Annotated in this window: 86 protein-coding genes and 6 pseudogenes (2 of these 92 running past the window's edge); 35 read left to right on the top strand and 57 right to left on the bottom strand. The window is 64.0% G+C overall.

The annotated features are described in order from the left end of the window. The 3 genes in view from CSV86_RS06035 to CSV86_RS06025 are tightly spaced (each overlapping or abutting the next) and all read left to right on the top strand, a layout consistent with a single transcriptional unit that may run on beyond the window. A protein-coding gene (locus CSV86_RS06035) for a metal ABC transporter ATP-binding protein (protein ID WP_009394579.1) crosses the window boundary here: on the top strand, positions 1-714 show its 3' portion. 36 nt of this gene lie to the left of the window's left edge; 714 of the gene's 750 nt are visible here — the last part of the coding sequence; its start codon lies off the left edge, out of view; it ends in the stop codon at positions 712-714. Then, positions 714-1,613 (top strand): metal ABC transporter permease, encoded by a 900-nt coding sequence (locus CSV86_RS06030; protein ID WP_009394575.1) that lies wholly within the window; start codon positions 714-716, stop codon positions 1,611-1,613. Before CSV86_RS06035 ends, CSV86_RS06030 begins: the two co-directional genes overlap by 1 nt. Beyond that, entirely contained in the window at positions 1,610-2,530 is a 921-nt protein-coding gene (locus CSV86_RS06025; RefSeq protein WP_009394574.1) for a metal ABC transporter solute-binding protein, Zn/Mn family, read from the top strand. The genes CSV86_RS06030 and CSV86_RS06025 overlap by 4 nt, the downstream gene beginning before the upstream one ends. 120 nt (positions 2,531-2,650) lie before the next feature. On the opposite strand, the gene CSV86_RS06020 is transcribed toward CSV86_RS06025, so the two are convergent. The 4 genes from CSV86_RS06020 to CSV86_RS06005 all read right to left on the bottom strand — a co-directional run bounded on the left by CSV86_RS06020 (position 2,651) and on the right by CSV86_RS06005 (position 6,637). After that, positions 2,651-3,736, bottom strand: coding sequence for a DUF1615 domain-containing protein (locus CSV86_RS06020; RefSeq protein WP_051032665.1), 1,086 nt, complete (start codon positions 3,734-3,736; stop codon positions 2,651-2,653). Next, entirely contained in the window at positions 3,733-4,284 is a 552-nt protein-coding gene (locus CSV86_RS06015) for a hydrolase (protein ID WP_009394571.1), read from the bottom strand. The genes CSV86_RS06020 and CSV86_RS06015 overlap by 4 nt, the downstream gene beginning before the upstream one ends. A 143-nt stretch (positions 4,285-4,427) precedes the next feature. Further along, the gene (locus tag CSV86_RS06010) at positions 4,428-5,756 is read right to left on the bottom strand and encodes an endonuclease/exonuclease/phosphatase family protein (protein ID WP_009394570.1); all 1,329 of its coding nucleotides are present in this window, start codon (positions 5,754-5,756) and stop codon (positions 4,428-4,430) included. Between the two features lie 17 nt (positions 5,757-5,773). Beyond that, positions 5,774-6,637 (bottom strand): hypothetical protein, encoded by an 864-nt coding sequence (locus CSV86_RS06005; protein WP_009394568.1) that lies wholly within the window; start codon positions 6,635-6,637, stop codon positions 5,774-5,776. Between the two features lie 203 nt (positions 6,638-6,840). On the opposite strand from CSV86_RS06005, the gene CSV86_RS06000 reads away from it, so the two are divergent. Further along, complete coding sequence (locus CSV86_RS06000; protein ID WP_009394566.1) at positions 6,841-7,845, top strand: ABC transporter substrate-binding protein; 1,005 nt, start codon at positions 6,841-6,843, stop codon at positions 7,843-7,845. Between the two features lie 16 nt (positions 7,846-7,861). On the opposite strand, the gene CSV86_RS05995 is transcribed toward CSV86_RS06000, so the two are convergent. The 7 genes and pseudogenes from CSV86_RS05995 to CSV86_RS32975 all read right to left on the bottom strand — a co-directional run bounded on the left by CSV86_RS05995 (position 7,862) and on the right by CSV86_RS32975 (position 30,020). Then, positions 7,862-13,375 carry an NEL-type E3 ubiquitin ligase domain-containing protein gene (locus CSV86_RS05995; RefSeq protein ID WP_009394564.1) on the bottom strand — a complete coding sequence of 1,838 codons (5,514 nt, stop codon included), beginning with the start codon at positions 13,373-13,375 and terminating at the stop codon, positions 7,862-7,864. 5 nt (positions 13,376-13,380) lie between these two features. Then, entirely contained in the window at positions 13,381-14,928 is a 1,548-nt protein-coding gene (locus CSV86_RS31755; protein WP_311985789.1) for an NEL-type E3 ubiquitin ligase domain-containing protein, read from the bottom strand. Further along, entirely contained in the window at positions 14,910-16,019 is a 1,110-nt protein-coding gene (locus CSV86_RS31750; RefSeq protein ID WP_240160391.1) for a hypothetical protein, read from the bottom strand. The genes CSV86_RS31755 and CSV86_RS31750 overlap by 19 nt, the downstream gene beginning before the upstream one ends. Next, positions 15,926-18,859 (bottom strand): dermonecrotic toxin domain-containing protein, encoded by a 2,934-nt coding sequence (locus CSV86_RS31745; protein WP_240160390.1) that lies wholly within the window; start codon positions 18,857-18,859, stop codon positions 15,926-15,928. Before CSV86_RS31745 ends, CSV86_RS31750 begins: the two co-directional genes overlap by 94 nt. Before the next feature lie 156 nt (positions 18,860-19,015). Beyond that, positions 19,016-24,293: pseudogene (locus tag CSV86_RS32980) on the bottom strand (NEL-type E3 ubiquitin ligase domain-containing protein). Between the two features lie 283 nt (positions 24,294-24,576). Then, complete coding sequence (locus CSV86_RS33275) at positions 24,577-25,044, bottom strand: NEL-type E3 ubiquitin ligase domain-containing protein (protein ID WP_376699734.1); 468 nt, start codon at positions 25,042-25,044, stop codon at positions 24,577-24,579. Further along, a complete protein-coding gene (locus CSV86_RS32975) occupies positions 25,044-30,020 on the bottom strand; it encodes a dermonecrotic toxin domain-containing protein (protein ID WP_376699733.1) in 4,977 nt (1,658 codons plus the stop codon). The genes CSV86_RS33275 and CSV86_RS32975 overlap by 1 nt, the downstream gene beginning before the upstream one ends. Before the next feature lie 299 nt (positions 30,021-30,319). On the opposite strand from CSV86_RS32975, the gene CSV86_RS05975 reads away from it, so the two are divergent. The 3 genes from CSV86_RS05975 to CSV86_RS05965 all read left to right on the top strand — a co-directional run bounded on the left by CSV86_RS05975 (position 30,320) and on the right by CSV86_RS05965 (position 33,546). Beyond that, positions 30,320-31,342 carry a branched-chain amino acid aminotransferase gene (locus CSV86_RS05975; protein ID WP_009394554.1) on the top strand — a complete coding sequence of 341 codons (1,023 nt, stop codon included), beginning with the start codon at positions 30,320-30,322 and terminating at the stop codon, positions 31,340-31,342. A 166-nt stretch (positions 31,343-31,508) separates the two neighbouring features. Beyond that, complete coding sequence (locus CSV86_RS05970) at positions 31,509-32,189, top strand: response regulator transcription factor (RefSeq protein WP_009394551.1); 681 nt, start codon at positions 31,509-31,511, stop codon at positions 32,187-32,189. Continuing rightward, complete coding sequence (locus CSV86_RS05965; RefSeq protein WP_037058441.1) at positions 32,167-33,546, top strand: sensor histidine kinase; 1,380 nt, start codon at positions 32,167-32,169, stop codon at positions 33,544-33,546. Before CSV86_RS05970 ends, CSV86_RS05965 begins: the two co-directional genes overlap by 23 nt. A 110-nt stretch (positions 33,547-33,656) precedes the next feature. Here the strand turns inward: CSV86_RS05965 and cysS are convergent. Together cysS and CSV86_RS05955 are read right to left on the bottom strand one after the other, a co-directional pair. Continuing rightward, a pseudogene (gene cysS, locus CSV86_RS05960) lies at positions 33,657-35,038 on the bottom strand (cysteine--tRNA ligase). Positions 35,039-35,047: 9 nt separating this feature from the next. Continuing rightward, positions 35,048-36,745 (bottom strand): glutamine--tRNA ligase/YqeY domain fusion protein, encoded by a 1,698-nt coding sequence (locus CSV86_RS05955; protein ID WP_009394547.1) that lies wholly within the window; start codon positions 36,743-36,745, stop codon positions 35,048-35,050. A 237-nt stretch (positions 36,746-36,982) separates the two neighbouring features. Between CSV86_RS05955 and CSV86_RS05950 the strand changes: the two genes are divergently transcribed. Further along, positions 36,983-37,483 (top strand): peptidylprolyl isomerase, encoded by a 501-nt coding sequence (locus CSV86_RS05950; protein WP_009394546.1) that lies wholly within the window; start codon positions 36,983-36,985, stop codon positions 37,481-37,483. Continuing rightward, complete coding sequence (lpxH, locus tag CSV86_RS05945; protein WP_009394545.1) at positions 37,480-38,205, top strand: UDP-2,3-diacylglucosamine diphosphatase; 726 nt, start codon at positions 37,480-37,482, stop codon at positions 38,203-38,205. Before CSV86_RS05950 ends, lpxH begins: the two co-directional genes overlap by 4 nt. 89 nt (positions 38,206-38,294) lie before the next feature. Here lpxH and CSV86_RS05940 read toward each other — a convergent pair whose 3' ends face one another. From CSV86_RS05940 to CSV86_RS05920, 5 genes are all read right to left on the bottom strand, one after another. Beyond that, positions 38,295-39,824, bottom strand: coding sequence for a DHA2 family efflux MFS transporter permease subunit (locus CSV86_RS05940; RefSeq protein ID WP_009394543.1), 1,530 nt, complete (start codon positions 39,822-39,824; stop codon positions 38,295-38,297). Continuing rightward, positions 39,821-41,014 (bottom strand): HlyD family secretion protein, encoded by a 1,194-nt coding sequence (locus tag CSV86_RS05935; RefSeq protein ID WP_009394541.1) that lies wholly within the window; start codon positions 41,012-41,014, stop codon positions 39,821-39,823. Before CSV86_RS05935 ends, CSV86_RS05940 begins: the two co-directional genes overlap by 4 nt. Positions 41,015-41,024: 10 nt before the next feature. After that, positions 41,025-42,497: an efflux transporter outer membrane subunit gene (locus tag CSV86_RS05930; protein ID WP_009394540.1), complete on the bottom strand. Its 1,473-nt coding sequence runs from the start codon at positions 42,495-42,497 to the stop codon at positions 41,025-41,027. After that, on the bottom strand, positions 42,494-42,967 hold the full coding sequence (locus CSV86_RS05925; RefSeq protein WP_009394539.1) for a MarR family winged helix-turn-helix transcriptional regulator: 474 nt from the start codon (positions 42,965-42,967) through the stop codon (positions 42,494-42,496). Before CSV86_RS05925 ends, CSV86_RS05930 begins: the two co-directional genes overlap by 4 nt. Positions 42,968-43,234: 267 nt before the next feature. Continuing rightward, complete coding sequence (locus tag CSV86_RS05920) at positions 43,235-43,840, bottom strand: MiaE family protein (RefSeq protein WP_009394537.1); 606 nt, start codon at positions 43,838-43,840, stop codon at positions 43,235-43,237. 154 nt (positions 43,841-43,994) lie between these two features. Between CSV86_RS05920 and CSV86_RS05915 the strand changes: the two genes are divergently transcribed. Further along, the gene (locus CSV86_RS05915; protein WP_009394529.1) at positions 43,995-44,858 is read left to right on the top strand and encodes a universal stress protein; all 864 of its coding nucleotides are present in this window, start codon (positions 43,995-43,997) and stop codon (positions 44,856-44,858) included. Positions 44,859-44,900: 42 nt separating this feature from the next. Here the strand turns inward: CSV86_RS05915 and CSV86_RS05910 are convergent, their stop codons facing one another. From CSV86_RS05910 to CSV86_RS05895, 4 genes are all read right to left on the bottom strand, one after another. After that, on the bottom strand, positions 44,901-47,708 hold the full coding sequence (locus CSV86_RS05910) for an RHS repeat-associated core domain-containing protein (protein ID WP_009394527.1): 2,808 nt from the start codon (positions 47,706-47,708) through the stop codon (positions 44,901-44,903). A gap of 39 nt (positions 47,709-47,747) precedes the next feature. Continuing rightward, positions 47,748-49,139 (bottom strand): RHS repeat domain-containing protein, encoded by a 1,392-nt coding sequence (locus tag CSV86_RS05905; RefSeq protein ID WP_170394455.1) that lies wholly within the window; start codon positions 49,137-49,139, stop codon positions 47,748-47,750. After that, positions 49,058-50,581, bottom strand: coding sequence for an RHS repeat domain-containing protein (locus CSV86_RS05900; protein ID WP_170394452.1), 1,524 nt, complete (start codon positions 50,579-50,581; stop codon positions 49,058-49,060). The genes CSV86_RS05905 and CSV86_RS05900 overlap by 82 nt, the downstream gene beginning before the upstream one ends. 139 nt (positions 50,582-50,720) lie before the next feature. After that, on the bottom strand, positions 50,721-51,188 hold the full coding sequence (locus CSV86_RS05895) for a DUF1289 domain-containing protein (RefSeq protein WP_009394521.1): 468 nt from the start codon (positions 51,186-51,188) through the stop codon (positions 50,721-50,723). 404 nt (positions 51,189-51,592) lie between these two features. On the opposite strand from CSV86_RS05895, the gene acnB reads away from it, so the two are divergent. Next, on the top strand, positions 51,593-54,193 hold the full coding sequence (acnB, locus tag CSV86_RS05890; protein ID WP_009394520.1) for a bifunctional aconitate hydratase 2/2-methylisocitrate dehydratase: 2,601 nt from the start codon (positions 51,593-51,595) through the stop codon (positions 54,191-54,193). A 170-nt stretch (positions 54,194-54,363) separates the two neighbouring features. On the opposite strand, the gene prpF is transcribed toward acnB, so the two are convergent. From prpF to CSV86_RS05865, 5 genes are all read right to left on the bottom strand, one after another. Further along, positions 54,364-55,554, bottom strand: coding sequence for a 2-methylaconitate cis-trans isomerase PrpF (prpF, locus tag CSV86_RS05885; RefSeq protein ID WP_009394519.1), 1,191 nt, complete (start codon positions 55,552-55,554; stop codon positions 54,364-54,366). 110 nt (positions 55,555-55,664) lie between these two features. Beyond that, complete coding sequence (gene acnD / locus CSV86_RS05880) at positions 55,665-58,250, bottom strand: Fe/S-dependent 2-methylisocitrate dehydratase AcnD (protein ID WP_009394518.1); 2,586 nt, start codon at positions 58,248-58,250, stop codon at positions 55,665-55,667. A 164-nt stretch (positions 58,251-58,414) separates the two neighbouring features. Next, on the bottom strand, positions 58,415-59,542 hold the full coding sequence (gene prpC / locus CSV86_RS05875; RefSeq protein WP_009394516.1) for a bifunctional 2-methylcitrate synthase/citrate synthase: 1,128 nt from the start codon (positions 59,540-59,542) through the stop codon (positions 58,415-58,417). A gap of 60 nt (positions 59,543-59,602) precedes the next feature. Next, the gene (prpB, locus tag CSV86_RS05870) at positions 59,603-60,493 is read right to left on the bottom strand and encodes a methylisocitrate lyase (protein ID WP_009394514.1); all 891 of its coding nucleotides are present in this window, start codon (positions 60,491-60,493) and stop codon (positions 59,603-59,605) included. After that, positions 60,490-61,200, bottom strand: coding sequence for a GntR family transcriptional regulator (locus CSV86_RS05865; RefSeq protein ID WP_009394509.1), 711 nt, complete (start codon positions 61,198-61,200; stop codon positions 60,490-60,492). Before CSV86_RS05865 ends, prpB begins: the two co-directional genes overlap by 4 nt. A gap of 291 nt (positions 61,201-61,491) precedes the next feature. On the opposite strand from CSV86_RS05865, the gene rloA reads away from it, so the two are divergent. The 4 genes from rloA to pabB all read left to right on the top strand — a co-directional run bounded on the left by rloA (position 61,492) and on the right by pabB (position 65,995). Beyond that, the gene (gene rloA / locus CSV86_RS05860) at positions 61,492-62,028 is read left to right on the top strand and encodes a retropepsin-like aspartic peptidase RloA (RefSeq protein ID WP_009394507.1); all 537 of its coding nucleotides are present in this window, start codon (positions 61,492-61,494) and stop codon (positions 62,026-62,028) included. A gap of 5 nt (positions 62,029-62,033) precedes the next feature. Beyond that, the gene (gene rloB, locus CSV86_RS05855; RefSeq protein ID WP_009394504.1) at positions 62,034-63,566 is read left to right on the top strand and encodes an osmotic stress tolerance membrane protein RloB; all 1,533 of its coding nucleotides are present in this window, start codon (positions 62,034-62,036) and stop codon (positions 63,564-63,566) included. After that, on the top strand, positions 63,566-64,549 hold the full coding sequence (locus CSV86_RS05850) for an alpha-L-glutamate ligase-like protein (protein WP_009394503.1): 984 nt from the start codon (positions 63,566-63,568) through the stop codon (positions 64,547-64,549). Before rloB ends, CSV86_RS05850 begins: the two co-directional genes overlap by 1 nt. A gap of 99 nt (positions 64,550-64,648) precedes the next feature. Beyond that, the gene (gene pabB, locus CSV86_RS05845; protein WP_009394502.1) at positions 64,649-65,995 is read left to right on the top strand and encodes an aminodeoxychorismate synthase component I; all 1,347 of its coding nucleotides are present in this window, start codon (positions 64,649-64,651) and stop codon (positions 65,993-65,995) included. Positions 65,996-66,119: 124 nt separating this feature from the next. On the opposite strand, the gene thrH is transcribed toward pabB, so the two are convergent. Further along, positions 66,120-66,737 carry a bifunctional phosphoserine phosphatase/homoserine phosphotransferase ThrH gene (gene thrH / locus CSV86_RS05840; protein WP_009394500.1) on the bottom strand — a complete coding sequence of 206 codons (618 nt, stop codon included), beginning with the start codon at positions 66,735-66,737 and terminating at the stop codon, positions 66,120-66,122. 136 nt (positions 66,738-66,873) lie between these two features. On the opposite strand from thrH, the gene CSV86_RS05835 reads away from it, so the two are divergent. Then, positions 66,874-67,608 (top strand): phosphoadenylyl-sulfate reductase, encoded by a 735-nt coding sequence (locus tag CSV86_RS05835; protein WP_009394498.1) that lies wholly within the window; start codon positions 66,874-66,876, stop codon positions 67,606-67,608. 67 nt (positions 67,609-67,675) lie between these two features. Here CSV86_RS05835 and cysB read toward each other — a convergent pair whose 3' ends face one another. The 4 genes from cysB to CSV86_RS05815 all read right to left on the bottom strand — a co-directional run bounded on the left by cysB (position 67,676) and on the right by CSV86_RS05815 (position 71,664). Beyond that, the gene (gene cysB, locus CSV86_RS05830) at positions 67,676-68,650 is read right to left on the bottom strand and encodes an HTH-type transcriptional regulator CysB (protein ID WP_009394496.1); all 975 of its coding nucleotides are present in this window, start codon (positions 68,648-68,650) and stop codon (positions 67,676-67,678) included. A 122-nt stretch (positions 68,651-68,772) separates the two neighbouring features. Then, positions 68,773-69,270, bottom strand: a complete 498-nt coding sequence (locus CSV86_RS05825; RefSeq protein WP_009394494.1) for a universal stress protein — start codon at positions 69,268-69,270, stop codon at positions 68,773-68,775. Between the two features lie 99 nt (positions 69,271-69,369). Beyond that, positions 69,370-70,647 carry an ISL3 family transposase gene (locus tag CSV86_RS05820; RefSeq protein ID WP_000610830.1) on the bottom strand — a complete coding sequence of 426 codons (1,278 nt, stop codon included), beginning with the start codon at positions 70,645-70,647 and terminating at the stop codon, positions 69,370-69,372. A gap of 12 nt (positions 70,648-70,659) precedes the next feature. Continuing rightward, a complete protein-coding gene (locus CSV86_RS05815; protein ID WP_040363373.1) occupies positions 70,660-71,664 on the bottom strand; it encodes a permease in 1,005 nt (334 codons plus the stop codon). Positions 71,665-71,805: 141 nt separating this feature from the next. Between CSV86_RS05815 and CSV86_RS05810 the strand changes: the two genes are divergently transcribed. Beyond that, complete coding sequence (locus CSV86_RS05810) at positions 71,806-72,120, top strand: ArsR/SmtB family transcription factor (RefSeq protein WP_000349485.1); 315 nt, start codon at positions 71,806-71,808, stop codon at positions 72,118-72,120. A gap of 226 nt (positions 72,121-72,346) precedes the next feature. On the opposite strand, the gene CSV86_RS05805 is transcribed toward CSV86_RS05810, so the two are convergent. Beyond that, positions 72,347-73,255 (bottom strand): 5'-nucleotidase, encoded by a 909-nt coding sequence (locus CSV86_RS05805; protein WP_009394491.1) that lies wholly within the window; start codon positions 73,253-73,255, stop codon positions 72,347-72,349. Between the two features lie 302 nt (positions 73,256-73,557). Between CSV86_RS05805 and CSV86_RS05800 the strand changes: the two genes are divergently transcribed. After that, the gene (locus CSV86_RS05800; protein WP_009394489.1) at positions 73,558-74,631 is read left to right on the top strand and encodes a 3-deoxy-7-phosphoheptulonate synthase; all 1,074 of its coding nucleotides are present in this window, start codon (positions 73,558-73,560) and stop codon (positions 74,629-74,631) included. Between the two features lie 61 nt (positions 74,632-74,692). Here the strand turns inward: CSV86_RS05800 and CSV86_RS05795 are convergent, their stop codons facing one another. Continuing rightward, positions 74,693-74,974: a GNAT family N-acetyltransferase gene (locus CSV86_RS05795; protein ID WP_009394487.1), complete on the bottom strand. Its 282-nt coding sequence runs from the start codon at positions 74,972-74,974 to the stop codon at positions 74,693-74,695. 504 nt (positions 74,975-75,478) lie between these two features. Here CSV86_RS05795 and CSV86_RS05790 point away from each other — a divergent pair. Further along, entirely contained in the window at positions 75,479-75,730 is a 252-nt protein-coding gene (locus tag CSV86_RS05790) for an outer membrane lipoprotein OprI (protein WP_037058464.1), read from the top strand. Between the two features lie 194 nt (positions 75,731-75,924). On the opposite strand, the gene CSV86_RS05785 is transcribed toward CSV86_RS05790, so the two are convergent. The 3 genes from CSV86_RS05785 to CSV86_RS05775 form a co-directional block, all read right to left on the bottom strand. Beyond that, positions 75,925-76,902 carry a L,D-transpeptidase family protein gene (locus CSV86_RS05785; protein ID WP_009394483.1) on the bottom strand — a complete coding sequence of 326 codons (978 nt, stop codon included), beginning with the start codon at positions 76,900-76,902 and terminating at the stop codon, positions 75,925-75,927. A gap of 96 nt (positions 76,903-76,998) precedes the next feature. Beyond that, on the bottom strand, positions 76,999-77,280 hold the full coding sequence (locus CSV86_RS05780) for a hypothetical protein (RefSeq protein ID WP_009394482.1): 282 nt from the start codon (positions 77,278-77,280) through the stop codon (positions 76,999-77,001). A gap of 56 nt (positions 77,281-77,336) precedes the next feature. Further along, positions 77,337-77,942 carry an arylesterase gene (locus tag CSV86_RS05775; protein ID WP_009394480.1) on the bottom strand — a complete coding sequence of 202 codons (606 nt, stop codon included), beginning with the start codon at positions 77,940-77,942 and terminating at the stop codon, positions 77,337-77,339. Positions 77,943-77,952: 10 nt separating this feature from the next. Between CSV86_RS05775 and CSV86_RS05770 the strand changes: the two genes are divergently transcribed. From CSV86_RS05770 to greB, 3 genes and pseudogenes are all read left to right on the top strand, one after another. Next, entirely contained in the window at positions 77,953-78,636 is a 684-nt protein-coding gene (locus CSV86_RS05770) for an ABC transporter ATP-binding protein (RefSeq protein ID WP_009394479.1), read from the top strand. After that, positions 78,637-81,143 (top strand): annotated as a pseudogene (locus CSV86_RS05765) (ABC transporter permease). Between the two features lie 83 nt (positions 81,144-81,226). Then, entirely contained in the window at positions 81,227-81,700 is a 474-nt protein-coding gene (greB, locus tag CSV86_RS05760; protein ID WP_009394475.1) for a transcription elongation factor GreB, read from the top strand. Between the two features lie 109 nt (positions 81,701-81,809). Here greB and CSV86_RS05755 read toward each other — a convergent pair whose 3' ends face one another. The 3 genes from CSV86_RS05755 to CSV86_RS05745 all read right to left on the bottom strand — a co-directional run bounded on the left by CSV86_RS05755 (position 81,810) and on the right by CSV86_RS05745 (position 84,303). Then, positions 81,810-82,118: a hypothetical protein gene (locus CSV86_RS05755; protein WP_009394472.1), complete on the bottom strand. Its 309-nt coding sequence runs from the start codon at positions 82,116-82,118 to the stop codon at positions 81,810-81,812. 216 nt (positions 82,119-82,334) lie between these two features. Next, positions 82,335-82,769: a DoxX family protein gene (locus tag CSV86_RS05750; protein WP_009394470.1), complete on the bottom strand. Its 435-nt coding sequence runs from the start codon at positions 82,767-82,769 to the stop codon at positions 82,335-82,337. Between the two features lie 106 nt (positions 82,770-82,875). Beyond that, entirely contained in the window at positions 82,876-84,303 is a 1,428-nt protein-coding gene (locus CSV86_RS05745) for an MltF family protein (protein ID WP_009394468.1), read from the bottom strand. Between the two features lie 164 nt (positions 84,304-84,467). On the opposite strand from CSV86_RS05745, the gene CSV86_RS05740 reads away from it, so the two are divergent. From CSV86_RS05740 to CSV86_RS05730, 3 genes are all read left to right on the top strand, one after another. Further along, entirely contained in the window at positions 84,468-85,274 is an 807-nt protein-coding gene (locus CSV86_RS05740) for a TatD family hydrolase (protein ID WP_009394467.1), read from the top strand. Positions 85,275-85,369: 95 nt separating this feature from the next. Then, on the top strand, positions 85,370-86,848 hold the full coding sequence (locus tag CSV86_RS05735) for a methyl-accepting chemotaxis protein (protein WP_009394466.1): 1,479 nt from the start codon (positions 85,370-85,372) through the stop codon (positions 86,846-86,848). Positions 86,849-87,046: 198 nt separating this feature from the next. Then, positions 87,047-87,250 carry a hypothetical protein gene (locus CSV86_RS05730; protein ID WP_009394465.1) on the top strand — a complete coding sequence of 68 codons (204 nt, stop codon included), beginning with the start codon at positions 87,047-87,049 and terminating at the stop codon, positions 87,248-87,250. Between the two features lie 3 nt (positions 87,251-87,253). Here the strand turns inward: CSV86_RS05730 and CSV86_RS05725 are convergent, their stop codons facing one another. The 3 genes from CSV86_RS05725 to CSV86_RS05715 all read right to left on the bottom strand — a co-directional run bounded on the left by CSV86_RS05725 (position 87,254) and on the right by CSV86_RS05715 (position 89,198). Continuing rightward, positions 87,254-88,051, bottom strand: a complete 798-nt coding sequence (locus CSV86_RS05725; RefSeq protein WP_009394463.1) for an acyl-CoA thioesterase — start codon at positions 88,049-88,051, stop codon at positions 87,254-87,256. Between the two features lie 85 nt (positions 88,052-88,136). Further along, entirely contained in the window at positions 88,137-88,904 is a 768-nt protein-coding gene (locus CSV86_RS05720) for a CHAD domain-containing protein (RefSeq protein ID WP_009394461.1), read from the bottom strand. Between the two features lie 15 nt (positions 88,905-88,919). Beyond that, the gene (locus CSV86_RS05715) at positions 88,920-89,198 is read right to left on the bottom strand and encodes a hypothetical protein (RefSeq protein ID WP_009394459.1); all 279 of its coding nucleotides are present in this window, start codon (positions 89,196-89,198) and stop codon (positions 88,920-88,922) included. Between the two features lie 154 nt (positions 89,199-89,352). Between CSV86_RS05715 and CSV86_RS05710 the strand changes: the two are divergent. Beyond that, a pseudogene (locus tag CSV86_RS05710) lies at positions 89,353-90,404 on the top strand (patatin-like phospholipase family protein). Positions 90,405-90,470: 66 nt separating this feature from the next. Here the strand turns inward: CSV86_RS05710 and CSV86_RS05705 are convergent. The 6 genes and pseudogenes from CSV86_RS05705 to kdpF all read right to left on the bottom strand — a co-directional run bounded on the left by CSV86_RS05705 (position 90,471) and on the right by kdpF (position 98,271). Further along, positions 90,471-91,168: pseudogene (locus CSV86_RS05705) on the bottom strand (response regulator). Continuing rightward, positions 91,165-93,819: a DUF4118 domain-containing protein gene (locus CSV86_RS05700; RefSeq protein ID WP_009394452.1), complete on the bottom strand. Its 2,655-nt coding sequence runs from the start codon at positions 93,817-93,819 to the stop codon at positions 91,165-91,167. Before CSV86_RS05700 ends, CSV86_RS05705 begins: the two are co-directional and overlap by 4 nt. 15 nt (positions 93,820-93,834) lie before the next feature. Further along, the gene (gene kdpC, locus CSV86_RS05695) at positions 93,835-94,395 is read right to left on the bottom strand and encodes a potassium-transporting ATPase subunit KdpC (protein WP_009394450.1); all 561 of its coding nucleotides are present in this window, start codon (positions 94,393-94,395) and stop codon (positions 93,835-93,837) included. Positions 94,396-94,411: 16 nt separating this feature from the next. Further along, a complete protein-coding gene (kdpB, locus tag CSV86_RS05690; RefSeq protein WP_009394448.1) occupies positions 94,412-96,466 on the bottom strand; it encodes a potassium-transporting ATPase subunit KdpB in 2,055 nt (684 codons plus the stop codon). Beyond that, positions 96,463-98,172, bottom strand: a complete 1,710-nt coding sequence (gene kdpA / locus CSV86_RS05685; RefSeq protein ID WP_009394446.1) for a potassium-transporting ATPase subunit KdpA — start codon at positions 98,170-98,172, stop codon at positions 96,463-96,465. The genes kdpB and kdpA overlap by 4 nt, the downstream gene beginning before the upstream one ends. 9 nt (positions 98,173-98,181) lie before the next feature. Next, positions 98,182-98,271 (bottom strand): K(+)-transporting ATPase subunit F, encoded by a 90-nt coding sequence (kdpF, locus tag CSV86_RS05680; RefSeq protein ID WP_037058438.1) that lies wholly within the window; start codon positions 98,269-98,271, stop codon positions 98,182-98,184. A 220-nt stretch (positions 98,272-98,491) separates the two neighbouring features. On the opposite strand from kdpF, the gene CSV86_RS05675 reads away from it, so the two are divergent. After that, positions 98,492-99,858, top strand: a protein-coding gene (locus CSV86_RS05675; RefSeq protein ID WP_376699732.1) for an IS3 family transposase whose coding sequence is annotated in 2 segments (ribosomal slippage) — positions 98,492-98,980 and positions 98,983-99,858 — 1,365 coding nt in all. Because the reading frame shifts where the segments join, the coding sequence is not laid out codon by codon here. Positions 99,859-100,096: 238 nt separating this feature from the next. After that, a complete protein-coding gene (locus CSV86_RS05670) occupies positions 100,097-100,882 on the top strand; it encodes a sulfite exporter TauE/SafE family protein (RefSeq protein ID WP_009405664.1) in 786 nt (261 codons plus the stop codon). 150 nt (positions 100,883-101,032) lie between these two features. Here the strand turns inward: CSV86_RS05670 and CSV86_RS05665 are convergent, their stop codons facing one another. The 3 genes and pseudogenes from CSV86_RS05665 to CSV86_RS05655 all read right to left on the bottom strand — a co-directional run bounded on the left by CSV86_RS05665 (position 101,033) and on the right by CSV86_RS05655 (position 103,628). Continuing rightward, the gene (locus tag CSV86_RS05665; RefSeq protein ID WP_009405666.1) at positions 101,033-101,323 is read right to left on the bottom strand and encodes a hypothetical protein; all 291 of its coding nucleotides are present in this window, start codon (positions 101,321-101,323) and stop codon (positions 101,033-101,035) included. A gap of 466 nt (positions 101,324-101,789) precedes the next feature. Next, positions 101,790-102,936, bottom strand: a pseudogene (locus CSV86_RS05660) (acetyltransferase domain-containing protein). Between the two features lie 77 nt (positions 102,937-103,013). After that, positions 103,014-103,628, bottom strand: a complete 615-nt coding sequence (locus tag CSV86_RS05655; RefSeq protein ID WP_009405670.1) for a DUF998 domain-containing protein — start codon at positions 103,626-103,628, stop codon at positions 103,014-103,016. Positions 103,629-103,760: 132 nt separating this feature from the next. On the opposite strand from CSV86_RS05655, the gene CSV86_RS05650 reads away from it, so the two are divergent. Continuing rightward, entirely contained in the window at positions 103,761-104,639 is an 879-nt protein-coding gene (locus tag CSV86_RS05650) for a LysR substrate-binding domain-containing protein (RefSeq protein ID WP_009405672.1), read from the top strand. Between the two features lie 77 nt (positions 104,640-104,716). Here CSV86_RS05650 and CSV86_RS05645 read toward each other — a convergent pair whose 3' ends face one another. Together CSV86_RS05645 and CSV86_RS05640 are read right to left on the bottom strand one after the other, a co-directional pair. Then, on the bottom strand, positions 104,717-105,379 hold the full coding sequence (locus tag CSV86_RS05645; protein WP_009405674.1) for a hypothetical protein: 663 nt from the start codon (positions 105,377-105,379) through the stop codon (positions 104,717-104,719). Positions 105,380-105,580: 201 nt separating this feature from the next. Further along, on the bottom strand, positions 105,581-106,228 hold the full coding sequence (locus CSV86_RS05640; protein WP_009405682.1) for a hypothetical protein: 648 nt from the start codon (positions 106,226-106,228) through the stop codon (positions 105,581-105,583). 229 nt (positions 106,229-106,457) lie between these two features. On the opposite strand from CSV86_RS05640, the gene CSV86_RS05635 reads away from it, so the two are divergent. Further along, the gene (locus tag CSV86_RS05635) at positions 106,458-106,889 is read left to right on the top strand and encodes an MAPEG family protein (protein ID WP_009405684.1); all 432 of its coding nucleotides are present in this window, start codon (positions 106,458-106,460) and stop codon (positions 106,887-106,889) included. Positions 106,890-106,977: 88 nt separating this feature from the next. Here the strand turns inward: CSV86_RS05635 and CSV86_RS05630 are convergent, their stop codons facing one another. Beyond that, the gene (locus tag CSV86_RS05630; protein WP_009405686.1) at positions 106,978-107,652 is read right to left on the bottom strand and encodes a hypothetical protein; all 675 of its coding nucleotides are present in this window, start codon (positions 107,650-107,652) and stop codon (positions 106,978-106,980) included. A gap of 393 nt (positions 107,653-108,045) precedes the next feature. Between CSV86_RS05630 and CSV86_RS05625 the strand changes: the two genes are divergently transcribed. Further along, the gene (locus CSV86_RS05625; RefSeq protein ID WP_009405687.1) at positions 108,046-108,564 is read left to right on the top strand and encodes a cysteine hydrolase family protein; all 519 of its coding nucleotides are present in this window, start codon (positions 108,046-108,048) and stop codon (positions 108,562-108,564) included. A 112-nt stretch (positions 108,565-108,676) separates the two neighbouring features. Here CSV86_RS05625 and lysA read toward each other — a convergent pair whose 3' ends face one another. After that, complete coding sequence (gene lysA / locus CSV86_RS05620) at positions 108,677-109,894, bottom strand: diaminopimelate decarboxylase (RefSeq protein ID WP_009405689.1); 1,218 nt, start codon at positions 109,892-109,894, stop codon at positions 108,677-108,679. A 127-nt stretch (positions 109,895-110,021) separates the two neighbouring features. On the opposite strand from lysA, the gene CSV86_RS05615 reads away from it, so the two are divergent. The 4 genes from CSV86_RS05615 to CSV86_RS05600 all read left to right on the top strand — a co-directional run bounded on the left by CSV86_RS05615 (position 110,022) and on the right by CSV86_RS05600 (position 114,689). After that, a complete protein-coding gene (locus CSV86_RS05615; RefSeq protein ID WP_009405691.1) occupies positions 110,022-110,936 on the top strand; it encodes a LysR family transcriptional regulator in 915 nt (304 codons plus the stop codon). A 497-nt stretch (positions 110,937-111,433) separates the two neighbouring features. Then, on the top strand, positions 111,434-111,760 hold the full coding sequence (locus CSV86_RS05610; protein WP_009405693.1) for a DUF485 domain-containing protein: 327 nt from the start codon (positions 111,434-111,436) through the stop codon (positions 111,758-111,760). Further along, positions 111,757-113,415, top strand: coding sequence for a cation acetate symporter (locus CSV86_RS05605; protein ID WP_009405695.1), 1,659 nt, complete (start codon positions 111,757-111,759; stop codon positions 113,413-113,415). Before CSV86_RS05610 ends, CSV86_RS05605 begins: the two co-directional genes overlap by 4 nt. A 29-nt stretch (positions 113,416-113,444) precedes the next feature. Next, positions 113,445-114,689 carry an OprD family porin gene (locus CSV86_RS05600; RefSeq protein ID WP_009405697.1) on the top strand — a complete coding sequence of 415 codons (1,245 nt, stop codon included), beginning with the start codon at positions 113,445-113,447 and terminating at the stop codon, positions 114,687-114,689. A 92-nt stretch (positions 114,690-114,781) separates the two neighbouring features. Here the strand turns inward: CSV86_RS05600 and CSV86_RS05595 are convergent, their stop codons facing one another. Continuing rightward, positions 114,782-115,343: the end of a sensor domain-containing protein gene (locus CSV86_RS05595; RefSeq protein ID WP_009405698.1), read on the bottom strand. It continues 2,018 nt past the right edge of the window; 562 of the gene's 2,580 nt are visible here — the last part of the coding sequence; its start codon lies beyond the right edge, outside the window — the gene reads right to left on this strand; it ends in the stop codon at positions 114,782-114,784.

The following is a 115,343-nucleotide window of genomic DNA, read 5'->3' as shown; positions in this document are numbered from 1 at the left end:
GGGCCGTCCATCGAGTTCGACGGCATCGACCTGACCCTTGGCCGCACGCGGATCCTCGACCAGGTGCGATTCCAGGTCGCGGCCGGCAGCGTGCATGCCATCGTCGGCCCCAACGGCGGCGGCAAGAGCTCGCTGATCAAGACCCTGCTCGGGCAGATGCCGCACCATGGCCGCCTGGCCCTGGCCTGGCCGGACGCAGCCCGGGTGATCGGCTATGTGCCCCAGGCCCTGGAATTCGACCGCGGCCTGCCGATGACCGTGGATGACTTCATGGCCGCGATGTGCCAGCGCACCCCGGCGTTCCTCGGCCTGTCCAGACGCGTGTCGCCGGCCATCGACGCGGCCCTGGCCCGGGTCGGCATGCAGGACAAGCGCAAGCGGCGCATGGGCGCCCTGTCCGGCGGCGAGCGCCAGCGCGTGCTGCTGGCCCAGGGCCTGATCCCGGCGCCGCAATTGCTGGTGCTGGACGAACCCATGTCGGCGCTGGACGAAGCCGGTATCCAGGTGTTCGAGCGCCTGCTCGGCGAATGGCGCCAGGCCGGGACCACGGTGCTGTGGATCGAGCACGACCTGCAAGCCGTGTCCCGCCTGGCCGACCGCGTCACCGGCCTGAGCCGCCGGGTGCTGTTCGACGCAGCGCCCAGAGAAGCCCTGACCCCCGAGCGCCTGCTCGGCCTGTTCTCCATCCACCCGCGCAGCGAGAGCATCAGCTGATGAACTACGAAGAATTCCGCCTGCTGATCCAGGGCTGGGCCAGCGCCGGCTACCTGCCCGAAGCCCTGGCCTATGGCTTCGTGGTCAATGCCCTGCTCGCCGGGCTGATGATCGGCCCGGTGCTGGGCGGCCTCGGCACCCTGGTGGTGGTCAAGCGCTTCGCCTTCTTCTCCGAAGCGGTAGGTCATGCCGCGCTGACCGGCGTGGCCATCGGCATCCTGCTCGGCGAGCCCTACACCGGCCCCTATGGCAGCCTGTTCGGCTACTGCCTGCTGTTCGGCATCCTGCTCAACTACCTGCGCAACCGCACCGGGCTGTCGCCGGACACCCTGATCGGCGTATTCCTCTCGGTATCCCTGGCCCTGGGGGCGAGCCTGCTGCTGATGCTGGCGGGCAAGATCAACGTGCACATCCTGGAGAACGTGCTGTTCGGCTCGGTGCTGACGGTCAGCGGGCAGGACCTGGTGGTGCTCGGCATCGTCGCCGGCCTGGTGCTGGCCCTGGCCCTGCCGCTGTACAACCGCATCATGCTGGCCAGCTTCAACCCGCAACTGGCGGCAGTTCGTGGAGTGGCGGTGAAGCGCCTGGACTACCTGTTCGTGGTGCTGGTGACCCTGGTCACGGTGGCGGCGGTGAAAGTCATCGGCGCCATCCTGGTCGGTGCCCTGCTGGTGATTCCGGCGGCAGCGGCGCGGCTGGTCAGCCAGTCGCTAAAGGGCTTCTTCTTCGCCTCGGTACTGATCGCCACCTTCAGCACCCTGATCGGCATTCTCCTGCCTATCGTCTTCGACCTGCCGGTGCCTTCGGGCGCAGCGATCATCCTGGTCGCCGGCAGCTTCTTCGCCCTCGCCGCGCTGGCGCGCGGCCTGGTTCCACGCCTGCAAGGAAACCCGGCATGACTCCTACCCTCAAGCACCTGAGCCTGGCCCTGCTGCTGGCTGGCCTGCCCCTCGCCGTCCAGGCGCAGAGCCCGGCGAAACCTGCCGCGCAACAACAGGCGGGCGTCACCGTGCTCGCCTCGCTGCCGGTGACCTACGGCCTTGGCGCCCTGCTGCTGGACGGCACCTCGATGAAGCTGGTGCGCGCCGCGCCGGAAAACCTCCCGGCCACGCGCCAGCCGTCGTACTTCAGTGGTCGTGGCGCGACCAGCCTGCAAAAGGCAGCGACCAAGGCCGATGCGGTGATCGGCCTGCGCTCGATATGGAGCGACGATCCGCTGTACCCGGTGGCACGCCGCAGCAATATCCGCATCGTCGAGATCGACGCCGCGCACCCGGTGGACGGTGCCCTGCCAGGCATCGCGGTGCAGGGCGACAACGTGTTTGCCGGCTACCCCTGGCTGAACCCGACCAACCTGGGGCGGATGGCCGATGTGCTGGCCAACGATCTCGGGCGCCTGTCGCCGGCCGACCACGAGAAGATCCAGGCCAACCTGGCAGGGCTCAAGCGCCAGCTGCTCGACCTCTCTGCCGCCAGCGAGGCGAAGCTGGCCGAGGCGGACAACCTGAGCGTGGTCAACCTGTCGGATCGACTGGGGTATCTGGTGGGTGGCTTGAACCTTGACCTGATCGATCACCCGCAAGTGGCCGATGACCAATGGACGGCGGAGCAGCTCAAGCAACTGGGTGACGAGTTGAAAGGGCAGGATGTGGCACTGGTGCTGCATCACAAGCAGCCGGTGCAGGCGGTGGTGGAGGTAATTGCCGCATCGGGGGCGAGGCTGGTGGTGGTGGATACCGATGCGCCCGACAGCGTGTCCGGGTTGAAGGCCGGGGTGGAGCAGGTGGTGGGGGCCTTGGCTGCAGGCAAATCCTGAGTAGGACCTTGAGTGCCTCATCGCTGGCAAGCCAGCTCCCACAGTGATCGCGTGGGCAACTCTGACCCTGTGGGAGCTGGCTTGTCGGACCGCCGCACCGCAGCGATGAGGCCCGAAAGATCACCGCTTCATGCAGCGCTGATATCGCTCATCCACCCGATTGGCGAACCATGCCGTGGTCAGTTGCCGGGTGATCTTCGGACTTTCCAGCCTGATCCCCGGCAACACTTCCCGGGCTACCCGCTTGCCCGCCGCCTTGTCCGCCAGGGCGAACACCTGCTGGTACAGGCGGGTCGCCTCGAAGTCCTGGCTATCAGCCTTTTCCAGTTGCGCGCGAATGGTCGGGTTGCGCATGCCGAAGCGCTCGCCCAGCATGCGCGCCGCCTTCTCGGTGCTCCCCGGCAGCAGCGAGCCGTGGGCGATGAGGTCGCCATCCAGCGCCAGCTTCACCCCGGTCACCCGGCTCAGCGCCGCCTGGAACGCCGCGTTGCGGCTCGCATACCAGCCCGCGTTGAAATCGGCGAAGCGGTACAACGGTCGCGGGTAATTGGCCGGATAGCCAAGCAAATGGGCGGTACCGAAGTACATGCCGCCGCGCCGGGTAAAGACTTCCTGGCGCACGCTGCCGTCATGGTCGTAGGGGTGGTCGCGGGCATGGCGCTCGGCGAAGTCGATGCTGACCTGCATCGGCCCGCCGGTACGCACCGGGTTGAAACCGCCAAGCAGGGTGCGGCCCAGGGGTAGCGACCCGGTCAGTTCGTCGTACAGGCCGCTCAGTTCACGCTCGCTGCGCACGGCGGCAAGCCGCTGGTTCCAGGTCTTGCCGTTGGGCGAGCGGGTATCCAGGGCGGCATTGACCAATGCTTTTGGAACGAATGCCTTGGCCGCACGACGATCGATTTCCTCGCGGGCGATACGGCCGAGGTTGGGCACCTGCGGGTCGGCGCTGAAGGTGGATTCCTGCTCGGTCACGGCCAGAACGGCACAGATATTCGACTGGCTGGGATCGAGCTTCTGGCTGGTCAGGGCGACCTGGATATCCCGCGCCCAGCCCTGGCGGTCACTGACATTGGCCGGCAGGAGCGCGGCGACCTTGTCGCGAACCTGTGCGTCCGACAGCCTGGGCTCCTGGCTGGTGCGCGTACCGACGCAACCGGCCAGCAGTGCCAGGAGTGCGAACGGCAGCCAGCGCGCCGGGCCTTTCAGGGTTGCTCCCCGACCAGGAAGGTCTTGCTGAGGATGCGGAATTTCTCGTGGCTGGAGCTGCGCATCAGTTCGAACAGCACCATCTCGCGGGTGACGATCTGCGCCCCGGCCCCGCGCATGCGTTCCAGGCCTGCGACCTTGCTTTCAACGGTACGGCTGTCGCAGGCATCGGCGACGACGAACACCTGCTTGCCGCTTTCCAGCAGCTCGAATACGGTCTGCAGCACGCAGACATGGGTCTCCATGCCACAGACGATCACCTGCTCGCGGGCCAGCAGCGAGGCCGGCAGGCACTCGCCGGCGACGCAGGAGAAGTGCAGCTTTTCCACCACCTGCGCCTGCGGTGCCGCTTCCAGCAGGCTGGCCACGGTCGGGCCAAGGCCCTTCGGATACTGCTCGGAGATCACCGTGGGCAGACCCAGTTCGGCGGTGGCAGCGAGCAGCCAGCGGGTCCGCGCCAGGGTTCCGGCGGGATCGCTCACCGCGCCGATGAGTTTTTCCTGGACATCGATGACCAGCAGCGTGGCGCGGGAAGCGTCGATCAGCATATGTGGGGTTCCTTGCAGGGGGAAATGGGTTCGACTATGCGACGGCGGGTGGGTTATGGCAACCGCAGGCGGATTGCTCGGGGATTGATGTGGTTGCTACTGGCCTCATCGCTGCGGTGCGGCCGGTAGCAACACAGAGACTCTTAACTGAAGCGGATCACATAACTCACCGGCAAATGATCCGAAGGCCCCGGCACATCCACCACCCCGGGCTCGATCGGCTCGGTACTGCCATTGACCACCGCATAATCGAGCATGGTCACCGCCCCGGTGCTCGGGTGGGTGTTGTCGCTGGCCGGCTCGATCCGCGCCAGGTCCTGCGGCGAGACCCAGTTGCCCTGCGTCGGGTCGCGATTGAAGTCTCCCAGCAGTACATAGGGCGTGTCGGTGTGCCAGCTGACTTCGCGCAGCATCCGCGGGGCATTCGAGCCGCCGCCGGACAGGGCGTGGAAGTTGTACACCGTGACCTCCTCGCTGAACGCCGTCGCCCCCGCTGCGCGCCGGCGCAAGCGCACGCCCAGGGCCGGGCGGGCCACCGGCAGGCTGCCGGACTCGACCACGCCATCGGCGATCAGCAGCACTTCACGCACGTCCACGCGCACATCGGCACGCAGCACCAGCGCCAGGTTGACCCGCAGGCGCTGCACATCGAGGAAATACACCTGGTATGCCTCCGGCCGCGCCAGGGTGCCGGCCTGCCACAGGTATTGCTCTACCACCTGCACAGTGCCGAACTGGTCCAGCACATCCAGGCGCGTCACCAGTTGCGCCGAGGCTGGCGGCGTGCCCGCCTCCTGTACCGCCACCAGGTCATTGACCCGGGCCAGTTGCAGCAGGCGCGTGCGCCACTTGCTTTCGGCTGTGGCCGAGGTACCTTGCATGTTCCAGGTGGCCAGGCGCAATTCCAGGCCTGCCGCCGCCCCGCGCAAGCGGCCGATCTCAATCTGCGGCGAGCCGGCATGATCGCGAATCCGGCAGTGGTAATAGTCACGCAGGCCGCCCTGCAGGCGGATATGCGCATGCCAAGGGCCATAGACCGAACCGACGATGATCTGCAGAACGCGCAACGGCTCGCCAGCATCCAGCAGCAACGGCGCGCCCTCCGCCAGCAGGCCGTTCATGGTCAGCACGTAGTGCACCCGGTACACCACCAGCAACAGGGCAAAACCGTCCTGCGCCGAAGCCCGGCCCAGTGGCGCGATAAACGCCGGCTCGTGGTACAGGCGACGCAACAGCTCGCCCATGCGCTGGGCGAAACGGCTCTGCTGGTCATGATTGCCGCTGCGCATGTACTGCCGGGAAATCACGTAGGCCAGGTAGGACGCGCTGTCCCGGGCATTGGCCGGCGCCGTGGGCAGCAGTTCGACGATATCGCCGAGGATGACCTCCAGCTCGTTGAAGAACAGGTCGTCGGCTAGACCGACGATCAGGTGGCTGTCGATATAACGGCGGATCGGATTATCAACTGACATGAAACGAACCTCCGCAGTCAGGGCTGGCCGCGATACAGCACGTGGAGGACACCGTCGAGCACAGCCGCGCCGGGGCTTTTCGCCGCCCCCAGCTCGGTGCTGACGGTCGCCGGGCCAAGAACGTTGCCGTCGTAGGCGTACTGGTGGATGTCGTAGGCGGGGTAGCCCACCTTGTCGCTGAACAGCAGCTTGAGCAGTCCGTTGTGCACGACCCCCGCCGGTGAATGGTGGAAGTTATCGGCAAGCAGGAGACGACTGCGGGTCCAGTGCGTATCGCCATCGAACCTGATCAGGCGGAAGTCACCATCGACTTCCTTGTAGATCAGATGGATCAGTCCCTGATACGTGATCGCCAGGGGGCTGAGCCAGCTGCGCGCGGTGTTCTGGCCGTCGGTTTTCACATAGGCAGGCTTGGTCCACTCCTTGAGGTCGGTGGTCGAGCGGTGCAGGAGGTTGCTGCCGTCCGGGGTCTGGTAGAACAGATGCAGGCGTCCGGCAAGCACCGCCGCCGAAGCGGTCTCGGAGATGTTCATATCGGTCCAGTGGTCCAGCTCGAATTGCCCGCTGCCCGGGTTCAGGGTCATCAGCAAGGATTTGCCGAGCACTCCAGTAATCAGCAGGTGGACACGCTCGTTGAATACGAAGAGGGACGGCGTGAACTTGCTATGTACCTCGCCGATGGTCTTCGGTTCGCCCCAGTCCGCGATAGACGTGCGGGTGATGCACTTAATGGGCCCCGAACTGCCCGGCCCATCGACATAAACGCAATACAGGGTGCCCTGGTGGCTGACCATCCGGCACGAGCCGTCGGTGAGCGCCGAGGTGGCGTAGGTGTTGTCGAGAATCCCGTGGGGGCTGACGCTGGCCCATAATTTGTGCATGTCGTGAATCCTGGAGGATTGTAGGTTCCGCCATTGCACCAGCCGCACAGCCTTCGGTCAGTCGGCAGCCTGCCCGCCGACACTCGGGAAGAGGCTCCGCAGCGAGCCGATTGGGGCCCGCTGCCGGTCCCGTGGTTCCAAGTGAGTCGCCGCGCCCGCGCCGCTGTCTACACTCAGCCCACCGTCATTCGAGCCCCATGCCTATGAAACGCCTGGCCCTGCTGTTCTGCTCCGCCCTGCTCTCCCTTGGCGCGCTGGCCGCGCCGAAGACGCCGATCCACTTCGGCGAGATCACCTGGGAAAGCGGCAGCTTCACCACCGAGGTGCTGCGCCTGATCGTCGAGCACGGCTACGGCTACCCCACCGACACATTGCCCGGTAGCACAGTGAGCATGGAGGTGGCGTTGGCGCGCAACGATATCCAGGTGATCGCCGAGGAGTGGGCTGGCCGTAGCCCGGCCTGGGTCAAGGCCGAGCAGGCCGGCCAGGTGTTCGCCCTGGGCGATACGGTCAAGCACGCCGATGAAGGCTGGTATGTACCGGAATTCGTGATCAAGGGCGACCCGGCCAAGGGTATCGAAGCCCTGGCGCCGGAGTTACGCGCGGTCACCGACCTGCAACGCTACGCCAAGGTCTTCGCCGATCCGGAGGCCCCGGGAAAAGGCCGCTTCCTCAACAGTCCCAGCGGCTGGACCTCGGAAATCGTCAACAGCCAGAAGCTCAAGGCCTATGGCCTGGACAGCCTGTACAACAATTTCCGCAGCGGCTCAGGTGCCGCGCTGGATGCGGAGGTCACCTCATCGATCCGCCGCGGCAAGCCGGTGCTGTTCTACTACTGGTCGCCCACCCCGCTGATGGGGCGCTTCAAGCTCGTACGTCTTGAAGAACCACCGTTCGACGAGCAAGCCTGGGCCACCCTGACCAACCCGGCCAACCCTGCGCCCAAGGGCAGCCGGTCGCTACCGGCCAGACTGTCCATCGGCGTATCGAAGGCCTTCCATGAGCAATATCCGGACCTGGTGGAGTTTTTCAACAAGGTCGACCTGCCCATCGAGACCCTCAACACGCTGCTGGCGCAGATGAGCGAACAACGCCAGGACCCGGCCGTAGCGGCACGGGCCTTCCTCAAGGAATATCCGCAGGTGTGGCAGCCGTGGCTGCCACAGGCGCAGCAGGACAAGGTCCGGGCGTACCTGGCGAAAAACTGAATGCCGGATCCGTTACCTACCGCTCCGACTGCAACCCTTCGCGGTGGGTCAGTTCGCCGACCAGGGCGGCTTCATCCGCCTTGCGCTGGTCGATCAGCGACTGGATACGGGCACTGCTCTGCACCGGGGTGTCATCCGGATACAGATCGTCCAGGCCCAGCACCTGGGCCTCGAAAGCTTCACGGATGGCGGTGAAGCGCGAGGTGTACGTCTCCTGCAGGTAGCTCAGCCAGAAATCCCGCTGCGCCGCATAGTCGAGCATGCCCTGGCCGTTCTCACCCTGGCGCACCCGCGTCGCCACGCGTTCGAGCTCATCGGGCCGCAGGCTTGCGGAGGCGGCATAGAGCATCTGCTCCGGCGCCAGCGGCAAATCCAGCTGGCCGGCCAGGTTCAAACGATAGGCCAGGCGCACCTCGGCCTCGTCCCGGGCCCCGGCCTCCTGGCGAGCGATATTGTCCAGCTCGTGCAGGCGATACAGGCGACGCATCAGCCGATAAAGCACCGGCCCGCGCTGCCCGGCGCTGGCCGAGCGCAACGCCTGCCCGGTGTAGACCAGCACTTCCATCTGGTTGAACTCCAGGCGAATACCGTCCGGGCAAGTGTCGTAGTCTCGCAACTGACGCACGGGCTCTTCGGCCATACCATTGAGGATCAGGCGCACCTCGGCATCGTGGGCGCTGATGGTCAGCACCTGCCACACCCGCTCCAGCAGGTCGGGCCGGGTCGCGGCGTTGCGGTACTCGGCGGTATAGCGCAGGCGGTTGATCAGGCGCAGCAGGTCGTCGGCGTCATCGCCGGTTTCCAGCTGCTGCCACAACTGGCGGCGGGCATCGCTGACCGCATCGGCCCGGTCCAGCCAGGCATCCACGCTGATCACGTCCATCTGCGAGGTCCCGCTGGAACTGCCACCGCCCGAGCTGGATCCACGCCAGCTGCTGCCCAGGCGGCGGATGGAATCGGGCAGGTCCAGATGGAAGGTGTAGGGCCTGGAAAGGCCCTCGGAGAGGTGCGCGGAGTACATGATCTCCTCGCTCAGCGGGTTGCCTTCCAAGGAGATTTCCGTGCTGCCTCTGGCACGCTCCTGATTTTCCAGCAGGTAGGACGGCAGCGCCTCCAGGCGGTTGTGGTTGAGATTCAGCCACTGGACGCGTTCGGGCAGCAAGCTGTCCAGCCAGGCCGGCCATTGGCTGATGTCCATACGATCCAGCGCCAGTAGATTGAAGGACCGCTGGCTGATTCGCGAGGTATCGCTGATCTCGCCGAGACGGTTGCCGCCCAACTCCAGCGAGGTCAGCCCGGGCAGGCGGACCAGCTCATCGAGCAGGGCCTGGTCGACCTGCAGCCCGGCGTCGATCAAGGCCAGGTGGTGCAGTTGCCCGAGTTCGCCAAGAACGGCAGGCAGGCGTTCCAGCACGGTAGCGCTGATGATCAGATGCTGGAGATTGCGCAAGCGGCGCAATAGCCCATCGAGTTGCTGCGCGCTGCCGACCGGGCGGATCAGTTCCAGGCGACTGATGCGGTCGAGGAAGAAAGCCGGCAGCGGGACTGGAAAATCGTCCAGCCGTATATCTTCCAGCACCAGCGAGCGCAGGGTCGAGCCCTGGGCCTGTAGCGACCACTCGGCCAGCAGCGCTGCGCCGAGGGAGCGCCGCGCAATGATGCGCGAGCCGTCCAATGCAAGGTCGCGCTGCGAGGCCTGTACCCATTGGTCGATGGCTGTGGCCAGTTGCTCACGCTCGCGCATCAGGTTGGCGACGATGTTCTCCACGCTCTGCGGGATGACGAGATCGAAGCGAAAGCGCCGCCCGTTCCAGGCACTGGTGCGGATTCCGATCAGGCTCTGGTGGGAAAACAAATTGCCGCGCAGCGAGATCCAGGTAGATCGTTCGGCCTGGGCAGGATTGTCGCGCAGGTAGGGCGGCAGGCTGGTAAGCCGGTTATCGCGCAGGGACAAGCGCTCTATGCAATCAAGCGCCTCGCTGTCCAGCCAGTCCGGCCACTCCTCCAGCCCCAGGCGATCAAGGCCGAGGAACTCCAGTTGCAGGCTGCTGCCCAGGCGTACCGGCAAGTGGCTGGGCCGGTTTCCGCTAAGGTCGAGGTGGCGCAGTTCGCCGAGACGGCAGAGTTCATCCAGCATCTCCTGACCGAGTGGCAGTTGCAGATTGACCAGGCGCAGCTCGGCCAGTTGGGGGTAGGCGCCAACCACCGTGCGCGGCAGGTCGTGTATGCCGCGGCCATGGATCCCGTCGATCTCCAGCCGGGTGACCCGTGGCAAATCGCGCAACAGTCGTTGCAAACGGTCCTCGAAGCGCAGGATGCCCGCTGCATCAGGGGTCATCACCGGCGGCGGCACGGCGACCCCGGAAAGCTCCAGGGCCTGGACTCGGGTACGGAAGAAGGCCGGCAACTCTTCCGGAAACGCCTCCAGCGATACCGCGAACAGGCGCAGCGGTACGTTGCTGCGGCCGATCTCCGGTAGCAGGTTGTCACGCCAGTGTTGCCATAGGGCCAGTTCGATCTGTTGCCGGTCGCTGATGATCGCTTCGCTGTCGCCCGCCTGCTGCGGCGCCTCACCCATCGGCAGCAGGCGTTGCATGTGCCCACGCTCTTCGAGCAGGGCGACCAGTCGCGCGTCGATGACCGCGTCGTCCAGACCACCGGCACGCAGTTGCTGGAGCAGATCGGCGGCGAATAGGTCTGGCAACTCCAGCAGGCGGATACGGTCGAGCAAGGTGTTCTCGGACACTTCCGGCGGCAATTGCCCGTGCCCGCTCAAGGGATAGCCAGGCCGGCCACTGGCCAGGCGCATGGGAGAACGCATGGCCGGACGGATCGGCTGCATGTGCAGAACCTTGCGCAACGCCGGCCGTTGCAGCGGACGCTGCAGGACCTGGAGGCGCAGGGCCTGGCCGAGGTCGCTCACGCTCAGGCCAAGCGCCTGGCGCTGTTCCGCGGTGAACGCTTCCAGAAGCACCTTGAACAGGTCGCCAGCCTGCCCTTTCGGCGTCCCGGCGAGGCGATAGCCGTCGGCACTCTTTACCAGCACCCGTGGGTCCGCGGCCGACGACGGACCGACGCGGTCGAGCAGAGGGCCGTCCCCGCGCAGGGCTCGGACCTCCAAGGCGAGCTGTTCTGGCCAGCCGGGCAATCCCGTCAGGCTGTGGAGCGCCAGCCGGGCGCTGTCGTCATTGCCAAGGGCCTGCAGGCAGAGCCCTTCGTAGGCACGCATCAGGCGCACCTTCTGCAGGTACACCCGGGCTTCTTCGGCAAGGCGCGAAGGTACCTTGCGCTGGCGCTCCAACTGCTCCAGTTCCTCGGCGCTGGCGTGCTCGAGCAACTCGTCCACCACTCGACGCGGCAGCCCGCCGAAGTCACGCAGTACAAGCTGCTGGGCCGCCGTCGGTGCAGCGAAGGCGGCCTGGTAGCGCGAATCGAACTGCAGTGCGTGCCGCGCCGGGTCGAGGTTGCCCTCGCCCTGCGCCACCTCGACGTAAAGCCGTTGGCGCAGGAGGGTTTCCTCCAGCAGTGCAGGTAGTCGTTGCCCTTCTACCAGCGCCTGGCGCAGTTCGGACTCGTGACAACCACTGATCAACAGCGACTGCCCGGTCTGCTCGGCATCGAGCCCCGCAGCCAGGGCACCCAGCCCCTGGAACAGGCTTGCTCCGGACCATTCCTGTGGCCGGTCCAGCTCATGCAGCCACGCGCCTCCCGGGTGCGACCACAGGCGCGGCTGATAAGCGTCGGCCCTTCGGGGATGCTCAAGAAACGCACTGCCGTCCTCGCGATGCACCACCGAATAATGACGTCCGTCGCGAGCCAGCCATTGTTTGCCCTGGTATTCATAGAGCCCCCTGGCGTTAGGGGCCAGCCCGGGCGGAAGCACGATGTCGTGGGCGAACGGCTGCAGGTCGCGGTTCCACAGACGCGTGCTGCCGTCAGCCAGCTCCACCGGATGCAGGGTATCGGGCAGGTTCGGCAATTCGCGCGCGGCAGTTCCGGGCCGGGAACCGGCGGCGGCACCAAGGGCGGCGAACAGGGCCAGGTTCTCGAGTACGTCGAACAGATAGCTCCAGGCCTGCTGGCGATCGTCCCGGCTCCATTCACCGATGCCTTCATACACTTCATGTGCCAGTTGCGCGGCGCCGAACACCATCATCGCGGCACCCACCACCGGCACGGCAAAAGCCAGGGTATTGAGGCCCACCAGCGCCGCCTGGGCAAAATACTCGAGTTTGCCGGCCAGGCTCTTGTGATCCTCGCTGGCCGTGGGCACTACCAGGAACAGTCCGTCATCCCTGAGCGCGGCAATGCGCCGGCGCAGCAGGGTCGGCATCAGCAGGCCCTCCAGGGTGCGCTCGCGAAACGGCAGGCTGGCCTTGGGGTCCAGGCCATCTTCGTACCAGCCCCCCGGATTCCATACCTTGGGATGGAAGGCCTGGTGCAGTTGCCCGAGCAAATGGCCGCGCTGGCGAAGGGGAATGAAGCGCTGGAAAAACTTCAGGTATTGCGGCTGTACCAGGCGGTCGCGCAAGTGGCGAGTGAAGTCGAGAAACGAGGGGTACTGGCGCAAAGGCTCGTCGGGATCATCGGGGATATGCACGACGATCCGGTCCGGCCCGTGACGCAGGGCGCGGTCCGCGCCGAACAGCAGGATGCCGTTGAGCTCGACGTTCCATAGGGTCAGGCAGGAGCAGGTCAGTGCCACCCCCTCGATGTGCGCGTCGCGGTTGTGCAGTACCCGCGATATGGCCTGGTACAGCGGCAGGTCGATGCGGCCGGCCATCTGCGCCAAGTGCAGTTGCAACAGCAGGCCGGACTGCTCGTGGCGCTTGAAGGCTTCCTGGCGCCGGACCCGGACGGTCGGATCGTCGGCGGCATGGGGTTCGAAGGTCCGGGTGATGCGTTGCTGGAACAGCTTGCCGAAATCAAGGTTGCGACAGAGTGCAGCGAAGCGTTCCGGGACGATGTCAAGGGTCTTGCCGTCCCACAGCGCCTGTCCGGGGGTGACGGTGAAGATGCGCGCCTTGGCTACCGGCAAGTCCATGCCACCGGGTTCGCACTCCCAGGCTTCAAAGTTTTGCAGCGCCACACTGAGCAGGGGTTGGCAGGCCAGGCGGAAGGATTTGAAATTTTCCACCGCCCAATCCCTGGATGCGGTCAGGAAGGAATCGGCGTGTTGTATCCGGCGAGGTTGGAACAGCCAGGTATTGCGTACATCCAGGTCGAGTCCGAAGGCGCCTTGCAGGGCGGCCTTGAGCAGCGGTTCGACATAAGCTTCAGGGTTGGCAAGGGTATCGAGCCAGGCGTCCACCTGCCGGCTCAAGGCCAGGTGCTCGCGGTAGTCGTCCTGCAGGCTGGCGACCCGCCCGGGCATTTCGGCAGCGGCGCTGGCAAACCAGTCGAGGGCCGCTGCCCCTTGCTGACGGGCGGTGTGGCGGGCCTTGGTGCCAGCATCGAGCAGCCATTGCTGACTGTGTTTTTCTATCGCGGCATAGCCTTGCCGATTCCGGGATCGTTCGGTTGTAGACATGGTGATCACCTTGCGCCTTGATCGGATGGGAGGGCTTGCCCCTGTGATGCGGCGGCCACGGCCTGCTCGACAGTCAGGCGCTCCAGCAGCGACCGCTCATCGCGCTTGAACTTGTCCTCCAGGGCACGAATCCGTGCCGCCGATTGCTCGGGGCTGTCATCGGGATAGAGGTCGGTGGCGTCCAGCACCGCCTGCTCGTAGGCCGTCTTGAGCGCCTTGAAACGATCGGCATAGGTCTCGCGCAAGTAGGTTGTCCAGAACTCGCAGTCCACCGCGAAACCCGGCAATTGCGCGCCGCGCTCCTCCTGGAGTACCTGGTTCAAGGCCTGTTCCAGCTCACCGGGGACCAGCTCGGCTTCACTGCGGTAGAGCATCGCCCGCGGCGGCAGCGGCAGCTCGAGCACCTCGCCCCAACGCAGTCGATAGGCCAGCCGTACCTCTGCTTCGTCCCGCGTTCCAGCTCGCTCCCGAGCGATGCGATCCAGGGACTGGGCGCGGAAGATCCCGCGCATCAGGCGAAACAGCGCCATGCCACGATTGGCCTCGGGCACCTCGCGCACGGCCTGGCGGACATGGACCATCAACTCCATCTGGTTGAACTCCAGGCGGATGCCGTCCGGGCAGGTGTCATGGTTATGCAACTGGCGCAGGGGCTCCTCGGCCATGCCATTGAGGGCCTGGCGCAACTCGGTATCCTCGCCGGCCGCCGCCAGTACCGTCCAAACCCGCGCGATCATCTCGCCACGGGTGATGGCTGCCCGGTAATCGGCACTGTGACGCAGGCGCGCAACAAACTGCAGCAAGGCATCGGCATCGCCCTGGCTGGCGAGCCGAGCCCAGGTCGACTGGTTGCGCGAGTCCGCTTCGGCATCGCCGGTCTGCCAGGTGATGCCGGGGTCGTCTTCCGACGACAGTGGCTCGTCCGATTCCACGCCGCCCCCCTCCGAATCCGAGGAGTGCAGGCGTGCATCCAGTGCCGCGATATCCTCCGGCAGGTCCAGGGTCAGGGCGTAGGGACGGTTGGCATGCTGCGAGGTGTAGGCCTGGATCAGGGTTTCCCGGGTCAGGGGGTTGTTGCGCAGCGAGATATCCACGGAACCATCGGCAACGTAGCGGTTTTCCAGGATCTGACGGGGCAGTTCGGTGAGCTGGTTGTCATCCAGGCCGAGCAATTCGATATTGCGCGGCAGCAGTTCGCTTAGCCAGGCTGGCCAGGTCTCGATGCCCATATTTGCCAGGCCGAGGTAGTCGAAGAAGCGCTCGGTGAACGGCGAGACATCGTGGATCGCACCGAGGCGGTTGCCGTCGAGCTGCAGCGAGGACAGATGAGGCATGCGGGCAAAGGTGTCGATGGCCGTCTGGTCGATGGTCAGGCCCATGCGCACCAACGCCAGCTCGCGCAGCCGGGGCAAGGTGGCAAGGAACTCCGGCACGCTGGCCAAAGCCGGCCGCCCATCCACCAGCGAAAGCTCGGTCAGTTGCGGGAACTGCCCGAGAAACTGTTCGAGGCTGCGCCCGCTGGCATCGAAGCGGGTCAGTTCGAGGCGGCGCACCCGTTCGGTGATGAAGGGGGCAGGTTGTCGGGAAAATCACCCAGCGCCACGTCCTCCAGGTAAAGCAACGCAGCATTGGGTGAATAAAGGTTTTCGCGCCAGTAGCCGAGCAGTAGGCGGGTGATGCGTGGCCGGTAATCCGCCGCCGAAGTCCGGGCCGGATCGTTGCTCCAGGCCTGCAGTACCGTCTGCAACTGCACGCGCTCGACGATGCGTCGGTTCAGTTCTTCGGTCAGGGCCGGGGAGATCCCCAGGTCGAAGGTGAAGCGGCCGCGGAAGTATTCGGCAACCCGCAGGTCAAGCAGGGCCTGGCAACCAAGTGAGTTATCGCGCAACTGGATTCGCGTCGGCCTGCCTGCCGCACCGACCTCCTCCAGGATCTCCGCTGGCACCTCGATCAAGTGGTTGCCCGCCAGCGACACCTCGCCGATACGGGCCAGCATCTCGCGGTTCAGCCAGCGCGGCCACTCATGCAACTCCAACCAGCCCAGCCCCAGGTAGTCGAGTGTCAACCCTTCGAACAGCGGCACAGAGGTATGGATCAGGCGGCTGCCACGTAGTTCGAGCCAGCGCAGTTGTGGCAGGCTGGCCAGGGTGCGTAGGTCGTTGTAGCCAAGCATCGTCAATTGGTCACGCAAGCCCAGGGCGCGCAGGCGTGGCCAGGCGCGAACCACGCTTCGCACCATGCCATCGCGCCATGCGCCGCCGCGAATATCCAGGGTGGTCAGGTTGGGCAAGCGCCGGGCCAGGCTCCGCAGCATCGGCTCGCCGATCAGCGGCGCCTGGGGGCTGCCTTCGCCCTGCACCACCTCGCTCAGGAGCAAGGCCGTGACCCGTTCACGCATGAAGGCCGGCAGTTGCGCCGGAAGGTCCGCCAGTTGCACCTGGTACAGCGTCAGCGCAGTGGCGGGCCGGCCGAGCTCGGGCAGGATGTTGCGCCGCCAATGGTCCCACAGCGCATTGCCGATACGCTCGCGGCTGCGCTGGCGCGCCTCGCTCATGACTTGCGCGGCAGACTCCATGACCCAATGGTCCAGGTGTTCGCGCAATGCCTGCATCTCGTCCAGCAAGGTGTCCAGGCGCCGGGCCACGGCGCTGCGGTCGAGACCGGCCCGGTACAGGGCCTGGAGCGCGTCCTCCGGATAAAGGTCGTCCAGCTCCAGCAGGCGCAGCTTGTCCAGCAGCTCGTCCTCGGTGAAGAACGGCGTGCCGCGGCCGCTGAGGGGTAGCCGAGGCGCCCGTCCGCCAGGCGCAGCGGCGAGCGGAAGCCCGGCTTGATCGGCTGCATGCCAAGCCATTCACGCAGGCGCTGGCGTGGCGCCAGGGGCTGGGCCTGGAGCTTGCTGCGCAGAGCGGCGGCATCGGCCAGGTCGAGCCCGCTACGGGCCGTTTCCGGCAGGGCCTCGTACAACACTGCGCAGAACTCGCGGGGCAGTTGCCGCTGCCAGACCACCTTGATCGGCGGCGTTTCTCCCGTGCCGATTGAGGCCAGCAGCGGGCCGTCCAGGCTACCTTCGTACAGTTCTATGCGCAGCGCTGCCGGCCATCCCGGCAGCCCGGCGAGTCCGTGGAGCAGCAAACTGGCACCGTCGGGATTGGCCTCCACGTCAAGGTAGAACGCCTCGCAGGCCCGGGCGATGCGCACCTGCTGCTGGTAGAGACGTGCCTCTTCGGCAAGGCGCAGGGGCACCTTGGCCTGCTCGGTCATCTGCGCGGTTTCCTGCGCCGTCGCGGCACCGACGATTTCCTCGACGATGCGCTTGGGCAGGCTGTCGAACTGCTGCCCGAGCACCTTGCCCGCCGGCGACAGGTCGGCTTGCCGGCGGGCATAGCCCTGGACGAAGACCTCGGACTCGATCGTCCCGGGCAGGCCGGGGACATCCCCCAGGGAAAAGCGCCCCACCACGTCAGCCATGGCCAGGCGATACAGGGTGTCGCTGAGCAGCGCCGGGGGGCGTCGGCACTCCACCAGCGCCTGGCGCAGTTGCGCCTCGCTGACGCCGCTGATGCGCAGGGCGCGCTGGGCCATTTCAGTCGATACCTGGGCCTCGAGCGCCCCGGCTCGACGGAACAGTTCCTCGCCCCGCCACTGTTCCGGGGTGTCCAGCTCGTGCAGCCAGCCGCCATTGCCGTTATGCCGCACGGGCGGCTGGTAGGCATCGGCGTGCTCGGGGTGTTCGAGGACGAACCCGGTCTCGCTATCCAGCAGGGTCCGTACCGAATAATAGCGCCCGTCCAGCTTCAGCCATTGCCGCCCTTCCCAGTTGTACAGGCCGTTCTCCCCGGGCTTCAGGCCGGCGGGCAACTCGACGTCGTAGGCGAAGGGCGCCAGGTCCGGTTTCCATAAGCGCAGGCTGCCGTCGGCAAGGGTCACCGGACGCATGCTGCGTACCGCCAGCGGCAGATTGCCGGTGAAGCGTTGCGCCGCAGCGCCGGCGGCCCCGAGCGCGGCCATGATCGCCAGGTTCTCCCCGACATCCATGAAGTACCCCCAGGCCGCCTGGCGATCGCCCTTGGCAAGGCTGTCGAAGCCTTCGTACACCTCGTAGGCCAGCAGAGCCGCATTCACGCCCAGCATCACCAGGCCCAGGCCAGGGACCACGAACGCGGCGACATTGAGCACATCGAGGCCAAGCCCGAGGTAGTAGGCGACCTTGTCCTCCAGCGACTTGTGGTCTTCGGCGGCGCTGGGCACCGCGTGATACAGACCGTCATCCTTGAGCATGGCGACCTTGCCGCGCAGGACGAAATCGAACAGCGGAACAGTGATCTGCAGCGTACTCAAGCCCAGGGAGGCGCTGCTGTCGTAGCGCTCCTCGTACCAGCCTCCGGCATTCCACACTTTCGGGAACAGGTGCTCCTGGACTCGCCGCAGCAGGTGCCCGCGCTGCCGGGCCGGCACGAAACGCAGGAAGTAGCGGCGCCAGGCGGGCTCCTTCAAGCGCTCGCGCAGCGAGGCCTGGAATGCCTCCAGCGACTCGAACAGTTGCAAGGGCTGGCGCGGCTCGTCCGGCATGTACACCACCAGGCCCTGGGGCCGGGAGAACAGAACGATACCGTTGAGCTGCACCTCCCAGATATACAGGGCGCTGGCGCCCTTGGCCGGAGCGTTGTCGGCGACCTTGAGCAGGTCCTCGTAGAGTGCCTGGTCGATCCATGCGCGCAAGCGCGCCAGGTGCAGGGTCAGGCGCAGGCTCGATTGCTCGAACTGCCGGAAACACAGCTGGCGATCCGTCGCTGCGCTTTCCACGGTCTCGCCAGCCCTGGGCACAGGGCGGAAAATCGAGTCGATCAATTGCTGGTATCGCCCCCCCAGGTCCAGGGTGCGGCACATCGCGGCGAAACGCTCGGGCAGCAGGTCGATGTCGCGGGTCGGCTCCAGCACCTTGCCGGTCTCGCTGGCGAAGATCGCCGAACGGCGACGCTCGTCGCGCATGCCGTCGGTCTCGGCCTCGAAGGCTTCGAAATTCTGCAGCGCCGCCAGAAGCAGGGGTTGGGTCGCGACCTTGACGATCTGAAACGCATTGGCCACAGGATCTCCGCTGCTCAGGCGCTGCGCATCGACCCGTGCACGGACGGCGTTGAACAGGAAGGTGCGATGCACATCCAGGTCGAGGCCGAAGGTTTTCCCTAGCGCCTCGCGCAGCAGCGGTTCGGCGAATGCCTCGGCCGTAGGCAACTGGGCAAGAAAGCCCTCAACCTTCGTGGCGAGGGATCGATGGCGTTGGTACTCCTCGTGCAGGGCCGCGATCACCTGCGGTTGTTCGCGTCTGGCCGTCTGCAGCCAGGGCATTGGCCGGGGTAGCGCAGCGCGCAGGGCCTCGCGCTGTGGCGTGGTGCTGTCCAGCAGCCATCCAGGCACCCGCTGGCTGACGGTCTGGTAATGAATATCGGGGACTTCGGGGGATGCAGCGGCGGTCAGTTCGGTCATGGCGGGCCTTTTCGTCCGTGAAATCGGGCGTTCAGGCTAAGGGCGGGGCGAATGGCGTGGAAAAGGGTCGGTGTTCCCGGTGACGTGGCGTTGCCGCGGGCCCTCACGCCGGCACTGCTTTGTGCTGGCGTGAGGGCCGCAGCCCTGGGCTTGGACTCAGGTGCGGGGGAACGAGCGCTCGAAGGTCAGGGTTTCCAGCAGCGCCTTTTCATCGGCCTTGTACTTGTCTTCCAGGGCCTTGATCCGTAACGCCGACTGCTCGGCGGGTTCATCGGGATAGGCGTCGGTCACCTCCAGCACCGACGCCTCGTAGGCTTCCTTGAGTGCCGTGAAGCGATCGGCGAAGGCTTCGCGCAGGTACGCCACCCAGAAGTCGCACTGGGCTGCGAAGCGGAGCAACTCAGGGCCCATTTCCCCCAGAATTACCCGGGTATACACCTGGTTGAGCTCCCCGGGTGCAATCTCCGCCGCGCTGCGGTAAAGCATGCCCGGGGCGGCAGGGGCAGGTCCAGTTGCGTTGCCCAGCGCAGACGATAGGCCAGGCGCACTTCCGCCTCATCCCGCGTCCCTGCCCACTCGCGGGCCAGGCGGTCGAGGGTCTGCATGCGGAAAATGCTGAGCATCAGGCGGAACAGGGCCGGCCCCGGTTGTTCTCGGGTATGTCGCGCAGGGCCTGGCGGGTATGGACCTGGAACTCCATCTGGTTGAACTCCAGGCGGATGCCATCGGGACAGGTGTCATGCTGGTGCAATTGCACCAGCGGCTCTTCGGCCATGCCATTGAGGGTCAAGCGCAATTCGCTGTCGGCCTGCGCCGCAGCCAGCACCCTCCACACCCGCTCCACCAGTTCGCCACGGGTGGCGAGGGTTCGATAATCGGCGCTGTGGCGCAGCCGCGAGATCAGCCCCAGCAGCGAGCCGGCATCGCCTTCGGCCTGCAATCCTGCCCAGATCGCTTGGTTACGCCCATCCTGCTCCTCATCACCGGTCTGCCAGATGGTGGCGGGGCTTTCCTCTGAATGACTGGAATCGTCCGGCGAGAAAGAATCCTCGGAATCGGAGGAATGGGAATCGGCAGGCATCGCGGCGATGTCCTCGGGCAGGTCCATGGTGAAGGAGTACGGCCGGTTGTAGCGCTGCGAAGTATGGGCACGAATCATGGTTTCCCGGCTCAAGGGATTGTTGTGCAGCGTGATTTCCACTGCTCCGTCGTTAATGCGGTGGTTATCCAGCAGCACGTCCGGCAATTCGGTAAGCAGGTTGTCATCCAGGTTGACATGTTCCACGCAATGGGGCAGCAGGCTGGTCAGCCATTCGGGCCATTGGCTGATGCCCATCTGGCCCAGCCCAAGGAAGTTCAGGTAGCGCAGGTCAAACATCGAAACGTCGGTGATGGGGCCCAGAAGGTTGCCATCGAGCTGCAGCGATGACAGTACCTGCATGCGCGCCAGCACTGCCATGGCCGCCTGGTCGACCACCAGCCCCATGCGCACCAGGGCCAGTTCGCGCAGGTGGATGAGGCCGGTGAGAAACTCGGGCACGCTACCTAGCGCCGTGTGGCCGTCGATCAGCGACAGCTCGGTCAGTTGGGGAAAGCGCCTGACGAAACGCTCCAGGCTCGCGGCCTCGCCCCTGAAGCGCGTCAGGTCCAGGCGCCTGACACGCTCCGGGAAGAAGCCGGGCAACTGTTCGGGGAATTCGTCGAGGTCCAGGTCTTCAAGGTCCAGCAAGGCCACGCCGTCCGTCCTCAGGCTGTCGCGCCAGTAGTTAAGCAGCTCCGTGGCGATGCGGTGACGGTAGGTGGCCTGCGCGGAGGCGCGCGATCCGCTGTCCTCGACGGCGGCGTTGGCCCAGCTTTCCAGGGCATCGCACAGTTGGGTGCGTTCCTGGATACGCCAGTTGAGCTCATACTCCGTGCTCATGGACAGCCCCAGGTCGAAGGTGAAGCGACCAAGGAAGCGCTGGGCCAGGCGCAGGTCGAGCAGGGCCTGGAAACCGAAGCGATTACCAAGCAGGACAATGCGCAGCGGTCGCTCCACCGTCTCGGTATTGCGCAGGATTTCCGACGGCAGTTCGGTCAGGCGGTTGCCGAGCAGCGACAGGTCGCCGATCCGCCTGAGCGCAGCGTTGTTCAGCCAGTTCGGCCAGCGTTGCAGACTCATCCAGTCGAGCCCCAGGTAATCCAGGGTCAGGCCGTCCAGCGCGGTATCGGGCATATCCAGCAGGCTCATGCCGCGCAGGTCCAGCCAGCGCAACTGCGGCAGCGCGGCCATTGCCTGGAGATCCTGGTGGCCGATGGGTACGCCCGTCTCGCGCAGGCCCAGGGAGGCCAGGCGCGGCCAGGCACGCCCCAGCATTTGCGGCAGGCCGACACTCCATTCGCCGCGGCGGATGTCAAGGGTAGTGAGTTCGGGAAAGTGCCGGGCGAAGCCCTGCAACTGGTGCTCGCTGATGATCCGCGCGTAGCTGGCGCCCTCCTGCCAGATCGTTTCATCCAGCAGGATCGAACGCACCCGCTCACGGAAGAACCCAGGCAATTCCCTTGGGAAGTCCGCCAGTTGCACCTGGAACAGGATCAGCCGCGAGGCCGGTTGCCCCAACTCCGGAAGGATGCTGCGGCGCCAGTGTTCCCATAGGGCCAGGCCGATACGTTCGCGACTGCGTTGACGCCGCAGGGTCAGGTTTTCCTGGGCTGTCTCCTGGGCCCAGCGGTCCAGGGCATGACGCAGTTCCAGCAACTCGCCCAGCAAGCGGTTGAGGCGGGTATTGATCGCGGCCCGGTCCAGCCCGCTGCGGTACAGGGCCTGCAAGGCATCCTCGGCATGAATGTAATCCAGTTCCAGCAAGCGCAGCTTGTCGAGCAACTCATCCTCGGTGAAGAACGCCTGGCCATTACCACTGAGCGGGTGGCCGACGCGGCCGTCCGCCAGACGCATGGGCGAGCGGAATGCCGGCTTGACCTCCGGCAGCCCCAGCCACTGGCGAAGGCGTTGGCGCGACGCCGGTCGCTGGGCCTGCAATCGGCGCCACAGCGACCCGGCGTCGGTCAGTTCCAGGCGCTCGCGGTAGGCACCAGGAATGGCGTCGAACAGGGCCTGGCAGAATTCCCCGGGCAACTGCCGGTCCCAGACCACCGCCAGTTCCCGCTCGTCGCCACTGCCGATGCCGGTCAGGCGCGGGCCCTCTATCCAGCCGTCGTACAGGCCCATGCGCAGTTTTTCCGGCCAGCCCGCCAGGGTTTCCAGGCTGTGCAGCATCAGCCGGGCGCTATCCAGGCTGATTTCCCGGTCCAGGTACAGGCCCTCGCAGGCACGGGCAATACGTACCTGCTGCTGGAAAATCCGCGCTTCGTCGGCGACGCGCAGGGGAATACGACCGGAGCGGGTCATTTCGCCGGTCTCGGTTTCCGTCGCGGCCCCGACGATCTCCTCGATGACCCGATGCGGCAGGCTGCGGAACTGGCGCTGCAAGGCTTGTCCGGCCAGTGAAAGAGGCGCTTGCGAGGCCTGGTAATCGGCTGCGAAGGTCGCGGCATCGGCGGTTTGCGCCAGCACCAGGCGGCGCAGGGTGTCGGTCAGCAGCGCCGGTGGGCGCTGGCGCTCGACAAGGGTCTGGCGCAATTGGGATTCGCTGACCCCGCTGATGCGCAGGGCATTGCGCCCCATCTCCTCGGAGACGCTTGCCTCCAGCGGCCCCTGACGATGGAACAGCTGGCTGCCACGCCATTGTTCGGGTGTGTCCAGCTCATGCAGCCAGCCGCCGTTGCCGTTGTGGTCCAGGGAGGGTGCATAGGCGCCACTGCGGGTCGGGTGTTCCAGCCGGTAACCCTCCTCGCCGAGCAAGGTGCGCACCGAGTAATGCCGGCCCTCCAGGGTCAGCCACTGGCGGCCCTGGAAGCTGTACAGGCCATTGGCGTCGGGCTGCAGCCCGTCCGGCAAGCGGATCTCATAGGCGAAGGGCGCCAGGTCGGGCTTCCACAGGCGCACGCTGCCATCTGCCAGGGTGACCGGACGCATGCTGCGTACTGCCAGCGGCAGGCTGCCGTTGAATCGATGGGCCACGGCACCTGCGGCCCCCAGCGCGGCGATCAGTGCCAGGTTTTCCCCGACATCCATGAAGTAGCCCCAGGCCTCTTCCCGCTCGCCCTTGGCCAGGCTGTCGAAGCCTTCGTAGACCTCGTAGCCGAGCAGCGCCGCATTGACACCCAACATCACCTCGCCCAGCCCCGGCACCACGAAAGCCGCGACGTTGAGCACGTTGAAGCCGACCGAAAGGAAGTAATCGATCTTGGCCTGGGTCGACTTATGATCCTCGACGGCGGTGGGGACCGCGTGGAACAGGCCATCGTCCTTGAGGGCCGCCATCTTGCGCTGGAGCAGGACGTTGAGCAGCGGCGCGCTGAAGACCTGCTGTTCGAGGTGAAGCTTGGCCTCGCCGTCGAACCGCTGTTCGTACCAGCCACCAGGGTTCCACACCTTCGGATACAGGGTGCGTTGAATGCGCTGCATCAACGCGTCGCGTTGCCTGGCCGGGACGAAACGCAGGAAGTAGTTGCGCCAGGCGGGCTCTTTCAAACGCTCGCGAAGCGAGGCATGGAAAGCCTGGAGGTTGACGAAGGCCTGGACGGGTTGCCGGGGCTCGTCCGGCATGTACACCACCAGGCAGCCCGGCCGGTAGAACAGCACGATGCCGCTCAGTTCCACATCCCAGAGGCGCAGCACGCTGCGCTCGATTCCGTTGTCGGCCTTGCCGTTGCCTGCCACCTCCAGCAGCGCGTCATGGCTGGACTGGTCGATGTGCCCTTGCAGGCGGGCCAGATGAAGGTTGAGGCGCAACGCCGACTGTTCGAACAGCTTGAAGCGGGCCTGGCGATTGCTGGCGGCCGCTTCGGCGCTTTCATCCTGGACCGGATCAGGGGCGAACAGCTTCTCCAGCAGACGCTGGTAGCGGGCCCCCAGGTCCAGGGTGCGGCACAGGGCGGCGAAGCGTTCGGGGACCAGGTCTACATCGCGGCTCGGTTCGGCGACCTGGCCACTGTCGCTGATGAACACACGGGCGGGCCGCCGATCGACCTGCATACCGCCCTCCTCTGCCTCGAACGCTTCGAAGTTCTGCAGGGCAGACGCCAGCAGCGACTGGGTTGCCGCCTTCACCGACTGGAAGGCCCTGACCACCGGATCGGCAGTGGCCAGGTGGGTCTCGGCGGTGCGCGCCCGCACGGCGTTGAACAGGAACGTATGGTGCACGTCGAGGTCCAGCCCGAAGGTCGTCTTCAGCGCATCGCGCAGCAGCGGTTCGGCGAAAGCCTCGGCGCTCGGGACTTGCGCAAGCAATGCCTGCACCGCCTTGGCGTGCACCTGGAACCGCGCATACTCCTCGACCAGGGCGGCGGTGACTTCGGGCTGGTTGGCACTGGCGTCCTGCAGCCAGGGCATGGGCGGCGGCACGCTGGTGCGCAGGGCCTGGCGTACGTCGGCGGGAGTGTCTAGCAGGCGCTTGGGGATGCGCTGGCTGACGATCCGGTAGTGAGCATCGGGTGTTTCGGTTTCGGGTACAGCGGCCATGGTCAGGCCCTCTCGTCCTTGAATGGGGCGTTCAGGCTAAAGAGGGGGCGAGAGAATTTGAAAAGGGTCGGGGTTCCCGGTGGGCGACCGGGTCGGTTGCCAGGCAGGCTCCTGTCCGCGGAAAGACCGGCAGGGGCCCGCCCGGAAACGAGCCTTAGCTCGTGGAAAGCGACTGCTCCAGGGTCAGCCGCTCCAACAACTCCCGCTCATCACGCTTGAACTTGTCCTCCAGCGCCCTGATGCGCTCGGCCGACTGTTCCGCGGTGTCATTGGGGTAGACGTCGATGGTACCGAGCACCGCCGCCTCGTAGGCGTCCTTGAGCGCCTTGAAGCGTTCGGCGAAAGCCTCTCGCAGATAGGCCACCCAGAAATCGCACTGCGCCGCGAAGCGCTGCAATCCGGCTCCGGCTTCTTCCAGTTGCAACTGGATCAGTGCCTGGTCAAGCTCGCCCGGGGCAATATCGGCCACCCGTCGATACAGCATGCCGCGGGGCGGCAGCGGCAGTTCGAGCTGCTCGGCCCAGCGCAGGCGATAGGCCAGGCGCACCTCGGCTTCGTCGCGGCCGTTGGCGCGCTCGCGGGCGATGCTGTCCAGCCGCTGCGCACGGAAATTCCCGCGCATCAGGCGAAACAGCGCCGGCCCCGGTTCTGCGCAGGGATCTGGCGCAGTGCCTGGCGGGTATGCACCAACAGTTCCATCTGGTTGAACTCCATGCGAATGCCATCGGGGCAAGTGTCATGGTTGTGCACCTGCGCCACCGGTTCCTCGGCCATGCCATTGAGGGTCAGGCGCAATTCGGCATCGTCGTTGGCAGCCTCGAGCACGGTCCAGACGCGCTCCACCAGTTCCATGCGCGTGCTGGCGGTCCGGTAGTCGGCGCTATGGCGCAAACGCGACACCAGGGCCAGCAGCGCGCCGGCATCGCCCCGGGCGGACAAACCGGCCCAGAGCAGTTCATGCCGGGCGTCGTCGGCGACATCACCGGTCTCCCAGGTGGCGGCAGGGTCGTCGTCCGACATCCAGGTGTCCTCGGTGCCCGGAGAACCCGAATCGTCGGAATCGGACTCATGTACCTCCCGCGGCATCGCCGCGATGTCTTCGGGCAGGTCCAGGGTGAAGGTGTATGGGCGGCTGAAATGTTGCGATGTGTGGGCGCGGATCAAGGTGGCGCGGGTCAGCGGGTTGTTATGCAGCGAGATTTCCACCACCCCGGCCTCGGTGCGACGGTTCTCCAGCAGTTGCTCGGGCAGCTCGGTCAGCAGGTTGTCATCCAGCCCCAGCAGTTCGATGCCATGGGGCAGAAGGGAATTGAGCCAGGCGGGCCAGACCGCGATGTCCATCTGGGCCAACCCGAGATAGCCGAAGAAGCGCTGGTCGAACATCGACACATCATTGATCTGGCCGAGGCGGTTGCCATCCAGCTGCAGCGATGACAGCACCGGCATGCGGGCGAACACCTCCATGGCCGCCTGGTCGATGGTCATGCCCACCCGTACCAGTGCCAGCTCGCGCAGTTGGGGCAGCCGGGTCAGAAACCCGGGCACCGCCACCATCGCCGGCGAACCGCCCACCAAGGACAGTTCGGCCAACTGCGGGAACTGCATGACGAAGCGCTCCAGTACCGCCGGCTCGGCATCGAAGCGGGTCAGGTCGAGTCGATCGATGCGCGCGGTCAGAAATGCTGGAAGCGCCTCCGGGAAGTCCGTCAGCACCACGTCCACCAGATTCAGGCGCGCCGCCCCCAGGCCACGCAAGGTGTCGCGCCAGTATTCGAGCAGAACGCCGGCGATGCGGTGGCGATAAGCCCGGTGCTCCGGGGTCAGCGGCACATCGGCCTGGTCCGCATTGACCCAGGCCTCCAGCAGGTCCTGCAACTGGGCGCGCTCCTGGACTCGACGGTTAAGCTCGTCGGCCATCGCCGGGGACAGGCCTAGGTCGAAGCTGTAGCGGCCGTGGAAACGCTCGGCCATGACCATGTCGAAGCAGGCCTGGTAGCCGAACTGGTTGCCCCGGGCGGCAATACGCAGGGTACGCACGGCCGGCTCGGGGTCCTCGAGGATCAGCCGCGGCACCTCGGTCAGGCGGTTACCGACCAGCGACAGCGAGCCGATCCGTTCCAGCGCCAGGGTATCCAGCCAATGCGGCCAGGTCCGCAGGTCGAGCCAGTCGAGGCCGAGGTAATCGAGCTGCATGCCATTGAGCGCCGAGACCGGCAGGTCCAGTAGACGACTGCCACGCAGCTCCAGCCAGCGCAGGCGCGGCAGGCCGGCCAGGGCGCGGATGTCCGGGTGACTGAGTAAATGGCTGATCTCCCGCAGGGCCAGCGCGCCGAGCTCCGGCCAGGCGCGGGCCACCGTTTGTGCCAACCCCGGCTCCCAGGCCCCGGCACGGATATCGAGAGAACGCAGCCGGGGAAACTCTTCGGCGAACGCCAGCAAGGCGTCCGCGCCGATGACCTGCTGGAAGCCCTCGCCCTCGCGCAGGATCACTTCGTCCAGAAGCACCGCGCCGACCCGCTCGCGGAAGAACGACGGCAATCCCACCGGCAGGTCCGCCAGCTGGACCTGCCAAAACACCAGCGGCGCGGCGGGACGACCGAGTTCGGGCAGGGTGTTGCGCCGCCAATGGTCCCATAAACCGTTGCCGATCCGCTCACGGCTGCGCTGACGGGTGTGGCTGAGGACTTCGCGGGCCGAATCCATTACCCAGCGATCCAGGTGCTGACGCAAGGCCTGCATCTCATCGAGTGCGCGATTCAGGCGCAGGTCGATCGCATTGCGGTCGAGACCGCTGCGATACAGAGCCCACAGCGCGTCCTCCGGATAGAGGTCGTCCAGCTCCAGCAGGCGCAGTTTGTCGAGCAGCTCATCCTCGGTGAAGAAGCCCTGGCCGCGGCCACTGAGCGGATAACCGAGACGTCCGTCTGCCAGGCGCAGGGGCGAGCGGAAGCCTGGCCGCAGCACCTGCATGCCGAGCCATTGACGTAGTCGCTGGCGAGGCGCGAGCGGTTGCTCCTGAAACATGCGCCGCAGCGCGGCGGCGTCGTCGAGTGCCAGGCCGGTGCGCTGCACGGGCGGGATGGCATCGAACAGGGCCTGGCAAAACGCCAAGGGTGAACCCCTGCGCAAGACCACCGTGACAACTCCTTCGTCGCCGCTACCGATCGTGGCGATCGGCTCGCTACCAGGCGAAGCCTCGACCAGGGCCATGCGCACCCCCTTGGGCCAGTTCGGCAAGCCTTCCAGGCCATGGAACATCAGGCGGGCAGCATCGACACTGACCGGGTAATCGAAATACAGCCCTTCACAGGCCCGGGCAATGCGCACCTGCTCCAGATAACGCCGCGCTTCCTCGGCAACGCGCAGGGACACGCGGCCGCCTGCGGCCATTTCGCTGAGCTCGTGTTCATTCGCCGAAGCGAGAATTTCCTCGACCAGGCCATTGGGCAGCCCGGGGAACTGGCGCTGCAACACCTGCCCTTGCACGGACAGGCGCGGCAACTGCGCTATGTAGCCGGCCTTGAAGGCGTTGGCGTCCAGGTTGCCTGCCTGCTCCAGGGTCTCGGCCAGGGACAGGCGACGCAGGGTGTCGGTCAACAGGGCCGGAGGGCGGTGGCTGTTCACCAGGGTATGGCGCAACTGCGCCTCGGAGATGCCGCTGATGCGCATCGCGCGCTGCGCCATGGCCTCGCTGACCCGGGCTTCACGGTGTCCCTGGCGACCGAACAGCTCCATGCCCCGCCATTGTTCCGGTGTATCCAACTCGTGCAACCAACCGCCATTGCCGTTGTGGCGCAGCGTCGGCTCGTAGGCCCAGGGCCGGTCCGGGTGCTCCAGGCGAAAACCCTGCTCCGTGCCCAGCAGCGTGCGGACCGAATAGTAGCGTCCGTCCAGCGCCAGCCATTCGCGGCCCTGGTAGGCATACAGTCCGTTTTCGTCAGGCTCGAGTCCTGCGGGCAACTCGATATCGTAGGCGAACGGCGCCAGGTCCGGCTTCCACAGGCGCACGCTGCCGTCGGCCAGACGAACCGGGCGCATGCTGCGCACCGCCAGCGGCAGGTTGCCGGTGAAGCGATGCGCCGCCGCTCCGGCCGCTCCCAGTGCAGCCATCACCGCGAGGTTTTCCGCAACATCCAGAAAGTAGTTCCAGGCCTGCTCGCGCTCGCCCTTGGTCAGGCTGTCGAAGCCTTCATAGACCTCATAGCCGAGCATGGCCACGTTGACCGCAAGCATCACCTCCCCCAGCCCGGGAACGACGAAGGCCGCCAGGTTCAGCGCATCGAAGCCCAGGCCCAGCCAGTAATCGATCTTCGCCTGCGCCGACTTGTGATTTTCGACGGCGGTGGGCACGGCATGGAACAACCCGTCATCCTTGAGCACGGCGATCTTGCGCTGCAACAAAGCATTGAACAGCGGTGCGGAAAAGTCGCGCTTGCCCAGGTGGAGCACGGCCTTGGGGTCCGCGCGCTCTTCGTACCAGCCGCCCGGGTTCCAGACCTTCGGGTTCAGGGTACGGTGGATCCGTTGCTGCAGCGATTCACGCTGTCGGGCCGGGATGAAGCGCAGGAAGTATTTGCGCCATTGCGTATCGCGCAACTGCCCGCCCAGCCAGCGGTTGAACGCGGGGATGGACCGGAACTCCCGCAGCGGCTGGTTCGGCTCGTCGGGCAGGTACACCAGCAACTCCCGTATCGATTCCTCGGGTGGCCGCGGCCGGAAGAACACCACGATGCCATTGAGCTCCACCTCCCACAGCCGCAGCATCGCGCGGCCCAGGGTCGACCCGGCCCTGCCGTTCTTCGCCACTTCCAGCAGGTCGTCATACAGACCCTGGCCGATCCAGCCCTGCAGGTACGCCAGGTGCAGGTTAAGGCGGAAAGCCGATTGTTCGAGGGCCTTGAACCCGGACCGACGCCGGATCTTCGCCACTTCGGCAGTCTCCCAGGGTTGCGCGGAGGGCTCGAAGGTGGCGGCGATCAGGCGCTGGTAGCGTCCACCCAGGTCCAGGGTGCGACACAGGGCGGCAAAGCGCTCGGGCACCAGATCGAGCTGGCGGCCCGGCTCCAGGGGTTGCCCGGTTTCGCTGGTGAATATCATCGACGGGCGACGCTCGTCCTGCATGCCGCCTGCCTCGGCCTCGTAGGCTTCGAAATTCTGCAGCGCCGCCTGCAGCAGGGTCCGGGTCGCGGCCTTGACCACCTGGAATGCCTTGACCACAGGATCGCTGCCTTTCAGATGCGCTTCGGCGACCCGCGCCCTGGCTGCGTTGAACAGAAAGGTATGACGCACGTCCAGGTCCATGCCGAAGGTCTTTTGCAGCGCGTCGCGCAACAGCGGTTCGGCGAAGGTTTGAGCGTCTGGAAGCGGCTTGAGCCAGCCGTCGACCGCTTCGGCCAACTGCCGATGCCGGGGGTATTCCCTGCGCAAGGCGTCCAGGAGGTCGGGGCGGGTCGCGCCGGCCGCTGCCAGCCACGGCATGGGCTGCGGCGGACGGGCACGCAGGGCCTGGCGCTCCTGCGTGCTGCGCGCGAGCAGATCGGGGGCGACACGCTGGCTGACGGTCCGGTAGTGAATATCGGGTTCGGGTTTCTCGCTCATGTCGAGCCCTCTCGTCCTTGAATGGGGCGTTCAGGCTAAAGGCGGGCCGGGCTTTTAAAAACGGCAAATTACTTATGGGACAGACGCGACTCCGATCAGAACTTCGAACCTGAAAAACGCCTATCTACCACCCCGGCGGGAAAATCCGACCGCAGGTCGGCTGATCCGGATGGACGACGAATTGTCCCGGCGAATCTGCCGACAGGCGTTTCCGATCTGCACGGGATGTATTATCGTGACCGCCTTGCGCGCGAAGCGCGGCCTGACGTACAGGCCTTTGCCAACAGATCGAGGGTGCCATGAGCAACGAAAGCATTAACTGGGACAAGCTGGGCTTCGACTACATCAAGACCGACAAGCGCTACCTCTCCGTATGGCGCGACGGCGCGTGGGACGCGGGCACCCTGACCGAAGACAACGTCCTGCACATCAGCGAAGGCTCCACTGCCCTGCACTACGGCCAGCAATGCTTCGAAGGCCTCAAGGCCTACCGTTGCCAGGACGGTTCGATCAACCTGTTCCGCCCAGACCAGAACGCCGCGCGCATGGCCCGCAGCTGCGCCCGCCTGCTGATGCCGCAAGTGCCGACCGACGTTTTCATCGAGGCCTGCAAGCAGGTGGTCAAGGCCAACGAACGCTTTGTCCCGCCATATGGCAAGGGTGCCCTGTACCTGCGTCCGTTCGTGATCGGCGTGGGTGACAACGTTGGCGTGCGCACCGCGCCGGAGTTCATCTTCTCGGTGTTCGCCATCCCGGTCGGTTCCTACTTCAAGGGCGGCATGACCCCGCACAACTTCATCATCTCCGGCTACGACCGTGCCGCCCCGCAAGGCACCGGCGCGGCCAAGGTCGGCGGCAACTACGCGGCCAGCCTGATGCCGGGCGCCGAAGCCAAGAAACAAGGCTTCGCCGACGCCATCTACCTCGACCCGCTGACCCACAGCAAGATCGAGGAAGTGGGTTCGGCCAACTTCTTCGGCATCACTGCCGACAACGAATTCATCACCCCTAAATCCGCCTCCGTGCTGCCGGGTATCACCCGCCTGTCGCTGATGGAGCTGGCCGCCTCGCGCCTGGGCCTGAAAGTGATCGAAGGCGACGTGCTGATCGACGAGATCGGCAAGTTCAAGGAAGCCGGCGCCTGCGGTACCGCTGCCGTGATCACCCCGATCGGCGGCATCCAGTACAACGGCAAGCTGCATGTGTTCCACAGCGAGACCGAAGTCGGCCCGATCACCAAGAAGCTCTATGCCGAACTGACCGGCATCCAGAGCGGTGACGTGGAAGGCCCGGCTGGCTGGATCGTCAAGGTCGCTCTCTAAAGCTGCAAGCCACAAGCTCCAAGCTGCAAGAAAAAACCGGTGCCCCGCGTCCGCTTTTCTCTTACAGCTTGGAGCTTGAATCCCTTCCAAACATAAATTTCCTTTAACCCGGGCCTTGCCTATTCTTTGGCACAATCCAGTTTCCAACCGCCGCCCAGGTAAAAGCATGCCCCGCGTACTGACTATCGAAGACGATGCCGTCACCGGCCAGGAGATCGTCGCCGAACTTTCCAGCCATGGCCTCGAGGTCGAGTGGGTCGACAACGGCCGCGAAGGCCTGGCCCGCGCCATCGCCGGCGGCTACGACCTGATCACGGTCGACCGCATGCTGCCGGAAGTCGATGGCCTGACCATCGTCACCACCCTGCGCAACCTCAAGATCACCACGCCAATCCTGATGATCAGTGCCCTCTCCGATGTGGACGAACGGGTGCGCGGCCTGCGCGCAGGGGGTGACGACTACCTGACCAAGCCCTTCGCCTCCGACGAAATGGCCGCCCGGGTCGAGGTACTGCTGCGGCGCAACAGCGTGCCCATGACCCAGACCCGCCTGCAGGTCGCTGACCTGGAGCTGGACCTTATCAGCCATGAGGCCCGACGCGGCGAGCAGGCCCTGAACCTGCTGCCCACCGAGTACAAGCTGCTGGAATTCCTCATGCGTCATGCCGGGCAGGTGATTACCCGGATGATGATCTTCGAGGAAGTCTGGGGGTATCACTTCGACCCCGGGACCAACCTGATCGATGTGCATATCGGCCGCCTGCGAAAGAAGATCGATGCGCCCGGCCAGACGCCGCTGATTCGCACCGTGCGAGGCTCCGGCTATGCCATTGCCGAACCCGCATAAGGGCTGGAGTTCGTCCACCAGCCGTTTGCTGGCGCTGTACAGCTTCCTGTTCGTGGCCTGGAGCAGCATCCTCATGGGGGTGCTGTACTTCGAAGTGTCCAGCTATCTGAACAAGCTGACCCGGCATTCCCTGACCCAGCGCCAGCACCTGTTTGCCCATATGAGCGGCAAGCAACTGGACGATGCGCTGATCGCCAGCCAGGCCTTCGAGGAACGCAGTTTCGACGCCTACGGCCTGTTCGACGCGCAATTCAACCCGCTTGGCGGCCAGATCCGCCAGATGCCCGCGGGGCTCGGCCTCGACGGGCGGATCCACGAGCTCAAGCGCTGTCTCGACGCCGACGACCCGCGCCTGCCTGCCGACAGTTGCGACGGCGTAGCGCTGAAGGTACCGGACGGGCGCTGGCTGGTACTGGTGCGCGACAACGGCTCGCTGTTCGTGGTCACCCGGATCATCCTGCATGCCCTGCTCTGGGGACTTTCACTGACCATCATTCCTGGCATTGCCGGCTGGTACTGGCTGCGGCGCCGGCCGCTCAAGCGCATCCGCGCGATCCAGGCCACCGCCGAGCAGATCGTCGCCGGCGACCTGACCCGGCGCCTGCCGCTGTCGCAGCGGCGTGACGAGCTGGACATGCTGGCGGCCATCGTCAACGCCATGCTCGACCGCATCGAGCGGCTGATGCATGAGGTCAAGGGCGTCTGCGACAACATCGCCCACGACCTGCGCACGCCGCTGACCCGCTTGCGTGCCCAGCTGTACCGGATCCGCCAGCAAGCCGGGGACGAGCGCCAGGCCGAAGCGATGGAGCAGGCGATCGCCGAGACCGACACCCTGATGGCGCGCTTCCGCGGCTTGCTGCGCATCAGTGAGCTGGAGGACCGCCAGCGCCGCGCAGGCTTCGTCGAACTGGAGACCGGGGCGTTACTGGCAGAACTGCATGACTTCTACCTGCCGCTTGCCGAAGACGGCGAAATTGCCCTTGCGCTGAAGATGCCGGAGGCGCTGCCGCCGCTGTTCGGCGACCACGAATTGCTGTTCGAGGCCCTGGCCAACCTGGTGGGTAACGCGATGAAGTTCACCCCCGCCGGCGGCCAAGTGCGAATCAGCGCCAGCAGCGATGACGACGGCGTGCATATCGCGGTAGAAGACAGCGGGCCGGGAATTCCGGCAGAGGAGCGCGAGACGGTGTTGAAGCGCTTCTATCGTAGCGAGGAAGGCCACAAGCATGCGGGGTTCGGGCTGGGACTGTCGATCGTCGCGGCGATCGTCGATCTGCACGGGTTCGGGCTGGAGGTGGGGGAAAGCGACCTCGGCGGGGCCCGGCTGGTGATGCACTGCCGGGGGCAGGTGTGAAAGGCTGATGGCCCTATCGCTGGCAAGCCAGCTCCCACAGGGTCAGGTCTGTGCAGTGCCTGTGGGAGCTGGCTTGCCAGCGATGGGGCCATCGCTGGCAACACAAGGCTTCAGTCAGCCAGACGCCAGGTGGTCCCGCCCTTGCCGTCTTCCAGCACCACGCCCATTGCAGTGATCTGGTCGCGGATGCGGTCGGACTCGGCCCAGTTCTTGTCGGCACGGGCCTGCAGGCGGGCCTGGATCAGCGCCTCGACTTCAGCTGCATCGACCTTGCCCTCGGCCCCCGCACGCAGGAACTCGTCGGCATCCAGCTGCAGCACGCCCAGCAAACCACCCAGCTCGCGCAGACGCCCTGCCAGGCCAGCCGCAGCCTGTGCGTCGCTGTCGCGCAGACGGTTGATCTCGCGCACCAGGTCGAACAGCACGGCACAGGCTTCGGGGTGCCGAAGTCGTCGTTCATCGCCGCGGCGAAACGCTCGACGAATTCCTCGCCACCCTGCGGCGCCACCAGCGGCAGGCCGCGCAGCGCGTGGTAGAAGCGTTCCAGGGCACCCTTGGCGTCGCGCAGGCTGTCCTCGGAGTAGTTGATCGCGCTGCGGTAGTGGCTGGACACCAGCAGGTAGCGGACCACCTCCGGGTGATACTTGTCGAGCACATCGCGGATGGTGAAGAAGTTGTTCAGCGACTTCGACATCTTCTCGCCATTGATCCGGATCATCCCGCAGTGCATCCACGACGCAGCGTAAGGCTTGCCGGTGGCCGCTTCGCTCTGGGCGATCTCGTTCTCGTGGTGCGGGAACTCCAGGTCGCTGCCGCCACCATGGATGTCGAAGCTCTCGCCCAGGCAGCAGGTGGACATCACCGAGCACTCGATGTGCCAGCCCGGACGTCCCGGGCCCCACGGCGATTCCCAGCTCGGCTCGCCCGGCTTGACGCCTTTCCACAGGACGAAGTCCAGCGGGTCCTGCTTGGCCTCGTCCACTTCGATCCGCGCGCCGATGCGCAGGTCTTCGATCTTCTTGCGCGACAGCTTGCCGTAGCCGACGAACTTGCCGACCCGGTAGTACACGTCGCCGTTGCCCGGGGCGTAGGCGTAACCCTTGTCGATCAGGGTCTGGATCATCGCGTGCATGCCCGGGATATGGTCGGTGGCACGGGGTTCCAGGTCCGGCTTGAGGATGTTCAGGCGGCGCTCGTCCTCGTGCATCGCATCGATCATGCGCGCGGTCAGGGCGTCGAACGACTCGCCGTTCTCGTTGGCGCGGTTGATGATCTTGTCGTCGATGTCGGTGATGTTGCGCACGTAGGTCAGGTCGTAGCCGCTATAGCGCAGCCAGCGGGTGACCAGGTCGAAGGCGACCATGCTGCGGCCGTGGCCCAGGTGGCAGAAGTCGTACACGGTCATGCCGCAGACGTACATCCGCACCTTGTTGCCTTCCAGCGGTTTGAATACTTCCTTGGTCTTGCTCAGGGTGTTGTAGATGGTAAGCACGAAATTTCCTCAGCTGCCCCAGGAGTCACGCAGGGACACGGTGCGGTTGAATACCGGTTGGCCTGGACGGGAATCTTTCAGGTCGGCGCAGAAGTAGCCTTCGCGTTCGAACTGGAAGCGGTCCTCTGGCTGGGCGTTACCCAGCGATGGCTCGGCACGACAACCACGCAGCACCTGCAGCGAATCCGGGTTGATGTTGTCGAGGAAGCTGCCGCCCTCTTCGGCCTTCTCCGGGTTCGCAGCACGGAACAGGCGATCGTACAGACGCACTTCGCACTCGACGCTGCCTTCGGCCGGGACCCAATGGATCACGCCCTTGACCTTGCGGCCTTCCGGGTTCTTGCCCAGGGTGTCCGGATCGTAGGAGCAGCGCAGTTCGACGATAGTGCCCTCGGCATCCTTGATCGCCTCGTCGGCGCGGATCACGTAGCTGCCGCGCAGGCGCACTTCACCGGCAGGCTCCAGGCGCTTGTAGCCCTTGGGCGGCTCTTCCATGAAGTCGTCGCGGTCGATGTACAGCTCGCGGGCGAACGGCAGGACGCGCACGCCCATGTCTTCCTTCGGATGGCGCGGCAGTTCGAGCTGCTCGACCTGGCCTTCCGGGTAGTTGGTGATCACCACCTTCAGCGGACGCAACACGCACATGGCACGCGGCGCATTGCGGTCGAGGTCGTCACGGATGCTGAACTCGAGCATGGACATGTCGACCACACCGTCGGAACGGTTGGTGCCGATCATTTCGCAGAAATTGCGGATCGACGCCGGGGTGTAGCCACGGCGACGGAAACCGGACAGGGTCGACATGCGCGGGTCGTCCCAGCCATTCACATGCTGCTCGTCCACCAGTTGCTTGAGCTTGCGCTTGCTGGTGATGGTGTAGTTCAGGTTGAGGCGGCTGAATTCGTACTGGCGCGGCTTGCACGGCACCGGCAGGTGGTCCAGGAACCACTCGTACAGCGGGCGATGGCCTTCGAACTCCAGGGTGCAGATGGAGTGGGTGATGCCTTCGATGGCATCCGACTGGCCGTGGGTGAAGTCGTAGTTCGGGTAGATGCACCACTTGTCACCGGTCTGGTGGTGATGGGCATGGCGGATGCGGTAGAGGATCGGGTCGCGCAGGTTCATGTTCGGCGAAGCCATGTCGATCTTCGCCCGCAGGACGCGCTCGCCGTCCTTGAACTCGCCGGCCTTCATGCGCGCGAACAGGTCGAGGTTCTCTTCGACGCTGCGCTCGCGGAACGGGCTGTTCCTGCCCGGCTCGGTCAGGTTGCCGCGGTATTCCTTGGCCTGCTCCGGGGTCAGGTCGCAGACGTAGGCGTTGCCCGACTTGATCAGGTCGACGGCCCAGGCGTGCAGCTGGTCGAAGTATTCCGAGGCGTAGCGCACCGGACCGGTCCACTCGAAGCCCAGCCACTTGACGTCTTCCTGGATGGCGTCGATGTATTCCTGGTCTTCCTTGGCCGGGTTGGTGTCATCGAAACGCAGGTGGCAGGCACCGCCGAATTCCTTGGCCAGGCCGAAGTTCACGCAGATCGACTTGGCATGGCCGATATGCAGGTAACCGTTGGGCTCTGGCGGGAAACGGGTGACGATGCTGCTGTGCTTGCCCGAATCCAGGTCGGCCTGCACGATCGGGCGCAGGAAATTCACGGGAACGGCGGGCGCGCCTTTGGCGGCATTGGGAGCGGTGTCGGTGGGCTTGCTCATAGGATCCTTGGAAGTCCGGTCTGCGGCGCGGGTAGGCCGCGTGAAACAAAGCCCGTATCATAGCCGAAGCCGTCGCGCCGCCGACAGCACCACGCCGACAAACCGGCGCTAATATGCACGGCGTACGAAAAAAATCCCTGGCAGGAACGTATCGCCGCTGGCGAAGCGGGCGTCAGGGTCATATATGTGCGATGCACATCTCTTCTTACCACATGCCTTGAGAGAGCGAATTCCAGCATGGCCAAAGTCAAACTGAGCACCAACCACGGCGACATCGTCCTGCAACTGGACAGCGAAAAAGCCCCGAAAACCGTGGAAAACTTCCTCCAGTACGTGAAGGACGGCCATTACAACGGTACTATCTTCCACCGCGTCATCAAGGGTTTCATGATTCAGGGCGGTGGTTTCGACGCCAGCATGAGCCAGAAGAAAACCCGCGCCAGCATCCAGAACGAAGCCGACAACGGCCTGCCGAACAAGAAGTACTCGATCGCCATGGCCCGCACCATGGAGCCGCATTCGGCTTCGGCACAGTTCTTCATCAACGGCACCGACAACGATTTCCTCAACCACAGCGGCAAGAACGTGCAGGGCTGGGGCTACGCGGTATTCGGTGAAGTGACCGAAGGCCAGGAAGTCGTGGATGCCATCGAGAAGGTCGCCACCGGCTCCAAGGCTGGCCACCAGGACGTACCGAAGGACGACGTGATCATCGAGAAAGCCGAGATCATTGAGTGATCCTGCTGGTCTCCGACCTGCATTTGCAAGAAGAGCGCCCGGACATTACCCGGGCGTTTCTTGATCTGCTGGCGACCCGCGCCCGGGATGCACAGGCCCTGTACATCCTTGGCGACTTCTTCGAGGCCTGGATCGGCGACGACGGCATGACGCCGTTCCAGCAGTCGATCTGCCAGGCCCTGCGCGCGCTGAGCGACGGCGGCACCCGGGTGTTCCTGATGCACGGCAACCGCGATTTCCTGATCGGCCAGGCCTTCTGCAAGGCTGCCGGCTGCACCCTGCTCAAGGACCCCAGCGTGGTCGAGATGGGCGGCGAGCCGGTGCTGCTGATGCACGGCGACAGCCTGTGCACCCGCGACGAAGCCTACATGAAGCTGCGCCGCTACCTGCGCAACCCGCTGAGCCTGTGGGTCCTGCGCCACCTGCCGCTGTCGACCCGGCGCAAGCTGGCGCGCAAGCTGCGCAGCGAAAGCAAGGCGCAAACGCGTATGAAGGCCAATGACATCATCGATGTCACCGCCGAGGAAGTACCGCGCCTGATGCAACGCCACGGCGTGCGCACCCTGATCCACGGCCACACCCACCGGCCGGCCATCCACAAGCTCACCCTCGAAGACGGCAGCGCCGGGCGGCGCATCGTGCTGGGCGACTGGGACAGGCAAGGTTGGGCGCTGCAAGTGGATGAACAAGGCTTCCAGCTGAGCCCGTTCGATTTCGCCTGATCCCTTCCTGAACCTCACGCCATCCCTGTAGGAGGTTGCTTGCCTGCTCCTACAGGGAGTTGAGCTGCGCCCGGGTTTTCACCCTCCACTCAATGCCCGCCCGACGCTGGCCCCGCCTTCGCCGCGAACGGCGGTTTCGCCAGCCACACCAGCAGGATCAACCCCGCGAATATCCAGCCCATCAACGTGAAGTAATCCACCGTCGACATCATGTAGGCCTGGCTGCTGAGCATCTGCTCCAGTTGCCGATACGCCGTGCCCCCTGCCCCACCCAATTGATGCAGGGCATCGCGGGTCGCCGGATCGTAGGTGCTGATGCTTTCGCTGAGGTAGGCATGATGCTGGTCCGCGCGACGGATCCAGATCCAGGTGGTCAGCGACGCCGCGAAGCTGCCACCGAGGGTGCGCAGGAAGGTCGCCAGGCCCGAGCCGTCGGCGATCTGCTGCGGCGGCAGGTCGGAGAGCAGGATGCTCAGGGTCGGCATGAAGAACAGTGCCACGCCGATGCCCATGAACAATTGCACCAGCGCCACGTGCTGGAAGTCCACTTCATGGGTGAATTCGGCACGCATGAAGCAGCTCAGGCCGATCGCCAGGAACGCCAGCCCGGCCAGCAGGCGCAGGTCGAAGCGGTGCGCGTACTTGCCCACGAACGGCGACATCAATACCGGCAGCAGGCCGATCGGCGCCACCGCCAGCCCGGCCCAGGTCGCGGTATAGCCCATCTGCGTCTGCAGCCATTGCGGCAGGATCAGGTTGATGCCGAAGAAGCCGGCATAGCCGCCCACCAGCACGATGGTGCCGATGCGGAAATTGCGATACGCGAACAACCTGAGGTTGACCACCGGGTGCTTGTCGGTCAGTTCCCAGATGATGAACACGGCGATGAACACCACGGATATCAGGCTGCCGACGATGATGAAGTTCGACTCGAACCAGTCCAGGTCGTTGCCTTTGTCGAGGACGATCTGCAACGCGCCGACACCGATGATCAGGCTCAGCAGACCGACGTAGTCCATCGGCTGGCGGCTGGTCTGCACCGGCCGCGTGCGCATCTGCTGGCGAACCACGGCGGCAGCGAACAGGCCGATGGGCACGTTGATGAAGAAGATCCAGGGCCAGCTGTAGCTGTCGGTGATCCAGCCGCCGAGAATCGGCCCGGCAATCGGCGCCACCACCGTGACCATGGCCAATAGCGCCAGGGCCATGCCGCGCTTCGCCGGCGGATAGACCGCAATCAGCAAGGTCTGGGTCATCGGGTACAACGGCCCGGCGACCACCCCTTGCAACACGCGAAAACCCACCAGTTCCGGCATCGACTGGGAGATCCCGCAGAGGAACGAGGCCAGCACGAACAGCAGGGTTGCCCAGATGAACAGCTTGACCTCGCCGAAGCGCCGGCTCAGCCAGCCTGTCAGCGGCAGGGCGATGGCATTGCTCACCGCGAACGAGGTGATGACCCAGGTGCCCTGTTCCGAACTCACCCCGAGGTTGCCGGAAATGGTGGGCAGCGCCACGTTGGCGATGGTGGTGTCGAGCACCTGCATGAAGGTCGCCAGGGACAGGCCGATGGTGGTCAGCAGCAGGCTCGGCGGGGTGAACGAAGCCTGGTTGCTCATCGCTGGGCCGTCTTGTCGCTGGCGCTGTTGTCATGGATCAGCCTGGCGATCAGGGTATCGGCCTCGGCCAGCTGGCGGTCATAGACCTGGGTGGCGAAGCTGGCCTTCTGCGGCGGCTGCTGGGCCAGGACCGGGCCGCTCTGGTCGTGCAGGTCGACGTCGACCAGGGTCGACAGGCCGATGCGCAGCGGGTGCCGGGCCAGTTGCTCGGGATTGATATGCACCCTTACCGGCACGCGCTGGACGATCTTGATCCAGTTGCCGGTGGCGTTCTGCGCCGGCAGCAGGGCGAAGGCGCTGCCGGTCCCGGCGCCGAGGCTGTCGATGGTGCCGTTGTATTTCACGTCGCTGCCGTACAGGTCGGCGGTGATCTCGACTGGCTGGCCGATACGCATGTTGCGCAGCTGGGTTTCCTTGAAATTGGCATCGATCCAAAGCTGGTCAAGGGGAATCACCGCCATGGTTGCGGTGCCCGGCTCCAGGCGCTGGCCAAGTTGCACGGTGCGCTTGGCTACATAACCGGTGACCGGCGCCACCAGGGTGGTGCGGGCATTGCTCAGGTAGGCCTGGCGCAGCTCGGCGGCGGCGGCCTGGACTTCCGGATGGGAGGACACCACGGTGTCGTCCACCAGCGCCGTAGTGGTATTGAGCTGCTGCTGGGCATTGCTCAGGGCGCTCTGGGCCGAGGCCAGGTCGTCGCGGGCGTGGGACAGTTCTTCCTGGGAAATCGCCCCACCGGCGGCCAGGGTCTTGCGTCGGTTGTAGTTTTCCTGGGCCTTCTGCAATTCAGCCTTGCGCGCCGCGACCTGGGCCTTCTGCCCGTCGACATTGCTGTACAGCCCGCGCACCTGGCGCACGGCCCGTGCCAGCTTGGCCTCGGCGGCCTGCAGGCCAACCTCGGCGTCGCTCGGGTCGAAGCGGATCAACTCCTGGCCGGCCTGCACCAGGTCGCCGTCGTCGGCGCCGATGCTGACCACGGTCCCGGAGATCAGCGGGGTGATTTCCACCACGTTGCCGTTGACGTAGGCGTCGTCGGTACTTTCGCTCCAGCGCCCGTACAGCTCGTGCCAGGCCCAGGTGCCGGCGCCGAGGGCGACGACGATGAGCGCCAGAGCGATCAGCCAGGTCTTGCGCTTGCGCTGGTTGTTGACGTCCTGCTCGTTGACGGCAGTGTCCGTTGGGTTAGCCATGACGAATACCTTATGGGTGACGAGGAGCCGGCGATGCGCTCGCCGCCTGTTGTTGCGGTTGATCCTGGAAGCCGCCGCCGAGGGCCTGCATCAACAGGATCGAGCGATCGATGCGCTCGGCGTTGAGTTCGGCCAGTTGGCGCTGGGCCTGCAGCAATTGCTGCTCGATGCTCAGCACATCGAGGAAGTTGCCGATGCCCGAGCCATAGCGCTGCATCACGGTGTCGTAGGACTGCTGGGCGATATCGGCGGCGCGCTGCTTGGCCGCGACCTGCTCGCCGAGGGCGTGCAACTGGTCGATGCTGTCGCTGACTTCACCGAGGGCGTTGACCAGGCTTTTGTTGTACTGGGCAACCGCCAGGTCGTACTCGGCATCGCGGGCATCGAGGTCGGCGCGCAGGCGGCCGCCGTCGAAGATCGGCAGGGACACGGTCGGGGCGATAGTGAAGAAGCGGCTCGGCGCACCGAAGATCGCATCCCCCAGCAGGGCCTGGGTGCCGGCGGCAGCGCTCAGGTTGAGGTTGGGGTAGAAGCGGGTCTTGCCGGCGTCGATGGACTTGCTCGCCGCCTCCACGCGCCAGCGCGCCGCCACCAGGTCAGGACGACGCCCCAGCAGCTCGGCCGGCAGCACCGATGGCAGGGCTACCGCGCCGGGCTTGAGCACCGCCGGACGGGCAATCTCGCGCGCCCGGTCCGGCCCCTTGCCCAGCAGCACGGCCAGCGCCACCTGGGCGCTGCGCAGTTGCTTGGCGGCATTGATCGCCTGTTCCTCCGAGCTGGCGGCGAGGCTTTCGGTCTGTTGCAACTGGTAGTCGCTGTCGATCCCGGCGCTCAGGCGGCGCTGGCCCAGGTCGAGCATCTGCCGGGTGCGCTTGAGGTCTTCCTGGGTCAGGTCGTTAACGATGTAGGCCTGGCCAAGCTGGCTGTAGGCCCGGGCCACGTCGGCGGCCAGGGTCAGGCTGGCAGCCTGGCGGTCCACCTCGGCGGCGCGGGCCTGGCCGAGGGCGGCTTCCCAGGCATCGCGCTGGCCGCCCCAAAGGTCGAAGTTGTAATTGAAGTCGAGGCTGAGGCTGCGCAGGGTCGAATAGCGCCCGCCCTGCCCGGCAGGGTCCTGATCACGGGCCAGGCGCGAGCGGCTGACGCTGGCGTTGGCGTCCAGGGTCGGCATGCGTTCGGCATCGGCGGCCAGGGCGGCGGCGCTGGCCTGGTGGGCACGGGCGCTGGCGATCTGCATGTCCGGGCTGTCGCGCAGAGCCTCAGTGATCAGGCCGTCCAACTGTGGATCGCCAAGGTCGCGCCACCAGTCGCTCTTCGGCCAGGCGGCCGGCGACAGGGTAACGCCTTCGAGGGTCTTGCCGGCTTTCAATTCGCTGGCAGACAGGCGCTGGCCGGTGGTCGTCAGGCCTTGGTAGCTGGCGCAACCGGCCAGGCTCAGGGCAAGCACCAGCAGGCTCAGGCCGGTGCGCAAGGCAGTCGTGTTCATTTATGGCTCACCCGCATCAGGGTCAGCGTATCGCCTGCGCAGACCAGGACCTTGGTCAGGATCGAGGTGAGGGTTGCCAGTTCTTCCGGGTCGAGCACGCCGACCAGCTCGTTCATCGCCGCCGCACCGATATGCGGCAGGCGATCGGCCAGGGTACGCCCTTCGTCTGTCAGGCCGACGCGGACCTGGCGACGGTCGTCGGGGCAACGGCTGCGCGCGATCAGGTGCTTCTGTTCGAGGCGGTCGAGCATGCGGGTCATGGCGCCGCTATCCAGGCCGAGGTACCGGCACAGGTCGGCCGGGGTGTCCACGGCGAACTGGGCGATGATGATCAACACCTTGAACTGCGCGGCGGTAACGTCGTGATCCTGCAGGTGGGTATCGAGAATACGGTCCTTGACCAGCGCGGCGCGGCCCAGGAGCAGGCCGATGGTGCAGGTCTGGAAGTTTTCGGGGGTGAAATGCTGCATGTGGGGAGAACCCTGCTTAGGCAGTGATGTAAGCAAATATGTCTGCTCAGGCAATCATTGTCCAGGCATTTATTAGCTTGCTTTGTATTTTGCCGATGAAAGGCTGACTAAAAAGGTCAGGATCAGGCGGGAGATCGACACGAACCCTGTGGGAGCTGCGGTTCGGCGCTCCGACTTGCCAGCGATTTGGCCCTGTCTGGCAACTTTTTGTCAGTGCCGGCCTCATCGCTGGCAAGCCAGCTCCCACAGGGGCCGCGTCAGTTCAAATCAAGCCGGCACACCGCTATGGAAACGGAATTCCTCGTCCGGCGAGAGAATCAGCTCCATTTCCACCTCGCGCACCTTGTCTACGGTGCGCTGGATATCCTCGGCATCGCCATAGCGCAGCGCCAGTTTCAGATACCCTTGATAGTGCCGCGCCTCGCTCTTGAGCAACCCGTGGTAGAACTTGCCCAATTCCTCGTCCAAATGCGGCACCAGTGCGGCGAAGCGCTCGCAGCTGCGCGCCTCGATAAAGGCGCCGATCACCAGCGTGTCCACCAGCTTGGCCGGCTCGTGGGCCCGGGCCACACGGCGCAACCCCGAGGCGTAGCGGCCGGCGGAGACCGGGCGCAGGGGAACCCCGCGACGCTTCATCAGGCGCAGCACCTGCTCGTGATGGACCAGTTCCTCGCGGGCCAGCCGCGACATCATGTTGATCAGGTCGATATGCGCGTTGTACTTGGCGATCAGGCTGAGGGCAGTGCTGGCGGCCTTGAACTCGCAGTTCTTGTGGTCGATCAGCATGGTTTCCTGGTCGGCCAGCGCCGCTTGCACCCAGGCGTCAGGGGTGCGGCAACCGAGGAAGGCTTCGATTTCGGGGATGGGTTCCATGATTCACAGGCGGCAGGTAGACGGCAGGGCCGGCGATTATACCGGCACTGCCAGCGATCACCAGTGATCCGCGGTTGATATGCATCAAGCTGCGCTGCGGCAAACGCCGACTATAGTCAGGCATTGGTTGTCACTTCCCTGGGAGTTCCCGCTCATGCAAGCCGTCCGCAGCATCCTGGTAGTCCTCGATCCCGAGCACGCCCATAGCCGCGCCCTGACCCGGGCCAAACTCATCGCCACGGCCACCGGCGCCCGCCTGCACCTGCTGATGTGCGACCGCAAGCACGACCACAGCGCCCTGCTCAGCCTGCTGTGCAGCCAATTGCATGACGACGGCTATGACAACGTCACCTTCGAGCAGGCCTGGCACGACACCCTGCACGAATCGATCATCGATGTGCAGCAGGCCGAGGGCTGCGAACTGGTGATCAAGGAACATCGCCCCGACAACCCGCTGAAGAAGGCCCTGCTCACCCCGTCGGACTGGAAACTGCTGCGCCTGTGCCCGGCGGCGGTGCTGATGGTCAAGACCGAGCGGCCATGGACCGGCGGGGTGATCCTGGCAGCCGTGGATGTCGGCAACCACGACCAGGACCACCGCGTCCTGCACGGCGACATCATCGACCACGGCTACGCCATCGCCGGGCTGGCCAAGGGCGAACTGCACGTGATCGCCGCCCATCCGTCGCCGATGCTGTCGGCGGCCGACCCGGTGTACCAGTTGAAGGAAACCATCGAGCAGCGCTATCGCGAGGAATGCGCGGCGTTCCAGGCCGAGTTCGATATCGCCGACGAGCGCCTGCATGTGGCCGAAGGGCCGGCGGATGTGCTGATCCCCCATACCGCGCACAAGCTGGATGCCGTGGTGACGGTGATCGGCACCGTGGCACGCACCGGGATCACCGGGGCGCTGATCGGCAATACCGCGGAAGTGGTGCTGGATTCACTGGAGAGCGATGTGCTGGTGCTGAAGACGGCCGAGGTGGCGGCGCATTTGAACGAGCTGGCGCAGGGCTGACGCATGCATTGCGGACCGGACAAGCGTCCGGCCCGCGTTTTCTCATCGCCGGGCTGCGATCGCACTCGCGGCGTAGGCGATGCTGTCGGCGTTCCTCGAAGCAATCCGGGCGCGCAGTTGCGGGTTGGCACTGAATCTGCTGACACCCTCGGACAAGGTCATCATCTTCATACTGCCGTTTGCGTTGTAGAACATAGTGGTATCGATGAAACCGATCATGGAGATTCCTTCAAATACGGCCAGGTCTTCAAGCATTTGCCTGCCGTCGCTGACGTCATGCTCCGTCATCCTGCCCTCATTGACGACAGCATTCGAGTAATCGCGGGGATCAAGCACGGGCATATAGAAATGGTCGACCGTACCGGCTCCCGTTACTCCCAGGCTCGGTATCCATTTCAGATGGGAAAGCTCATGGATGATGCTAATGGCACGATCCGAACCCGACCGACAGGAACTGAAGAAGAAATCATCCAGAAATATCCGCCCCTCCAGATCGCCGTTCAAAACCCCTGCGACACTCGTTGGATTGTTCGAGAACATCCTATGAAATTTCCCATAACCTGCGGCAGGCGACCGATAAAGCGGAGCAAGTCGTGCGGTTTCTTCCCAGGTCCTAAGCACTTCAGGCGTTTCCAGCCTGTATCCCGGCCCGAACCAGAGCTGCATTTCATCGGCGGGCAATGGCTCTGGCCGGATAGCCTTGGCCATTACTTCATCCGCCTCCACCACTGCATCGATGACCTGATGCCGCTCCAATGATGAAAACTGCGCCAGGCCATTAGCCAGCACTGGCCAAGGCGCAGCCACCGACGCGGGTCCGGTTGCCTGTGGAACCTGCTTCATCAACCCCTGCGCATCGAAAAAGCTCACCGGATTGTTTCCCACCATCGCATACGAATTCAGCCCGTCCACCGTCCCCGCCGGGTCCGCGCTCAGCCAGCGACCGACCCAAGGCTGGTAATAGCGATAACCGAAATAGCACAGCCCACTGGCATCCCGTTCCTTGCCCGAGTAGCGCAGGGTCTTGTAGCCCGCTTCCACGGCATTGCGCGCCGCCCAGACAGATGTGCCACCGTACGGGTAGTACTCTTCCCGACTGATCAGCGCGCCGTGGCCGTCCAGTTCGAGCCCGCAACTGCCGGTAAGGGTGGTGTAGCTGTAGCGCAACTGGTCGTTGTCGATTCCTTCCGGCTTGCCGCTTTGCCAGTGCAGAAGGCGGGCCCGGGTACCCTCGGCGTCGGCCGGATGGATGACGTGCAGATCCTCGGTCAGCGTTTCGCCCCGGCCGGTGGTCCTGAGCTCCAGGCCGGGCAGATACAGCACCCGCCGGGCACTGTGTGGCGCACACTTGAGCACTCGCTGGCTGCTGGCATCGTAGCGATAGTGCTCCTGATCCGCACCGACGCTGCGCAGTTCTGCCCGCAGCGTCCAGCGCAGTGCCTGGCCCGGTTGCAGGCAGCGCTGGGCTCCGGCGGCGCTGAACAGCGCCTCTACCTCCTGCGGGTTGCCGGCAAGACTGGCCAACAGCGCACGGTTGCTGCGCTCGCTAACGGTGATCTCGACGCTATGGCTGCTGGCCGCAGCGGGCGACGCGTGCCTAATCTGCGAGAGGTTGCCGCCGCGATCGTATTGGTAGCTGCGGGTGTAGTGGGTATAGGTGCCCTCGTCCAGAAGGACAGGTGCAATCCACGGTCGTCCTCCCTCCCAGCGCACCGTAGCCATCTCCCGGCCACTGGCCTCGACCAGCCGGTATAGGCTGTCATAGCGATACAGGCTCTCCGGCAACACCCTCTGGTTGCGCCAGAAACGCGGACTCTCGGCCTCATCGGCGATACGCAGCAAATTGCCGACCGGGTCGTATTCGTAGTGCAGGTCCTGCAGCAACGCGGCGCCCAGCGGGTGTCCGGCGGGGCGCTCGATGCGCATGGCCAGCAAGCGCAGGGTCTGGGCTTCATAGCGGTAATCGACGCGCACGCCGTTGCCATGGGTTTCATGGAGCAGGTTGCCGACCGCGTCGTAGTCCAGGGCTTCGGCAACCGTGACTTGCTCACCGCCCTTCACCGCCAACCAACGACTGCGCACCTGGCCAGCCAAGTCATAGACGAGGCCCTGGGCATGACCCGCGGCATCGGTACGGACCAGCGGCGCGCCGAGCGCATCGACGCGGGCAAGGCTGGTGTAAGCGGGTTCACCCGGCAGCGTGGCGTCCTGCCAGTCGACTTCGCTGTCGACATTATCGGCATCCTCGAGCAGAAGGCGGCCGACCGAAAGTGGCACACCGGCAAGCGCCATGCTTTCGATCACCTGCACGCCCGCCGGATCGAAATGCCGTACGCACAGGCCGGCCAGATTCCGCGCCTGTTCAGTCGGGGTGGCCGTGGCGTAGACGAAACGCTCGACGATCCGCGCATCGGCAGCGACGGCCTGCTCGGTGATGGTCAGCGGGCGAGCGCGCAGGTCAGGCTCCTCGTAGCACCAGGTGCGGGTGACCGCTTCGGCGAAATCCTCGCTGTCGTCTTCGCATAGGCGAATATGGCTGGTCTGCCAGGCAGGCCGACGGGCGGCGTCGTTCAAGACCAGCGACAGCCCGGAATCGAGGCTGCGGGTACACAAAGCCTGCCCGGCCAAGTCAGTGTGCCAGGCGACATTCCATAGCCCCTGCGCATGCAGGCGCGGATCGGCACTGCACAGGGCGAATCCGCGGGGGTCGTGTCGATGTCGGGTCACCAGGCTGGCGATCTGCGGCTCATCGGGATGGCGCAGGTAGGCGATGTCGCGGACCTTGAGTCCACGGGCATCGAAGGCTTGCAGTGTCGGCGTGTGCCGGTGGGTGGCGGGGGCAGTGTTCATCGTCGATCATCCTCGGTCTGAAACCAGCGCTGATCCCTGTCATGAATGCCTCTCGCCTGGAGGCCTGGGCAAGCAGAGCGCGATGGCTGCCACTGCCCAGGCAAGGCTATCGGCGTTCCTTGCTGCTACCGTCGCGCGTAATTGCGAGTTAGTGTTGAAGGCATCGATGGCGTCAGCCACTTTCATTTCGTGCCTCGATAACGAATCCGTATAAGTCATGCTTTCTTCGCTGATGCTATGTATGAACCACTGGTTGAACCGGGCAATTTCCAGCATCAGATGGATCGGTCTCGCCACCCGGGAAAGGGTCAGATTTCCCTTTTCAACGATATGGATCGAATCGCTCACCGGATTCCGATGATCCAGATAGAAGAAATCGAGCGCAGAGGCCCCTGTGCCGGGGATTCCCGACACGCGCCCAAGGTGGGCCAGCTCATGAATAAGCGTCACCGATTGCCTCAGGCTAGTTACTGATGGATGAAAGAACCGATCGCTCAGCCGTATCAGACCCTCGGCATCATCGTGGTGAACCGAAGCCAATACATAGGGATCACCCTGCGGGACCCTCAGAAACTTTTGATATCCGCGAAACGGCGAGGAATATTCGGCAAATAATGTTGCCGTCCTTTTCCAACTGTTCAGGATAGCGGGGGCAATCGGCAGATAATCCGGCCCGAAGAAAGCGCTCATTGTCGACTCTGGAAGCGTCGCTTGGCGGAGGACAAAACCCAACATTGCGTGCGAAACCGGACAGGCTTTCCTGACCTGCGCCTGTTCATGCGGGTGGAGCATCCGTGGCCCCAGAGCCCCTGTGTCAACAGGCGCACCCTGCGGCGCCTGCATCATCAGCCCCTGCCCATCCCGATATCCCAGCGGGTTGTTGGCAACCATCCTGAACAGGTTCAAGCCGTCCACTACCCCGGCCGGGTCCACACTCAACCAGCGTCCACCCCACGGTTGGTAATACCGATAACCGTAGTAATACAACCCGGTCAGGTCCCGTTCCTTGCCGGAATAACGAATGACCTTGATGTCCGTTTCCGCTGCATGCGCCTTCCAGAGTGCCGTGCCGCCATAGGGGTAGTATTCCTCCTGGCTGACGATCCGCCCCTCTCCGTCCAGTTCCAGCAGACTGCTGCCGATGAGGTCGCCATAGCTGTAACGCAAGGCATCGTTGGCGATTTCCGCCGGTTTGCCGCTGGCCCAGTGCAGCAGCCTGACTTCCGTGCGCCCGGCCGGGACAGAGCGCACAACCTCCAGGCATTGCGTTTCCACCCCGGCCACCCAGACGCCGCGCAACTCCAGCCCAGGCAGGTACACCACCCGCTGCAGTCGGTCTCCCTGGACAGTCACCTTGAGGACACGCTGGCTGTCGGCGTCGTAGCGATAACCTTCATGATCCTCGCCATTGCCAATCCATGCCTTGCGCAATTCCCCCGGGCAGTCCAGGACAACGCTTGCCCGGGCTGCAGCAGACGTTGCTGCCCGCCCGGGGTGAACAGCGCCTCCACCTGCGCCGGATCACTGGCCAGGGCGTTGGGTACGCCCCGGCAACTGCGCTCGCTCAGGGTATGCTCAAGGGTGTAGTTATTGCCGGCAAGCGGCGAGCTGTGGCGGATGCAGAGCAGATTGCCGCCAGCGTCGTAACGGTAGCTTCGCGAATAGTTGGTGTAGGTGGCATCGTCGACCACTGGTACCGCCGGTTGCCGCGAGGCGTTGGCCATTTCACGTCCGCTGGCACCGACCAACTGGTAGAGGCTGTCGTAAGCACAGGTGGTTCTGGCTGCGACCCGCTGATTGCGCCAGTACCCATCCTGCTCGGCATGGTTGGTGACCTGCAGCAGGTTGCCTGCAGGGTCGTATTCCTGCTCCAGGTCCAGCAGCACGCCGGCACCGGCAGCGTGTCCGGTCGGCCGGGCCACGCGGATCCGCGACAGACGCTGCGTTTGCTCTTCATATCCGTAGCTCACCTGCACGCCATTGCCGTGCACTTCCTGTAATATCTGGCCGGCCGCGGAATGGACCTGGGAGTCCAGGACAATCCGTTCGCCAGCATCCCTGCCAGTCAACCAGCACCTCTTCACCAGGCCCGAGACATCGTAGGCGGTACGCTGGCTATTGCCGGCGGCATCGGTGGTGGTGAGCACGGAGCCCATGGCATCCAGGGTGATCAGGGTGCTGAACCTGTCCGATTCGACTTCCAGACGCCCATGCCACTCATCATCCTGCCAATCGGGAAGGGTGTCCGGATCAGCGGCTGCGTCCAACAGCCGTCGGCCAACAAGCAGCGGCACGCCGGACAGCCCCACGCTTGCCACGGTGGACAGTCCGGCCGGGTCGTAATGGCGAACACACTGCCCGGCAAGGTTCAGAGCCTTGTTCGCCGGGATAGGGGCGGCATAGACGAAGCGCTCGACCACCTGTGGGGGCTCGTCCGTGCCCTGCTCGCTGATCGCCAACGGACGTCCCGGCAAGCTGGTGTCCTCATACTGCCAAGCACGGGTCACGACTTGGGCATGCTCGTCGTCGCCGTTATCGGTGATGCGGACATTGCTCCAGCCCAGGCATTGCCGGCCGGCTGAATCATTCAGACAGATAGCGCTGCCGGCATCGGCACTGCGGGTGTACAGCGCCCGCCCGGACAGATCGGCGGCATAGGTGAAATTGGCCCGACCGACCTCGTATAGCCGCGGGTCGGCGCTGTACGCAAGGAATCCACCTAGGCCATAACGATGCCGCGTGATCCGCGTCGTGGTTGCCTCGAGGTTATCCGGATGCCGATGGATGGCGATCTCGCGAACGATCAGCCCGCGACTATCGAAGGCCTTTAGTTTCGGGGTATGGCGGTGCAGCGCAGCAGCGGGGTTGCCCATCGGTGATGCCCATCGTTCAAGAGTGGATATGAAGCGTCAGTCGTGGACTGCACGCGACCAACCATTCCTGATACATGGTTAAGGTATAGAGCACCGGCTGACACCTCGGCCAATCCGGGATTCACAGGGCGACGAACTGTCAACCCAGGGCATCCTTGAGAAACCCCGGCGCGATATAACGCTGGTAATGGGCTTCGGACAGCAAAAAGAACTCGGTATCGATGGCATCGCGCAGTTCCGGCAGTTCCCAGTCGCGGAACTCCGGCAGCAGCACCAGGCCGTAGGCTTCCAGCTCGCGGATCACCCGCGCACCGCGGGCAATCAATTGGTAGGCCCAGCAGTATTCCGACTGATGGGCCACGTAGCGGATCTTGCGCTGCTCTAGTTGCTGGCGCAGGCGCTCGACGTCGAACACTTCCAGCTTGGCGGTCATCACCTGCACCAGCAGTTGCTCCAGGCGCAGCCAGACGGCGCGCTTTTCGTCGTCGTTGTAGCCGTTCCAGTGGATCACTTCATGGTGGAAACGCTTGCAGCCACGGCACACCGTATCCCCGTAAACCGTGGAGCAGAGGCCGACGCAAGGCGTCTTGATGGACTGATTGGACATGGGCGGATCGACAGCATGGCAGTGAAACAGGCGGCCATGTTAGCCCTTTGTCTAACGAGGGTCACTCGTTAAAGTCTTCGCCCTCGCCTTACCTTTATCCGCAAATTGCCGTAGAATCACACCGCCTTTTTAGGCACCAATGTCCGTTAGAAGCTGTTTTCAAAGCGTCACGAGCACAGTCATCCGGTAGAACGGCGTTGGTTCGGAAGATTCACCACTGAATGTTCCGGGCCAGCCCTCATCAGCCTTCCGTTCTACAGGCGTAAAACTTTGAAAGCAGCTTCTGTAAGGATTTCCTGCAACTCTGGCTACGCGGCTCAAAACGCCGTATTTGCGCATGAGTGCGGATTTTCTGGATGAGCGTCCCGGACACCCATTTGGGACCACTGATGAGGGTAATAACTGTGCTTGAAGCCTACCGCAAACATATCGAAGAGCGCGCAGCTCTGGGTATCGTTCCCCAGCCGCTTAACGCCGAACAAACCGCAGGCCTGGTCGAGCTGCTGAAAAACCCGCCGGCCGGCGAAGAAGCCTTCCTCGTAGACCTGATTACCCACCGCGTTCCGCCAGGAGTCGACGAAGCCGCCTACGTCAAGGCCGCTTTCCTCTCCGCCCTCGCCAAGAGCGAAGCCAAATCCCCCCTGATCGACCGCAAGCGTGCCACCGAGCTGCTGGGCACCATGCAGGGCGGCTACAACATCGCCACCCTGGTCGAGCTGCTGGACGACGCCGAACTGGGCGCCGTCGCCGCCGAACAGCTGAAAAACACCCTGCTGATGTTCGACGCCTTCCACGACGTGGCTGAAAAAGCCAAGTCGGGCAACGTCCACGCCAAGGCCGTCCTCGAGTCCTGGGCTGCCGGCGAGTGGTTCACCTCGCGTCCGGCCATCGCCGAGAAGTACACCCTGACCGTGTTCAAGGTGCCTGGCGAAACCAACACCGACGACCTGTCCCCTGCCCCGGACGCCTGGTCGCGCCCTGACATCCCGCTGCACGCCCTGGCCATGCTGAAGATGGCCCGCGACGGCATCGAGCCTTCGCAGCCAGGTTCGGTCGGCCCGCTGGCCCAGATCGAAGCGGTCAAGGCCAAGGGCTTCCCGGTTGCCTACGTCGGTGACGTGGTCGGTACCGGTTCTTCTCGTAAATCGGCAACCAACTCGGTGCTGTGGTTCTTCGGCGACGACATCCCGTACGTGCCGAACAAGCGCGCCGGTGGTTTCTGCTTCGGCACCAAGATCGCCCCGATCTTCTACAACACCATGGAAGACGCCGGCGCCCTGCCGATCGAATTCGACTGCACCAACCTGGCCATGGGCGACGTCATCGACGTCTATCCGTTCAAGGGCGAAGTCCGCCGCCACGGCAGCGACGAACTGGTCACCACCTTCGAGCTGAAGACCGAGGTCCTGCTGGACGAAGTCCGCGCTGGCGGCCGTATCCCGCTGATCGTCGGCCGCGGCCTGACCGAGAAGGCCCGTGCCGAACTGGGCCTGGGCGCTTCCGACCTGTTCAAGAAGCCCGAGCAACCTGCCGACACCGGCAAGGGCTACACCCTGGCACAGAAGATGGTCGGCCGGGCATGCGGCGTAGCCGGCGTGCGTCCGGGCACCTACTGCGAACCGAAGATGACCACCGTCGGTTCCCAGGACACCACTGGCCCGATGACCCGTGACGAACTGAAGGACCTGGCCTGCCTGGGCTTCTCCGCCGACCTGGTCATGCAGTCGTTCTGCCACACCGCGGCCTATCCGAAGCCGATCGACGTCACCACCCACCACACCCTGCCGGACTTCATCCGCACCCGCGGCGGCGTGTCCCTGCGTCCGGGCGACGGCATCATCCACAGTTGGCTGAACCGCATGCTGATGCCTGACACCGTCGGCACCGGTGGCGACTCGCACACCCGCTTCCCGATCGGCATCTCGTTCCCGGCCGGTTCCGGCCTGGTAGCCTTCGCCGCCGCCACCGGCGTAATGCCGCTGGACATGCCGGAGTCGATCCTGGTTCGCTTCAAGGGCAAGCTGCAACCTGGCATCACCCTGCGTGACCTGGTCCATGCCATTCCTTACTACGCGATCAAGCAAGGCCTGCTGACCGTCGAGAAGAAAGGCAAGAAGAACGCCTTCTCCGGCCGCATCCTGGAGATCGAAGGCCTGAACGACCTGACCGTCGAGCAAGCGTTCGAACTGTCCGATGCTTCAGCCGAGCGCTCCGCTGCAGGTTGCACCATCAAGCTGCCGGAAAAGGCCATCGCCGAGTACCTGCAGTCCAACATCACCCTGCTGCGCTGGATGATCGGCGAAGGCTACGGCGATGCCCGTACCCTGGAGCGCCGCGCCCAGGCGATGGAAGCCTGGCTGGCCAACCCTGAGCTGCTGTCCGCCGATGCCGACGCCGAATACGCCGAGATCATCGAAATCGACCTGGCCGACGTCAAGGAGCCTGTGCTCTGCGCGCCGAACGACCCGGACGACGCCCGTCTGCTCTCGACCGTACAGGGCGAGAAGATCGACGAAGTGTTCATCGGTTCGTGCATGACCAACATCGGTCACTTCCGCGCTGCCGGTAAGCTGCTGGAGAAGGTCAAGGGTGGCATTCCGACCCGTCTGTGGCTGGCCCCGCCAACCAAGATGGACGCTCACCAGCTGACCGAGGAAGGCTACTACGGCATCTACGGCAAGGCTGGCGCGCGCATGGAGATGCCGGGCTGCTCGCTGTGCATGGGTAACCAGGCTCGCGTACAGACCGGTTCGACCGTGGTTTCCACCTCGACCCGTAACTTCCCGAACCGCCTGGGCGACGCTACCAACGTGTACCTGGCTTCGGCCGAGCTGGCCGCGGTCGCTTCGATCCTCGGCAAGCTGCCGACCGTCGAGGAGTACATGGAGTACGCGAAGAACATCGACAGCATGGCTGCCGACGTTTACCGCTACCTGAGCTTCGACCAGATCGCCGAGTTCCGCGACGCGGCTGCGAACGCCAAGATCCCGGCTGTTCAGGTCTAAAGCAGGTCCCGCGTGAATGAAAAAGCCCCGTCAGTCTGACGGGGCTTTTTCGTTTCCGAGGGCCTCATCGCTGGCAAGCCAGCTCCCACAGGGATTGCATGCACCGCGGACCCTGTGGGAGCTGGCTTGCCAGCGATGAGGCCCTGAAGAGCACCACAACAACAAGTGCCTTAGAACGAATCCCCCGGCACCCTCACCCACCCTTCCATCAACACCCGCGCACTGCGGCTCATGATCGCCTTGGTCACGCTCCATTCGCCGTTCACCTGCTGCGCCTGGGCGCCAACCCGCAGGGTCCCGGACGGGTGTCCGAAACGAACGGCTTCGCGCTCGCCACCGCCGGCCGCCAGGTTTACCAGGGTTCCCGGAATCGCTGCCGCCGTGCCGATGGCCACCGCCGCCGTACCCATCATCGCGTGGTGCAGCTTGCCCATGGACAACGCCCGCACCAGCAGGTCGATCTCGCTGGCCAGCACCTGCTTGCCACTGGACGACAGGTAATCCGCCGGTGGCGCCACGAAGGCTACCTTCGGCGTGTGCTGGCGCCCTGCCGCTTCATCGATGTGCTTGATCAGCCCCATGCGTACTGCGCCATGGGCACGGATGGCCTCGAAACGAGCCAGCGCCGCAGCATCGCCGTTGATCGCGTCCTGCAGTTCGGTGCCGGTGTAGCCAATGGCCCGGGCGTTGACGAAGATGGTTGGAATGCCGGCATTGATCAGGGTCACTTCGAGGGTACCGACACCCGGCACTTCAAGCTGATCCACCAGGTTGCCGGTGGGGAACATGGAACCGCCCGCACCGTCCTCGTCAGCGGCCGGATCGAGGAATTCCAGCTGTACCTCGGCCGCCGGGAAGGTCACGCCATCCAGCTCGAAATCGCCGGTTTCCTGGACTTCGCCGTTGGTGATCGGCACATGGGCGATGATGGTCTTGCCGATATTGGCCTGCCAGATGCGCACGGTGGCAATGCCGTTGTCGGGAATGCGACTGGCGTCCACCAGGCCGCTACTGATGGCGAAGGAACCCACCGCGGCCGAGAGGTTGCCGCAGTTGCCGCTCCAGTCGACGAAGGCCTTGTCGATGGAGACCTGGCCGAACAGGTAATCCACATCGTGCCCAGGCTTGATGCTGCGGGACAGGATCACCGTCTTGCTGGTGCTGGAAGTGGCCCCGCCCATGCCGTCGATCTGCTTGCCGTAGGGATCGGGGCTGCCGATTACCCGCAACAGCAGGGCATCGCGGGCGGCGCCGGGGAGTTGTGCGGCTTCGGGCAGGTCCTCGAGATTGAAGAACACACCCTTGCTGGTACCGCCGCGGATGTAGGTGGCGGGGATCTTGATTTGTGGTATGTGCGGCATGAAAAGGTCCTGTCAGTTCAATTGGTGAAACCCCAATCGCTGGCAAGCCAGCTCCCACAGGGGTGGGAGCTGGCTTGCCAGCGATGAGGCCCTAACGGGCCTCGCCGATATCAGGCAGTGCCTTCCAGGAAGTCCTGGGCAAACCGCTGCAATACCCCGCCCGCCTCGTAGATCGATACCTCTTCCGCTGTGTCCAGGCGGCAGGTCACCGGCACCTCGAGGCGCTCACCATTACGGCGGGTGATGAGCAGCGTCAGGGTCGCCCGCGGCGTGCGCTGGCCAACCACGTCGTAAAGCTCGCTGCCATCCAGCTCGAGGGTCTTGCGGTTCACGCCCGGCTTGAACTCCAGCGGCAACACGCCCATGCCCACCAGGTTGGTGCGGTGAATACGCTCGAAGCCCTCGGCGACGATCGCTTCGACACCCGCCAGGCGCACGCCCTTGGCCGCCCAGTCCCGCGACGAACCCTGGCCGTAGTCGGCACCGGCGACAATGATCAACGGCTGCTTGCGCTCCATGTAGGTCTCGATGGCTTCCCACATGCGCGTGACCTTGCCTTCCGGCTCGATCCGCGCCAGCGAACCCTGCTTGACCTTGCCGTTTTCCTGGACCATCTCGTTGAACAGTTTCGGGTTGGCGAAGGTCGCGCGCTGGGCGGTCAGGTGGTCGCCGCGGTGGGTGGCGTAGGAGTTGAAGTCCTCTTCCGGCAGGCCCATTTTCGCCAAGTACTCACCGGCGGCACTGTCGAGCATGATTGCGTTGGACGGCGACAGGTGGTCGGTGGTGATGTTGTCCGGCAGCACCGCCAGCGCACGCATGCCCTTGAGGGTGCGCTCGCCGGCCAGGGCGCCTTCCCAGTAAGGCGGACGGCGGATATAGGTGCTCATCGGACGCCATTCGTACAGCGGCGCAACTTTCGGGCCCTTGTCTTCCTCGATGGCGAACATCGGGATATAGACCTGGCGGAATTGCTCCGGCTTCACCGACGCGCGCACCACGGCGTCGATTTCCTCGTCGCTCGGCCAGATGTCCTTGAGACGAATTTCCTTGCCATCGACCACGCCCAGCACATCCTTTTCGATATCGAAGCGGATGGTCCCGGCAATGGCATAGGCCACTACCAGCGGCGGTGAAGCGAGGAACGCCTGCTTGGCGTAGGGGTGGATGCGCCCGTCGAAGTTGCGGTTGCCGGACAGCACGGCAGTGGCATACAGGTCGCGGTCGATGATTTCCTGCTGGATCTGTGGATCCAGAGCGCCAGACATGCCGTTGCAGGTGGTACAGGCGAAAGCCACCACGCCAAAGCCCAGTTGCTCCAGCTCGTCGGTCAGGCCGGCCTCGTCGAGGTACAGGGCGACGGTTTTCGAGCCGGGCGCCAGCGACGACTTGACCCACGGCTTGCGCGCCAGGCCCAGCCTGTTGGCGTTGCGCGCCAGCAGGCCGGCGGCGATCACGTTGCGCGGGTTGCTGGTGTTGGTGCAACTGGTAATGGCGGCGATGATCACCGCACCGTCCGGCATCTGCCCGGGGACCTCTTCCCAGGCGCCGGCAATGCCCTTGGCCGCCAGGTCGCTGGTGGCCACCCGGGCATGCGGGTTGGACGGGCCGGCCATGTTGCGCACGACGCTGGACAGGTCGAAACGCAGCACGCGCTCGTACTCGGCATTGACCAGGCTGTCGGCCCACAGGCCTGCTTCTTTCGCGTAGGTTTCCACCAGCCTGACCTGCTGCTCGTCGCGACCGGTCAGGCGCAGGTAGTCGATGGTCTGCCCGTCGATGGCGAACATCGCGGCGGTGGCACCGTACTCCGGGGCCATGTTGGAGATGGTGGCGCGGTCGCCGAGGGTCAGGGCGCGAGCGCCTTCACCGTGGAATTCCAGGTAGGCGCCGACCACTTTTTCCTTGCGCAGGAATTCGGTCAGGGCCAGCACCACGTCGGTGGCGGTGATGCCCGGCTGCGGCTTGCCGGACAGCTCGACGCCGACGATTTCCGGCAGGCGCATCCAGGAGGCGCGGCCAAGCATGACGTTCTCGGCCTCCAGGCCACCAACACCGATGGCGATCACGCCCAGGGCATCGACATGCGGGGTGTGGCTGTCGGTGCCGACGCAGGTGTCGGGATAGGCCACGCCGCGCTCGGCATGGATCACCGGGGACATCTTCTCCAGGTTGATCTGGTGCATGATGCCGTTGCCCGGCTGGATCACATCGACGTTCTTGAAGGCTTTCTTGGTCCAGTTGATGAAGTGGAAACGGTCTTCGTTGCGACGGTCCTCGATGGCGCGGTTCTTCTCGAACGCCTGCGGGTCGTAGCCACCGCATTCCACGGCCAGGGAATGGTCGACGATCAACTGGACCGGCACCACCGGATTGACCTGGGCCGGGTCGCCGCCCTTGTCGGCGATGGCGTCGCGCAGGCCGGCGAGGTCGACCAGGGCGGTCTGGCCAAGGATGTCATGGCAGACCACGCGGGCCGGGAACCAGGGGAAATCGAGGTCGCGCTTGCGCTCGATCAGTTGGCCGAGGGACGCATTGAGGGTCGCCGGATCGCAGCGCCGCACCAGGTTCTCGGCCAGGACGCGGGAGGTATAGGGCAGGCGGTCGTAGGCGCCCGGAGCGATCGCATCGACCGCCGCGCGGGCATCGAAATAGTCCAGGCCGGTGCCTGGCAGGGACTTGCGGAATTCGGTGTTCATTTCAGGTCGGCTCGGTCACGGGTTCGGTTGTGTGTCGATCATTATTCTCAAGAGCCCCACTGCCCCCTGTGGGAGCTGGCTTGCCAGCGATAGGGCCAGGCCTGGCAACAACATCGCTGGCAAGCCAGCTCCCACAGGTTTCAGCAGTGGACTCAAAGTCTGCTTCAGCGCTGCTCGATCGGCACGTAGGCACGCTGCTCGACGCCGGTGTACTCGGCGCTCGGGCGGATGATGCGGTTGTTGGCGCGCTGTTCGAAGACGTGCGCAGCCCAGCCGGTCAGGCGCGAGCAGACGAAGATCGGGGTGAACAGCTTGGTCGGTATGCCCATGAAGTGGTACGCCGAGGCATGGTAGAAGTCGGCGTTGGGGAACAGCTTCTTCTGTTCCCACATGGTCTTGTCGATGGCTTCCGATACCGGGTACAGAACCTTGTCACCGACCTCGTCGGCCAGCTTCTTCGACCAGCCCTTGATCACCTCGTTGCGCGGATCGGACTCTTTGTAGATGGCATGGCCGAAGCCCATGATCTTGTCCTTGCGCTCGAGCATCCTGAGCAACTCGGCCACCGCCTCCTGCGGGCTCTGGAAGCGCTCGATCAACTCCATCGCCGCTTCGTTGGCACCGCCATGCAGCGGGCCGCGCAGCGAGCCGATGGCGGCAGTGACGCAGGAGTACAGGTCGGACAGGGTCGAGGCGCAGACCCGGGCGGTGAAGGTCGAAGCGTTGAACTCGTGCTCGGCGTAGAGGATCAGCGAGACGTTCATCACCTTGACGTGCAGATCGCTCGGCTTCTTGCCATGCAGCAGATACAGGAAGTGACCGCCAATGGTGTCTTCGTCGCTGGTGCAGTCGATGCGCACGCCGTGGTGGCTGAAGCGGTACCAGTAGCACATCACCGCCGGGAACAGGGCGAGCAGGCGGTCGGTCCTGTCACGCTGCTGGTCGAAGTTCAGCTCCGGCTCCAGGGTGCCAAGCACCGAGCAACCGGTACGCATGACGTCCATCGGATGGGCGTTGGCCGGGATGCGCTCGAGTACTTCCTTCAGGGCTTGCGGCAGGTCGCGCAGGGTTTTCAGGCGGGCCTGGTATTCGGCCAGTTGCGCCTTGTTCGGCAGCTCTCCGTAGAGCAGCAGGTAGGCGACTTCCTCGAACAGGGCGTTGGCCGCCAGGTCGCGAACGTCATAGCCGCGGTAGGTCAGCCCGGCGCCGGCCTGGCCTACCGTCGACAGGGCGGTCTGCCCGGCCACCTGGCCACGCAGGCCGGCTCCGCTGAGTACTTTTGCTTCGGCCATGGGATCTCTCCTTTCTTGAACTTGTTATGGAAGCTGTTGGCTGGTCGGAGGCCTTTGGGCTCAGGCCTTTTTCTGCGCGAACAGGGCGTCGAGGCTTTGCTCGAACGCGTGGTAGTTGATGGCGTCGTACAGCTCCATGCGGGTCTGCATGGTGTCGATCACGTTTTTCTGGGTACCGTCGCGGCGCAGGGCTGCGTAGACGTTCTCCGCGGCCTTGTTCATGGCGCGGAACGCCGACAGCGGGTACAGCGCCAGGGACACGTCGGCCGACGCCAGTTCCTCGGTGGTGTACAGCGGCGTGGCGCCGAACTCGGTGATGTTGGCCAGGATCGGCGCGCGCACGCGCTCGGCAAAGGTCTTGTACATCGACAGCTCGGTGATGGCTTCCGGGAAGATCATGTCGGCGCCGGCTTCGATGCACGCGGCGGCACGATCCAGGGCCGCTTCCAGGCCTTCCACGGCCAGGGCGTCGGTGCGCGCCATGATCACGAAGCTGTCATCGGTACGGGCATCGACGGCAGCCTTGATGCGGTCGACCATTTCCTGCTGGGAAACGATTTCCTTGTTGGGGCGATGACCGCAGCGCTTGGCGCCGACCTGGTCTTCGATATGAATGGCAGCAGCGCCGAACTTGATCATGGATTTCACGGTGCGGGCGACGTTGAAGGCCGAGGCACCGAAACCGGTGTCGACATCCACCAGCAGCGGCAGGTCGCAGACGTCGGTGATGCGGCGCACATCGGTGAGCACGTCGTCCAGGCCGGTGATGCCCAGGTCAGGCAGGCCGAGGGAGCCGGCGGCGACACCGCCGCCGGACAGGTAGATGGCCTTGAACCCGGCACGCTTGGCCAGCAGGGCGTGGTTGGCGTTGATGGTACCGACGACCTGCAGCGGGTGCTCGGCGGCTACCGCATCGCGAAAGCGCTGGCCGGGACTGCTTTTCAGACTCATGACTCACCTCGTGGGTTGGTGGCGTCCAGGTAGTGACGCTCGATATTGCGCTTGGATGCACCGATATGGCGGCGCATCAGGAGTTCCGCCAGTTCGCCGTCACGGTCGGCGATGGCATCGAGAATCCTGTGGTGTTCGGCGAAGGCCTGGCGCGGCCGGTTGGGCGTGGCCGAGAACTGGATGCGGTACATGCGCACCAGTTGATAGAGGTCGTCGCAGAGCATCTTGACCAGGGTCTTGTTGCCGCTGCCCTGGAGGATCCGGTAGTGGAAGTCGTAGTCGCCTTCCTGCTGGTAGTAGCCGAGGCCGGCCTGGAACGCGGCATCGCGCTCGTGGGTATCGAGCACCCGCCGCAGCTCGTCGATCTCGGCTACGCTCATACGCTCGGCGGCCAGGCGACAGGCCATGCCTTCGAGGGACTCGCGGATTTCGTAGAGTTCGATCAGTTCGGCATGGGACAACGACACCACCCGCGCGCCGACATGTGGCACCCGCACCAGCAGGCGCTGGCCCTCCAGGCGGTGGATCGCCTCGCGCAGCGGGCCGCGGCTGATGCCGTAGGTGCGTGCCAGTTCGGGCTCGGAGATCTTGCTGCCCGGGGCGATCTCGCCCTTGACGATGGCTGCCTGGATACGCCGGAAGACATTTTCCGACAGGGTTTCCGACTCTTCCGCAACGACACCGGGTGCGTGGGCTGTGTCCAGCATTATTGTCGACACCTCTTGTAATCAATGCGCCAAAACTAGCCAAATACCTCAATGCAGTCAAAGACAAATTCAATATTGTCGACAATCGTCTAAGAACGAACTTCACTTCGGTGAACGTTGTCTCATTGGCGCTGCTGGCGTGCCACCATCCGCGTGATAGAATGCCGCCGCCCTGTTTTTTGTGGCATGGATACTGTGTCTGTCATCTTTTTGTGCCAGACGAACGAGGAGCTAGCGCAAAATTTGCCAGTGGCCTTGACCCGAATACCCCACAGCATTGCGCCAGGATCTATGAGACTTTCGCCACTTCCACTGTTGCTCGGCCTTTGTTGCTTGCCGCTCACGGCCCAGGCGACCGGCAAGACCGTGTACGGCCTCAACGAATATGCCCGGCTTGGCGACCTTGACCTGGAAGTCGCCGCCAAGCTCGACACCGGCGCCAAGACCGCCTCCCTCAGTGCCCGCGACATCAAGCGCTTCAAGCGCAACGGTGAATCCTGGGTGCGCTTCTACCTGGCTATCGATGCGGCCCACAGCCACCCGATCGAACGTCCGCTGGCGCGGGTCAGCAAGATCAAGCGCCGCGCCGGCGACTATGATCCCGAGGAAGGCAAGGCCTACACCGCCCGCCCGGTGATCGCCCTGAACATTTGCATGGGCAGTGCCCTGCGCGAAATCGAAGTCAACCTGACCGACCGCAGCGCCTTCCAGTACCCGCTGCTGATCGGCTCCGAAGCCCTCAAGCACTTCGACGCGCTGGTTGACCCAAGCCTTAAATACGCGGCCGGCAAACCTGCCTGCGCCACCGACGCTCACATCGCAGAGTAATTCCGATGCGCTCTCTTACCCTTCATCTGAAAGTCCTGATCACCGTCCTGGTGCTGCTGGGCGTGCTGATCACGGCCTATCAGATCTTCTTCCTCGGCATCCCGGTGACCGAGGACGAGACCGACGACCTGTGGAACATCGACGCCAAGGTCGAGTTCGTCGCCAACCCGAAAGATCCGGTCAAGGTGCAGATGTACGTGCCGCCCCTGAGCCGCGACTACGTCAGCCTCAACGAGAGCTTCATCTCCAACAACTACGGGGTCAGCGTCAACCGTGTCGACGGCAACCGCAAGGTGACCTGGTCGGCCCGTCGCGCCAGCGGCAACCAGACCCTCTACTACCGCCTGGTGCTGACCAAGCGCTATAGCAGCGAGAAGCCCAAGATCAAGGGCCCGACCTTCCGCGACAGCCTGCCGGTCGAAGGACCGGAAAAGATCGCCGCCGAAGCCCTGATGGCGCCGATCCGCCAGCATTCCGCCGACGTCGAGACCTTCGTCAGCGAAACCATCAAGCGTGTCAACAATCTCAACGACGACAACGTCAAGCTGCTGCTGGCCGGCGATACCTCGGTGCAGAAGAAGGCCAAGGTCATCGACCTGCTGCTGTCCATCGCCCATGTGCCGCTCGAGCGCGTGCAGACCATCCGCCTGGTGGCCGACCAGCCGCAGACCCCGGAACTCTGGCTGCGCAGTTTCAACGGCAACGACTGGCTGTACTTCAACCCGGAGACCGGCGAGCAGGGCCTGCCCAGCGACCGCCTGCTGTGGTGGACCGGTGACGACAACCTGGTCACCGTCGATGGCGGCAAGAAGGTCAACGTCAGTTTCAGCCTGAACAACAGCGAGATGAATGCCATCCGCCTGGCCAAGCTGACCGACGAGAACACCGACGCCGACTTCCTCGAATACTCCCTCTATGGCCTGCCGCTGCAGACCCAGCAGACCTTCATGATCATGGTGATGATCCCGATAGGCGTGCTGGTGATCCTGATCCTGCGCAACCTGATCGGCCTGCAGACCCTCGGCACCTTTACCCCGGTACTGATCGCCCTGGCCTTCCGCGAAACCCAGCTGGGCTTCGGCATCGTCCTGTTCACGGTGATCACCGCGCTCGGCCTGTCGCTGCGCTCGTACCTGGAACACCTGAAGCTGCAGATGTTGCCGCGGCTGTCGGTCGTACTGACCTTCGTCGTTGTGCTGATCGCCACCATCAGCCTGTTCAGCCACAAGCTGGGCCTGGAGCGCGGGCTGTCGGTAGCGCTGTTCCCGATGGTGATCCTGACCATGACCATCGAACGCCTGTCGATCACCTGGGAGGAGCGCGGCGGTGGCCATGCTATGAAGGTCGCCATCGGCACCCTGTTCGCCGCGTCCCTGGCGCACCTGCTGATGAGCGTGCCGGAGCTGGTGTACTTCGTCTTCACCTTCCCGGCGGTGCTGCTGATCCTGGTGGGCTTCATGCTGGCAATGGGTCGCTACCGCGGCTATCGCCTGACGGAGCTGGTTCGCTTCAAGGCATTCGTAAAGGCTGACGCTTGATGTTCGGACTCTGGAAAACCTGGAAGGCCCTGGAAGCCCGGGGCATCATGGGGATCAACCGGCGCAACGCGGACTATGTCCTGAAGTACAACAAGCGCCATCTGTACCCTATCGTCGATGACAAGATCATCACCAAGGAACGGGCGATCCAGGCCGGCATCCATGTGCCGGAGATGTACGGGATCATCTCGACCGAAAAGGAGATCGAGAAACTCGACGAGATCATCGGCGGGCGCAGCGACTTCGTCATCAAGCCGGCCCAGGGCGCAGGCGGCGACGGCATCATGGTCATCGCCGACCGCTTCGAGGACCGCTTTCGCACGGTGTCGGGCAAGATCATCAGCCACGAGGAAATCGAGCACCAGATCTCCAGCATCCTCACCGGCCTCTACTCCCTTGGCGGGCACCGTGACCGCGCGCTGATCGAGTACCGGGTGACCCCTGACCAGATCTTCAAGAGCATCAGCTACGAAGGCGTGCCGGACATCCGCATCATCGTGCTGATGGGCTACCCGGTAATGGCCATGCTGCGCTTGCCGACCCGCCAGTCCGGTGGCAAGGCCAACCTGCACCAGGGCGCCATCGGCGTCGGCGTAGACCTGGCGACCGGCGTGACCCTCCGCGGCACCTGGCTGAACAACATCATCAGCAAGCACCCGGACACCACCAACGCGGTGGACGGCGTGCAACTGCCGAACTGGGACGGTTTCATGAAGCTCGCCGCCGGCTGCTACGAGCTGTGCGGCCTGGGCTACATCGGCGTGGACATGGTCCTGGACCAGGACAAGGGCCCGTTGATCCTCGAACTCAACGCCCGCCCCGGCCTGAACATCCAGATCGCCAACGACTGCGGCCTGACCCAGCGCACCCACGCCATCGAGGCACACCTCGAGGAACTGGCGAAGGACGGCAGGCAGGAAACCGCCGAAGAGCGCGTGCGCTTCGCCCAGCAGTTGTTCGGACACGTTCCGTCCCAGCAGTGAATGACGTCCGCCCCGGACACGGGGCGGTCGCTCAAACCCCTATGAGCTACGCGTTCGGGGTCTACAATGCCTGCCCCGCCTCGCCAACCGTTCAGACGAATGCCGACCTGCACCCTGTTTCCCCTGCCCTATCAAGCCGATCCGGCGGTTTTCTTCGCGCGGGTACGCCATGCGCCCGGCGCGGTGCTGCTGGACAGCGCCCGCCCCGGTGCCGAGCGCGGCCGCTTCGATCTGCTCAGCGCCTGGCCGCTGCGCAGCCTGGTGGCGGAGGATGGCGAAAGCGGCACGGCGTATCTGCAGCGGCTGCGTGACAGCCTTGCCGGATTGGGCGAAGCGCAACTGCCCGATGGCGTGGAACTGCCCTTTGCCGGCGGCCTGATCGGCTACCTGAGCTATGACTTCGGTCGGCGTCTTGAACAATTGCCTGAGCTGGCCCGGGATGACCTTGGCCTGCCCGATGCAACCCTCCGCCTCTATGCCTGGGCAGTGATCAGCGATCACCAACTGATGACCAGTCAGTTGCTCTTCCACCCCGCCCTGCCTGGCGACGAACGCCAGCGCCTGATCGATCTGTTCAGCCAGCCGGCCGAAGCGGACCCTGGCGCCGGTTTCCGCCTCGACGCCCCGATGCGCGGCGACCTCGAACCCGAGGACTATCGCCAGGCATTCGAACGGGTGCAGCAGTACATCCAGGCCGGGGACTGCTACCAGATCAACCTGACCCAGCGCTTCCGCGCGCCGTGCCAGGGTGATCCGTGGAGCGCTTACCAGGCGCTGCGGGCGGCCTGCCCGACACCGTTCTCCGGTTTCCAGGTACTGGACGACGGCAGCGCCCTGCTCAGCCTGTCGCCGGAGCGCTTTATCCGGGTCAGCCAGGGCCAGGTGGAAACCCGTCCGATCAAGGGCACCCGGCCGCGCAGCACCGATCCCGTGCAGGACCGCGCCAACGGCGAAGAACTGCTGGCCAGCAACAAGGATCGGGCCGAGAACCTGATGATCGTCGATCTGTTGCGCAACGACCTGGGGCGCACCTGCGAGATCGGCTCGGTGCGGGTACCGGAGCTGTTCAGCCTGGAGAGTTATCCCAACGTCCACCATATGGTCAGCAGCGTGACCGGGCGCCTGGCGCCGGGCAAGGATGCCCTGGACCTGATTGCCGGGAGTTTCCCTGGCGGGTCGATCACCGGAGCGCCGAAGATACGGGCGATGGAAATCATCGACGAGCTGGAGCCGAGCCGGCGGGCGCTGTACTGCGGATCGCTGCTGTACCTGGACGTACGCGGGGAAATGGACAGCTCCATCGCCATCCGCAGCCTGCTGGTCAAGGATGGCCAGGTGTGCTGCTGGGGCGGCGGCGCCGTGGTGGCGGACTCGGAGTGGCAGGCCGAGTACCAGGAGTCGATTACCAAGGTGCGGGTGCTTCTGGAAACGCTTCAGGGTCTTTGAGGGCCTCATCGCTGGCAAGCCAGCTCCCACAGGGACTGCGGCGGGCACACACTTCTCACATGCACCACATAACCCTGTGGGAGCTGGCTTGCCAGCGATGAGGCCCTCACAGCCCCTGCATTACTTACAGGCTCAGCACCCGGCTCGAAGCCTTGATGAATTCCTTCTTCAACGCCTCGAACTCATGCACCGCCGGGAACTGCGGGAACTCGCGGATCACATTCTCCGGCGCATGGAACAGGATCCCGGCATCGGCCTCACCGAGCATGGTGGTGTCGTTGTACGAATCGCCCGCAGCGATCACCCGGTAGTACAGGCTCTTGAACGCCAGCACCGACTGACGCTTGGGGTCCTTCTGACGCAGCTGATAACCCACCACCCGGTCGTTCTCGTCGGTGATCAGGCGATGGCAGAGCAAGGTCGGGAAGCCCAGTTGGCGCATCAGCGGCTGGGAGAACTCGTAGAAGGTGTCGGACAGGATCACCACCTGGAAGCGCTCGCGTAGCCAGTCGACGAAGTCGATGGCGCCATCCAGCGGCTTGAGCGTGGCGATGACTTCCTGGATATCGGCCAGCTTCAGGCCATGTTCGTCGAGGATGCGCAGGCGCTGTTTCATCAGTACGTCGTAGTCCGGAATGTCGCGGGTGGTGGCCCGCAGCGATTCGATTCCGGTTTTTTCCGCGAAGGCGATCCAGATTTCCGGAACCAGCACACCTTCCAGGTCGAGACAGGCAATTTCCACAGCTCACTCCTCGAACAACGCCAAAAATGGAAGGCGCACTCTACGACCCGCAATCCAGCCCGTCTACCCGGCATTTTTTGGTAACATCTGCCCCACTACGAGCGCCAAGCGCCATTCAATGACCGGAAGCCGCCTGATGAGCCAACCCTTCGACGTCGCCGCCCTGGCCGCGACCTACGCCAACAAATCCCCGCAGGACATCCTCAAGCTCGCCTTCGAGCATTTCGGCGACGACCTGTGGATTTCCTTCAGCGGCGCCGAAGACGTGGTGCTGGTGGACATGGCCTGGAAGCTGAACAAGCAGGTCAAGGTCTTCAGCCTCGACACCGGTCGCCTGCATCCGGAAACCTACCGCTTCATCGACCAGGTGCGCGAACACTACAAGCTGCCGATCGAGATCCTGTCGCCGGACCGCGACAAACTCGACCCCTTCGTCAAGGAAAAGGGCCTGTTCAGCTTCTACAAGGACGGCCACGGCGAATGCTGCGGGATCCGCAAGATCGAACCGCTGCGGCGCAAGCTGAGCACCGTCAGCGCGTGGGCCACCGGCCAGCGCCGCGACCAGAGCCCGGGCACGCGCAGCCAGGTGGCAGCGCTGGAAATCGACAGCGCGTTTTCCACCCCGGAGCGCACCCTGTACAAATTCAACCCGCTGGCACAGATGAGCAGCGAGGAAGTCTGGGGCTACATCCGCATGCTCGAGCTGCCCTACAACAGCCTGCACGAACGCGGCTTCATCAGCATCGGCTGCGAGCCATGCACCCGCCCGGTACTGCCGAACCAGCACGAGCGCGAAGGCCGCTGGTGGTGGGAAGAAGCGACCCAGAAGGAATGCGGGCTGCATGCCGGCAACCTGATCGCCAAAAGCTGATCGCCAAATGTGATCGACAGAAACGAAAAAACCGGCCAAGGCCGGTTTTTTCATGGTTGCCCGAAACTCAGTGCACAGGCAACTCGACACCTTCGAACAGCTCTTCCAGTTCCTGCTTGTTATGGCACTGGATCGCCTTGGCCATCACTTCGCGGGTCAGGTGCGGGGCGAACTTCTCGATGAAGTCGCACATGAAGCCACGCAGGAAGGTGCCACGACGGAAACCGATCTTGGTGATGCTGGACTCGAACAGCTCGCTGGCATCGAGCACCACCAGGTCGCTGTCCAGCTTCGGATCCACCGCCATCTTGGCGACGATGCCGACGCCCAGGCCAAGGCGCACGTAGGTCTTGATCACGTCGGCGTCAGCGGCGGTAAACACCACTTTCGGGGTCAGGCCGCGGTGGCTGAAGGCTTCGTCCAGCTTGGAACGTCCAGTGAAACCGAACACGTAGGTGACGATCGGGTACTCGGCCAGCACTTCAAGGGTCAGCTTCGGCAGCTTGGTCAGCGGGTGGCCCTGGGGCACAACCACGCAGCGATTCCAGCGGTAGCACGGCATCATCACCAGATCGCCGAACAGTTCCAGGGCTTCGGTGGCGATGGCGAAGTCGACGGTGCCATCGGCGGCCATTTCGGCGATCTGCATCGGCGAGCCCTGGTGCATGTGCAAGGCCACTTCCGGGTACTGCTTGATGAACGAGCTGATCACCGGTGGCAACGCATAACGTGCCTGGGTATGGGTGGTGGCGATGGACAGCGTGCCCTTCTTCTCGTTGGAGAATTCCTGGGCAATCTGCTTGATGCTTTCGACCTTGCGCAGGATTTCCCCGGCGGTATTGATGATCCGCTCACCGGCCGGGGTGACACGGGTCAGGTGCTTGCCGCTGCGGGCAAACACTTCCACGCCCAGCTCGTCTTCCAACAGGCGAATCTGCTTGCTGATCCCCGGCTGGGACGTATACAGGCTCTGCGCTGTCGCGGAAACGTTGAGGTCGTGGTGCGCCACTTCCCAGATGTAGCGCAATTGTTGAAGCTTCATAGGTATCCCTCAGAGGCTGGGCGTCACCGGCAACAGCGACGAGTTATAACTATATTAGCGGTCAGGAGAATAAATCTAGAACAATTTCACCAGCTTTCTTACTGCCGACTCGGAAAAATCCCTCAAGCCTTGCGACGACCGAGGTGCTGTGCGAGCGGCACCATGTACACCGGCACCGGTGACAGTTGCAGAATGCGCACCGCCGTACGACCGATCGGGATCTCTGCACCGGCCCCCTGGCTATGGCTGCCAACGATCAGCAGGTCGACATTCAGGCGTTCGGCCTGCTGGAGGATCACCTGCGCCGGATCCCCCTGGCGCACCCGTACGGCACGAATCAGCGCGAGGTCCTGCTGATCCCCCAATTCATCGCGAAAACTTTCGAGTACGCGCTGTTCGATATTGGCCATCACGGTGTTGACGCCCTGGCTGTGCAACTGGTCCAGGGTCTGCTCGTCCAGGTAACTCTGCAGCAGCGATTCGGCGAACTGCCCCATGGGCTCCACGGCATGGATCACGTAGAGCTCCGCCTTGAAATTGCGCGCCAGGGCCAACGCGTGCTGCATGACATAAGGCGCATAAACACCGAGGTCCGTGGCGTACAACATCGAACGGATCATTTGACCTCCTCGACTGCCGGAACGGCAGGGCAAGGTTCAGCGGGTATACGGATTTAATGGTTGATGGGGCACCTTTACCCCACCAACCTGATACCATTATCAGATGGTTGATAGATCGACTCCGTAGTTGAGTTCCTCTGCGAAGTCCGGCAGTCCGTAACCGATGGTTTTCTTGTAGAAAGGAGAGACCTTCGCAGTCGGTGCCTTCTTCTTGTGCTTCGTGGTGTAGAGCATTCGTGCCCGCATCACCTCGAAGGAGTAACCGCGCCCTTCACGGTTCTTGTCCTTGGCCAGTCGGTTGATGGACTCCGTGTAAGCGTTGGTGACGGGCATGTCCGTCTCGAAGTAGGTCATGGTCTCTTCGCGCCAGTTTCCCACTGCCCTGACCAGATCGCTCCAGACTTCCTTTTGGCCCTTCGGGATGGTGGCTATCCACTCGTCCAGGGCGGCTTCTGCCTGGAGCCGTGTGGTGGCGTCCCAGATGCCGTAGAAGCGCTCCTTGTGCTCGTAGGCGGCCAGCAGTTGCGGGAACGCGCCTGTCCAGGTCTCCATGATGAGGCGCTCCCGGTCTGAGACTTCGTGAGCGCGTTTCAGCAGGATTTTCCGGTCTCCCTTGAGAGTCCGGCTCTGGGACGGTTTCAGCTCCTTTCTGAGGCCCTTGCGCACTCTCTCTAGGGCATCGTTGGCCATGCGCACCACATGGAACTTATCGACCACGATACGGGCCTGGGGCAGCACAGCCTTGACCGCTGCCCGGTAGGGGTTCCACATGTCCATGCTGACGATCTCGACCTTCTGCCGGTCTTTCAGCTTCATCAGGTAGTTGGTCACCACGTCCTGGCGGCGGGTGGCCAGCAGGTCGAGCAGGGTTCGCTCCTCAATGTTGGTCAGAATGCAGCGGTAGCGCTTGTTCAGGTATAGCTCGTCAATGCCCAGGATGCGGGGCGTCTCGAAGCGGTGCCAGCGCCCCAGGAACTCGGCGCGGGCGTTGAAGATGTCGCGCACCGTCTTCTCGTCCAGGCCGGTCTGTGCCGCCACAAAGGTGTAGGGGTGGTTGAAGGATTCCTTCTCCACGTACTCATGCAGCCGCAGTGTCATACGGAATCCGTCCACCATCTCCGGTAGCTGGGGCCTGAATGTTGTCTTGCAGGCCCGGCAGGTGTATCGGCGGCGGACCACCCAGAGAGTGACCCGCTTGCCGTGGATGGGCAGATCACGATAGGGAACGTCACGCTTGCCGAACCGCACGAACTCACCCTGCACGCCGCACCCCTCGCAGGCTACTGGTGTAGGTGCTTCAAGCCGAAAATGTATGTCTTCATTCTGCTCATCAGAATCCACCAACTGGTACCCAGGAAGGCTTAACGAATTAATCATCTCCCGCCTTGATCAGAAAAACAGGTAGGTGGCGTAACCGGCAATCATCGCCATAGCAAAAATGACTGCTAAAAACGCCGCTAAAAGCTTCAGCGTGAACAAAGAGCGCAACAGAATGAGCTCAGTCAGGCTGGCTCCGGCACTGCCGATGATCAACGCTAGCACCGTCCCGGCACCCACGCCTTTGGCCATCAGAGCCGCTGCCAGAGGTATGACGGCTTCAGCGCGAATATACAACGGCACGCCGATGACAGCGGCAACTGGAATGGCAAAGGGATTATCTGGGCCTGCATACTGCTCCAATAAGTCAGTGGGCATGAAACCATAGATCACGCTGCCAATCGCAATACCGATGAGCAGGTAAGGCAACACATCGATAAAGTCCGACCAAGCTTCCCGCCACACACCACTGTACTTCCCTTCTTTCTTAACCGTGACAGTGGGTTGACTGTCACAGCATTCGCTAGACGTAGAGACTGTTGTCTTCCTATCAGCCCCGCAAGAAGCCGTCTTCGGAGTGGTGTCGCAGCTGTTGGTGCCGCAACTCGATGCGGTCGATGTAGCACTGCACGGGCTTGCTGATGAACTACATCCACTGCTCTCTTGTGTCGCCGTCCGGCGCACATAACGCTCGAAGCCAAGCGTGTGAAGCAGCCATCCGGCACCTACCGCGACCACCAAAGCGGCGAGCACATAGATAGCAGTAAGTGTCCATCCAAACGTGGCAACCAGCAGGCCGACGACGATAGGATTCAGCAACGGAGATGAGAAAAGAAACACCATCATCGGCCCAAAACCGGCCCGTGCCCGAATCAACCCTTTCAACATGGGGATAGTCGAGCAACTACAGAAGGGCGTTATAGCTCCTAAACCAGCAGCAAGAAAATAGCCTCGCTTCCCACTGGAAGTCAGTAACGCTTCCACCTTGGATGGTGGGATGTGACGTTGAAGAACTCCGACCAGCAAGCTAATGCCAATGAATAAAACCGATAGCTCGATAGCGAGAAAGGCGAACATGCCTAGAGCGTCTTGGAGTTGAGATGACATTCAATATTACTCCTATATTTCTAGTATTGTCGAAATGATGTACGCAGCCTACTTGCGTTTATCCGACCTGTCAACTATAATTCTAGAAACATCGAATTATTGGGGCGTGCTATGGATCACGAAAAGGTTGCAGCCAGCTTAGCTGAGCTAGGGAATAGTCACCGACTGTCCGTGTTCCGCTTTCTGGTCAAAGCTGGCCATGATGGGGCTTCGGTCGGAGATATCCAGAAGGGGCTGGGTATTCCTGCTTCGACGCTATCACATCACCTTGCGCGCATGGCCAAGGTAGGGCTGATCCGGCAGGAGAAACATAGCCGCACGATTGTCTGTATACCCGAGTATGGGCACCTAGAGAATTTGATCGGTTTCTTACAAGAGGAATGTTGTGCAGGTGTCCGGATTGCGCATGAACCAGAACCGCTTTGACGCTTGCCCAGCTCTCGCTGTCCTCCCTAGTCAGCATCGCTATGAAGACTCAGGCGAAGGTGGAAACAGAAAATTGGCAGTAGAGTAGGCTGAAGAGGATCAATCAGATAATCCGCTGAGAAAGATTTTCTTCTTTACATCTTTGGCATTTTATCAACCAGAAATTCCGGATACCCGGTTCAGCTTAGCAGCGCCAAACCGATGCGCAGCGCCCGTCCGGCGGGGTTCAGGCCGGGTCCGATTGGTTACTGATGCCATGGGGCACATGCCCCGTGGCGACCACCCTGCCCGCCCGTTCGCAGTGGCCGGCCTGGTCGTCGAAGAACACGTCGGCGGCGAAGGCTTCGAGGAACGCCGATTTGTCCAGGCCGCCGAGGAACAGCGATTCATCCAGGCGGATATCCCACTCGCGCAGGGTGCGGATCACCCGCTCGTGGGCCGGTGCGGAACGCGCGGTGACCAGCGCGGTGCGGATCGGGCAGGCAGTGCTGGGAAACTCGCTCTGCAACAGATTGAGCGCCGCCAGGAAAGGCTTGAACGGCCCACCGCGCAGGGCCTGGCGCGCAGCCTGGCGCTCGTTGGCCTGGAAGGCTTCGAGGCCGCCCATCTGGTAGACCCGCTCGGACTCGTCGGAAAACAGCACGGCATCACCATCGAAGGCGATGCGCAGCTCTTCGGTGGCCTCCCGGTGAACGCCGCCGGAAAGGATGGTGGCGGCGGCGAAACCAGCATTCAAGGCGCTGCGCACATCCTCGGCATCGGTGGAGAGGAACAGGTGGCAGCCGAACGCAGCCAGATAAGGATAAGGGCTGCGTCCACCTACGAATGCCGCGCGGGAAATGCCCAGGCCGTAGTGCTCAATGGAATTGAACGCGCGCAGGCCGGTATCGGCGCTATTGCGCGAGACCAGCACCACCTCGACCCGGGGCTGTCCGAGGAGGGTATTGAGGCCCAGCAGCTTCTGCACCAGCAGGAAGGCGTCGCCGGGTTGCAGGGGCTCGTCCTCGTGCTCGATCTGGTATTGGCGATAGGCCTCCACCCCCTCGGCAAGAAACAGCCGATGGCTCTCGCTCAGGTCGAACAAGGCCCGTGATGAAATTGCCACTACCAGTTTGTCGTTCAGGCCTTTGTTCATGTTCACTCCATTCCGTGTCGCCCCAAATCGCTGGCAAGCCAGCTCCCACAGGTCCGGCGTGTGGGAGCTGGCTTGCCAGCGATGAGGCCCTCAAAAGCACCAAATCTATCCCGCCCAGGCCACCCCAGCTACTTTAGTTGCAAAAACCCGGTATCCAGCCCCAGAACCGCGACGTTATCAGGCACTTGCCCATTGTCGAGGCAAGGGATTACGCGCTAAGGTTCCGCTCCCCGCTGAGCTCAATCATGCTGCTCCGCCGCACGGGGCTGGCGGCCGGCATCCGTGACCTGACGAGTAACACGATGGCTGATTTACCGATCGACGACCTTAACGTTGCCTCCAACGAGACCCTGATCACTCCCGATCAGCTCAAGAAGGAGATCCCACTCAGCGCAAGCGCGCTTCAGACCGTCACTGCCGGCCGTGAAGTGGTACGCAATATCCTCGACGGCAAGGACCACCGCCTGTTCGTCGTGGTCGGCCCCTGCTCCATCCACGATGTCAAGGCTGCGCATGAATACGCCGAGCGCCTCAAGGCCCTCGCCGCGGAAGTGTCCGACACCCTTTACCTAGTAATGCGCGTCTACTTCGAGAAGCCGCGCACCACCGTCGGCTGGAAAGGCCTGATCAACGATCCGTACCTGGATGACTCGTTCAAGATCCAGGACGGCCTGCACATCGGCCGCAAGCTGCTGCTCGACCTCGCCGAGATGGGCCTGCCGACAGCCACCGAGGCCCTCGACCCGATCTCTCCGCAATACCTGCAGGACCTGATCAGCTGGTCGGCCATTGGCGCGCGTACCACCGAATCCCAGACCCACCGGGAAATGGCCTCGGGCCTGTCCTCCGCGGTCGGGTTCAAGAACGGCACCGACGGCGGCCTGACCGTGGCGATCAACGCCCTGCAATCGGTTTCCAGCCCGCATCGCTTCCTCGGCATCAACCAGGAAGGCGGGGTGTCCATCGTTACCACCAAGGGCAACCCCTATGGCCATGTCGTCCTGCGCGGCGGCAACGGCAAGCCCAACTACGACTCGGTCAGCGTCGCCCTGTGCGAACAGGCGCTGAACAAGGCCGGTATCAAGCCGAACATCATGGTCGATTGCAGCCACGCCAACTCCAACAAGGATCCGGCCCTGCAGCCGCTGGTCATGGAAAACGTCGCCAACCAGATCCTCGAGGGCAACCAGTCGATCATCGGCCTGATGGTGGAAAGCCACCTGAACTGGGGCTGCCAGGCGATTCCGAAGGATCTGGAGCAGTTGCAGTATGGCGTGTCGATCACCGATGCCTGCATCGACTGGGACGCCACCGCCACCACCCTGCGCAACATGCGCACCAAGCTCAAGGACGTGCTGCCGAAACGCCGCGCCTGAAGGGCATGAACGAAAACGCCGGGCAATGCCCGGCGTTTTCGTATGCGGAATAGGGAGGCCGTCAGGCCTTCGACGAATACTTCTGGTGCCGCTCCATGTAGCGCTCGACATAAGAGCAGGACGGGATCACGGTGTAACCGCGCTCTTCGGCGTAGGCCAGCGCCCGCTCGGTGAGTGCCGCCGCAATGCCACGACCGCGCAGGGCGTTGGGCACGAACGTGCGGTAGATATCCAGGGTCTGCTTGCCCAGGTCCATGTAGGTCAGGTAGGCACGATGACCGTCCACGTTGGTCTCGAATTGATGACCGGCCTGGTCATGGTGGATGGTCAACGCCTCGCTCATCACTACTCCTCGCGGGTCTTGTCACAGAACCCGACCTTAACCGATGTTTGTCCGGCGAAGGAACCTCTACGCCACCCCATGCCCCTTGGACAGCACAAGGGCCTGCTCGTTTTGCAGGCCGGGCACCCTACAAATAGTAGGCGCCCGCTGCCCGGATGCTCAAGGTACAGGTCGGAAAATTTTCCACGCGGCACAGCACGCGTAAAGCGCGGCGACAGCGTCCTGAACTGCAAACCGGATGATCCGTTTGTTATGACGCAAGATGACACTAAAAGTCACCGTTAGTTCAAAAAAACTACTTTTACAAGAACGTCTTACACTGACCAACAAGGACACTGCACGATTTTCGCGCAGTCTCGGGTCAAGCCGTTTGGCAAGACAATTTTTTTCCAATTCTTGCGCTCTGTCAGTTTACTTACTACAAGTAATGGGTACTATGTACGCCGGCCAGTTTCTCTTCGTTGAGAGATGGCTATTTAATAGAAAGTCCTTGAAGGGAACACGATGAACAACGTTCTGAAATTCTCTGCTCTGGCTCTGGCCGCAGTTCTGGCTACCGGTTGCAGCAGCGTATCCAAAGAAACCGAAGCTCGTCTGACTGCTACCGAAGACGCAGCAGCTCGTGCACAAGCTCGTGCTGACGAAGCGTATCGCAAAGCCGACGACGCTCTGGCTGCCGCTCAGAAAGCTCAGCAAACCGCTGACGAAGCTAACGAGCGCGCTCTGCGTATGCTGGAAAAAGCCAGCCGCAAGTAATAATCCCTTGGGATTGTTATTTGAAGCCGGCCCACTTGTGGGCCGGCTTTTTTATTGCCCCGGTTTTCAGCTGCAAGCCGCAAGCTGCAAGCCAAAAGAACAAGCGGCCTGATAGCCCCGGACGCTTTCGTCAACTCAAACAAAAAGAGCAGCCCTTCCCGGACTGCCCTCTCTTACAGCTTGAAGCTTAAAGCTTACTGCTGCTGGTATGGATTGCTCGAGATGATTGGCATGTTGCCATCCGGCGCGGTCGGGACCGCGATCTCAACCGGCATGCCATCTTCGGCAGCCACGACGTCACGCACCATGTCCCAGTTCATCTGCACGTTCTTCGCCAGGTCTTCACGCTTGAGCAGCGCATTGATCACTGCCGTGTGCTTGTCCACCACCGACGGATCGCCCTTGTCGTCCAGCGGGGTGTGCGCTTCGAGATAGACCTTGCCACCACTCATGCCGAACTTGTACGGCTCGTTGATGATCCGCACCGGCGTGCCAACCGGCGCCATCTTCGCCAGTTCCAGCACGTTATTGTTGAACATGCGGAAGCAGCCGTGGCTGGTGCGCATGCCGATGCCGAATTTCTTGTTCGAACCGTGGATCAGGTAGCCCGGTACCCCCAGGGTGAACTTGAACGGCCCCAGCGGGTTGTCCGGCCCAGCCGGAACCACGTTCGGCAGCGGATCACCGTCGGCGGCGTGCTCGGCCTTGATCGAGGCCGGCGGGGTCCAGGTCGGATTCGGCGTCTTGGCGGTGACTTTGGTCTGAGCGATCGGCGACCCCCAACCCTCCCGGCCGATACCCAACGGGTAGGTATGCACCACATTCTCGCCTTTCGGGTAGTAGTACATACGGTACTCGGCGAGGTTGATGACGATGCCTTCGCGCGGGCCCGGCGGCAGGATGAAACGGGTCGGCAGGATGATTTCGGTACCGGCACCCGGCAGCCACGGGTCGACACCCGGGTTGGCCGCGACCATTTCCAGGTAGCCGAGGTCACCGGCGGTACCGATATCGGCAAAGGTGTCTTCGTACTTGGCCTTGATCACCTGGACCTGACCGATGATGTCTTCGCCTGGCGGTGGCAGGGGAAACTCCAGCGCGGAAACGGGACCGGCCGCCAGCAAGGCAGCCAGGGACAGGCAACGGGTGACGGCGGGAAAGCGCGGCAACATCCGGGAAATCCTTCGAACAATTCGGGAGTCAAGGACGCGATTGTACACCGCCGTAGGATTTTTCGGCATACGGGGGCGCCGGATGGGTAGCGTCCTTCAGAGCTCCGGCCAGACCGGCCGCGTGCCTTTACGCTGGGCCTCCAGGATCGCCTTGCACAGCGGGCAGAGGCGGCGGTCACGGTAGACCGTGCTGGGCACCCCGGACCAGCGCGGCTGCGCCGGCAGCAAGGTGCCGCACAAGGTACGATCCGCCGAGCCGCCCAGTTCCAGCTGACGGGCCACCAGGTGCACGCGGATCTCCTGGCAGGCGAACAGGTCAAGCTGTTCGTCGGGCTCGATCAATTGATAGGCATACAGGGACCAGGCGGGACGCGACATCGGGGGCTCCAAATCGGGGGCGCAACATTAGCCGAAAGCCGGTCACTATAAAAGCGTCACAGCAGCGGTTTGATCGCTGGCCAGGCATTTTCCAGCAGGCGGCCCTGGGCCCCTTGCGCCGGATGGATGCCGTCGGCCTGCATCAGCTCGGGATGCCCGCCCACTCCTTCGAGGAAAAACGGCACCAATGGAACGTTTTTCTGTACGGCGAGATCGGAATAGACCTGAGCGAAGGCTTTGGTATAGCGCGCGCCATAGTTCGGTGGCAGTTGCATGCCGAGCAGGAGCACCTTGGCCCCGGCTGCCCGGGACTTGTCGATCATCGAGGCAAGATTTTGTTGCAATTGCGCAGGAAGCTGCCCACGCAGCCCGTCGTTACCGCCCAGTTCCAGCACCACCAGGCTCGGCTTGTGCGCCGAAAGCAGCGCGGGCAGCCGCGCCTGGCCGCCCGCACTGGTGTCACCGCTGATCGAGGCATTGATTACCTTGTCGTCGAAACCCTCGTCCTTGAGCCGCTTTTCCAGCAGCGCGACCCACCCCTGACGGGTATCCAGGCCAAAAGCGGCGCTGATACTATCGCCGACGATCAACACCGTACCCGCCGCTGCGTTCTGCGCCATGCACAACAAGGCCAGACCAGCACTCAATAACCACACTCGCATCGGATTCTCCATGGGCCCCAGCATTCTCATTGCGCGGAACCTTAGCAAAGTGGTTCCCAGCGCGGAAGGCAACCTCACCATCCTTCAGGAACTGTCCCTGGAACTGACGCAAGGCGATAGTTTGGCCATCGTCGGCGCCTCGGGTTCCGGCAAATCCACCCTGCTCGGCCTGCTCGCTGGTCTCGACCAGCCCAGCGCCGGCTCGGTGACCCTGGCCGGCCACGACCTCGGGCCACTGGACGAAGACCAGCGCGCCAGGGTGCGCGCCGAACATGTGGGCTTCGTTTTCCAGTCGTTCCAGTTGCTCGACAGCCTCAACGCCCTGGAAAACGTCATGCTGCCACTGGAACTGGACGGCCGCCGCGACGCCCGCGAACACGCACGGACCCTGCTGGAGCGGGTCGGCCTGGGCAAGCGCCTGAGCCACTCGCCACGCCAATTGTCCGGTGGCGAGCAACAGCGGGTCGCCATCGCCCGCGCCTTCGCCGCCGAACCGGACGTGCTGTTCGCCGACGAACCCACCGGCAACCTGGACAGCCATACCGGCGAGCGCATCAGCGACCTGCTGTTCGAGTTGAACAAGGAACGCGGCACTACCCTGGTCCTGGTCACCCATGACGAACGCCTGGCCCGCCGCTGCCATCGGCAGATTCGCCTGGAGGCGGGCCATATGGTCAGCCCGATGGAGCCCTAGATGGCACACCTGTCCCTGTTTCGCCTGTTCGCCCTGGCCGTACGCCAGTTGCTTCGCGATGCCCGTGCCGGCGAGCTGCGGGTGCTGTTCTTCGGCCTGCTGATCGCCGTGGCGGCAAGCACCGCCATCGGCTACTTCGGTGCGCGCCTGAACGGCGCCATGCTCCTGCGCGCCACCGAGTTCCTCGGCGCCGACCTGGTCCTGCAGGGCAGTTCCCCGGCCAGTGACGAGCAGATCGAGCGCGGCACCCGCCTTGGCCTGGCCCACGCGACAGTGGTCGAATTCTCCAGCGTGATCGCCACCGACAACGGCATCCAGCTGTCCAGCGTCAAGGCGGCCAACGCGGCCTATCCGCTGCGCGGCGAACTGCGCAGCGCGCCAGAGCCCTTTGGCAAGGAAACCGCCGGTGGCGGCCCAGCGCCGGGCGAAGCCTGGGTCGAACCGCGCCTGCTGGCCGCGCTCGACCTGAAGATCGGCGACAGCATCGACGTCGGCATGAAGACCCTGCGTCTGAGCCGGGTGCTGACCTACGAACCGGACCGCGCCGGCAATTTCTACAGCCTCACCCCGCGGGTGATGATCAACCTCGCCGACCTCGACGCCACCGGCGTGGTCCAGCCCGGCAGCCGGGTGACCTACCGCGAGCTGTGGCGCGGCGACGCCCTGGTGCTGGCCGACTACCGCCAGTTCCTCGACGGTAACCTCGCGCCCAACCAGCGCATCCGTGATGCCCGCGACGGCAACCAGCAGATCGGCGGTGCCTTGGGCAAGGCCGAGCGCTACCTCAACATGGCCAGCCTGGTGGCGGTCTTGCTGGCCGGCGTGGCGGTGGCATTGTCGGCCAGCCGCTTTGCCGTGCGCCGCTTCGATGCCAGCGCCCTGCTGCGCTGCCTGGGCCTGTCACGGCGCCAGGCGCTGACCCTGTTCTGCCTGCAACTGGCAATTCTCGGCAGCCTTGCCGCGCTGGCCGGCGCCCTGCTGGGCTGGCTGGCGCAACTGGGCCTGTTCGCCCTGCTCGACGGCCTGCTGCCGGCGGACATTCCCGAGGGTGGCGTGGTCCCGGCGCTGGCCGGCATCGCCACCGGCCTGGTAGCCCTGGCCGGCTTCGCCCTGCCACCGCTGGCTGCACTGGGTCGGGTGCCACCCCTGCGGGTGCTGCGCCGCGACCTGCTGCCGGTACCGCCCAGCAGTTGGCTAGTGTATGGCGCAGCAATCCTTGCCCTCGGCCTGATCATGTGGCGCCTGAGCCTCGACCTGCTGCTGACCTTCGCCCTGCTCGGCGGCGGCCTGATCGCCGCGCTGCTGCTGGGCGGCCTGCTGCTGCTCGGCCTGCGCAGCCTGCGGCGCCTGCTGGCCGGCGCACCACTGGCATGGCGCCTGGGCCTCGGCCAACTGTTGCGCCATCCGCTGGCCGCCGCCGGGCAGTCCCTGGCCTTCAGTCTGATCCTCCTGGCGATGGGCCTGATCACCCTGTTGCGCGTCGAGTTGCTGGATACCTGGCACAACCAGCTGCCGGCCGATGCGCCCAACTATTTCGCGCTGAACATCCTCGAAGACGACAAGGCCGCCTTCAGCAAGGAACTGGCCGGTTTCTCCAGCCATGCCGCGCCGCTGTACCCGGTAGTGCCGGGGCGCCTGACCCAGATCAACGGCGAAGCGGTGCAGCAGATCGTCAGCAAGGACTCGGCAGGCGACCGCGCCGTGCAACGCGACCTCAGCCTGACCTGGGCCGCCGAACTGCCGGACGACAACACCCTCAGCGCCGGCCAGTGGTGGCAAGGCCAGCCGCAAGCGGACGTCGTTCCCGGGGTCTCGGTGGAAGCCAAACTGGCGGAAAGCCTCAAGCTCAAGCTGGGCGACCGCCTGACCTTCGTCATCGGCGGGGAAACACGCGAGGCCGTGGTCAGCAGCCTGCGCGAGGTGAACTGGGATACCTTCCGGCCCAACTTCTACATGATCTTCCAGCCCGGCACCCTGCAGGGCTTGCCGGCCACCTGGCTGACCAGCTTCTACCTGGCGCCGGGCAACGACCAGCAGATCGTCGCACTGTCGCGGGCCTTCCCGGCAGCGACCATCCTTCCGGTGGACGCCCTCCTCGAACAACTGCGCAGCATCCTCGCCCAGGTCACCCTGGCGGTGCAGTACGTGCTGCTGTTCGTCCTGGCGGCCGGGCTGGCGGTACTGTTCGCCGGCTTGCAGGCGACCCTCGACGAACGTATCCGCCAGGGCGCCCTGCTCCGCGCCCTGGGGCCGGGCGGGCGTTGCTGGTCAAGGCGCGGCGCATCGAGTTCGGCCTGCTCGGCGCCGCCAGCGGCCTGCTCGCCGCCATCGGTTGCGAGATGATTACCTGGGTGCTTTACCGCTACGCCTTCGACCTGCAATGGAACCCGCATCCTTCGCTGCTGCTGTTGCCGCTGGTGGGTGCGCTGCTGGTGGGCGGGGCCGGCGTGGTCGGTACCCGCCGCGCCCTCAACGCCAGCCCGCTGGCGGTGCTGCGCGAAGGCTGAACACGGCGAGCCGGCGACCTGTACCGCCGCCGGCTCGCCGGGTACTCTTCGCCCCTGACGTAACGCCCGCCCAGGAGACGGCATTGGCTACCAACATCATCACCCGCGAAGGTCACGAAGCGCTCAAGGCCGAGCTGGATCACCTGTGGCGCGTATACCGCCCGGAAATCACCCAGAAAGTCGCCTGGGCCGCCTCCCTGGGCGACCGCAGCGAAAACGCCGACTACCAGTACAACAAGAAGCTCCTGCGCGAGATAGACCGCCGCGTGCGTTACCTGCGCAAGCGCCTGGAAGACGTGAAGGTGGTGGATTACGGCCCCGAGCAGGAAGGCCGGGTATTCTTCGGCGCCTGGGTGGAGATCGAGAACGAGGATGGCGAGGTGATGAAGTTCCGCATCGTCGGCTATGACGAGATCTACGGGCGCAACGACTACATCTCGGTGGACTCGCCCATGGCCCGGGCGCTGCTGAAGAAAGAGAAGGATGACGAGGTGGTGGTGCAGACGCCGGGGGGTGAGGCGGTGTGGTATGTGAACAGCATCAGTTATCCGCGTTGACCTTTCGGGCCCTATCGCTGGCAAGCCAGCTCCCACAGGTGTGGCGGTGCACTCGATACCTGTGGGAGCTGGCTTGCCAGCGATAGGGCCCTGAAGAGCAAAGAAGATTTCAGCCCCGGGTAATCAACCCCTGCCGCGCAATCCGGGTCAATTGCCCGATCACCTCAGCCGCCCGCTCCTTGCTTGGTGCCTGTACGACAGCCAGATCAAAGCGGTCATCGGCAAACTCGGCCAACGACATTTCAAGATCGACGAACTGAATCAACAAGGCCGTAGCGCGGCCCTTGCGGCGCGGCCAGCCATCGAGGAAGCGAACCAGGGTCGGTTGGTGCGGGCCACTCAGCAGCACCCGTGGGGTACGCGCCGACTGGCTGGAAGAAAGAGGGGTCAGGCAGACACTGGAACGTGGGCAACTCATGGAGTCATATTCTCCGCCTCGCAGATCCCGCTGGGCTGCGGTGGGAGGCATCACCGAACCAGCGTTTTAGCGGTATTCGGATCACCTTTGGGGCTCTCCCGCGCCCCGCAAGTAGCTGTTTAAATCGGCGCAGGTGGGCATCCTAGAGAAGCCGCCAGCGGACTGTCAACTCAAGCAATGACAAAGGGCCTGCATGGCAGGCCCTTTTCGTTGACTTCAGCTTTTTGCAATCGCCGCGTCCAGCGAGGCCCGGCCAGCCCCCTCGAACAGCACCGCAATTGCGCCGCCCAGCAGGGCCAGGGCGAATTCGTAGCCGTTGTTGGACATGAACAGCCCGTTGTTGATGTGCACCGACAGGATCGCCACCACCAGCAGACCGATCAGTGCCACCGCCGCCGGCCGCGCCAGCAAACCGATGACCAGCGCCAGGCCGCCGAAGAATTCCGCGCCACCGGACAGCACCGCCATCGGCATCGCCGGCGTCAGGCCCAGGCTTTCCATGAACTGCGCGGTACCCGCCAGGCCGCCCCCGCCGAACAGACCGAAGAGTTTCTGCGAGCCGTGGGCCATGAAGATGATGCCGACGATGATGCGCAGGACGGTCATGCCCCAGCCAGCGCGGGTGGTCATTACGGAGAAGATGGCGTTCATTGCGGTGTTCCTTAGCAAGGTGCGTTGGGTTTGGATGGCGCCATAATAATCATATTATTCAATATGAAAATCGCAATTAATCCATCATAAAGATCGAACAAATAGATTATTTGCGACCTTTCACCTTGTCGTTCCGGGAGGACTCCAGCGCCTCCCGCTCCCGGTCGAAGGCCAGGAAGTACTTGTTGACGCTATTAACATAGCTGACCGGCCCCATTCCCACCTGCTCCAGGGCAACCCGCTCGACCTGGAAGAACCATTGGTTCTGGTTCAGGCCGCGCCGCCGGGCCTCGGCGCGCATCGCCTGGACCCGCTCCGGCCCGAGGTTATAGGCGGCCAGGACGAAGGCCATGCGCTCGCGCTCGTTAAGCTGGTTGCTGGAAAAGAACTTGCGGCGGATCAGCGACATGTAGCGCGCACTGGCCTGGACATTGCCCTCCACGCTGCTGATATCGCTGACGCCCACGCGCTGCGCTGCGCTCGGGGTGATCTGCATCAGGCCGTGGGCACCGCCGGCACCGCGGGCGCCGGGATTGAGCGAGGACTCCTTGAAGGCCACGGCGGCAAGATTGAGCCAGTCGAGGTTCTGCGCCTCGGCGTGCTTTTGCAGCACCGGGCGCAATTTGTCGAGGCGCTGGCGATTGGCCTTGGCCAGCGGGTAATGCACCTTGTACAGGCGCCGGTAGATGCGCTCGAAATTCACATCCTGGTCGGCTGGCGCGCGGTAGTCCTGGAGAAAACGGTCGACGCTGGCATGCAGCATCACCGCCTCGCGGCGCATGAACCAGTGCGTCGATTCCGGCGCAGCCAGGCTGATCCTGCTGTTGATCTGCAGCTTGGGCATGACCTTGCGCCAGCGCTCGGCGATAGGCTGCTCGACCACCGTCAGCGGCAGGATGCCACCCTGAACCATCTCCAGTACGTCCTCCGTCGCCAGGCTCGGGTCGACCCACTCGATCCTGGTCGGCGCGTGCTTGCGCAAGGCCAGGCGCTGGTTGATCTCATGCAGGGTATCGCCGGCGGCACTGCCGGCCGGCAAGGCCAGGGTATGTCCGGATAGCTGCTCGATCCGGCTGTAGCCGCGCTCGCCCCTGCGCCCTACCAGCACCAGCGGCACCTGGGCCAGCACCGGGTCGCTGGCACTCACGCCCCGCGTGGAAACCGGATCGAGCAGCTCACCCGGCGCCACCAGGTCGCCCTCGCCACGCTGCAAGGCAGGGACCAGTTGCTCCTTGGCCTTGGGGATCAGCTTCAGGCGGATCTCCTGGCCATCACGGGCGCGGGCGTTCAGGTAGTGCTCGAAAGCACGCAGGCGGTAATACTCGATGCCGTACGGCTGGCCCTTGACCTCGCCGGAGCTGTTGCGGCTCTGGTTGACCAGCACCCGCAGTTCCCGGCTGGCGCGGATCTGCGCCAGGTCGCGATCCTTGTTTCCAGTGCCAGCCACCTGGGGCGGACCGGCCACCCGCGCGCTTGCCGGCCCTGCAACGAGCAGCCCGGCGAACAGCAGGATCATCAGCAAAGCTCGGGACATCCGGACTCCAGGAACAGGCCGTGATGGCATGCGTGGCGGCACACTATGCAGCGGGCTTATGACAATTGACCGCAAATGACCACGACAACCTGTTGAAGTTCTTGTGTTTGTTGTTATTTTCGAGCCTTTCAGCGCGTATCAGCCGCGAAATTCGAGGTAGCACCATGCAACTCATCGACATCGGCGTCAATCTCACCAACGCCAGTTTTGCCGGGATTCACCAGGATGTACTGGAGCGCGCCGAGGCCGCCGGGGTGCGGCAGATGCTGCTGACCGGTACCAGCCTGGCCGGCAGCAGCGAGGCGCTGGAGCTGTGCCAGCGCCTCGACACCGATGGCCAGCGCCTGTTCTCCACCGCCGGCGTGCACCCGCACGACGCCAGCCAATGGAACGCAGAAAGCCCGCGCCGGTTGCGCCAGTTGCTGGAGCAGGCACGGGTACAGGCGGTGGGTGAATGCGGGCTGGACTTCAATCGCGATTTCTCGCCCCGCCCGCAACAGGAAAAGGCCCTGGAAGACCAGCTGGCCCTGGCCGTGGAGTTGCAGATGCCGGTTTTCCTCCACGAGCGCGACGCCAGCGAGCGCCTGCTGCAGATCCTCAAGGACTACCGGGACCACCTCGTCGCCGCCGTTGTGCATTGTTTCACCGGCGAGCGCGAGGCGCTGTTCGCCTATCTGGACCTGGACCTGCACATCGGCATTACCGGCTGGATCTGCGACGAGCGTCGCGGCACCCACCTGCACGCCCTGGTCGGCAACATCCCCGAAGGCCGGCTGATGCTGGAAAGCGACGCGCCCTACCTGCTGCCGCGCAGCCTGCGGCCAAAACCGAAGAACGGTCGCAACGAGCCGGCATACCTGCCGGAGGTACTGCGCGAAGTGGCCCGGCACCGCGGCGAGTCCGAGGCCCATCTCGCAGCACATACAACCCTGTGTGCCCGACGCTTCTTCAACCTCCCGGAGCTGGCTTGACACATATCAAGATCTATTGCTGATTAGTCGCCCAGAATGCTGGCACCTTGCCAAAAAACTTTCCGCTCAAACGCTTAACTCAGAGAAGACCTACCATGGGTGCCTGGCTTAGCAACATCTCCCTGAAATACAAGTTCTGGGCTGTCAACGCGGTCGCCTTCGTCACCACCCTGTTCCTGGTGTTGTACGCGGTATTCCTCGAACAGCAGGCCCGGGTCGATGAAGCCCACGACCGTGCGATAGCCGAAGCCAGGTTGCTCGCCGCCTGGCCCGCCGGGCAGGCCCTGCCCCAGGCGCCGCATATCCTGGCCTTTGCACCCGGCCAGACGCCCAGCTACCAGGGGCAGCCTGTCGCGGCCCTGGCCGATGCCAGCGGCTGGGTCAGTATCGAACCCTACGCCGTGTTCGGCGAAGCGCCGCTGGCCGGGGCCCAGGTGATCAGCCGCGACGGCCAGCGGGTCGCCGTGCTGGCACCGGCACCGAGCTTCATGCAGGTCTATAGCGACCGCTTCGGCAACTACGCGGTATGCGTGTTGATCCTGATGCTGGCGATGCTCTGCGCCTCGCAGTTGCTGATCCGCTTCCTGCTGGCCCAGCTCAACACCCTCAAGGATGTGATCCTGCATGTCGAGAAGACCGGCGACCTGTCGGCGCGGGTGCCGCTGTCCTGCGGTGACGAAGTCGGCCAGATGGCCAGTGCCTTCAACGCCATGCAGACGACCTACCACCGCGTGGTCAATACGGTCGCGGTGACCGCCGCGCAATTGGACTCCGGCGCCGCGCGCCTGGCAGCGAGCATGAGCGACGTGCGCCACGGCATGCTCGGCCAGCAGAGCGAGACCGACCAGGCCGCCACGGCGATCAACGAGATGTCCGCCACCGTCTACCACATTGCCCAGCATGCCGGCGCCACCCGCGACCTGTCGCAGACCGCCGACACCCTGGCCGGCAGCGGCAAGGACGTGGTCAGCCGGGTGCAGATTTCGATTGCCGGGCTGTCCAGCGGCGTGCAGCAGACCGCCGAGATGATTCGCCAACTGGCCGAGGACAGCCAGAAGATCAATGGCGTGGTCAACGTGATCCACAGCATCGCCGAGCAGACCAACCTGCTCGCCCTTAACGCTGCCATCGAAGCGGCGCGGGCCGGCGACCTGGGGCGTGGTTTCGCCGTGGTCGCCGATGAAGTGCGTAACCTGGCCAAGCGCGTGCAGTCGTCCACCGACGAGATCACCGAGATGGTATCGGCCCTGCAGGCCGGCACCCGCGACGCGGTGGAGTTCATGACCGAGAGTTCGTTCAAGGCCGACGACTGCGTCAAGCAGGCCCAGGAAGCCGGCGAGGCCCTGGCGGAAATCACCGCCGCGGTGGCGCAGATGCGCGAAAGCAATACGCAGATTGCCGTGGCGGCGGAGCAGCAGAGCCAGGTGGCGGAAGAGATGAACCGCGCGGTGGTGAGCATTCGCGATGTGACCGAGGATACGGTGCAGCAGACGGTGTCGTCGGCGACCACCAGCAGTGAACTGGCGACCCTGGCCGGGGAGCTGAACAAGGTGATCGGGCAGTTGAAGCTGTAGGGAATTTCAGGCCCTCATCGCTGGCAAGCCAGCTCCCACAGGATCGCATGCACCGCTGGACCTGTGGGAGCTGGCTTGCCAGCGATGAGGCCCTCAAGCGCACAGCTATCCCCCCGATCAATCCCCTCAATTGGCCCTGCCCACAACCCGCAACTACTCTTCTGACATGCCCCAGCGAAAAGTCAGAGGAGTTACCCCATGAACACCCACCTACCGCACGACCTTATTGCCGCCCCGCTGTTCATCATTGGCGCGCTGCTGGTGCTCTCGGGGTTGTTCAGCCTGGATCCGGGGCAGATCGCCGTGGGTGCGATCTTCGTGATGGCGAGCGTTGGCCTTTACCGCAAAGGCCATCACCCCGAGGCTGGACAGCCCAAGCCGTTCAGCCACCGCCATCATTGACCGTCAGGCAAACACCGTCACCGTCTGCCGGCTGAGCGCCAGCAACTCGCCCGCCGCGTTCCACATCGCTGCTGCGGTATGTCCGTAACCATCACGGGAATGCTCGACATCGGCGCAGTACTGGCACCAGTCCAGGGTACTCAGGCTGGCCACCGGCTGGACGAATTCGATGGTCCAGGTCAGGGTGCTGCCCGCCGCCGGCTTGTTCAGGTACGGCAGGGTCGCCGGCGGCCAGGCATCGCACAGGGCCAGCAGGTGGGCCTCGGTCACCGGTTCCTCCACCGCGTCACGCAAGCGCACCCAGCCGCCCATCTGCCGCCCCGGCTTGTTGGTAAACGGCATGTTGCCGATTCCCCAGCGCATGGCCAGGAAGCGGATGTATTCCGGGGTCACGCCTGGAATGTAGGGCATTTCCGGGCTGGACTCGGCCAGGCTCTTCATCTGCACTGCCGGCAGCGCCGGAATGTCGATCACCGAACTGCGCCCGGCGCCGAAGCTGCCCTGGACGATGGTCACCGTCTGGCCATTCTGGACCGCACGCCCCAATAGCGAACTGACCGCCTTGCCTTCGCGCAGCGGCTCCACCTCGAAGCTGATGGGTACATTGGGTTCGGCCGGACCGACGAAGGTGATCGCCAGGGAACGCACCGGACGCTCAGGCGAGACCCGGGCGTGCATGGCCTCGTACACCAGCGCCGCCATCAGGCCGCCGAAACAGGCACGCCCCTGGGCCCACTCGGCGGGAATCACCACCTCTTGCGGACGCTGGCGGACGGCGGTGAGCAGTTGGGAAAAATTCATGCGGACCTCGTCCTGCGGAAAAGTCCTACGATCTTAAGAGCAGAACGGGACGCCGAGCAGGCCACATAACTGCCAAATCAGCGGCCTATCGCTCGTCGATATGCTTGAGCAGGCGCGCCACGGTCTTGTCGGCCTTGCGCTCGGCCTCCTGCCGTTGTTCCTGCCACTGCGCAACCAGGGGCGCCAGGTCGGCCTGCTTTTCGGCCTGGGTCAGCCATTGCAGGAGGTCGTGCCAATGGCCGAGGTCGTCCTGGGCGTTCTTGAGTTCGCTGCGCATCGACTTGCCGATCCGGCTCAGCTTCGGATACGCCTCGGCGCCGTAGCGTGCACGCTTGATCAGCAGGCGCAGGCGATGCCGGTCATGGTCCGGCTCGTGCACGGCTTCGACGATTTTCTTCCATTGTTTGTCCAGGCGCTTCTCGATGCGCTTGCCAAGGTCCGGCACCAGTTTCTGCCGCTCGATCGCCCGCAGGAAACCGGGGAAAGCGTCGAGCACGGCCAGCAGCTTGTACATCTGCGGGCTGGCTGCCACCGAGGCGAACACCTCGCCCTCCCCGGCGAGCCGGCGCTGCGCAGCCGCGCCCATGTCGCGCTGGAACAGCTGTTCGGCCAGCACCTCGCGGTCGCGCAGCGGCGTGGTCATATCGCCGATGGCCTTGGCCGCGTTTTCCAGATGATCGACCCCGGGCAGCCCGCGCAGGGGCCGCAGCAGGCTGCGCAAGCGCCGCACCGTGGTGCGCAGGTCATGGAGCGCCTCGCTGTCGGTATTCTCGGCAAGACGCGCCTGGCACGCCATCAAGCGCACCTGCAAGCCCAGGACCTCGGCAACAACGTGATCGAACATCTTCGACATGACCTACCTCACGACTCAGCGTCCTGCACGGGACTCACGAATATAGAAACGAGCCTTTTCCGCCTTTTTGGTGCATCCCTCGAAGGCTTCGAACTGTTGCTGGGTCTTGGCCCCGGTCAGTAGCGACAGGGCCTTGGAATAGCTGACGGTGCCGGCGAAGCCTTCGGCCTTGGCCAGGTCCAGTTCCTTCCAGGCGGCGTCGAGCTGGGAGCCGCAACTGTCGCGATAGGCCGTCTTGCCCGCGCAGCCAGCCAGGGCCAGAACGATCAGGGGCAGGGTTATCCAGGCTTTCATCGGGTGTTACCTCAAGGGAAATGATCAATCAGGTTGGCCTGTTCGACGGCTTTGCCACGGAAAAGTGCCATCACCAGCGTAGACCAGCGCTGCCGGTGATTGAAGCGAAGCGTTGAACAGGCGCATTGTTACCGTACATGACGGGGGACGCAGCATGAAGAAGCGCGTGGCATTGGTATTGGGCTCGGGCGGTGCCCGGGGTATGCGCATATCGGCGTGATCGAAGAACTCGAACGGCGCGGCTACGAGATCGCCTGCATCGCCGGCTGCTCCATGGGCGCGGTGATCGGCGGGATCTACGCCGCTGGCAAGCTGGAGGAATACCGCAACTGGATCGAAAGTCTCGATTACCTGGATGTCCTGCGCCTGGTGGATGTGAGTTTCCGCCTTGGCGCGATCCGCGGGGAAAAGGTCTTCGGGCAGATCCGCAAGATCGTCGGCGAGATCAACATCGAGCAGTTGCGCATTCCCTACACGGCGGTGGCCACCGACCTCACCAACCAGCAGGAAATCTGGTTCCAGGAAGGCTGCCTGCACCAGGCCATGCGCGCCTCGGCGGCGATCCCCAGCCTGTTCACCCCGGTGGTCCAGGGCAACCGCACGCTGGTCGATGGCGGCATTCTCAATCCGCTGCCGATCATCCCGGTGGTGTCCAGCCATTGCGACCTGATCGTCGCCGTCAACCTCAACGCCACCAACCAGAAGCAGTACACCTTGCCGGTGATAGAACGGCCGGCGGCGTTCAAGCTGCGTTTCGACAGCCTGATCAGCTCGCTGGGCTCGCACCTGCCGTTCCGGCGCAAGCAGGCGGAGGCGTTGCTGGGGCTGGAGAAGGAACTGGAACAGGAACTGGCAGCAGAGGCCGTGGAGGTGCCCAATCCGTGGCTGGCCGACGCTGCCAGCCCCAGGGCCCAGCAACCTTCGGCGGCGCCGGAAAGCGACGGTGCGCCAAAGTCGGCGACCGGCTCGTTCATCGTCGACAACGTGGGGCCGGCGTCATTGCTGGACTTGATCAACCAGAGTTTCGAGGTGATGCAGACGTCCCTGGCGCAGTACAAGATCGCCGGGTATCCGCCGGATGTGCTGGTCAACGTGCCGAAGCGGGTGTGCCGGTTCTTCGAGTTCTACAAGGCGCCGGAACTGATCGCCCTGGGCCGGGAGATTGCGCGGGATACGCTGGATAACCATGAGGCTGAGAAACGCTGACTGAGCCGGATTTTCCGCTGTCAGTACTGGCCCTATCGCTGCGGTGCGGCGATAGGGCCCGAAAGATCACAGGGAATCCTGCCCGATCAACCGATACCCCACCCCGGCTCGGTGATAATGAACCTCGGTGCCGTCGGGTCGTCGCCGAGCTTCTGCCGCACATGCGCCACCACGATGCGCAGGTAGTGACTGTCCTCCACATGGGTCGGCCCCCAGATGTCCTTGAGCAACTGCTGCTGGGTGATCACCCGCCCCGGATGCCGCGCCAGTTGCGCCAGCAGCGCGTATTCCTTGCGGGTCAGCGCCACTTCCACGCCGTCCAGGGTCACCCGGCGGTAGGCCAGGTCCACCGTCAACGGCCCGAAGCTGAATGCGGCCTCTGGTGCAGTGGCCTGCGGCACCTGGCGCAACAACGCGCGCACCCGCGCCAGGAACTCCTGGATACCGAACGGCTTGGTCACGTAGTCGTTGGCCCCGCCATCCAGCGCCTGGACCTTCTGCGCTTCGCTGGCGCGCACCGACAAGACCATCACCGGCACCGCGCTCCATTCGCGCAACTCGCGCAGTACCTGCTGGCCATCCATGTCCGGCAGGCCCAGGTCGAGCACCACCAGGTCCGGCCGCGACAAGGCGGCATGGCGCAGGCCCTCGGCGCCGGTACCCGCCTCCAGCACCTTGTAGCCCTGGGACGCCAGGCTGATGCGCAGGAACTTGCGGATCTGCGGCTCGTCGTCGATGACCAGCACGGTCGCGGTCTGGCTCATGGGGTTTCGCTGTCCAGTGGGGGTTGGGCCGGAAGCGGCAAGCATAGAGTGATGCAGGTGCCGCGGCCACCCAGGCCGTCTTCGACGCGAATATGCCCGCCATGGGCACCGACCATGCCGCGACAGATCGCCAGCCCCAGCCCCGTGCCCTGCCCGCCGCGATCACCCCGGGCGGCGGTGTAGAACATATCGAAGATGCGCTCGCGGTCCGCCTCGGCGATGCCCGGCCCCTCGTCCGCCACGGCGAAGCACAGTTGCGCGTCCTCGACGGTCACGCGCAATTCCAGGTGCCCCTCGGCCGGCGAGAAGCGCGCCGCATTCTCCAGCACATTGATCAGCGCCTGTTCGATCAGCGCCGCATGCACATACAGCAGCGGCAATTCGGCAGGCACCTCGGTGCGCAATTGCAAGGGCGCCAGCACCACCCGCAGGCGGTTCAGCGCACTGCCGACGATATCCGCCGGGGTCACCCAGTCCCGCGCCAGCTTGAGGCCGCCATGGCCAAGGCGGGTCATGTCCAGCAGGTTCTGGATATAGCGGTCGAGGCGCTCGGCTTCATCGCGGGTGCCTTCCAGCAATTCACGGCGATCCTCGGCCGGGATTGCATCGCCCAGGGCCAACAGGCTGTCGATGCTGCCGCGCATGGCGGTGAGCGGAGTGCGCAGGTCGTGGGAAACCGAGGCGAGCAAGGCGCTGCGCAATTGTTCGGTTTCGCCGTGCAGGCGCGCCGACTCCAGTTGCTCGGCCAGTTTCGCCCGGGCCAGGGCCTGGGCCAGCGGCTGGCTCAGGGACTTGAGCAAACGCCGGCGCTGGGCCGGCAATTGCCCGTCGTACCGGGCCCGCACGCCCAGCAAGGCCAGCGGGCCCTCATCCACCGACAACGGCCACCACCACCAGCGTCCGTTGGGCAGGGTGTCGCTGCCCTGCCCCGCTTCCTGCTCGTGTTGCCAGGCCCATTCGGCGGCAGCGCGTTCGTTGTCGCTGAACTGCAGTTCACCACCAAAGGCCACCTGCAAGCGCCCTTCGGCATCGCGCTCAAGCAGACAAGCCTGCACCTGCGGCCAGTTTTCCAGATGCTGGCCGGCGGCGCTGAACACCGCCTGGCGATCAGTGGCGGCGGTGAGCCGACGGGTCAGATCGAGCAGTTGCCCGGTCTGCTCCTGGGTCTCGCGCAAGGCCTTCAATTGCCGACGCTGCCGCGCGGCGAGATTGCCGGTAAGCACCGCCATCAACAGGAAGAACAGCGAGGTCAGCACATCCTCTTCACGCTGGATGGCGAAGGAGAAGTTCGGCGGAATGAACAGGAAGTCATAGGCGAGGAACGACAGCACCGCGCAGGCCAGCGCCGGGCCGATGCTACTGCGCACCGCCACCAGCAGCACGGCGGCGAGGAACACCAGGGAGATGTTCGGCAAGTCCATGACCCGTGCTACGGCCCAGGCCAGGCCGCTGGCAAGCAAGGTCGCGGCCACGGCCAGCGCGTAGTGGCGCCAGGCCCAGTCAGCGGCACGCACTGCACGCGCCGGCTCGGGCTGCTCGTCACGGTCGAGGACATTGATCTCCAGGCCATGGGATTCGCGCAGCAAGCGCGTGGCGACCCCGGCGCCGAACAGGCGTCGGCGCAGGCGATCACGCGACTGCCCGACCAGCACCAGGCTGGCACGGCGCTCGCCAGCGTGCTGGATCAGCGTACGCGCCACTTCCCCGGCACGCAGCAGCACCACCTCGCCGCCCAGGCGCTCGGCCAGTTGCTGCGCCGCTTGCAGGCGCTGCCGGGCCGTCTCGTCGCGCAGCTTGCCGTTGTCCACATGCACCAGGCTCCATGGCAAGTGGCGGCGCTGCGCCACGCGGCTGGCATGGCGCACCAGGCGTTCGGCCTGGGCATCGCCATCCACACCGACCAGCAGGCGCCCGCGCAGGGCCGGGGCGTCCTGGCCGAGGCGGCGATAGCCGTGGGCCAGGTCGGCATCCACCTGGGCCGCCGCCGTCTGCATCGCCAGCTCGCGCAGGGCGGTGAGGTTGGTCTGGGTGAAGAAAGCATCGATCGCCGCCCGCGCCTGCTCCGGCACATAGACCTTGCCATCGCGCAGGCGCTCCAGCAGCTCCCGCGGCGGCAGGTCGATCAGCACCAGCTCGAAGGCTTCCTGCAGCACCCAGTCCGGCAGAGTCTCGCGTACCTGTACGCCGGTGATGCCGCGCACATGGTCGTTGAGACTTTCCAGATGCTGCACGTTGACCGTGGTGTAGACGTCGATCCCGGCCGCCAGCAGCTCCTGCACGTCCTGCCAGCGCTTGGCATGGCGGCTGCCGGGGGCATTGCTGTGGGCCAGTTCATCCACCAGCGCCAGCTCGGGCACAGCCTTGAGCAGGCCATCCAGGTCCATTTCCTCGAGCGTTACGCCACGGTACTCCGAGCGCAACAACGGCTGCTGGGCGATACCCCCGAGCAGCGCCTCGGTCTCGCTGCGGCCATGGGTTTCCACCACCCCGGCCAGCACCCGCACGCCGTGGCGCAGGCGGGCGTGGGCGGCCTGGAGCATGGCGTAGGTCTTGCCCACGCCCGGCGCCGCCCCGAGAAACACCTTGAGCCGGCCGCGCCCCTGGCGCGGCAGCTCGGCCAACAACGCATCGGCGCGCTGGGAATCACTCATGGTCGGATCAGGTCCTTATTTCGGCAGTGGCGCAAGGCGGTCGAGGGCGGCGTTCAGGGCGAGGATATTTACCACTGGCGGGCCGACCAGAGGTTGCAGGGTGGCTTGCTCCACCAGTCCTTGCAATGCCTGCTGCGGGATTTGTCGGGCCGCTGCCACGCGGGCCAGTTGATAGGCCACCGCCTCGGGCGGCAGATGCGGATCGAGACCGCTGCCGGACGTAGTCAGCAGGGCCTGCGGCACCGGCCCCTGCGCCGCGCTGAACAGCATGCCGGCGCTGTCGCCGATACGCTTGGCCAGGGCCGGATTGCTCGGCGCCAGGTTGCTCGCACCGCTGGACACGGTTGCGTAGTCCGCCGCCGACGGCCGCGCCTGGAACCAGGCCTCGCCGCTGAACGGCTGGGCCAGCAGGCGCGAACCGCGCACCTGGCCTTGGTCGTCGCGCAGCAGGCTGCCATTGGCCTGTTCGGGGAAGGCCACCTGGGCGATGCCGGTGACCGCCAGCGGATAGACCACGCCGGTCACCAGGGTCATCAGCAACAACAGGCTCAGGGCCGGGCGAAGATGGGTCGTCATGTTCATGTCCTCGAATTCACACCAGTTGCAGGGCGTTGAGCAGCAGGTCGATCAGCTTGATCCCGGCGAAGGGCACCAGCAGCCCGCCCAGCCCGTAGATCAGCAGGTTGCGGCGCAGCAGGTGGGCGGCGCTGGCGGCCTTGACCCGTACCCCGCGCAGCGCCAGGGGAATCAGCACGACGATGATCAGCGCGTTGAACACGATCGCCGAGACGATGGCACTCTGCGGGCTGGCCAGTTGCATCAGGTTGAGCACGCCAAGCTGCGGATAGATCGCGGCGAACAGCGCCGGCAGGATGGCGAAATACTTGGCCACGTCGTTGGCGATGGAGAAGGTGGTCAGCGCACCGCGGGTCACCAGCAGTTCCTTGCCCACCTGCACCACGTCCAGCAGCTTGGTCGGGTCGCTGTCGAGATCGACCATGTTGGCCGCCTCGCGGGCCGCCTGGGTGCCGTCGTTCATGGCCATGCCGACGTCCGCCTGGGCCAGGGCCGGAGCGTCGTTGGCACCGTCCCCGCACATGGCGACCAGGCGGCCTTCGTCCTGTTCCTGGCGGATCCGCGCCAGCTTCTTCTCTGGCGTGGCTTCGGCAAGCACATCATCCACACCGGCCTCGGCAGCGATGGCGGCGGCGGTCAGCGGGTTGTCGCCGGTGACCATCACGGTGCGGATGCCCAGCTTGCGCAGTTCGGCGAAGCGCTCGCGGATCCCCGGCTTGACCACGTCCTTGAGATGGATCACACCGAGCAGGCGCTTGTCGACGCAGACCAGCAACGGCGTGCCGCCGCTCTGGGCGATCTTGTCCACTTCCCGGGCCAGGGCCGGCGGCAGGTCGAGGCGCTGCATGCCGACGAAGGCCAGCACCGAATCCACCGCACCCTTGCGGTAACGACGAGGCCCGAGGTCGATTCCCGAGAGACGGGTTTCGGCACTGAAGGCCACTGGCTGGAACTGCCCGGCGACCGGCTCGACGAAGTCATGCAACTGGCGCAGGTATTCGACTATGGACTTGCCTTCGGCGGTGTCGTCGGCCAGTGAAGCGTACAAGGCGCCCTCGCCCAGCTCCTTGGCGGTAATGCCCGGTGCGGCGAACACCGCGCTGCAACGGCGGTTGCCGAAGGTGATGGTGCCGGTCTTGTCGAGCATCAGCACGTGCACATCGCCCGCCGCTTCCACGGCGCGGCCGGAACGGGCGATCACATTGAGGCGCACCAGGCGGTCCATGCCGGCGATGCCGATGGCCGAGAGCAGGCCGCCGATGGTGGTGGGGATCAGCGTCACCAGCAGCGCCACGAGGAACACCGTGGGGATCGCCCCGCCGGCGAAGTGGGCGAACGGCTGCAGGGTCACCACCACGATCAGGAAGATCAGGGTCAGGCCGATCAGCAGGATATCCAGGGCGATCTCGTTGGGGGTTTTCTGGCGCTTGGCGCCTTCCACCAGGGCGATCATGCGGTCCAGGGTCGACTCGCCGGGGTTGCTGCTGATGCGCACCAGCAGCCAGTCGGAGACCAGGCGGGTACTGCCGGTCACCGCCGAGCGATCGCCACCGGACTCGCGGATCACCGGCGCGGATTCACCGGTAATCGCCGCCTCGTTGACCGCAGCGATGCCTTCGATCACCTCGCCGTCGCCGGGGATCATCTCGCCGGCTTCGACCCGCACCACATCGCCCTTGCGCAGGACGGTGGCGGCGACCACTTCGAAGCTGCCCGCCGCCGTGCGCCGGCGTGCGCTCAGGCCCTGGCTGCCGGCCTTGAGGCTGTCGGCGCGGGCCTTGCCGCGGCCCTCGGCCAGGGCTTCGGCGAAGTTGGCGAAGAGCACGGTGAACCACAGCCACAGGGCGATCTGCAGCGCCACGCCGGTAGGCACCTGGTTATCGGGCAGCAGGCACAGCAGCGTGGTGAAGATCGCAGTCAGTTCCACCACCAGCATCACCGGGGCGCGCTTGAGCTGACGCGGGTCGAGCTTGACGAACGCCTGCACCAGCGCTGGCCGCCACAGGGCGGAGAAGGACGTTTGCGCAGTGCTGGCTGGTGCCGTTTTCACATCGCGAAGCGGCATGTTCATGGGGTGACTCCTTGCAAGGCCAGGCTCAGGTGTTCAGCGATCGGGCCCAGGGCCAGCGCCGGGAGGAAGGTCAGGCCACCGACCAGCAGGATGGTGACCACCAGCAGGGTGACGAACAGCGGACCATGGGTGGGGAAGCTGGCCTGCCCTACCGGGGCGGTCTTCTTCAGCGCCAGGCTGCCGGCCAGGGCAAGGACCGGGAGGATGTAGCCGAAGCGCCCGATCAACATGCCAAGGCCGGTCATCAGGTTATGGAAGGTGGTGTTGGCGCCCAGGCCGGCGAAGGCCGAACCGTTGTTGGCGCTGGCCGAGGTGTAGGCATAGAGCAACTGGCTGAACCCATGGGCGCCGGGGTTGCTGATGCTTGCGGCCGGCCCGGGCAACGCGGTGGCCAGGGCGCCGAGGATCAGCACGCCGACCGGCATCACCAGCAGGGTCGCCACCAGCAGTTGCACCTCCCGCGCCTGGAGCTTCTTGCCGAGGTATTCGGGGGTGCGGCCGATCATCAGGCCGGCGAGGAACACCGCGATCAGCACGTTCAGCAGCATGCCGTAGAGCCCGGCACCGACGCCGCCGAAAATCACCTCGCCGACCATCATGTTGACCAGCGCGACCATGCCGGTCAGCGGGTTGAGGCTGTCGTGCATGGCATTGACCGAGCCGTTGGAGGCGGCGGTGGTGGTCACCGTCCAGAGCACGCTGCCGGTGGTGCCGAAGCGGCTTTCCTTGCCTTCCAGGGGCGCGCTTTGCTCGACCTGCGGATTGCTCAGCGCCGGGTTGGGCTGGTACTCGGCCCACAGCGCGGTGGCGCCGCCGACCAGGAACAGGGCGAGCATGCCGGCGATGATCGCCCGGCTTTGGCGCATGTCCTTGACGTAATGGCCGAAGGTGAAGACCAGGGCCACCGGGATCAGGATGATCGACACCACTTCGAACAGGTTCGACCAGGCCGTCGGGTTCTCGAACGGGTGGGCCGAGTTGACGCCGAAGAAGCCGCCGCCGTTGGTGCCCAGTTGCTTGATGGCGATCTGGCTGGCGGCCGGGCCGAGGGGAATCACCTGGTCGGCGCCTTGCAGGGTGACCGCATGCACGTAATCGCTGAAGGTCTGCGGCACGCCCTGCCACACCAGGATCAGCGCCAGCACCAGGCACAGCGGCAGCAGGCCATAGAGGGTGGCGCGGGTCATGTCCACCCAGAAGTTGCCCAGGGTGCCGGCGCTGCGCCGGGCGATACCGCGGCATAGCGCGACCAGCACGGCCAGGCCGGTGGCGGCGCTGACGAAGTTCTGCACGGTCAGGCCGAGCATCTGGCTCAGGTAACTGAGCGAGGCTTCGCCGCTATAGGACTGCCAGTTGGTGTTGGTCATGAAGCTGACCGCAGTATTGAACGCCAACGACCATTCCTGGCCGGGCAGGTGTTGCGGGTTCAGCGGCAGGTAGGCCTGCAGGCGCAGCACGGCGAAGAGCAACAGGAAGCCGGCCAGGTTGAAGACCAGCAAGGCCAGGGCGTACTGCTTCCAGTTCTGTTCCTGCCGGGTATCGACCCCGGCGATGCAGTAGCAGCCTCGTTCTACCGGGCCGAGCACCGGGCTCAGCCAGGTGCGCTGGCCCTCCATCACCTTGTAGTAGAAGCGCCCGAGCCAGGGTGCCGGCAGCAGCACCAGGGCGAAGAAGGCCAGGAGCAATGCGTAATCGTAACTGTGCATGGCCGCTCCCTAGCCGCGATCGGCGCGCAGCAGCGCGACCATCAGGTACACCAACAACGCCACTGCCAGCAGCAGTGACACCCCGTCCAGAATGCTCATGAGAAATCTCCGTTCGGCGGCGGCTGCCGCGTAGGGAAATTCTCTGGCGCAGAGGCGTAAAGGGACGAGATTGGCGTAGGCCTTGGCGCATAAAGATTTCGTAAAAAGCCCGGGATTTGCAGTGTTCTCCAGGGCCTCATCGCTGGCAAGCCAGCTCCCACACCGCTAATGAGCTGCGCCCCGGATGTTGGACAAAAAATCCAACACCGGGGTGTTTTGCATGACCAAGTATTCAAAGCAGTTCAAGTTGTCCGCCATCGAAGCCTTCCTCAAGCGAGGCCGAGGTTTCCGTCATGTGGCGAACCAGTTCCAGATAGATCCCACCTTGCTTCGCCGTTGGGTCGTGGCCTATCAGCAACACGGCAGGTCCAGCCTTGAGCGTCGCCATCAGCGCCACAGCGCCGAATTCAAGATTACGGTGCTTCACCGCATGCTAAATGACCGTCTTTCTCAGCGCGCCGCCGCAGCGTTGTTCAACCTAGGTAACTCTAGTCAGCTGGGCAGATGGCTGCGCCAGTATTACAGTGACGGGCTCGCAAACCAGCTTTCTGTAGAAAAGAGTTCAACCCGCACCATGCCTAAGCCTTCCGCCAAGTCCTCCAAGCCTGCAGCCGTGCGTAACGAGGACCTCTCGCCCAAAGAGTTACTAGAGAAAGTTCGCATGCTTGAAGCGGAGAACGCCTACCTAAAAAAGCTCGAGGAGTTAGAGGAGGCGAAGCTCAGGCAGATCCGGGCAGCAAGGAAAAAGCCCAGCTGATTACCGCGCTGCGCCGACAGTTCAGGCTGAAATACCTGCTGATCGCTGCTGGTTTGCCTCGTAGCACTTACTACACCTACTTCGGGGACGAGGGCGCCGAGGATAAGTACGCTCCACTGAAACAGGCGATGCGGGGCATTCAGGAGCACCACAGGGGCCGGTATGGTTATCGTCGCATGACCGCTGCGCTGCGCCAGAAAGGGCACATGATCAACGGCAAGAAAGTGCGCCGCCTCATGGGCGAGTTGGACCTCAAGTGCACGGTACGACCGAAGAAATACAAGTCGTACAGAGGGCTGATGGACGAAGCATCGCCGAACACCATGAACCGGGAGTTCGCTGCTGATCAGCCGAATCAGAAATGGGTGACAGACGTTACCGAGTTCAAGGTGGCTGGAGAAAAGCTTTATCTGTCGCCAGTTCTGGACTTGTACAACGGGGAGATCGTGGCCTATCAAACGGATACTCGGCCGCGTTACACCCTGGTGGGAACGATGCTTGAACGAGCGCTGGAGAAGCTGCCGGCTGACAGTAAGCCGATGCTGCACTCAGATCAGGGATGGCATTATCGCTATCCGGATTACCGCCAGCGCTTGAAAGAAGCGGGCTTGGAACAGAGCATGTCGCGCAAGGGCAACTGCCTGGACAATGCGGCGATGGAAAGCTTTTTCGGCACGCTGAAGTCGGAGTATTTCTACCGCGAGAAATTTGAGAGCATCGAGCAATTACGCGCTGGGATTGATGATTACATCCGCTACTACAACCACGAACGTATCAAGATGAAGCTCGGCGGCCTGAGCCCTGTAGCGTACAGAGCACAAGCCGCATAGCTTTAGACAAAAGTGTCCAACATCCGGGGCGCAGCTCACTAACCCTGTGGGAGCTGGCTTGCCAGCGATGAGGCCCTCAAGAGCAACAAAAAATGCATCTGACACATACCCGAGACGACTTCAATGCATAGGTCGAATCGATATCGGTTATAAGCTAATTCGATACAAATATATTTGGGCATAAAAACATCCGTTATGCTGCGCCCGCCCCGTCGATCTAGAGCGTGTCAGGTAACGTATGGATGTTGGTTCGTTTGGTTTCACCATTGCAGGTCTGGTTGTAGGTTTCATCGTCGGCATGACCGGCGTCGGCGGCGGTTCGCTGATGACCCCGATCCTCCTCTGGTTCGGCATCAACCCTGCTACCGCGGTCGGCACCGACCTGCTCTACGCCGCCATCACCAAGGCCAGTGGCGTCTGGGTCCATGGCAAGCAGAAGAACATCGACTGGGCCATCACCGGCTGGCTGGCCCTGGGCAGCGTGCCTGCGGCAGCAGCGACCCTGTGGTTCCTCAGCACCCTGAACACCGACACCGCCGCGCTCAACGCCATCATCAAGCAGGGCCTGGCGGTGGTGCTGATCCTCACGGCGCTGGCGATCCTCTTCAAATCCCGGCTCCAGGCCTTTGCCAACAAGCATGCCGGTGATCGCTATCATCTGAGCGGGCGCAGCCTCAACATCCTGACCGTGATCACCGGTGTGGTGCTGGGGGTGATGGTTTCGCTCACTTCCATCGGCGCTGGCGCGCTGGGCACCGTGGCGTTGTTCCTGCTCTATCCGTACCTGGTTACCCGTCGGCTGGTCGGCACCGAGATCGCCCACGCCGTACCGCTGACCCTGGTTGCCGGGTTGGGGCATGCGAGCATGGGCAACATGGACTGGTCGCTGCTGGGGTATCTGCTGCTGGGGTCGTTGCCGGGGATCTATATCGGCAGCCATCTGACCGGGAAGATTTCGGATGCGGTGTTGCGGCCTTGCCTGGCGGGGATGTTGTTCTTGATTGGGTATAAGTTGGCGTTCTGATCGACACGCAAGTGGAGCACACGTAAATCCAGTGCGCGACGCGGACCCTGTGGGAGCTGGCTTGCCAGCGATAGCGATGGTGGATCCACCACCGCAATCGCTGGCAAGCCAGCTCCCACAGGGTCCGCGTCATGCTTTGGAGCTTGGGGCTCAAGCCTCTTCCTGCTTCCGCTCTGCCGTCTTAAGCAACGACTCCACCAACGCCTGGCAGATCTCCAGCGAATGCTGGGTCGCCCAGGCAAGACTCTGCATCGGCTTGCTCGCCGATTCGCAGACCTGGTAGTTGGTTTCATAGGCCGAGGACAGGGACATGGTCAGGTGCACGAGGACATCTTCCATGCTGGCGCCTTCACAGACGCTGAAAAGCGGTGGATGGGTGCCGTTGCAGGTGGCGAAGTGAGTGTGGGCGGTGCGGGGTGGATCGGGTACGGGTTTGATCATGTTGGCGTTCCAGAAAAGTGACGGAAACCGCCACCCAGAACGTGACCAAACGATTGGGTGACGACTGTACGCGGATTGGTCAACCGGCATCTGGAACACACTCCGGCGCACCCGAAGGTGCTCCACGCACAGCCGCCATGACAGCAGCAGCCGACGCTATCGTCCTTCAAGACGAGCGGTTCCAGAAAGGTGCAGGTGACCAAACCTGATCGCCAAGCAGCAGCGACCGGCGAAGACTAGGCAGCCATTTCCAGGAGTGCAACGTCAAACGAGGCGCGGAAGTATGATTGGGAAATTGCCTACAGAAAAGTCGGAAATCGCGGGAATTTCGTAGCGATATGCGACACCTATACAGGCCTCACGAGCACCGCTAACCCTGTGGGAGCTGGCTTGCCAGCGATGGCGTCGGTGAATTCATTACCGCTATCGCTGGCAAGCCAGCTCCCACAGGGTGCGTGTTGCCAATCTACAAATACTTCAACCAAACAATATCCCGCCGCCGTGCCTTCAACCGGGCAAACCAGCGCACCGGCAAGTACAACGCCAGGGCCAGCAGCACCGCCCCGAGCCACACCCCTGCGACGGAATCGAAGCCGAAATACTGCCCCTGGTTTGTCCCGAACAATCCCACGGCCAGCACATACAACACCTTCAACACATACAGGTGCAGCAGATAGAAGAACATCGGCGCCGCCCGAACACCGCCAGCCAGCGCACCGCCCGGCCCTCGTTGCGCCGCTCGAAAGCCACCAGCAGCAACAGCCCGATGCCCAGGGTCAAGGCCAGGAACAGCAACGACGGCGGGTACTTGGTGATGTTGAAGAAGCTCATCAGCGTCTGCACCGTCGTCTCGCCGACAGCCCAGGGTTTCTCGCCGTAGCCATTGAGCAGACGCAGCACAAGGAACAAAGCCAGCGCCGAACCGCCCGCCAGAAGCAGACGCCGGCGCCGCACCAACGCCTCGCTGCCCCGGGCAAACCACGGCCCGATCCCGTAACCCAGGGCAATCACCCCGATCCATGGCAGCAGCGGATAGGACGTACGCAACCGCAGCCCCTCCCCCGCTTCGATCCAGCCCCGATCATGCAGCACCGCCCAAGGCACATGCATCGCCGACCCGACCGGGAAATGCACGCCATCGAGCAGGTTATGCCCGCCACCAGCACCACACCCAACCCGATCAGCAGCGCCCGCGGCAGCCAGATCAAGGCGCTGAGGGCCAGCATGCTCAGGCCGATGGCCCAGATCACCTGGAGGTAGATCACGCTCGGCGGCAACTGGAAGGTCCAGGCGAAGTTGACCAGGGTGAACTCCAGCACCACCAGGAACAGCCCGCGCTTGAACAGGAAGCTGGACACCGCCGCCTTGCCCTGCTGTTTTTCGCCGTAGAGAAACGCCGAAAGGCCGGTCAGCAGAATGAACACCGGCGCACACAGGTGCGCCAGGGTGCGGCTGAAGAACAGCGCCGGGTCGGTCTGGCTCACGTCCATGGGATCGCTGACCTGCATGTGCAGGTAGAAGGTTTCGCGCACGTGATCCAGCAGCATGAAGAGAATGACCAGGCCGCGCAGGGCGTCGATCGAGTGAAGACGGGTTGAAGGTGTGGCAGACATGCGTAATCGATACTCGTTGACAGATGCAATGTTATTACATGATGGCACGTCGCCCTCCGGTTTCGCCAGCCGCAACGTCAGCGCAAGCTCATCCACGCCAACACCGCCAGCCAGATCACCGCGATGCCATAGTTGAGGCGCTGGTACAGGCCAAAGCCATGCCCGCTCTCCATCGCCGCGGCCATCAGCCCGACAGTGACCAGCGCCAGCACGGTGCACAGCAACGAGAAGCGGGAAAAGCCCGGCGAACCGAGCAAGCGCCTGCCCAGGAAAATCCACAACGCACTGGCCAGGGTCAGCGAGAGGAACATCACCAGCCCGGACAGGTTATGCATGCGCTGGGAGAACGAAGGCTCTGCCGGCACACAGCCCTGATCGCAGGGGAAATAGCCGGCACTCATGCTGGCCAGGCCATGGACCACGACCAGCAGCGCTGCGATCCAGGCCAGCCGTGAATCCTGAAAGCGCCGGAGCTGTCCGGCGCCGCATAGCACGAACAACACCCCCAGCGGCAGATTGTTCACCCAGGGGGAAACATCATGGGTCGGTGCGCCCACAGCCCCCAACTGACTCATGGCCAGGTCCATATGGCTATAGCCCGGAAACTGGCTGGCGGTGATCAACACCCCGAAAAACAGCCAGAACGGCACCAGCAGCCCGGCCTCCAGCAGTACCCGATCGATAGTCCTCATCACCCTCATGGCTCCGTTGTTGTTGGATGAGGAATGCTAATGATCGCGGCCGCGCAATCGTTACCGAAAATTTTGCAAGGCAGCTTGCCCATGCGTCATCCTGTCGCCCTCCGCGCAAGGACCGCATCTCCCGTGACACGACGTCTCCCCGGTACCACCGCCCTGCTCGCCCTCGAGGCAGCAGCCCGCCATCAGAGCTTTGCCCGCGCCGCCCAGGAGCTTTCCCTCACCGAAGGCGCCATCAGCCGACAGATCGCCAAGCTGGAGGAGCAGGTCGGCGTGCGTCTTTTCCACCGGGTGGGCAATCGCGTCGAACTGTCCGATCTTGGCGCCCGCTATGCCGCCGAAATGCGCGAAGCACTGGACATGATCGAACGCCGGACCCGCCAGCTGCAGGCCGATGCCCGGGTCGATGCGCCGCTGGAAATCGGCGTGATCCCGACCTTTGCCAGCCGCTGGCTGATTCCACGCATGGCGGATTTTCATCAGCGCCATCCGCAGGTCCGGATCAACCTTCGTGAACGCACCGAGCCGTTTAACCTGGCCGACAGCGAGCTGCACGCAGCGATCAATATCGAGCACCCGGCCTGGAGCGCTATGCAGGTGCAGGCGTTGTTCCAGGCGCCGCTGCTTGCGGTCTGCCATCCCGGTCTGGCCGGGCGTGCGCCCGCCGAACTACCACTGTTGCACAAGCATGAGGATGGCGAGCAATGGGCAGCGTATGCGCAGCACAGCGGCATCGAGTTGCCCCAGCATGAAACAGGCCCGCGCTATGACCGCTTCTCCCTGCTGATCGACGCCGCCCGCGCCGGCATGGGCGTGGCGCTGGTGCCGCGCCTGTATGTCGAGGAGGACCTGGCTCAGGATCGGCTGCGTGCGCCGTGGCCGGAAGTGACACAACTCAGCGAGCGCTATGTGCTCGTCAGCCGGCCGGGAGAAGTGCCGGTGGCGCTGGAGGTATTCCGGGAATGGTTGTTCGGGGAAATCGGGAAAGGCCAGCAGTCCGGATAAACCTTGCCCGGACCGCTGGTGAAGATCGCCTCACAAGATACCGTTGATGCCGTAGTTGGTGATGTCTCCTGAGAGGCCTAGTCTTGCGAGAACCCAGTCAGGTCATAGGTGCCCCAGCGCACATACACCTGAAACGGACGATCAGGTGCCTGTTCGAAGAGGTCGTGAATATTCGGCATATCCACCACGACATTCCGAAAGGTGGCGATCAACTCCATGGCGTCGGGAGAAATGCGCTGGTGGTTGCATTTGAAGGTTCCCCTTGTTGCATTGCGACTCACCAGGGTCACGGTGTCATCGCCGTTTTCGTATCCCAGCACATAACTCAACATTCTCGACTGATAGCCATCCTGCGGAGCGGACAAGTCGAATTCCACGCCAGAGTACTCATCGAAGATAAGAAAGGAAAAATACTCGATCGCCGCTCCAAAAGCGCTTTGGGGTGGGAAGGATTGTGCTTGCAGGCGCCACGAAAGCCGGACGTTCTCCTCGAGGAGTCTCCTTTTGTCCATGCCTTGGGCGTCGAACATTCGAATTTCGGAATCGAGCACGTATTCCGTCTTGAAATCATCACCATCAGGTAACTGCGCCTTTGCAGCGGCACGGGATTCGAAGGCCTGGCGCAACTGCGGCTCATTGTCCAAACGGACGCGGAAGATATCCGCACCATTGACCTGACGATGTTCAAGCACGCTGTCTTCCTTCACACCCAACCATCTAGGATTCACTGTGAGATCCATGATGTTCTCTCCAAATAGCACTGCAATAAGTGGAATGCTTCGCCCCTGCCGGGCTCGAAGAAGACCGGTGCATGGCAGCGACACGACCGGCCCTCATCGGCGTGGCCGCCGAAATGCGCAGGGCCAGTCTATGACGGGCCGATTTTTCCCACACCTGACAGAAATATCAGGTACTACCAGCGCCCCGGCTGCCTCCACCACTTACAGTTGCCCGTACAACTCATAGAAACCACTCGGAAGTGTCACGACAAATGCACGATCAGGTGCCTGCTCGATAACGTCGTGACAGTTGGGCATGTTGAACACCACGTTGGACAGTGCACCGTTCAAACGCATGCTGCCCTTAACCACCGGCGTGCTGCTGACCTCGATGATCCCGGAGACGGGATTGACGCCGATCATCGAGATGTAGTCGGCTTCCGTCTGGAATCCCAGGCTATACCTCATCCAGGGTCGGGCGAGTATTTCATCGGCAACGGACAGGTCGTACGGACCATCGTGGTGGTCGAAGACCCAAATGCTCACCTTCTCCAGGATGACGCCGTAGGAACTATTCGGCGGATAGACCTCCGCACGCAGATTCCACCCCGGCATCGGTACTTCGCCAGGGCTGTACCACGAGTTGTTGCGCTCCTTGTCGAGCTGGTCCGGAACGAACTTGCGAGGTGCGGCGCCATCGAGCACGAAATCGAGATCGAAAATATCGTCAGCACGCGCCGCCAGGCTGCGACGCAACCCCGGCTCATTCTTCAGAGCAATGCGCATCAGGTCGGCGCCGTTCACATGCTTGTGCTCGACCACGCTTTCCGGCTTTACCCCTGACAGCAGGGCAATCGTCTTGATATCCATGATGTCCAATCCTGTTAACGCTGCTAGCAATGGGATGCTTCGTCACCCTAAGGTTGGAAGAAGCCCGACACATGGCAGCGACACGACCGGGCTTCATCGGCGAGGTCGCCGAAATGCGCGAGGCCAGTCTATGTCTGCGTTACCTTTCCCACACCTGACAGAAATATCAGGTGCCCCGCCCGGCTAGCTGTTAGCCTGCGTCACCGCCATCACTTTCAAAGGAATGAACATGAGCGCGCTGCTGCCCTTCTATGCCCTGTCTGTCGTGATCCTGTTCCTGAAGATGCTCGGCATCTCCTGCTATCAGGGCTATCACCGCATCAGTCGCCTGACCTTCCAGAATGCTGAAGACGCCCGCTTCGTCGGCCGCCAGGCGAGCCCCGAGGAGTTGCCCCAGGTCACGCGGGCAGCCAGGGCCTGGGCCAACGATCTGGAAAACATCCCGCTGTTCTTCGTGCTTGGCGGCCTGTGCGTGGTGCTGGACACCGCCACCAGCACGAGCCTGGCGTTGTTCTGCGTATTCACGGCCGCGCGAATCGCCCATACCCTGTGCTACCTGCTGCAATGGCAACCGTGGCGAACCTTGGCCTATGCCATCGCCCTCGCCTGCCTCCTGGGCATGGCCGGGATGGTGGTGAGCCGGGCGTTGGCAGTGCTGTGAGGGTTGTAATCAACCAGATCAGCGGTTGCTCGATGAAGTGGACAACAGTGACGTGGACACAAAAGCATCCACGCCACTTGCCCCTGACTTACCAGGTGCCCCTCAGGTTGTAGGAGCCAGAAGGCAGCGACACCTCGAATTCACGATCCGGTGCCTGGTCAAGATACTCATGGCAGTTGGGCATGCGGAACTGCACGTCGTTGAATCTACCGGTCAGGACCTTGCCGTTCTCCACGTCGGCGTAATGCTGGAACCAGAAGTTGCCGGCTGTTGCCCAGGTCACGATCAGATTGATTGCGGAATTTTCAATTGCATAGCCCAGTGCGTACATGAAGATGGGGCGCTTCGAATGATCAGGCTCACTCAAGTCGTGATCCAGCCCCGAATGGGCGTTCTTGGACCAGATACTGATTTTCTCGATGGCGGCATCATAGGTGCAGTTCGGATGGTACATGTTTGCGACGATCAACCAGGCAGGCACCGGTTCGTAAGTCCCGTCGTCTTCATGGATTATCTTGTTGCGCCCTGTCTTGATGTGTTGTGCCGAGAATGGACGAGGAACCCCATCCACGGTGAGTTCCGCAGCAAAGACACCTTCCTCGGGCAGGTCGGCCGCCGGAGTGCCCCGGGAGGTGCCGGGCTGTAGCAACTGCGGTTCCTTGCTCAGATCGACTCGAAGGACAGCAGCACCGTCCAGCAGCTTATGGTCGATCACGCTTTCAGCATTGATATCCAGGTATTGGGCAAGCGTCTTGACATCCATGATGTCGTCTCCAGATTCGGCTGCATTCAAGGGGATGCTTCGCCCCCGCAGGGTTCGAAGAAGGCCGGACGCGGCAGCTACACGCCAGGCCTGCATCGGCGACTCGCCGAAACGCGCAGGCCCAGTCTATGGCTGGTCGGTTTTTCCCACACCTGACAGAAATATCAGGTCGATCTCGACGCCTTTGTTGCCGTCACCTTGTGGTCAGGCTACTGTCCATCCCATGAACCGTTTCCACAGCACCTCGACCACTACCACTACCACCGCCAACGGCGGGGTATGCGGGTGTTCCTGAGCTGCTGACAGCCACACCCGAAAGGCCCCGCCAGCGATGGACGGGGCCTTTTTCGTTGGGGCGCCGGCGTCGCTGGCCTATCACAAGGAGCGATACCCATGGATGCACTCTTGATTCTCGATCTGCAGGTTGGCCTGGTACATGGCCCGGATAAACCGTGGCGCGGCGAAGCCATGCTCGAGGCGGTGAATACCCTGCTGGACAAAGCCCATGCCGCTGGCGCGCCAGTGTTTCTGGCCCGGCATATGGGGCCTGAAGGCTCGCCGTTGGCACCGGACAGCGCACTTACGCAATTGATCCCCGACCTGCGCCTGGATGGCAGCGAGCAGGTATTCGAAAAACGCCGGCCCAATGCCTTTGTCGGCACAGGGTTGGTAGAAATGCTCAGGGAATGTGGCGCCACGGGCGTGGTGATTGCCGGGATGAAGACGCAGTACTGCGTGGACAGCACCTGCCGTGCGGCGGGAGACCTGGGGTTCCCGGCAGTGCTGGTGGCGGATGGGCATAGCTGTTCGGATACGCCGGGGTTGAGCGCCGAGGCGATCGTGGCGCATCACAACGGGACGTTGGCGGGGGCGTTTTGTCGGGTGGTGAACGCTCAGGAAATCGAGTTCTGATCTGACCTTGCAGTGCTGCTCATGGCCTCATCGCTGGCAAGCCAGCTCCCACAATCCCTGTGGGAGCTGGCTTGCCAGCGATGAGGCCATCATTAGCAATGAAGATCCGGAATTACAAACCCTGCTCCAGCGCCAGCAGATCAGCCAGCGGCTGCGCCCGGCGAATCAGCTTCACCTCGGCGCCATCCAGCATCACCTCGGCCAGCAGCGGCCGGCTGTTGTAGTTGGACGACATCGACGCGCCATAGGCCCCGGTGTCATGCATCACCAGCAGATCACCCACCTGCGGCTGCGGCAGCAGGCGCGGGACCAGGCCCTGGTCGTCCTGGGTGAAGACATCGCCGGATTCGCACAGCGGCCCACCCACCACGCACTCCACTTCGGGACGGCCCGCGGCGTCCAGCACGCTCATATGGTGGTACGCGCCATACATGGCCGGACGCATCAGGTCGTTGAAACCGGCATCCACCAGCACGAACTGGCGGCTGCCCGCCCGCTTCACCGCCCGCACCTCGGTCACCAGGCGACCCGACTCGGCCACCAGGAAACGCCCCGGTTCGATCTCCATGCGCACCGGATGAGCAAGGAACGCCTCGATCTCTTCCCGCGCCTGCTGCCAGGTGCTGGCGTAGCGCTGCACATCCACGGCCACATCGCCGTCGCGGTACGGCGTGGACAGGCCACCACCGATGGAGAACGCCTCGATATCGTGGTCCAGCGACTTGATGGTGGCGACCATCGCCCCGCCGACCTGGGCCAGGTGGCCGTAGTCCACGCCAGAGCCGATGTGCATGTGGATACCGACGAGGTGCAGGCCGTATTGACGGATCACCGCCAGGGCGTCGCCCACTTCGTCATGCCAGATACCGTGCTTGCTGTTTTCGCCGCCAGTGTTGGTCTTGCGGCTGTGGCCATAGCCAAAGCCCGGGTTGATGCGCAGCCAGACGCGGTGGCCCGGCGAGCGCTCGCCCAACTGGCGGAGCATGTCGATGGAGCCGCAGTTGACCTCGACCTTGAGCTCGACGACACGGGCCAGGGTCGGCTGGTCCAGCAGGTCGCAGGTCAGGACCACGCCCGCCGGGTCGCCTTCCGGGGTGTAGCCGGCCAACACTGCACGCTCCAGCTCACCGAGGGACACCGCATCGACGCGCACGCCATGCTCGCGCATCAGGCGCAGGATATGCAGGTTGGAGCAGGCCTTCTGAGCGAAGCGGACCACATCGAAGCAGTCCAGGCGCGCGATGCGCTCGCGGATCACGGCGGCGTCGTAGGTCCAGAACGGCGTGGGGAATTGCTGGGCGGCGGCGGCCAGGGCGGATGGCGTGGTCATTGCGGGAAACATCCTGCGGAATGGAAAGATCGCCATGATGCCGAACGGCATCCATTCAGAAAAATATCTATTCTTTGTCGGATCATTCAGTTCTGATATGCACCTCTTTTCGAACAGACCCGCCGCCATGTCCCTTTCCGTCCGTCATATCGAAGTCTTCCGCGCCATCATGCTGGCCGGCAGTGTTACCGGAGCTGCGCGCCTGCTGTTTACCTCGCAGCCGACCGTTAGCCGAGAGCTGGCGCGGCTGGAGAACCTCAGCGGCCTGAAGCTGTTCGATCGCCAGGGCGGGCGCCTGCTGCCTACCGCCCAGGCGCTGATGCTGCTGGAGGAAGTGGAACGCTCCTATGTCGGACTGGAGCGGATCAACAGCATCGTGGAGTCGATGCGTCGCTTCGAGCACGGACAACTGGACCTGACCTGCCTGCCGCTATTTTCCCAGACCCTGCTGCCCCGGGTGTGCAAGCAGTTCCAGCGCGAACATGCCGGCGTCGGGCTGTGCATCAGCGCCCAGGAGTCACCACTGCTGGAGGAATCCCTCAGCGCCCAGCGCCATGACCTTGGGTTGACCGAGGGTGAGCAGGTGCCGCGTGGAACCCGGGGTGAATTGCTGTTCAGCGCCGATATGCTCTGCGTGCTGCCCGACGGCCATGGGTTGCTGGAACGCGAGCGCCTGGCAGTGACGGATTTCCAGGGCGTGGCCTTTATCAACCTGGCCGGGCGGGATATCTATCGTCAGCAACTGGACGAGCAATTCCGCCAGGCCGGGGTCGAGCGGCATACGGTGATCGAGACGACCAATGCCGCGTCGGTGTGCGCCATGGTGCGTGAAGGGCTGGGGGTGGCGATCATCAATCCGCTGAGCGCGCTGCGCGAGGCCGGGCGAGGCTTGCAGGTGCGGCGGCTGGAGGTATCGATTCCGTATCGGGTGATGCTGGTGCGGCCGGAGTTTCGGGCGTCTTCGGGGTTCGTGGAAGCGTTTTGCGGGGCGTTGCGGGAAGAAGCTGGAATCGTGATGGCGCGGTTGGCGGAGGTTGGCTGAGGGCCGTGTTGGCCTCATCGCTGGCAAGCCAGCTCCCACAAGGTTCGGCAGCGCCGCGGACACTGTGGGAGCTGGCTTGCCAGCGATAGGGCCATCAGCAGCAACCGACCATCTGGTAACTAATCCATTAAGCAGCCTCACCTTGGCTAAAAACCCCAATAAAATCCAAATTAAATATAGTGTAAATACTATATATAGCAGGTATTACTTCCATATAAACTCAAGACTGTTATATAACTCCCCGGAGCCTCCCCTCGACAGGGAAGCAGCAACCATCAAGAGCTAACAATCAGCCGCCGGGTGCCTCACATGTCGATTCCTCATTCCATCGCCAGCCGTCCTCCCTCCCTCTTCCGAACACCTATCCCCGGCGCCTAGACGCGCCAGCCGCATTTCATCCGCGAATCCGGTGACGGGCCCTGCCCGCCGCCACGACCACCTGCACGCCGAAAAAAGTGCCGGACCACAACCATAAGAAAAACCAAGGAGCACCACCCATGAGCAGCACCGATCTGTCCCATGCCCAACGCTGCGCGCGGATTCGCGCCAATCCGAAATTCCAGCGCCTGGTGCGCGAGCGCTCGCGCCTGTCCTGGTCCCTCAGCGCCGCCGTACTGGGCGCCTACTACCTGTTCATGGCGGTGGTGGCCTTCCAGCCGCATTGGCTGCATGCACCCTTGGCCGAGGGCCGCCAACTGACCCTCGGCATTCCGCTGGCGGCAGCGCTGATCGTGCTGTCCTGGCTGCTCACCGGCTGGTACGTGCGCAGCGCCAATACCCGCTTCGACGCCATGAGCAGCCAACTGCTGGAGGAACTGAAATGAGCCGCTACCTGCTCTGCCTCGGCGCCCTCCTCTTGGCCCCGGCGCTCGCCCTCGCCGCGCCGATGGGCGCGGAAAAACAGCCAGTCAACCTGCATGCCATCGGCATGTTCTTCGTCTTCGTCCTGGGTACCCTGGCGATCACCTGGTGGGCCGCCCGGCAAACCCGGTCGACCTCGGACTTCTACACCGCCGGCGGCGGTATCAGCGGTTTCCAGAACGGCCTGGCGATTGCCGGTGACTATATGTCCGCCGCCACGCTGCTGGGCCTGTCCAGCCTGGTCTTCGCCAAGGGTTACGACGGCTTCATCTACACCGTGGCGTTCTTCGTCGGCTGGCCGATCATCACCTTCCTGATGGCCGAGCGCTTGCGCAACCTCGGGCGTTTCACCTTCGCCGACATCGTCTCCTACCGCCTCGACCAGACCCGCATCCGCACCTTCGCCGCCTTCGGCTCGTTGACCGTGGTGTGCTGCTACCTGGTGGTGCAGATGGTCGGTGCGGGGCAATTGATCAAGCTGCTGTTCGGCCTCGACTACCGCACGGCAGTGATGGTGGTGGGCGTGCTGATGCTGGTCTACGTGATCTTCGGCGGGATGATCGCCACCACCTGGGTGCAGATCATCAAGGCCGTGCTGCTGCTTGTCGGCGGCACCACCCTGGCACTGCTGGCGATGGCCGAATTCGGCTTCAGCTTCGAAACCCTGGCTGCCCGCGCGGTCCAGGCCCATGCCACGGGCTGGAACATCATGGGCCCCGGCTCGATGCTGGCTGATCCGATCAATGCCGCCTCGCTGTCCCTCGGCCTGGTATTCGGCATCGCCGGGCTGCCGCATATCCTGATGCGCTTCTTCACCGTGCCCAACGCCAAGGAAGCGCGCAAATCGGTGTTCTACGCGACCGGTTTCATCGGTTTCTTCTTCCTGGTGGTGATGGTCCTCGGCTATGCGGCCATCGTCATCGTCGGCACCGACCCGCAGTTCTTCGTCGGTGGCGATGTGAAGGCGGCGCTGATCGGCGGCGGCAACATGGTCGCCATGCACCTGGCCAAGGCGGTGGGCGGCAACCTGTTCCTCGGTTTCCTCTCGGCAGTGGCCTTCGCCACCATCCTGGCGGTGGTCTCCGGACTGGCCCTGGCCGGGGCCTCGGCGATTTCCCATGACCTGTACGCCACGGTGCTGAAGAAAGGCCGCGCGACCGAGCAACAGGAAATGCGCGTGACCCGCTTCGCCACCGTAGGCCTTGGCCTGGTCGCGATCTGCCTGGGCCTGCTGTTCGAGAACCAGAACATCGCCTTCCTTGTCGGCCTGACCTTCGGCATCGCCGCCTCGACCAACTTCCCCGTGCTGATCATGGCCATGTACTGGAAAGGCCTGACCACCCGCGGCGCCCTGGCCGGTGGCTTTACCGGGCTGGTCAGCGCGCTGGTGCTGGTGATCCTGTCGCCGGCAGTGTGGGTCGCCGTGCTGGGCAACGCCCAGGCCATCTACCCCTACGACCATCCGGCGCTGTTCTCCATGCCGCTGGCGTTCCTGGTCACCGTGGTCGTCTCGCTGCTCGACAACAGCGCTCGCGCGGCCCGTGAACGCGAGGCCTTCGACGACCAGTTCGTCCGCGCCCAGACCGGCCTCGGTGCCGCTGCCGCGTCCAGTCACTGATTCCATAACAACAACAAGAGATCCCAAGCATGTACCGCACCCTTACCCCGCTGGCCCTCGCCCTCCTCTGCTGCCAGGCCCAGGCCGCCTTTGTCGACGACAGCAAGGCCAGCCTGGAAATGCGCAACTTCTATTTCAATCGCGACTTTCGCCAGGATGGCGCCGCCCAGTCGAAGATCGACGAATGGGCCCAGGGCTTCCTGCTGCGCTACGAATCCGGCTTTACCGAGGGCACCCTGGGTTTCGGCGTCGATGCCATCGGCCTGCTCGGCCTCAAGCTCGACTCCAGCCCGGACCGCGCCGGCAGCGGCCTGCTGCAACGTGACCGCGAAGCGCCCAGGCGTGCCCAGGACAGCTATGGCGACCTCGGCCTGACCGCCAAGGTTCGCGCGTCCAACAGCGTGCTCAAACTCGGTACGTTGATTCCCAAGTTGCCGGTACTGATGCCCAACGATTCGCGCCTGCTGCCACAGGTTTTCGAAGGTGGGCAGCTCACGGTTCAGGAAATCAGCAACCTGAGCCTCGACCTCGGCCAGTTGCGCCAGGTCAACCAGCGCGACTCCCAGGACTACGAGGACATCAGCCTCACCACCGGAGCGGCGAAGGGCATCGTTACCCGCTCCAATGCCAGCGACCGCTTCAACTTCGGCCACCTCAACTACAAGTGGACCGACAGCCTGAGCACCAGCTACAGCTACGGCGAACTCGAGCACCTGTATCGCCAGCACATGCTCGGCCTCGGCCACACCTGGGCGCTGGGCGGCGGGCAGACGTTGAAGAGCGACCTGCGCTTTGCCCGCTCGCTGGATGACGGCGCCAGCAATGTCGACAACAAGGCCCTGGGCGCGATGTTCACCTACGGCATCGGCGGCCATGCCTTCGGCCTGGGTTACCAGCGCATGAGCGGCGATACCGGCTTCGCCTACATCAATGGCGCCGACGCATACCTGGTGAACTTCGTGCAGATCGGCGACTTCGCCAACAAGGACGAACGTTCGTGGCAGGCGCGCTATGACTTCAATTTCGCCAGCGTCGGGCTTCCCGGGCTGACCTTCATGACCCGCTACCTGAGTGGCGACGCTATCGACCTCGGTGCAGGACGACCGGACGGAAAGGAATGGGAGCGGGATACGGATATCGGCTATGTGATCCAGAGCGGACCGCTGAAGAACCTTGGGGTGAAATGGAGGAATGCGACGGTGCGCTCCAGCCACTTCGGCAATGATCTGGACGAGAACCGCTTGATCGTGAGTTACACCTTGGCGCTCTGGTGATCTTCAGGGCCTCATCGCTGGCAAGCCAGCTCCCACAGGTCCTTGTGGGAGCTGGCTTGCCAGCGATGAGGCCCTGAAAGTCACCCCAGAACTTAAGCCTCCCCCATCACCACCACCCGCTCCTCCAGCCACCGGGCCAGCGCATCAGGCGCCAGCGGTGGCGAGAACAGATAGCCCTGCGCAACCGGGTAACCCTGCTTCTCCAGCCAGACACTCTGCGATTCGGTCTCGATGCCCTCCGCCACCACCGTCAGGTGCAGGCTGCGGCCGATGCCGAGGATCGCGTTGCTCAAGGCCCGGGCCGCTTCATCGGTTTCGATGTCGGCGACGAAACTGCGATCGAGCTTGAGTTCCGACACCGGCAGGCGCCGCAGGTAGCTCAGGCTGGAATACCCGGTGCCGAAGTCATCCATCGACAGGCGCACCCCTTGGGCATGTACCTCGTCGATGGTCTTCATGGTGCTCGGGTTGGTGTCCAGCAGGATGTTCTCGGTCAGTTCCAGGGTCAGGTCCGCCGGGGCCAGGTCATGGCTGCGCAAGGTATCGGCGATCATGCGTGGCAGGTCGAGGTTATGGAAACTGGTCGGCGACAGGTTTACCGCCACCGCCGGCACCGCCAGGCCCCGGGCACGCCATTCGGACAACTGCCGGCAC

Origin of the sequence: Pseudomonas bharatica CSV86, assembly GCF_000319305.2 — a bacterium.
In the GTDB taxonomy this organism is placed as follows: domain Bacteria; phylum Pseudomonadota; class Gammaproteobacteria; order Pseudomonadales; family Pseudomonadaceae; genus Aquipseudomonas; species Aquipseudomonas bharatica.
Note: the sequence above shows the minus strand (reverse complement) of the source record. Positions and strands in the feature narration are given on the sequence as shown.

What these genes read in the sequence shown, in the direction of transcription:
- CSV86_RS06030 (WP_009394575.1), top strand. Translation starts at nt 714, where the DNA reads ATGAACTACGAAGAATTCCGCCTGCTGATCCAGGGCTGGGCCAGCGCC.
- CSV86_RS06025 (WP_009394574.1), top strand. Translation starts at nt 1,610, where the DNA reads ATGACTCCTACCCTCAAGCACCTGAGCCTGGCCCTGCTGCTGGCTGGC.
- CSV86_RS06015 (WP_009394571.1), bottom strand. Translation starts at nt 4,284, where the DNA reads ATGCTGATCGACGCTTCCCGCGCCACGCTGCTGGTCATCGATGTCCAG.
- CSV86_RS06010 (WP_009394570.1), bottom strand. Translation starts at nt 5,756, where the DNA reads ATGTCAGTTGATAATCCGATCCGCCGTTATATCGACAGCCACCTGATC.
- CSV86_RS06005 (WP_009394568.1), bottom strand. Translation starts at nt 6,637, where the DNA reads ATGCACAAATTATGGGCCAGCGTCAGCCCCCACGGGATTCTCGACAAC.
- CSV86_RS06000 (WP_009394566.1), top strand. Translation starts at nt 6,841, where the DNA reads ATGAAACGCCTGGCCCTGCTGTTCTGCTCCGCCCTGCTCTCCCTTGGC.
- CSV86_RS05995 (WP_009394564.1), bottom strand. Translation starts at nt 13,375, where the DNA reads ATGTCTACAACCGAACGATCCCGGAATCGGCAAGGCTATGCCGCGATA.
- CSV86_RS31745 (WP_240160390.1), bottom strand. Translation starts at nt 18,859, where the DNA reads ATGACCGAACTGACCGCCGCTGCATCCCCCGAAGTCCCCGATATTCAT.
- CSV86_RS33275 (WP_376699734.1), bottom strand. Translation starts at nt 25,044, where the DNA reads ATGCGCGGGAATTTCCGTGCGCAGCGGCTGGACAGCATCGCCCGCGAG.
- CSV86_RS32975 (WP_376699733.1), bottom strand. Translation starts at nt 30,020, where the DNA reads ATGAGCGAGAAACCCGAACCCGATATTCACTACCGGACCGTCAGCCAG.
- CSV86_RS05975 (WP_009394554.1), top strand. Translation starts at nt 30,320, where the DNA reads ATGAGCAACGAAAGCATTAACTGGGACAAGCTGGGCTTCGACTACATC.
- CSV86_RS05970 (WP_009394551.1), top strand. Translation starts at nt 31,509, where the DNA reads ATGCCCCGCGTACTGACTATCGAAGACGATGCCGTCACCGGCCAGGAG.
- CSV86_RS05965 (WP_037058441.1), top strand. Translation starts at nt 32,167, where the DNA reads ATGCCATTGCCGAACCCGCATAAGGGCTGGAGTTCGTCCACCAGCCGT.
- CSV86_RS05955 (WP_009394547.1), bottom strand. Translation starts at nt 36,745, where the DNA reads ATGAGCAAGCCCACCGACACCGCTCCCAATGCCGCCAAAGGCGCGCCC.
- CSV86_RS05950 (WP_009394546.1), top strand. Translation starts at nt 36,983, where the DNA reads ATGGCCAAAGTCAAACTGAGCACCAACCACGGCGACATCGTCCTGCAA.
- CSV86_RS05940 (WP_009394543.1), bottom strand. Translation starts at nt 39,824, where the DNA reads ATGAGCAACCAGGCTTCGTTCACCCCGCCGAGCCTGCTGCTGACCACC.
- CSV86_RS05935 (WP_009394541.1), bottom strand. Translation starts at nt 41,014, where the DNA reads ATGGCTAACCCAACGGACACTGCCGTCAACGAGCAGGACGTCAACAAC.
- CSV86_RS05930 (WP_009394540.1), bottom strand. Translation starts at nt 42,497, where the DNA reads ATGAACACGACTGCCTTGCGCACCGGCCTGAGCCTGCTGGTGCTTGCC.
- CSV86_RS05925 (WP_009394539.1), bottom strand. Translation starts at nt 42,967, where the DNA reads ATGCAGCATTTCACCCCCGAAAACTTCCAGACCTGCACCATCGGCCTG.
- CSV86_RS05920 (WP_009394537.1), bottom strand. Translation starts at nt 43,840, where the DNA reads ATGGAACCCATCCCCGAAATCGAAGCCTTCCTCGGTTGCCGCACCCCT.
- CSV86_RS05915 (WP_009394529.1), top strand. Translation starts at nt 43,995, where the DNA reads ATGCAAGCCGTCCGCAGCATCCTGGTAGTCCTCGATCCCGAGCACGCC.
- CSV86_RS05910 (WP_009394527.1), bottom strand. Translation starts at nt 47,708, where the DNA reads ATGAACACTGCCCCCGCCACCCACCGGCACACGCCGACACTGCAAGCC.
- CSV86_RS05900 (WP_170394452.1), bottom strand. Translation starts at nt 50,581, where the DNA reads ATGGGCAACCCCGCTGCTGCGCTGCACCGCCATACCCCGAAACTAAAG.
- CSV86_RS05895 (WP_009394521.1), bottom strand. Translation starts at nt 51,188, where the DNA reads ATGTCCAATCAGTCCATCAAGACGCCTTGCGTCGGCCTCTGCTCCACG.
- prpF (WP_009394519.1), bottom strand. Translation starts at nt 55,554, where the DNA reads ATGCCGCACATACCACAAATCAAGATCCCCGCCACCTACATCCGCGGC.
- acnD (WP_009394518.1), bottom strand. Translation starts at nt 58,250, where the DNA reads ATGAACACCGAATTCCGCAAGTCCCTGCCAGGCACCGGCCTGGACTAT.
- prpC (WP_009394516.1), bottom strand. Translation starts at nt 59,542, where the DNA reads ATGGCCGAAGCAAAAGTACTCAGCGGAGCCGGCCTGCGTGGCCAGGTG.
- prpB (WP_009394514.1), bottom strand. Translation starts at nt 60,493, where the DNA reads ATGAGTCTGAAAAGCAGTCCCGGCCAGCGCTTTCGCGATGCGGTAGCC.
- CSV86_RS05865 (WP_009394509.1), bottom strand. Translation starts at nt 61,200, where the DNA reads ATGCTGGACACAGCCCACGCACCCGGTGTCGTTGCGGAAGAGTCGGAA.
- rloA (WP_009394507.1), top strand. Translation starts at nt 61,492, where the DNA reads ATGAGACTTTCGCCACTTCCACTGTTGCTCGGCCTTTGTTGCTTGCCG.
- rloB (WP_009394504.1), top strand. Translation starts at nt 62,034, where the DNA reads ATGCGCTCTCTTACCCTTCATCTGAAAGTCCTGATCACCGTCCTGGTG.
- CSV86_RS05850 (WP_009394503.1), top strand. Translation starts at nt 63,566, where the DNA reads ATGTTCGGACTCTGGAAAACCTGGAAGGCCCTGGAAGCCCGGGGCATC.
- pabB (WP_009394502.1), top strand. Translation starts at nt 64,649, where the DNA reads ATGCCGACCTGCACCCTGTTTCCCCTGCCCTATCAAGCCGATCCGGCG.
- CSV86_RS05835 (WP_009394498.1), top strand. Translation starts at nt 66,874, where the DNA reads ATGAGCCAACCCTTCGACGTCGCCGCCCTGGCCGCGACCTACGCCAAC.
- cysB (WP_009394496.1), bottom strand. Translation starts at nt 68,650, where the DNA reads ATGAAGCTTCAACAATTGCGCTACATCTGGGAAGTGGCGCACCACGAC.
- CSV86_RS05825 (WP_009394494.1), bottom strand. Translation starts at nt 69,270, where the DNA reads ATGATCCGTTCGATGTTGTACGCCACGGACCTCGGTGTTTATGCGCCT.
- CSV86_RS05820 (WP_000610830.1), bottom strand. Translation starts at nt 70,647, where the DNA reads ATGATTAATTCGTTAAGCCTTCCTGGGTACCAGTTGGTGGATTCTGAT.
- CSV86_RS05815 (WP_040363373.1), bottom strand. Translation starts at nt 71,664, where the DNA reads ATGTTCGCCTTTCTCGCTATCGAGCTATCGGTTTTATTCATTGGCATT.
- CSV86_RS05810 (WP_000349485.1), top strand. Translation starts at nt 71,806, where the DNA reads ATGGATCACGAAAAGGTTGCAGCCAGCTTAGCTGAGCTAGGGAATAGT.
- CSV86_RS05805 (WP_009394491.1), bottom strand. Translation starts at nt 73,255, where the DNA reads ATGAACAAAGGCCTGAACGACAAACTGGTAGTGGCAATTTCATCACGG.
- CSV86_RS05800 (WP_009394489.1), top strand. Translation starts at nt 73,558, where the DNA reads ATGGCTGATTTACCGATCGACGACCTTAACGTTGCCTCCAACGAGACC.
- CSV86_RS05795 (WP_009394487.1), bottom strand. Translation starts at nt 74,974, where the DNA reads ATGAGCGAGGCGTTGACCATCCACCATGACCAGGCCGGTCATCAATTC.
- CSV86_RS05790 (WP_037058464.1), top strand. Translation starts at nt 75,479, where the DNA reads ATGAACAACGTTCTGAAATTCTCTGCTCTGGCTCTGGCCGCAGTTCTG.
- CSV86_RS05785 (WP_009394483.1), bottom strand. Translation starts at nt 76,902, where the DNA reads ATGTTGCCGCGCTTTCCCGCCGTCACCCGTTGCCTGTCCCTGGCTGCC.
- CSV86_RS05780 (WP_009394482.1), bottom strand. Translation starts at nt 77,280, where the DNA reads ATGTCGCGTCCCGCCTGGTCCCTGTATGCCTATCAATTGATCGAGCCC.
- CSV86_RS05775 (WP_009394480.1), bottom strand. Translation starts at nt 77,942, where the DNA reads ATGCGAGTGTGGTTATTGAGTGCTGGTCTGGCCTTGTTGTGCATGGCG.
- CSV86_RS05770 (WP_009394479.1), top strand. Translation starts at nt 77,953, where the DNA reads ATGGGCCCCAGCATTCTCATTGCGCGGAACCTTAGCAAAGTGGTTCCC.
- CSV86_RS05755 (WP_009394472.1), bottom strand. Translation starts at nt 82,118, where the DNA reads ATGAGTTGCCCACGTTCCAGTGTCTGCCTGACCCCTCTTTCTTCCAGC.
- CSV86_RS05750 (WP_009394470.1), bottom strand. Translation starts at nt 82,769, where the DNA reads ATGAACGCCATCTTCTCCGTAATGACCACCCGCGCTGGCTGGGGCATG.
- CSV86_RS05745 (WP_009394468.1), bottom strand. Translation starts at nt 84,303, where the DNA reads ATGTCCCGAGCTTTGCTGATGATCCTGCTGTTCGCCGGGCTGCTCGTT.
- CSV86_RS05740 (WP_009394467.1), top strand. Translation starts at nt 84,468, where the DNA reads ATGCAACTCATCGACATCGGCGTCAATCTCACCAACGCCAGTTTTGCC.
- CSV86_RS05735 (WP_009394466.1), top strand. Translation starts at nt 85,370, where the DNA reads ATGGGTGCCTGGCTTAGCAACATCTCCCTGAAATACAAGTTCTGGGCT.
- CSV86_RS05730 (WP_009394465.1), top strand. Translation starts at nt 87,047, where the DNA reads ATGAACACCCACCTACCGCACGACCTTATTGCCGCCCCGCTGTTCATC.
- CSV86_RS05725 (WP_009394463.1), bottom strand. Translation starts at nt 88,051, where the DNA reads ATGAATTTTTCCCAACTGCTCACCGCCGTCCGCCAGCGTCCGCAAGAG.
- CSV86_RS05720 (WP_009394461.1), bottom strand. Translation starts at nt 88,904, where the DNA reads ATGTCGAAGATGTTCGATCACGTTGTTGCCGAGGTCCTGGGCTTGCAG.
- CSV86_RS05715 (WP_009394459.1), bottom strand. Translation starts at nt 89,198, where the DNA reads ATGAAAGCCTGGATAACCCTGCCCCTGATCGTTCTGGCCCTGGCTGGC.
- CSV86_RS05700 (WP_009394452.1), bottom strand. Translation starts at nt 93,819, where the DNA reads ATGAGTGATTCCCAGCGCGCCGATGCGTTGTTGGCCGAGCTGCCGCGC.
- kdpC (WP_009394450.1), bottom strand. Translation starts at nt 94,395, where the DNA reads ATGACGACCCATCTTCGCCCGGCCCTGAGCCTGTTGTTGCTGATGACC.
- kdpB (WP_009394448.1), bottom strand. Translation starts at nt 96,466, where the DNA reads ATGAACATGCCGCTTCGCGATGTGAAAACGGCACCAGCCAGCACTGCG.
- kdpA (WP_009394446.1), bottom strand. Translation starts at nt 98,172, where the DNA reads ATGCACAGTTACGATTACGCATTGCTCCTGGCCTTCTTCGCCCTGGTG.
- kdpF (WP_037058438.1), bottom strand. Translation starts at nt 98,271, where the DNA reads ATGAGCATTCTGGACGGGGTGTCACTGCTGCTGGCAGTGGCGTTGTTG.
- CSV86_RS05670 (WP_009405664.1), top strand. Translation starts at nt 100,097, where the DNA reads ATGGATGTTGGTTCGTTTGGTTTCACCATTGCAGGTCTGGTTGTAGGT.
- CSV86_RS05665 (WP_009405666.1), bottom strand. Translation starts at nt 101,323, where the DNA reads ATGATCAAACCCGTACCCGATCCACCCCGCACCGCCCACACTCACTTC.
- CSV86_RS05655 (WP_009405670.1), bottom strand. Translation starts at nt 103,628, where the DNA reads ATGAGGACTATCGATCGGGTACTGCTGGAGGCCGGGCTGCTGGTGCCG.
- CSV86_RS05645 (WP_009405674.1), bottom strand. Translation starts at nt 105,379, where the DNA reads ATGGATCTCACAGTGAATCCTAGATGGTTGGGTGTGAAGGAAGACAGC.
- CSV86_RS05640 (WP_009405682.1), bottom strand. Translation starts at nt 106,228, where the DNA reads ATGGATATCAAGACGATTGCCCTGCTGTCAGGGGTAAAGCCGGAAAGC.
- CSV86_RS05635 (WP_009405684.1), top strand. Translation starts at nt 106,458, where the DNA reads ATGAGCGCGCTGCTGCCCTTCTATGCCCTGTCTGTCGTGATCCTGTTC.
- CSV86_RS05630 (WP_009405686.1), bottom strand. Translation starts at nt 107,652, where the DNA reads ATGGATGTCAAGACGCTTGCCCAATACCTGGATATCAATGCTGAAAGC.
- CSV86_RS05625 (WP_009405687.1), top strand. Translation starts at nt 108,046, where the DNA reads ATGGATGCACTCTTGATTCTCGATCTGCAGGTTGGCCTGGTACATGGC.
- lysA (WP_009405689.1), bottom strand. Translation starts at nt 109,894, where the DNA reads ATGACCACGCCATCCGCCCTGGCCGCCGCCGCCCAGCAATTCCCCACG.
- CSV86_RS05615 (WP_009405691.1), top strand. Translation starts at nt 110,022, where the DNA reads ATGTCCCTTTCCGTCCGTCATATCGAAGTCTTCCGCGCCATCATGCTG.
- CSV86_RS05610 (WP_009405693.1), top strand. Translation starts at nt 111,434, where the DNA reads ATGAGCAGCACCGATCTGTCCCATGCCCAACGCTGCGCGCGGATTCGC.
- CSV86_RS05605 (WP_009405695.1), top strand. Translation starts at nt 111,757, where the DNA reads ATGAGCCGCTACCTGCTCTGCCTCGGCGCCCTCCTCTTGGCCCCGGCG.
- CSV86_RS05600 (WP_009405697.1), top strand. Translation starts at nt 113,445, where the DNA reads ATGTACCGCACCCTTACCCCGCTGGCCCTCGCCCTCCTCTGCTGCCAG.